Origin of the sequence: Micromonospora maris AB-18-032 (assembly GCF_000204155.1) — a bacterium.
Taxonomy (GTDB): Bacteria; Actinomycetota; Actinomycetes; order Mycobacteriales; family Micromonosporaceae; genus Micromonospora; species Micromonospora gifhornensis.
This window is the reverse complement of sequence record NC_015434.1, coordinates 4,692,232-4,807,574: the sequence shown is the minus strand read 5'-3', so window position 1 is coordinate 4,807,574 and position 115,343 is coordinate 4,692,232. Positions and strand designations below refer to the sequence as shown.

Below are 115,343 nucleotides of genomic sequence, written 5' to 3'. Positions count from 1 at the left end.
ACTGGGCGCCGATCGTTAGACACGTACGTAATCTCCGGCGACACGCCGGAACCGGTCCGTGAGGGGACGCACAATGGCGATGACGGCTGCGGTCAAGGACGAGCTGAGTCGGGTCGACGTGCCCAAGCCCTGCTGCCGGCGGGCGGAGATGGCCGCGCTGCTGCGGTTCGCCGGTGGGCTGCACATCGTCTCCGGGCGGGTGGTGGTGGAGGCGGAACTGGACACCGGCGCGGTGGCCCGCCGGCTGCGCCGGGAGATCGCCGAGGTCTACGGCTACCCGAGTGAAATTCATGTGTTGGCCTCCGGCGGGCTGCGCAAGGGCAGCCACTTCATCGTCCGGGTGGTCAAGGACGGCGAGGCGCTGGCCCGGCAGACCGGTCTGCTGGACGTGCGGGGTCGACCGGTGCGGGGACTGCCACCGCACGTGGTCGCCGCCAACGTCTGCTGCGCGGTCTCCGCCTGGCGGGGCGCGTTCATGGCGCACGGGTCGCTGACCGAGCCGGGCCGCTCCAGCGCCCTGGAGATCACCTGCCCGGGGCCGGAGTCGGCGTTGGCGCTGGTCGGCGCGGCCCGCCGGATCGGCATCACCGCGAAGAACCGCGAGGTGCGCGGGGTGGACCGGGTGGTGGTCAAGGACGGCGACGCGATCGCCGCGCTGCTCACCCGCATCGGCGCCCACGCCAGCGTGCTGGCCTGGGAGGAGCGTCGGGTCCGCCGGGAGGTACGCGCCACCGCCAACCGGCTGGCCAACTTCGACGACGCCAACCTGCGCCGCTCGGCGCGGGCCGCGGTGGCCGCGGCGGCCCGGGTCACCCGGGCCCTGGAGATCCTCGCCGACGACGCGCCGGAGCACCTGACCTCGGCGGGTCGGCTGCGGCTGGAGCACCGGCAGGCGTCCCTGGAGGAGTTGGGCGCGTTGGCCGACCCGCCGCTGACCAAGGACGCCATCGCCGGGCGGATCCGCCGGTTGCTGGCGCTCGCCGACAAACGGGCGCGCGACCTGGGCATCCCGGATACCGAAGCGGCCGTCACGCCCGACATGCTCGTGGTCTGATAGGACGGTGGGGTCGTCCGGCGTGGGCGGGCCGGTGTTCGCCGGCGCGCCCTGTCGGCGCGGTGTGACGTCCCGTGTGGCGTAGGTGGGCAACCACCCGACGCAGCGCGGCTCGACGCGCTCGGATAGGGTCGCTTGCGTACGGCAAGGGGGCCGGAACCGGCGCACCCGCCGTACCCACCGCCTCGGGCGGTCAGGTCCCTCGGACCGCGGCGGGGTGGCCGAGATGAATCGTCAACGGCCGGCTCCAACGGTCGGCGCACATCACTTCGCCGGCCGAGGGTCTCCACGCCGGCGGACCAGAACGCGAGGAGATGGGACCTGTGACCATCCGGGTTGGCATCAACGGCTTCGGCCGAATCGGCCGTAACTTCTTCCGGGCAGTGCTGGCGTCCGGCGCTGACGTGGAGGTCGTTGCCGTCAACGACCTCACCGACAACGCCACGCTGGCCCACCTTGTCAAGTACGACAGCATCCTGGGCCGCCTCCCGCACGAGGTGAAGGCGACCGCCGACGAGATCACCGTCGGTGGCAAGACCATCAAGGCGTACGCCGAGCGTGACCCGGCCGCCCTGCCGTGGGGTGACCTGAACGTCGACGTCGTCATCGAGTCGACCGGCTTCTTCACCGACGCCAACAAGGCCAAGGCGCACCTCGACGGCGGGGCCAAGAAGGTCATCATCTCGGCGCCGGCCAAGAACGAGGACGTCACGGTCGTGATGGGCGTCAACGAGGGCTCGTACGACCCGGCCAAGCACAACATCATCTCGAACGCCTCCTGCACCACCAACTGCCTCGCGCCGATGGCCAAGGTGCTGCACGACACGTTCGGCATCGAGCGTGGTCTGATGACCACCATCCACGCGTACACCCAGGACCAGAACCTGCAGGACGCGCCGCACTCCGACCTGCGTCGGGCCCGCGCCGCCGCGCTGAACATCGTGCCGACCTCGACCGGTGCGGCCAAGGCCATCGGCCTGGTGCTGCCGGACCTCAAGGGCAAGCTCGACGGGTACGCGCTGCGGGTGCCGATCCCCACCGGCTCGGCCACCGACCTCACCGTCACCGTCGGCCGGGAGACCACGGTGGACGAGGTCAACGCCGCGCTCAAGGCCGCCGCCGAGGGTCCGCTGCGGGGCATCCTCAGCTACAACGAGGACCCGATCGTCTCCGCCGACATCGTCACCGACCCGGCGTCGTGCATCTTCGACGCGCCGCTGACCAAGGTCATCGGCAACCAGGTCAAGGTCGTCGGCTGGTACGACAACGAGTGGGGCTACTCCAACCGCCTCGTCGACCTCGTCAAGCTGGTCGGTCAGTCGCTGTGAGCATCCGTACCCTCGACGATCTGCTCGCCGAGGGGGTGTCGGGTCGGCGCGTGCTGGTGCGCGCCGACCTGAACGTCCCGCTCGACAAGCAGACCGGTGCCATCACCGACGACGGCCGCATCCGGGCCGTCCTGCCGACCCTGGGTGCGCTCACCGAGGCCGGCGCCAAGGTGGTCGTCTGCTCGCACCTGGGCCGGCCGAAGGGCAGTCCGGACCCGCAGTTCAGCCTCAGCCCGGTCGCCGGGCGGCTGGGTGAGCTGCTCGGTGCCCCGGTGCACTTCGCCACCGACACGGTCGGCGAGTCCGCTCAGGCGACCGTGGCGGCGCTGGCCGACGGCGAGGTCGCGCTGCTGGAGAACCTCCGGTTCAACAAGGGGGAGACCAGTAAGGACGACGCCGAGCGGGGTGCGTTCGCCGACCAGCTGGCCGCGTTCGGTGACGCGTACGTCGACGACGCCTTCGGCGCGGTGCACCGCAAGCACGCCAGCGTCTACGACGTGCCGGCGCGGCTGCCGCACGTCGCCGGTCGCCTGGTGCTGCGCGAGGTGGAGGTGCTCTCCACGCTCACCGGCAACCCGGAGCGGCCGTACGTCGTGGTGCTCGGTGGTTCCAAGGTCTCCGACAAGCTCGCGGTGATCGAGGCGCTGCTGCCCACGGTCGACCGGCTGCTCATCGGCGGCGGCATGTGCTTCACCTTCCTCAAGGCGCAGGGCCACGAGGTGGGCACCTCGCTGCTGGAGAAGGAGATGGTCGAGACCTGCCGCAACCTGCTGGAGCGCTCCGAGGGCAAGATCATGCTCCCGGTCGACGTGGTGGCCGCGGACGCCTTCGCCCCGGACGCCGCGCACGACGTGGTCCCGGCCGACGGCATCCCCAGCCACCGGGTCGGCCTGGACATCGGGCCGGAGACGGTGGCCGGCTTCGCCGCCGCGCTGCGCGGCTCGTCGGCCAGCGGTACGCCGAACGCGCGGACGATCTTCTGGAACGGCCCGATGGGCGTGTTCGAGATGGCGGCGTTCGCCAACGGCACCCGGGGTGTCGCCGAGGCGATCGCCGAGTCCGACGCGTTCAGCGTCGTCGGTGGCGGTGACTCGGCCGCCGCGGTACGAGCCCTGGGCCTGGACGAGAAGTCCTTCGGACACATCTCCACCGGCGGCGGCGCCTCCCTGGAGTACCTGGAGGGCAAGACCCTCCCCGGCATCGCGGCCCTGGAGAACTGATGGCGAGCGCTCCCCGCCGGCCCCTGATGGCCGGCAACTGGAAGATGAACCTCAACCACCTCGAGGCCAACCTGCTGGTGCAGAAGCTGGCGGCCAGCCTCACCGAGAAGCAGCTCACCGAGGTGGAGACGGTGGTCCTGCCGCCGTTCACCGACCTGCGGACGGTGCAGACCGTCGTGGAGGGCGACAAGCTGCTGATCGGCTACGGGGCGCAGGACCTCTCCGCGCACGCCTCGGGCGCCTACACCGGCGAGGTCGCCGGGTCGATGCTGGCCAAGCTCGGCTGCACGTACGTGGTGGTCGGGCACTCCGAGCGGCGGGAGTACCATCGCGAGGACGACGCGCTGGTGGGCGCCAAGGTGCAGGCCGCGCTGGCCAACGGGCTCACCCCGATCCTCTGCGTGGGGGAGGGGCTCGACGTCCGGGAGCAGGGCGGGCAGGTCGCGCACTGCACCGAGCAGCTCGACGCGGCGCTCAAGGGGCTCTCCGCCGAGCAGGTGACCAAGGTTGTGGTGGCCTACGAGCCGGTCTGGGCGATCGGCACCGGCAAGACGGCCACCCCGGAGGACGCCCAGGAGGTCTGCGGCGCGCTGCGTACCCGGCTCGCCGAGACCTTCGACCAGGCCACCGCGGACCAGGTACGGGTCCTCTACGGTGGCTCGGTGAAGTCCTCGAACGTCGCGTCGATCATGGCCCAGCCGGACGTGGACGGCGCCCTGGTTGGCGGTGCCAGCCTCGACGCCGAGGAGTTCGCGAAGATCTGCCGGTTCCCGGAGCACATCACCGGCTGATCGCTCGCTATCCTTGACTCCGCCCGTCCGTCGGTCGGTGCCGCCGTGCCCGAACTGCCCGGGCGAGGATCGTAACGAGAGGACTGACCCCCGCCATGCCGATCTGGTTCGCCTACACGTTGATCGTGTTGCTGGTCATCACGAGCTTCATGCTCGTCCTGCTGATTCTGCTGCACCGGGGCAAGGGTGGTGGGTTGTCCAGCATGTTCGGCGGTGGCGTCAGCTCCAGCCTGGCCGGTTCGTCAGTGGCTGAGAAGAACCTAGACCGCTACACCGTCCTGGTGGGCATCGTCTGGTTCGCCTGCATCGTCGGGCTCGGGCTCTGGCTGCGGCTGCAGGTGGGCGTCTGATCAGGCGCCGCCAGTCGTACAATCTGCGCGCGGTCCGTCGTCCGACGGGCCGCGCGCAGTCCGTTTCACCCGCTGCACCGCGTCGCCCGCCGTCCACCCCTAGACGGCGGTCCCCTCCGACGACAGGAGCGAGCGCCGTGTCGAACGGCAATGTCATCCGGGGCGCCCGAGTCGGGTCGGCGCCGCCACGCCACCCCGAACGCCACCGGCCGGTGCCGTGCCGGTCGGTCAGCTTCTGGTGCCGCAACGGGCACCGCACCGACATCCGCATCGCCGCCGACGCGGCGACCCCGGAGCTGTGGGACTGCCCCCGCTGTGGGCTCCCGGCCGGCCCCGACGCGCAGGACCCGCCCGGCCGGGTCCGGGCCGAGCCCTACAAGACCCACCTGGCGTACGTGAAGGAGCGGCGTACCGACGCCGAGGGGGAGGCCATCCTCGCCGAGGCCCTCGCCGCCCTACGTCACCGGCGCGGCGAGCGCTGAGCCCCGCCTGCGCGTCACCGCCCCGCCAGGCCGATGATAGGAGGGGGCCCCTTTACTACGCGAGGCGTTAATAAGGGGCCCTTCCTTTCACCGCAGGCTGCGGAAGCGGGCGGGGACGGTGGCTGCGGCGGCGCGGTCCAGCAGCCACAGGGTGCGGCTGGTGCCCTGCACCCCGGCTGCGGGGATCTGCACCGGGCCGGCACCGGCCAGGGCCATGCCCACCGCGTGCGCCTTGTCGGCGCCACCGGCGACCAGCCACACCTCCTCGGCCGTGTTGATCGTCGGCAGGGTGAGGGTGATCCGCACCGGCGGCGGCTTCGGGCTGCCTCGCACCGCGCTGACCGGGCGGCTCTCGTAGTGCACCGGGTGCTCGGGGAAGACCGAGGCGACGTGCCCGTCCTCGCCGACGCCGAGCATCAGCACGTCGAAGTGGGGGAGCAGGGCGGTGCCGGGCCGGGCGGCCCGGGCCAGCTCGGCCGCGTACTGTGCGGCGGCCTCCTCCGGGTCGAGACCGGCGTCGGAGGGCGGCATCGGGTGGATCCGCTCCGGCGCGACCGGCAACGCGTCGAGCAGCGCCGCGCGGGCCTGGGTCTCGTTGCGCTCCGGGTCACCGGCGGGCAGGAACCGTTCGTCACCCCACCAGAAGTCGACCCGGGACCAGTCCACCGCGTCCTTCGCCGGTAGGGCGCCGACGGCCCGGTAGACGGCGGCGGCGATTCGACCGCCGGTGAGCACCACCGCGGCCTGCCCGCGCTCGGCCTGCGCGTCGAGCAGCTTCACCACCAACCGCGCCGCCACCGCCTGTGCCAGCAGATCGGCATCGGCGTGTACGGCGACACTCGCCTCACTCATGGTGTCCTTCCACGACCGTCACAGCGGTCGGTGTCGTGCCGTACCCCGGGGTGGGATCGGTCAGGGTTGAGCGCTTGTCGACGTGTGCGCGGTGACACCGGCCTCGGCCCGCTCGGCGGTGGCCGGGTCCTTCCAGACGTGCACCCGCTGGCCGGGGCGACGGTCGAGGGTGGTCAGTCCGGCGAAGGCACCCAGCGCCTCCGCGTACACCTGGTCGGGGCCGAGCCGGCGCAGCTCCTCTGCCAACTCGTCGCCGAGCGGCCGACGGACCAGCGGCAGGATCCGGTCCTCCTGGCCGGTACGCCGGAAGATGGCCACGTTGTCGTCCCGGGTCAGCGTCAGCTCGTCGCTGTTGGCGCAGCGCAGCTGCACCTCACGCATCCGGGGGAACTCCTTGGTCCGCTCCCAGCGGGGCTTGATGCCCAACCGGCTGCGCAACCAGCCGCGCATCAGCGCAGCCGTCGGGTCGCTCGGCGGCGCGACCACCGCCGCGTCGGTCAGCTGCGCCTCGGTGGTGTCGAACGCACCCGCCACCACGGCCCGCCACGGGGTGATCCGGGTCCAGGCGAGGTCGGTGTCGCCGGGCGCGTAGTCGCGGGCACGTTGCCGCAGCGCCTCGATCGGGTCGGCGGCCTGGGCCGAGTCGGTGATCCGCCGGTCGGCGACCACGCCGAGGAAGTCGGTGGCGATCTCCATCGGCGGCTCGCCGTGCCACCAGGTCACCACCGGCACGTCCGGCACCAGCAGCGGCATCACCACCGACTCGGCGTGCAACGCCAGCCGGCCGTACATCCGCATGACGACCGCCTCGCAGGGGCCCAGCCGCCCGCCGACGACGATCTCCGCGTCGAGCCGGCTGCGGTCGCGTTCCAGATCGGAGCGGACGACCACCAGCAGCCGGCACGGGTGCGCGGCGGCGGCGATGGTGGCTGCCGCCTCCGCGTCGCGTACCCGCTTCTCGTCGACCACCACGATCAGGGTCAGCGCCATGCCGCTGGCCACCCCACCGGCGCTGCGCCGCTCGGCGGCGAGTGCCTTGACCACCTCGTTGCCGGTGGTGTCCCACAGTCCGATCAACGGAGCCTCCAGGTTCGCTCGTGGTGCCCGGTCACGCCCGCCGCCAGGCCCGGCCTTCGCGGGCCAGCATCGTGTCGGCGGCGCGGGGACCCCACTCGCCGGCCCGGTAGGGCTCGGGCTTCGTGCCCTCCCAGGCGTGTTCCAGCGGGTCCACCACGGCCCAGCTCTGCTCGACCTCGGCGGCGTCCGGGAACAGCGTCCGGTCGCCGATCAGCACGTCCAGCACGAGCCGCTCGTACGCCTCCGGACTGGACTCGGTGAACGCCTCGCCGTACTGGAAGTCCATCGCGATGTCGCGGACCTCCATCGTGGTGCCGGGCACCTTGGACCCGAACTTGAGCACCACGCCCTCGTCCGGCTGGACCCGGATGACCAGCTGGTTGTTGCCGAGCATCTCCATGTCGGTGGAGTTGAACGGCAGGTGCGGTGCCCGCTTGAACATCACCGCGACCTCGGTCACCCGCCGGGGCAGGCGCTTGCCGGCCCGGATGTAGAACGGCACCTCGGCCCAGCGGCGGTTCTGGATGCCCAGCCGCACCGCCACGTACGTCTCCGTGGTCGAGGTCGGCGGGACGCCGTCCTCCTCCAGGTAGCCCTTGGCGCGCTGGCCGCCGACCCAGCCGGGCAGGTACTGCCCGCGTACGGTGCCCTGGCTGACGTCCTTGGGCAGGGTGATGGCCTTGAGCACCTTGAGCTTCTCGGCCCGGATCTCGTCGGCGTCGAAGCTGGTCGGCTCCTCCATGGCGACCAGGGCGAGCAGTTGCAGCAGGTGGTTCTGCAGCACGTCGCGGGCGGTGCCGACGGAGTCGTAGAAGCCGGCCCGGGAGCCGATGCCGACGTCCTCGGCCATGGTGATCTGCACCGAGTCGACGTACTGCGAGTTCCACAACGGCTCGAAGAGGCTGTTGGCGAAGCGCAGGGCGAGGATGTTCTGGACGGTCTCCTTGCCCAGGTAGTGGTCGATGCGGAACACGTCGCGTCGGGTGAACACGTCGTCCACCAGGTCGTTGAGGGCCTTCGCCGACGGCAGGTCGTGCCCGAACGGTTTCTCCACCACCACCCGACGCCAGCCGCCGCACTTGTCGTTGTCGGCCATGCCGGTGCGGGCCAACTGCTTGAGCACCACCGGGAACGCGGCCGGTGGGATGGAGAAGTAGAACGCCACGTTGCCGTGGATGCCGTGGCTGTCGCGCAGGCCGTTCAGGCACTCGGTGAGCCGGTCGAAGGCGGCGTCGTCGTCGAACGAGCCGCCGACGAACTTGATGTTGTGTTCCAGCCGCGACCAGACCTCCTCGCGCCACGGTGTGCGCGAGTGTGCCTTGGCCGCCTCCCGGGCCAGCGTCGCGAAGTCACCGTCGGCCCAGTCCCGCCGGGCGAACCCGACGACCACGAATCCGGGCGGCAACAGCCCTCGGTTGGCCAGGTCGTAGACCGCCGGGATCAGCTTCTTCTGGGCCAGGTCGCCGGTCACCCCGAAGATCACCAGAGCACAGGGCTCCGGGATCCGGGGCAGTCGCCGGTCCTGCGGGTCGCGCAGCGGGTTCACTCTGTCTCCTCTGTTCGCGACTGCGGGGCTCGCAGGATCGGCTCACTCCTCGCGCTCACGGTGCCTTCCCGATCCTGGTCGTCCACATCGTTCATCGTCATGCCCGCAGCGACCCGACCGCGTCGAGCAGTTGGGCCAGGCCCGCCGACCGGTCGGTCAGGTGCAGCCGTAACAGCGGGCGCTCGTGACCGGCCAGGGCCTGCCGGTCGCCGGCGGCTTGCGCCGCCTGCAGCTCCCCGAAGGAGTACGGCTCGCCGGGCACCGGCAGATCAACATCGACCGTACCGGTTATCTGAAGAAAGCTACCCAACCGTGGGCCACCGTTGTGGTACTGGCCGGTGGCGTGCCGGTGGCGTGGCCCCCAACCGAAGGTGACCGGCCGGGCGGTGAGCTGCGCCAGCAGCGGGCGCAGCCGGGCCGCGTCGGCGTCGGCGTGCCGGTCGAGGTAGGCCGTGACCGCCAGGTAGCCGCGGTCGTCCAACCCGGTCAGCAGGTGCCGGAGCGCGCCGGTCAGGTCCGCCGGTGTGCCCGCCGGGGCGTACACCTCGATCGTGTCCTCGACCGACGACGGTGTCGACGCCGACGGACGGTGCGCCAGGACGGCGGCGGTGTGCTCGTCGGCCGCGGACACGTCCGGCCGGTCGAACGGATCCACCCCGAGCACGTCGGCGGCCAGGGCGGTGGCGTACTGCCAGGCCAGGAAGTGGGCGCCGAGCGGGCCGTTGACCGCGATGTCGGGGGTGACGCCGAGAGCCGGCAGGTCACCTGCGGCGAGCGCGCCGCCGTAGCTGACGGTGAGCCGGTCCGGGCCGGTCAGGTGAGGGCTGGCCGGTGACTCGACCACCACCGGCAGGAGACCGAGCCCGTCCTTGCCGGTGGACTCGGCGAGCACCTGCTCGACCCAGTCGCCCAGCCCTTCGACGCCGGTGCCGTCGTCGACCAGGACGACCGTGTCGCGTCCGGTCGTGGCGGCGGTGGCCAGCGCGGCACCGAGCGCCAGGCCCGGGTTCGCGTCGGCACTGTCCAGTGTGGCCGCGAACGCCTCGGCCTGGTCGAGCAGGTCGGCCACCGCGACCCCGGCGAGCGCGCAGGGGACCAGGGCGTACGCGGTCAGCGCCGTGAAGCCGCCGTCGACCTCGGGATCGGCGGGCACGATGATCGCGCCCAGTTCGGCGGCGACCGCCGCCAGCGGCGAGCCCGGATCGGTGACCACGACGAAGTGCCGCCCCACCTCCGACTCGGTCATCCCCGAGTCGAGGAACGCCTGCCGGTAGGCGCGCCGGAGACAGTCGACCTCCGGCGTGCTGCCGGCCAGCACCACGACGGTGCGGGCCAGCCGGTCGGCCAGCGTGGCGCGTACCCGACCGGGGTCGGTGGTGTCGAGCACGGTCAGCGCCCGACCGGTGGTCCGGGCGACGACCTGCGCCGCGAGCGAGGGGCCGCCCGGGCCGGCGAGCACCACGTGATCCAGGTCGGCCAGCTCCGCGGTCAGCTCGGCGAGCTGGGGGAGCAGCTCGCGGCCCCGCCGGTGGGCGTCCAGCCAGCCGAGCCGGCCGACCGCGTCCGGACCCCACAGCGTCGGATCCCTGGCGAGCAGCCGGCGCGGTACGTCGGCGTCGACCAACGCCTGCCGGGTGGACGCCGACGCGCTGGCGTCCACCGCCCGCGCGCCGTGCACCGCGAGACCGCCGGCGGCCTCGACCGGTGCGGCCAGCAGATCACCCACGCCGCCGCCCGTCGCGGGCGGCGGCGTGAGCGACGCCGGGGCGAACCGTCACGCAGATCCTCCGGCCTGCGCGGCGCCGCCCGGGTGACCGGTGCCCTGGGCAGCGGCGACCAACGACTTGCGTACGCCGTCGAGCAGCTCCTGCCAGCTGGCTTCGAACTTCTCCACGCCCTCACGTTCCAGCGTCTCGATCACGTCGGCCATGTCGACACCGACCGCGGCGAGCCGCTCGAAGGCCTGCCGGGCGTCGTCGTACGCGTCGGTGACCGTGTCGGGGCGGGTCTCGCCGTGCTCAGCGTAGGCGTGGATGACCGCCTCCGGCATGGTGTTGACCGTCCCGGGGGCGATCAGCTCCTCGACGTAGATGACGTCCCGGTAGTCCGGGTTCTTCGTCGAGGTGGAGGCCCACAGCGGGCGCTGCGGGTGCGCCCCGGCATCGGCGAGGGCCTGCCAGCGGTCGCTGCCGAAGACCTCGCTGTAACGCTCGTACGCCAGCCGGGCGTTGGCCACGGCGGCCTTGCCGCGCAGCGCCTTGGCCTCGTCCGAGCCGATCTTCTCCAGCCGCTTGTCCACCTCGGTGTCGACCCGGGAGACGAAGAACGAGGCCACCGAGGCGATTGTGGACAGGTCGTGGCCGTTGGCCCTGGCCTGCTCCAGGCCGGCGAGGAAGGCCTCCATCACCTGCGAGTAGCGGTCCAGGCCGAAGATCAGCGTCACGTTGACGCTGATCCCCTCGGCCAGGGTGGCGGTGATCGCCGGCAGGCCGTCCTCGGTCGCCGGGATCTTGATGAACAGGTTGGGCCGGTCGACCAGCCACCACAGCGCCTTGGCCTCGGCCACGGTGCGCTCCGCCTCGTGGGCCAGCCGCGGGTCCACCTCGATGGAGACCCGGCCGTCGACCCCGCCGCTGGCGTCGTAGGCCGGACGCATCACGTCGCAGGCCCACCGCACGTCGTACGTGGTGAGCATGCGGACCGCCTCCTCGACGTCGACGCCCCGCACGGCCAGGTCACGCAGCTGCCCGTCGTAGGTGTCGGCGTCGCTCAACGCCTTGGCGAAGATCGTCGGGTTGGTGGTCACCCCGACCACGTGCTTCTCCCGGCGCAGCTGGTCCAGCCCACCGGAGGACAGTCGTACCCGGGAAAGGTCGTCGAGCCAGACCGCCACCTTCGCGGCGGACAGCTCACCAAGCCTGTCGGTCGTCATGTGCGCCAACGCTCCCCTCAGTTGCCGGTGGTGAAACCGGTGATGTCCCCGACGCGGGTCAGCGCCGCGTGCGCGGCGGCGACAATCCGGTCGGGGGTGAAGCCGAACTGCTCGAACAGCACCGAGTGCGGGGCGCTGGCGCCGTAGTGCTCCAGGCTGACGCTCTCGCCGCAGTCGCCGACGATCCCGCGCCAGGACATCGCGATGCCCGCCTCCACGCTCACCCGGGCCTTTACCCCGCGCGGCAGCACCGACTCCCGGTACGCCTCGTCCTGCTCGAAGAACCACTCCTGGCAGGGCATCGACACCACCCGGGTGGGGGTGCCGTCGGCCTCCAGCCGCTCCCGGGCGGTCAGGCAGAGCTGCACCTCGGAGCCGGTGCCGATGATGATCACCTGCGGCTTGCCGTTGGACGCCTCGGCCAGCACGTAACCGCCCTTGGCGACGCCGTCCGCGCCGGCCAGCTGGGAGCGGTCCAGGGTCGGCAGCGGCTGGCGGCTCAACGCCAGCGCGGTCGGCCGGTCGGTGTGCTCCAAGGCCTGCCGCCACGCCCACGCCGTCTCGTTGGCGTCGGCCGGGCGGACCACGTCCAGGCCGGGGATGGCGCGCAGCGCGGTCAGGTGCTCCACCGGCTGGTGGGTCGGGCCGTCCTCGCCGAGACCGATCGAGTCGTGCGTCCAGACGTAGACCACCGGCAGCTTCATCAGCGCGGCCAGCCGCACAGAGGGCCGCATGTAGTCGCTGAACACCAGGAAGGTGCCGCCGTACGGGCGGGTGCCGCCGTGCAGGGCGATGCCGTTGAGGATCGCGCCCATGGCGTGCTCACGGATGCCGAAGTGCAGCGTGCGGCCGTACTCGTGGCCGGGGAACTCCTTGGTGGCGTACTGGCTCGGTACGAAGGAGGGCTCGCCCTTCATCGTGGTGTTGTTGCTCTCGGCCAGGTCGGCGGAGCCACCCCACAGCTCGGGCAGCACCGGGGCGAGGGCGCCCAGCACCTTGCCGGAGGCGGCCCGGGTGGCCACGCCCTTGGCGTCGGCCGGGAACTCCGGCAGCGCCTCCGTCCAGCCCTCCGGCAGGGCCCGCGCGGCCAGCCGGTCGTAGAGCGCGCGACGCTGCGGGTTGGCCTCGGACCAGGCGCCGAAGGCGGTCGTCCACTCCTGCTGCTCGGCCTCGCCGCGGCGCAGGGCACCCCGGGTGTGGGCGAGCACCTCCTCGGTGACCTCGAACGAGCCGGCCGGGTCGAAGCCGAGGATCTCCTTGGTGGCGGCCACCTCGTCGGCGCCGAGCGCCGAGCCGTGGATCTTGCCGGTGTTCTGCTTGTTCGGTGCCGGCCAGCCGATGATGGTGCGCAGCGCGATGAACGACGGGCGGCCGGTCTCCGCCCTGGCGGCCAGCAGCGCCGCGTACAGCTCCTCGACGTTCTCGTGGTAGTCGCCCTGGTCGGCGTCGCCACGCCGCCAGTCGACCGTCTGCACGTGCCAGCCGTACGCCGCGTAGCGGGCCGACACGTCCTCGCTCATCGCGATGCGGGTGTCGTCCTCGATCGAGATCTCGTTGTCGTCGTAGATCACGCAGAGGTTGCCCAGCTGCTGGTGCCCGGCGAGGGCGCTGGCCTCGTGGCTGATGCCCTCCTCGATGTCACCGTCGGAGGCGATGCACCAGATGTGGTGGTCGAACACCGACTCGCCCGGCTCGGTCTCGGGGTCGAACAGGCCGCGCTCGCGGCGCGCCGCCATGGCCATGCCGACGGCGTTGCCCAGACCCTGCCCGAGCGGGCCGGTGGTGGTCTCCACGCCCGGGGTGTGCCCGTGCTCCGGGTGGCCCGGGGTGAGCGAGCCCCACTGCCGCAGCGACTTGAGGTCGTCCAGGCTGAGCGGGTAGCCGGCCAGGAAGAGCTGGATGTACAGCGTCAGGCTGGAGTGGCCGGCGGACAGCACGAAGCGGTCCCGACCGGGCCACGACGGGTCGGCCGGGTTGTGCCGCATGACCCGGTTGAACAACAGGTATGCCGCGGGGGCGAGACTCATCGCCGTACCGGGGTGGCCGTTGCCGGATTTCTCCACGGCGTCCATGGCCAGCACGCGGACGGTGTCCACGGCACGGCGGTCGAGGTCGGACCAGTCAAGTGCGGGGTGCTCGGGTCGTTTGGCAGCCACGGTGGTTAGTGCTCCTCGGCGAGATGGGCGGAACCCTCACTGGTGACCCTATCGAGCGTCCCGGAACGTGCGCCCGAGGATCTCAGCATGCTGGTCTGTACGGTTCGGCCCGGCCGCCCGGTTCAGCTGGGACGATCAGCCTTCGGTGTGACGGTTCGCACCGTTGCCGGGTCGCCCGGGCAGCCAAAACGACAACGCGTAGTGTGTGGGGCGGTTGTGTGTGGATCCGACGGGTCCGACCGCCTCGATCTCCCCTGCCGACGCCGGAAGGTGGCAATCCGTGAGCATGATCACCGAGCGCCCGGTCAGTAACCCTGCCGGGGAGTCGCCGGTGTGCTCGGCGGAGGACTCGCCGGCCCGGTCCCGCGACGTGCGGGCGGTGGTGGCCGCGTACGTGTCGCTGACCAAGCCGCGCATCGTCGAGCTGCTGCTGGTCACCACCGTGCCGGCGATGATGCTCGCGCACGGCGGGCTGCCGTCGCTGTGGCTGGTCGCGGTGGTGCTCGTCGGCGGCTCGCTCGCCGCCGGTGCCGCCAGCGTCCTCAACTGCTACATCGACCGCGACATCGACCAGGTGATGCGGCGGACCAAGCGTCGGCCGCTGCCCGCGCACACCGTGACGCCGCGGAACGCCCTGATCTTCGGTCTGGTGCTGGCGGTGGTCTCGGTCGTGCTGATGGCGGCCTTCACCAACCTGCTCGCCGCCGGGCTGACCCTGGCCGCGATCGTCTACTACGACCTGGTCTACACGCTGTGGTTGAAGCGGACCACCACGGCGAACACCTTCTGGGGCGGGGCCTGCGGGGCCGCGCCGGTGTTGATCGGCTGGGCGGCGGTGACCGGTTCGCTGTCGCCGGTGGCCTGGGCGCTGTTCGCGGTGGTCTTCTTCTGGCAGATGCCGCACTTCTACCCCTTGGCCATGAAGTACAAGGACGACTACGCCCGTGCCGGCATCCCGATGCTGCCGGTGGTGGCCTCCGTCCGGCGGGTGAACGCCGAGATCGTGTTCTTCGCCTGGCTGACGGTGCTCTCCTCGCTTGCCGTCTGGGCGCTGGGCCTGAGCCCGGTGTACGGCGTACCGACGCTGGTGGTGGGCGCGATCTTCATCGTGGAGGCGCACAAGCTGGCCGGACGGGCCCGGCGGGGCGAGGCGGTCAAGCCGATGCGGCTGTTCCACTGGTCCACGACCTACCTGACCATCGTCTTCGCCGCTGCCGCCCTCGACGCGCTCCTCTGAGGCGCGATTCCGCCGAGACGCCCCGGTAAGGCCCGTTTCGGCACCGCAGTATAGGAAGGATTCCTTCTTATCAAGTGGTATCAGTCGATGTGCGTGTCTGAATTGTCGCCGTAGGTAGGCCGCGACGGATTCTGCGTGTTCCCGGCCGATTGAGCCCCATCTGACCGGTGGTTATGGCCGATTTAGCCCGGATAAATACGGGCGAAAAGGTATCCCGTTTCCCTAAACCTTGGCGTTATCGGTATCACAAAAAGCTTACGGTTCTCCTACCTACGGCCCCTTGTTTGCTTAGGCTTCGCGTTATGGCAGATGGTTCCGATACGACGCTGACGGCTGAACAGACCCCCTCCGGCTCGGCCCCCAACGGGCTGGTCGCGGGGATCAGGTCGTTCGCCGCCGGACATGGCGGGGCGAAAGCGGTCATCGAGTACGTCGGCAAGCGCGGTGCCCGGATCGTCCTGGTGGGTTCGGACGGTGCCTGGGGAGACCAGTTCGCAGAGGACACGGTCGTCGCCCGGGAGGCCTGCGCGCAGGCCGGGGTCGCCGTGGAGAACGCCTGGGAGCGGGAACTGATGGACCAGATGCGCCCGAGCAACGACCTCTGGCGTTCGATGGCCCGTCGCACGATGGCCCGTTGAGATAAATTGACCGACCACCACCAGCCGGCCCGGGGGAAACCCCGGGTCGCTCTCGTCACCTGTACCGAATTCGCCGAACTCGAAGCGGACGATCGCCTCGTGATCGCACCGCTGGCCGCCCGCGACATCGCCGCCGAACCGGTCGTCTGGGACGACCCGGCCGTCGACTGGGCCGGCTACGACCTGGTCGTGCTCCGCTCGCCCTGGGACTACATGTCCCGCCGCGACGACTTCGTCGCCTGGGCGGCCGGGGTGCCCCGACTGGTCAACCCGGCCGACGTGGTGCGCTGGAACACCGACAAGCGCTACCTCGACGAACTGCGCGCCGCCGGGGTGCCGACCGTGCCGACCGGCTGGGTGCTGCCCGGTGAGTCGTGGCAGCCACCCGCCGACGGCGAGTACGTCATCAAGCCGTCGATCAGCGCCGGCAGCCAGGACACCGGCCGCTACGACATGGCCGATCCGGAGCACCGGGAACTCGCCGTGGCGCACGTACGCCGGCTCGGCGACGCCGGTCGGATCGCCATGATCCAGCCGTACCTGAGCGCGGTGGACGCCGCCGGGGAGACCGCGCTGCTCTACTTCGCCGGCCCGCAGGGGCTGGCGTTCAGCCACGCCATCCGCAAGGGGCCCATGCTGTCCGGTCCCGACCTGGGTACGGAAGGGCTCTACAAGCCCGAGGAGATCAGCCCGCGTACCGCCACCGCGGACCAGCTCGCGGTGGCCGAGCGCACCCTGGCCGTGGTGCCCGGCGGGACGGACCGCCTGCTCTACGCCCGGGTGGACCTGATCCCCGGCCCGGACGGCACGCCGGTGCTTGTGGAGTTGGAGCTGACCGAGCCGTCCCTGTTCCTCGGCTACGCGCCAGGTACCCCGGACCGCCTCGCCGAGGCCATCCACACCCACCTGACCCACGCGGCCACCTGACGCGGCCCCTGACCTCCGCCCCGCTCGCCCCTATCGCCCGACTTCGTCGGTGAGGGGCGGGCGGGGCGGAGTCGGCTTGCTCGATCCGGGATCGAGTGGCCTTGATCCCGAGGAAGGCCACTCGATCCGGGATCGAGCGTGATCTTGCGGCGATCCCAGCGCCGGCCGTGGTCAGGCTCGGGTGGGTCAGGCTCGGGCGGGTCAGGCGTGGGCGGTGACCGGCTCCTGGGCGGGGGTGACGCTTGCGGGCGGCGTGGCCGGGTGGTCGGGGTGTGCGGGGCGGCGTTCGCGGATCGACCAGAGCACCGACAGGGTGGCCAGCCAGACCAGGCAGGAGCCGAGCATGTGGGCGCCCACCAGCAGCACCGGCAGGTTGGTGAAGTACTGCACGAAGCCGATCACGCCCTGGGCCAGCTCGACGAGCAGCAGGGTGCGGACGGCCCGTACCGCCCCGGCCGGGGCGCCGAGGGCGCGCAGCGCCAGCCACAGGCCGACGGTCAGGCCGATCAGCAGGAAGACCAGGTCGGCGTGCACCTGCGAGATGGTCTGCGGGTCCAGGCCGTTGCGGACCGCGTCGGCGTCTCCGGCGTGCGGGCCGCTGCCGGTGACCAGCACCCCGACGACGATCACCGCCGCGCTGACCACCACCGTGATCCAGGTCAGGGCCCGCAGCGCCGGGGGGACCAGGACGACCTTGGGGCCGTCGGGTTCGCGTACCTGCCGCCACAGGGCGTACGAGACGAGCAGCAGCAGCATCGAGACCACGAAGTGGATGCCCACGATCGAGGGGTGCAGCTGGGTGCGTACGGTGATGCCGCCGATCACGGCCTGCGCCACGATGCCGAGCACGACGGCCAGCGCCAGGGGCAGCGCTCCCCGCCGACGCGGGCGGTGCGCCAGGACGGCCAGCAGGGTGGCGCCGGCGATCAGCACCAGGACGAAGGTGAGCAGCCGGTTGCCGAATTCGATCACCCCGTGCATGCCCATCTCGGCCGTCGTGGTGTAGGAATCATCGGTGCACCGGGGCCAGGTGGGGCAGCCGAGGCCCGAGGCGGTCAGCCGGACCGCCCCGCCGGTGACGACGATCACCACGTTCGCCACGATGTTGGCGAACGCGAGGCGGCGGAGCAGCGTGCTGGAGACCGGGAACCGGGCAGGTCGCTTCACGGAGCGAATCCTACGCACCGTAGTTGTCCCCGATCGGGTGACTCCGCCCTTTCGGTGGCTCGGATCACCGGACCCCCGTTTGCAGGGCCTGATCGAATTACGTAACGTGGGCGTTGTGAAAAAGGCGGCAGGGTTCCCCGAGCACCCGTCGGCGGCCGGTTCGGTCGCCGACCGCTCGACGCCACCCGCCTCCACCCGGCCGGGTGCGGATGCTGCTCCCAGCGCCGACCTGTCGACCCGGAGCCGGGTCACCCAGCTGCTGCTGGAGCGCCGTGCCGCCACCGCCGCCCAGCTGGGCGGCGCGCTGGGGCTCAGCCCGGCGGCGATCCGCCGGCACCTCGATGCGATGCTCGCCGACGGTGACGTCATCGCCCGCGAGCAGACGGTACGCGGTCACCGGGGGCGGGGTCGTCCGGCCAAGGTGTTCCTGCTGACCGATGCCGCGCGCAGCCGCTGCGGCACCCACCACTACGACAACATGGCCACCGCCGCGCTGCGGTGGATCGCCCGCACCGGTGGCCCGCGCGCGGTGGAGGAGTTCGCCGCCGAGCAGGTGGCCGCCCTGGAGGCGCGCTGCCAGGCAGCCCTGGCCGACGCCGGGGACGAGCCGATGGCGCGGGCGGAGGCTCTCGCCGCCGCGCTGACCGCCGAGGGTTACGCTGCGAGTGCGTCCACGATCGCCTCCGGCGGCCAGCTCTGTCAGCACCACTGCCCGGTGGCGCACGTGGCCGCCGAGTTCCCTGCGCTGTGCGAGGCCGAGACCACGGTGATCTCCCGCCTGGTCGGCACGCACGTGCAACGTTTGGCCACCATCGCGCACGGTGACGGGGTGTGCACCACGCACATTCCCGGTTCGCCGCCTGCCCAGTCCGGTATGACCGTCACCACTGTGAGGACAGATAGATGACCGAGCAGATCGTCCAGCCCCTGACCCAGGAGGAGCAGCTCGCCGCCCTCGGTAACTACGAGTACGGCTGGGCCGACCCGGACGTCGCCGGAGCTGTGGCTCAGCGTGGCCTCAACGAGGCGGTGGTGCGGGACATCTCGGCCAAGAAGAACGAGCCGGCCTGGATGCTCGACCTGCGGCTGAAGGGCCTGCGGCTGTTCGAGCGCAAGCCGATGCCGGCCTGGGGCGCCGACCTCACCGGGATCGACTTCGACAACATCAAGTACTTCGTCCGGTCCACCGAGAAGCAGGCCACCAGCTGGGAGGACCTGCCCGAGGACATCAAGAACACCTACGACAAGCTGGGCATCCCGGAGGCGGAGAAGCAGCGGCTGGTCGCCGGTGTGGCGGCGCAGTACGAGTCCGAGGTGGTCTACCACAAGATCCGTGAGGACCTGGAGGAGCAGGGTGTCGTCTTCCTCGACACCGACACCGCCCTCAAGGAGCACGAGGACATCTTCAAGGAGTACTTCGGCACGGTGATCCCGGTCGGCGACAACAAGTTCGCCGCGCTGAACACGTCCGTGTGGTCCGGTGGCTCGTTCATCTACGTGCCGAAGGGCGTGCAGGTGGAGATCCCGCTGCAGGCGTACTTCCGGATCAACACCGAGAACATGGGCCAGTTCGAGCGGACGCTGATCATCGTCGACGAGGGCGCGTACGTGCACTACGTCGAGGGCTGCACCGCGCCCATCTACTCCTCGGACTCGCTGCACAGCGCGGTCGTCGAGATCATCGTCAAGAAGAACGCCCGCTGCCGCTACACCACCATCCAGAACTGGTCGAACAACGTCTACAACCTGGTCACCAAGCGCGCGGTGTGCCACGAGGGCGCGACCATGGAGTGGATCGACGGCAACATCGGCTCCAAGGTGACCATGAAGTACCCGGCGGTCTACATGACCGGCGAGCACGCCAAGGGTGAGGTGCTCTCGGTGGCCATGGCCGGCGAGGGGCAGCACCAGGACGCCGGCGCCAAGATGGTGCACGCGGCACCGCACACCAGCAGCACCATCGTGTCGAAGTCGATCGCCCGGGGTGGCGGCCGGACCTCGTACCGGGGCCTGGTGCAGGTGCTGGAGGGCTCGCACAGCAGCGCCAGCACGGTCAAGTGCGACGCCCTGCTGGTGGACACCATCTCCCGCTCGGACACCTACCCGTACGTCGACATCCGCGAGGACGACGTCTCGATGGGGCACGAGGCCACCGTCTCCAAGGTCAGCGAGGACCAGCTCTTCTACCTGATGAGCCGGGGCCTGAGCGAGGACGAGGCGATGGCGATGATCGTGCGTGGCTTCATCGAGCCGATCGCCAAGGAACTGCCGATGGAGTACGCCCTGGAGCTCAACCGCCTGATCGAGCTGCAGATGGAGGGCGCGGTCGGCTGACCCCGCCCGGCGGGCCGGCACGCGCCCGGCCCGCCACCCCAGCACCTTCACCGTCGTCGCAAGAACAGACCAAGGACGAGATGACTATCCAGGCTTCCGCGCCGCCGACCACCAAGTCGCAGGCGCTGCGCTCGTACGACGTCGCCGACTTCCCGGCCCTGACCGGCCTGGAGGAGGAGTGGCGATTCACCCCGCTCAAGCGGCTGCGCGGGCTGGTCGGCGACGATCGCATCGCCACCGGCACGGTCCGGCACGAGTACGCCGACCTGCCCGAGGGCGTGCTGGTGGAGCGGATCGGCCGCGACGACCCGCGGGTCGGTACGGTGCTCACCCCGTTCGACCGGGTCAGCGCGCTTGCCTACGGCGGCGTCGAGCAGGCGCTGCTGGTGCGGGTGGCCCAGGACGCGGTGGTCAGCGGCCCGGCCGTGCTGCGGGTGGTCGGCGAGGGCAGCGAGGGTCTGGCCTTCGGGCACACCGTCGTCGAGGTGGGCCGGTTCGCCGAGGTGATCCTGGTGCTGGAGCACGTGGGTTCGGCGACGCTGGCGGACAACGTCGAGGTGACCGTCGGGGACGGGGCGAAGCTGACCCTGGTCACCGTCGCCGACTGGGCCGACGACGCGGTGCAGGCCCAGCACCTGAAGGTGAAGCTGGGTCGCGACGCGCGGGTGCTGCACGTGCAGGTGAGCCTCGGCGGTGACCTGGTCCGGCAGTACACCACTGTCGAGTACACCGACCGGGGTGGCGAGGCCGAGCTGTACGGCGTCTACTTCGCCGACTCCGGCCAGCACCTGGAGCACCGCCAGCTGGTCGACCACACCGTGCCGGACTGCCGCAGCTACGTCGGCTACCGGGGCGCGTTGCAGGGCGCCAGCGCCCACACCGTCTGGGTCGGTGACGTGCTGATCCGGGCCGAGGCGACCGGCACCGACACGTACGAGATCAACCGGAACCTGCTGCTCACCGACGGCGCGCGGGCGGACTCCGTACCGAACCTGGAGATCGAGACCGGCGAGATCGCCGGCGCCGGTCACGCCAGCGCCACCGGCCGCTTCGACGACGAGCAGCTGTTCTACCTGATGGCCCGAGGCATCCCGGAGGCCGAGGCCCGCCGGCTGGTGGTGCGCGGCTTCTTCGCCGAGCTGCTGAACAAGATCCCGGTCGAGGAGTTGCGAGAGCGGCTGGGGGAGACCATCGAGGCGCGGCTCACCAAGGCGGGCGCCTGATGATCCGGATCTGTGCGGTCGAGGACGTGCCGAAGGGCACCGCGATCAGCGCCGATGTCGAGGGCACCCAGATCGCGCTGGTGCACGGCGAGGACGACCAGTTCTACGCCGTGCACGACGAGTGCTCGCACGCCGCCGTGGCGCTCTCCGAGGGCGAGGTGGAGGGCTGCACGCTGGAGTGCTGGCTGCACGGCTCCCGCTTCGACCTGCGTACCGGCGAGCCGACCGGCCTGCCCGCGACCGAACCCGTCCCTGTCTACCCCGTCGAAGTCCGCGACGGCGACATCTACGTCAGTCTGACGCCGAGCAATGGAGTGACCCGATAATGAGCACCCTGGAGATCCGTGACCTGCAGGTGTCGGTCAAGCTGCCCGAGGGTGAGCTCAAGCCGATCCTGGCCGGTGTCGACCTGACCGTCCGCTCGGGTGAAACGCACGCCATCATGGGCCCGAACGGCTCCGGCAAGTCGACCCTGGCGTACTCGATCGCCGGTCACCCGAAGTACGAGATCACCGGCGGTTCGGTGACCCTCGACGGCGTCGACGTGCTGGAGATGTCCGTCGACGAGCGGGCCCGCGCCGGCCTCTTCCTGGCCATGCAGTACCCGGTCGAGGTGCCCGGTGTGTCGGTGGCGAACTTCCTGCGTACCGCCAAGACCGCCATCGACGGCGAGGCGCCCAAGCTGCGGACCTGGGGTGCCGAGCTGCGCGGCGCGATGGAGCGCCTGCACATGGACCCGGCGTTCGCCCAGCGCAACGTCAACGAGGGCTTCTCCGGTGGTGAGAAGAAGCGGCACGAGATCGTGCAGCTGGAGCTGCTCAAGCCGAAGGTGGCCATCCTCGACGAGACCGACTCCGGCCTCGACGTGGACGCGCTGCGCGTGGTCAGCGAGGGCGTGAACCGGGTACGTGACACCGGTGACACCGGCCTGCTGCTGATCACCCACTACACCCGGATCCTGCGCTACATCAAGCCGGACTTCGTGCACGTCTTCGTGGCCGGCCGGATCGTCGAGCAGGGTGGCCCGGAGCTGGCCGACAAGCTTGAGGAAGAGGGCTACGAGCGGTACGTGGCCGGGGCCGGTTCGGCGCGGGCCTGATCCCAAGGAAAGGCTGGTCACGACGATGACCACCATCGCGATCCCGCCGGGGATGCCGCAGTACGACGACGTGCCGCGCTACGACGTGGCGGCGGTACGCGCCGACTTCCCGATCCTCGGTCGGGAGATCAACGGCCATCCGCTGGTCTACCTGGACAGCGCCAACACCTCGCACAAGCCGCGTCAGGTGCTCGACGTGCTGCGCGAGCACTACGAGCAGCACAACGCCAACGTGTCCCGGTCGGTGCACACGCTGGGCACCGAGGCCACCGAGGGGTACGAGACGGCCCGGGCGAAGGTGGCCGGCTTCATCAACGCGCCGAGCGTCGACGAGGTGGTGTTCACCAAGAACTCCACCGAGGCGATCAACATCGTGGCGTACGCCTTCTCCAACGCCTCGTTGCGCGCGGACGCCGACCCTCGGTTCCGGCTCGGCCCGGGTGACGAGATCGTCATCTCCGAGATGGAGCACCACTCGAACATCGTGCCGTGGCAGTTGCTGGCCGAGCGCACCGGCGCGACGCTGCGCTGGTTCCCGGTCACCGAGCAGGGCCGGCTGGACGAGTCAGGGCTGACGGACCTGGTCACCGAGCGGACGAAGATCGTCTCGCTGGTGCACATGTCAAACATCCTGGGCACGGTCAACGCCACCGCGCGGATCACCGAGCGGGTCCGCGAGGTCGGTGCGCTGCTGCTGTGGGACTGCTCGCAGTCCGTGCCGCACATGCCGATCGACGTGGTCGACCTGGACGCGGACTTCATCGTCTTCACCGGGCACAAGATGTGCGGCCCGACCGGCATCGGGGTGCTGTGGGGGCGGTCGGAACTGCTCGCCGCGATGCCGCCGGTGCTCGGCGGTGGTTCGATGATCGAGACGGTGACGCTGGCCGGCTCGACGTTCGCCGCGCCGCCGGCCCGGTTCGAGGCGGGCACCCCGCCGATCGCCGAGGCGGTCGCGTTGGGTGCGGCCGTGGACTACCTCACCGCGCTCGACATGCGGGCCATCCAGTGGCACGAGAAGCAGTTGACCGCGTACGCCCTGGATGCTCTGGGTAGCGTGCCCGGCCTGCGGATCTTCGGCCCGGAGGTGCCGGTCGGCCGGGGTGGCACGATCTCCTTCGCCCTCGGCGACGTGCATCCGCACGACGTCGGGCAGGTGCTCGACTCCCTGGGTGTGCAGGTGCGGGTGGGCCACCACTGTGCCCGGCCGGTCTGCACCCGCTTCGGGGTGCCGGCGATGACCCGGGCCTCGTTCTACCTCTACACCACCACCGAGGAGATCGACGCCCTGGTGGCGGGCCTGGAGCAGGTGCGGAAGGTGTTCGAGTGAGCGGCGACGCAGGAGTCCGCGAGTCGACAGGAGCTCAGCCTGATGCAACTTGATGCTCTTTATCAGGAGATCATCCTGGATCACTACAAGCACCCGCATGGGCGCGGGCTGCGCGACGCCGCCGAGCCGACCGACCGGGTGGCCGAGGCGCACCACGTCAACCCCACCTGCGGTGACGAGGTGACCGTCCGGGTGGCCACCGACGGCGAGGTGCTGCACGACGTGTCGTACGACGGCATGGGCTGCTCGATCAGCCAGGCGTCGGCCAGCGTGCTGCACGAGCTGCTGACCGGCCGGGAGGCGGCAGCGGCGTTCCAGGTGCACGAGGCGTTCGTGGCGCTGATGTCCGGCCGTGGCCAGGTCACGCCGGACGAGGAGGTGCTCGGCGACGGGGTGGCGTTCGAGGGTGTCGCCCGCTATCCCGCCCGGGTCAAGTGCGCGTTGTTGCCGTGGATGGCGTTCAAGGACGCTGCGGCACGCGCCGGTGTGGGCGCGAGCCCGACGGAGGTGAAGGCATGACCGAGGAAACCAGCACGCCGGAGTCGGGCGCCGTGGCGACCGACAGCGCGGCGACGCCGGCCACCGATGCGTCGGCGACGCCCGCTGCCGACGGCACGGCAGCGCGCGGCAAGGCCGCCGTGGCCGACGTCGAGGAGGCGATGAAGGACGTCGTCGACCCGGAGTTGGGCATCAACGTGGTCGACCTCGGCCTGGTGTACGGGGTGCACGTCGACGACGAGAACGTGGCCACCCTGGACATGACGCTGACGTCGGCGGCCTGCCCGCTCACCGACGTGATCGAGGACCAGGCCCGCCAGGCCCTGACCACCGGCCCGGGTGGCGGTCTGGTCAACGACATCCGGATCAACTGGGTCTGGCTGCCGCCGTGGGGACCGGACAAAATCACCGACGAGGGTCGGGATCAGCTCCGCTCCCTCGGCTTCAACGTCTGAGGCGGATATCCAGACGCCCGGAGCACCGGCCACGGCCGGTGCTCCGGGCGTCTTTGCGTGGGTTTGCCGAGGTCAGCCCTTGATTCGCGGGATGTTTAACCGCTGGCGTGAGGCGGCCGCCTCGTGCAAGATCATGTCCGTGTGCGAGGCGCTTCCGAATGAGTCGTCCCCGGTCGCCGTGACCATCGTCGCGGGTCGACAGCGGGACTCGGCACGTTTCGTCTCGATCCCTTGTCGACCGTCGTGACCGGCGCGTTCCTGGCCGGTGTGGTCGCCGGCTACGGTGTGGCCATTCCGGTCGGCGCGATCGCCGTACTCATCCTCGGGCTCGCTGCGCGGACCTCGTTCCGGGTCGGTGCGTCCGCCGCGCTCGGGGTGGCCACCGCCGACGGGATCTACGCCGGGGTGGCGGCGTTCGGCGGGGCCGTGGTCGCCGGCTGGCTGGCACCGTTCGCCACGCCGCTGCGGCTGGTCGCGGCGGCGGTGTTGTTGGGCCTGGCCGGCTACGGGGCGTGGCGGGCGCTGCGGCCGCGCGGTTCGGCCGACCCGGCAGCGGGCGTCGGCCGGGCTGCGAGGCGGGGCCTGGACACCCCGATCCGGGCGTTCGCCGGGATCCTCGCGCTGACCCTGCTCAATCCGGCCACCGTCGTCTACTTCACGGCGCTGGTGCTCGGTCGGGTGGAGCTCGGCGGTTCGGGGTTCGCCCTGGCGACCCTGTTCACTCTCGGGGTGTTCCTCGCCTCGGCCAGTTGGCAGTTGCTGATCGCCGCAGGCGGCACGATGGTCGGGCGGGTACTCACCGGGGTGCGGGGCAGGCTGGTGACGGCGCTGTCGTCAAGCGCCATCATCGCCGCGCTCGCCGTCGCCATGCTGCTGAATGGACACTAAGCGACTGTCGTCACGACCGTGGTGACGGTCGTCATCCGCGATGGACACCACAGATGTGACGGTTGCATGTTGGTCGTGTGGCAGCCAGGTAAAGAAGGCTGCTGGAGGGACGGTCGGTCCCACGCGCCGAACGGTTGGATCATGGTCGTCCCCGCAGTCGGGCTTGATCATCCGTTCGGTAATGGCTGAGGCCCGAATCAGTGGAGCTACGGTCCATTCCTGACTGCCGAGCGGCTGTCGGCCAACGTCCTGCCAGGTGGACCTCACCCTTCCGTCCGATGCCCTGAATTCATCTCGTGTTTAGGGTGCTGGCAAATCCCTGATCATCTTGCCCTCTCCATCAGTGAAGGAGAGGGCACGTTTGGTCATTCCCCTTCACAGCTGGGAGCAACCTTGAGGATCATCCTCACCCCACAAGCGCGGGGCGGGCGCAGCAACGGCCCGCCACGTCGTGGTCGCCTGGCGGGCGTCCTGGCCGCCGCGCTGACCGCAGCGATGCTGCCGGTCCTGGCCGCCCCCACCGCTGCCGTCGCGGCTCCGTCGAGCGAGAGCCTCTGGCGCAAGGTGGACGGCAAGCCCGCTCCGACCAAGTCGGGCAAGAAGGCCGCCATCAAGGCGAAGAAGCAGAAGACCTTCACGCTCGACCGGGCCGGCATCGAGAGCCTGCTGGACAAGGCGCCGGCGGAGAACCGCCTCGCCGCCCGTCAGCAGCGGCAGTTGGTGTCGCTGCCCGCCCCGGACGGCACGTTCCAGCGCTTCGAGCTGGTCGAGTCGCCGGTGATGGAAGCGGACCTCGCCGCCGCTCACCCGGAGATCACCACGTACGCGGGCAAGGGCGTGGACGACCCGACCGCGACGGTGCGGGCGGACCTCACCCCGCTGGGCTTCCACGCCTCGGTGCGCTCGTCCGACGGCACGTGGTACATCGACCCGTACTACCACCGCGACCAGAGCCTGTACGCGAGCTACTTCGCCAAGGACCTGGAGGACACCCACGGTGAATTCCACGAGCACGAGGACGTCGAGACGGCGGCCCACGCTCTGAAGGAAGAGCTCGGGGCCCAGGCGGAGCCGACCATCGGCCCGCTGGTGTCGCTGCGGACCTACCGGCTCGCGATGGTCACCGACCCGTCGTACGCCAACTACTTCGGCGCGGAGAACGTGACCGCGGCGAAGGTGACGCTGATCAACCGGGTCAACCAGATCTACGAGGACGAGACCGCGATCCGGCTCGTCCTGGTCAACGCCACCGACGAGACGAACCTGAACACCCCGGCGCTGGCCACCGAGCCCAACGGCCCGTGTGGCGCGGCACCCTGCTACACCCCGGCCCAGCTCGCCGGGTGCAGCAGCGGTCTGCTGAACCGCAACCGGATCGTCCTCGGTCAGATCGTCGGCGCCAGCAACTACGACGTCGGACACATCGCCCTCGGCCTCGCCGGTGGCGGTATCGCCGGCCTCGGCGTGGTCGGTGGTGACGGCAAGGCGCGCGGTTGCACCGGTCTGCCGAACCCGGTCGGTGACTATTTCGCGGTCGACTATGTCGCACACGAGATCGGTCACCAGTTCGCCGGCAACCACACCTTCAACGGCAACCAGCACAACTGCTCCGGCGGCAACCGCAGCGCGGCCAACTCGTACGAGCCGGGCAGCGGTTCGTCGATCATGGCGTACGCCGGCATCTGCCGGCAGGACAACCTCCAGCCGCACACCGACCCGTACTGGTCGCACCGCACCTTCACCGAGATCACGACCTTCGTCACTGCGACGCGGCCGGCGATCAACGAGGTGCAGACCGTTTCGCTGCTCGACTTCGACGCCGACGGTGACTCCTTCACGATCAGCTACGGTGGCGCGAACTCGGCCCCGATCGTGCGTGGCGTCAACTACACCACCGCCGGCATCAAGGCCGCGATCGAGGCGATCCCGGGCTGGCCGGCGGGTGCCACGGTGAACGTCGCCGCCTTCGGCGGCAGCGGGACGCTGAACGACACCGGCTTCCAGGTGACGTTCACCGGCGCGCTGGCCCAGACCAACGTCGAGCAGCTCGCCCTGACCAACGTCTTCGGTGCCTCCGGCTTCGTCGGCGAGACCTCCAAGGGTGGCGCCATCGACAACGGCGGGCACCTGGTGCAGGAGACGGCCAACCACGCTCCCGTGGTCACCGTGCCGGACAGCGTCACGATCCCGGTGCGTACCCCGTTCGCGCTCACCGGTAGCGCCACCGACGCCGACGGCGACGTGCTGACCTACCTGTGGGAGCAGAACGACCGGGGTGGCTCCGCCGGTACCGCACTGATGAGCAACACCAAGACCAACGGTCCGTTGTTCCGGGTCTTCGGCGAGGCGGCGAACGTGACGCCGGAGGACGCCCAGCAGTACCACTCGCCGGGTCAGAACGTGGTCACCACCAACTCGACCCGGGTCTTCCCCGACATGAAGCAGATCCTGGCCGGCAACACCAACGCCAAGACGGGCGCCTGCCCGGTGGCACCGGCGCCGCCGACCAGCGGGAGTGCCTCGAACGTTCCCGCGGAGATCGTGGACTGCTACTCGGAGTTCCTGCCCACTCAGGACTGGGTCGGTTTCAACAATGACCGGACCATGAACTTCAAGCTCACTGCCCGCGACGGGCGGCTGGGTGGCGGTGGCGTGGGCAGCGCCAACGTCGCCGTGGCCCTGGCTCCGCAGGCCGGGCCGTTCCTGGTCACCTCGCAGGGCACCGACGCCGGCCTCGACGGCGGTTCGACCCAGACGGTGACCTGGGATGTCGCCGGCACCGACCAGGCGCCGGTGAACGTCAGCGAGGTGAAGATCACGCTTTCCGCCGACGGCGGGGAGACCTTCCCGTACGTGCTGGCGGAGCGCACCGCGAACAACGGCAGCGCCGACGTGCGCCTGCCGAACGTCTCGACGGACAAGGCTCGCATCAAGATCGAGGCGGTGGGGAACGTCTTCTTCGCCGTCAACGAGGCCGACTTCACCATCCTGCTCAACGGTGGGGACGCGCAGCAGCAGATCACCACCACCGTCAAGCCGGGTCCGCTGGCGCTGTCCGTCGCCGGCTCGACCGTCGCCCTGCCGGCGGTCAACCTCGGTGACATCACCACCGGCGCGCTGAACCAGGCCACCGTCGAGGACCTGCGGGGCACCAGCGCCGGCTGGAGCCTGACCGGCCAGGTCTCCGACTTCACCTCGACCAACGGTGCCAGCATCGCTGCCGGTAACCTCGGCTGGGTGCCGTCGGCGGAGGCTCAGACCGAGCGGTTCATCGGTACCCAGGGTGTCGTCACCCCGGGTGCCGTCGCCGAGCCCGGCGCCGGTCTGGGTGAGGCACGTGCCCTCTGCACCTCGGCTGCCGGGGTCAGTGGTGGCGTGTTCACCTGTGACGCTGAGCTCAACCTCGGTGTGCCGTCCTCCGCACGGGCGGGCGACTACATCGCGACCCTGACCCTGACCCTCTCCTAGGTTCGGGTAGTCGGGTCATTCCGGTGGGGCGGAGCAATCCGCCCCACCGGTGGCGGGACGGGGGCACAACCCCGTCCCGCCGTCCCGACCCGCTGAAACACACGATCTTCCGGAGCACCGGTATGCCCTCTGCAACGTTCCTGTCCCGGTTCCGACCCGCGCCCGACGCCACGGCGTCCCGGGCGCGTCGGTCCCTTGTCGCGGTCGCGACGCGCATCGGCGTACCGCTCGGCGCGGCGCTGCTCGCACTGAGCATCGCGCCGCCGGCCGCCGCCGCTCCGGCGACCCCGAGCCCGTCCGCGCCGGGCGCCACCGGGAGCAGCGCCGGGCAGCAGGTGGATCGCTTCTCGGTGCAGCCCTCCGGCCCGAAGGGGCCGACCGGACGTAACCACTTCATCTACGACGTGGCTCCCGGCAGCACCCTGTTCGACTACGTCGGGGTGACGAACCTCAGCGACCGGCCGCTGACGTTCCAGGTGTACGCCACGGACGCCTTCACCACCGTGGACGGCGCCTTCTCGCTGCTGCCCGCGAACCAGGAGCCCACGGACGTCGGCTCCTGGACCCGTGTCGAGAAGAAGAGTGTCACCGTCAAGCCGGGCAAGCGGGCGGACATCCGGTTCGAGATCAGCGTGCCCACCAACGCCACCCCGGGCGACCACATCGGCGGGGTGATCGCCGCGGTCCGGCAGACCGGTGTCACCGCCGACGGGCAGCAGGTCCAGATGGACCGACGGGTCGCGGCCCGCGTCTACCTCCGGGTCACCGGCGATGTCGCTCCCGCTCTGACGGTCGAGTCGATGGACATCGAATACCAGACGCCGATCAATCCCTTCGGCCGTACCGACATGGTGGTCACCTACCGGTTGCGCAACAGCGGCAACGTCCGTCTGGGCGGCACCGGCAAAGTGACAGTGAAGGCCCCCTTCGGTTGGAAGCTGGCGCAGAGCGAAGGGCTGGCGCTGCCGGAACTGCTCCCCGGCTCGGTCTTCACCATCACCGAGCGGGTCACCGGTGTACCGCCCGCGGTACGGCTGACCGCCGAGGTGGAGCTGACTCCCGCCATGGCCGACGGCACCGTCCTGTCGTCGGTGCGCACCGACAAGAGCATCTGGGCGATGCCGTGGCTGCTCCTCGCGGCACTGCTGGTGGTCGGCGTCACGGTGTACCTGCGGATCCGTCGCCGCCGGGCCGCAGCCGCACAGGCGAACCCGGGGGAGAAGCCCGCCGCCTCCGATGCCCCTGCGCCCTCTGGTGTGCCTGCACCCTCGGGTGAGGCCGCGGTGTCGACGCCGGCTGCACCCTCGGGTGAGGCCGCCGTGCCGGAGCAGGCGGCGCCGTCGGGTGAGGCGCAGCAGGATCCCGCCGTACCCGCACAGCCGACCGCAGCCACCGATCAGCCCGCAGCCCGGTGAGCGTCGCGGTGGCGGTGGGACGCGTGGGGTGATGCCGTACGGTCGGGGCATGACCAGTCGACCCGCTGCCGGCGGCGGCCGGTGGGTCGAGGTCGACCCGGCCCGCATCGCACGCTGGGTCGCCGGTTTCGCCGACCGGCACGGCCCGCCCACCGTCACCGGCCAGGAGTACGGCCTGCTGCTGGCCGCCCCGGACGGCGCCACCGCCGAGCTGCACCGCCCGCCGGGCGCACCCGCGACGCCCGACCTGGACGCCTTCGTCGGGCAGGCCGTGGCGTCCCGCCGGATCGGGCTGCTGCTGGCCCGTAAGGGCGCGGTGGCCGTCGGCGTCGCCGAGGGGGAGCGGCTGCCGGTGCACAAGGTGGACACCCGTTACGTGCAGGGGCGTACCGCCGCAGGTGGTTGGTCGCAGCAGCGGTTCGCCCGCCGCCGGGACAACCAGGCCAAGGCGGCCCTGGGCGAGGCGGCGGACCTTGCGGTGCGGCTGCTGCTGCCGGAGGCCGGCCGCCTGGCCGCGCTGGTCGTCGGCGGTGACCGACGGACGGTGGACGGGATCCTCGCTGACCGCAGACTGGCCCCGCTGGCCGCGTTGCGCGCCGAGCGGCTGCTCGACGTGCCCGAGCCCCGATACGCGGTGCTCCAGGACGCGGCCACCGCCGCCCGTGCAGTCCGCATCCTCGTCCGCGACCCCGCCTGACCACCCCCGCCTCAGACCGCGCCGCTGCCCGATCGTCCTCCGCCTCAGACCGCGCCGCTGAAGGTGTCGCAGGTGGCCGGGTCGCCGCTTTCGTAGCCCCGGTTGAACCAGCGCTTGCGGTCGGCCGACGAGCCGTGGGTGAACTCGTCCGGGTTCACCGGCCGGTTGGCCCGCTCGGAGATGGCGTCGTCGCCGATCGCCTCGGCGGTGTCGATGGCCTCGGCGATGTCCCGCTCGGTGATGCTGGTGAAGATCTTCTGACCGCGGTCGTCGGCGGTGCCGGTGGCGTTCTTGGCCCACGCGCCCGCGTAGCAGTCGGCCTGCAACTCCAGCCGTACGGACAGTTCGTTGGCCGCGCCCGGGTCGCGCTGCTGGGCGCGGCGGACCTGCTCGTTGGTGCCGAGCAGGTTCTGCACGTGGTGGCCGTACTCGTGGGCCAGCACGTACGGCTGGGCGAACTCGCCGCTGGCACCGAGCTGCTCGGAGAGCACCTCGTAGAACGACAGGTCGATGTAGACAAGCGAGTCGGCCGGGCAGTAGAACGGGCCGACACCGGAGTCGGCCGAGCCGCAGGCGGTGTTGACGGCCCGATCGAAGAAGACCGTACGGGTGGGGCGGTACTGCTCACCGAACGCCTCCGGCAGGGCGGTACGCCAGTACGCCTGGATCGAGTTGACGTACAGGTTGTTGCGGCAGTCCAGGTGCTCCAGCGCGTCCGGGGCCTCCTCGCAACGCTGCTCCAGCGCGGCGTTGTCGCCCTCCTCGCCGGTCATCGCGTTCAGGCCGAGGCCACCACCGACCAGGGCCACCAGCACGGCGATGACGATCCCGACGATGCCGCCCCGCCCGCCACCGATCGGGATGGGGATGCCCATCCCGCCGCCTCCGCCGCTGCCGCGTCGGTCGTCGATCTGGCTGGTGTCGATGCGGGCGTTCTCGTTCAGCTCCATGGTGACCCCGATCGGTCGGTGATCAGTTGAGGGTGGTCGCGGTGCCGGAAACGGAATCCGGTGGGCGATCCGGTACCCGACGATCTTGGTTGATAATCCCCGGTGCCCGGCAACCGGGGCCGAGTACACTTGTCGCCGTGCTGCTCTGCGAAGGCTGAACGCCCCGCGCCGACGGGTCACCACGATCCGCCGGCGCTTTCGTGTGCCCTGAGTCAGCCCTCCGGATCCCGAGAGCGAGTACCCCAAACATGATCACTGCCACCGGCCTGGAACTGCGCGCCGGCGCCCGGATCCTGCTGTCCGACACGACGCTGCGGGTGCAACCCGGCGACCGCATCGGCCTGGTCGGCCGCAACGGCGCCGGCAAGACCACCACACTCAAGGTGCTGGCCGGTGAGGGCCAGCCGTACGCCGGGCAGGTCGACCGGCGCAGCCCCGTCGGCTATCTGCCGCAGGATCCGCGTACCGGCGATCTGGAGGTCACCGGCCGCGACCGGGTGCTCTCCGCCCGCGGCCTGGACGCCCTGATGGCCGGCATGAAGGACCTGGAGGCGAAGCTCGCCGACGGCGGCGACGAGAAGCTGGTCCGCCGCTACGGCGCGCTGGAGGATCAGTTCGCCGCCCTCGGTGGGTACGCCGCCGAGGCCGAGGCGGCGCGGATCTGCGCGAACCTGGGGCTGCCCGATCGGGCTCTGGCCCAGACCATCGGCACCCTCTCCGGCGGTCAGCGCCGCCGCATCGAACTGGCCCGGATCCTGTTCCGGGACGCGGGCGACGACGGCGGCGGCATCCTGCTGCTCGACGAGCCCACCAACCACCTCGACGCCGACTCGATCACCTGGCTGCGTGGCTTCCTGGCCAACCACAAGGGCGGCCTGGTGGTCATCTCCCACGACGGTGACCTGCTGGAGTCGGTGGTCAACAAGGTCTGGTTCCTCGACGCCACCCGGTCCGTGGTCGACGTCTACAACCTGGGCTGGAAGGCGTACCTGGAGGCGCGGGAGACCGACGAGCGGCGTCGCCGCCGGGAGCGGGCCAACGCCGAGAAGAAGGCCGGCGCGCTGATGGCCCAGGCGGACAAGATGCGGGCCAAGGCCACCAAGACCGTCGCCGCGCAGAACATGGCCCGCCGGGCCGAGCGGCTGATGTCCGGCCTGGAGGAGGTACGCGTCTCCGACAAGGTGGCCAAGGTGCGTTTCCCCGCACCGGCCCCCTGCGGCAAGACCCCGCTGACCGCGACCGGCCTGTCCAAGTCGTACGGCTCGTTGGAGATCTTCACCGACGTCAACGTGGCGGTGGACCGGGGTTCCCGGGTGGCCATCCTCGGGCTCAACGGTGCCGGCAAGACGACGCTGCTGCGGATGCTCGGTGGTCTGCTGGAGCCGGACACCGGCGAGGTGCACCCCGGGCACGGGCTGCGACTGGGCTACTACGCCCAGGAACACGAAACGCTTGACGTGCAGCGGACCGTGCTGGAGAACATGCGGGCCGCGGCGATCGAACAGACCGACACCGAACTGCGCAAGATCCTCGGTGCGTTTCTCTTCTCCGGCGAGGACGTGGACAAGCCCGCCGGGGTGCTCTCCGGTGGGGAGAAAACCCGGCTGGCCCTGGCCACGCTCGTGTGTTCCGGTGCGAATGTGCTGCTGCTCGACGAGCCGACCAACAACCTGGACCCGGTCAGTCGGGAGCAGGTTCTCGACGCCATCGCCCGCTATCCCGGCGCGATCGTCCTGGTCACCCACGACCCCGGCGCGGTACTCGCCCTCAAACCCGACCGCGCCATCCTGCTGCCCGACGGCGACGAGGACGCCTGGAGCGACGACCTCCTCGAACTCGTCGAACTCGCCTGACCCACCCATTCCCACCCACCTGTTGATCAAGAAATTTGGGTCTGAAATCGCCTTCGGATCAGACGAAAAGCTCTTGATCAACGGGGCGGCCGGTGGGGTGGGGTGGGTTACCTATCGGGAAGCTGACATTGCATAGCGTGTCGGTTGGCGAATAGTTGATATCTGGCGCATGATCGTTCGAGACGGTCTAATAGGTGGGACCGTATCCGAACCGCACAGTCTGGGACGTGAGGACACAGCATGGCAGCCACGGGCACAGCCACCAGCACTGAGAAGGGTCGCCGGATCGTCGGAGCCGAGCGCCAGACGCTCGCCAAGGACCTGGTCAAGCGGTACACCGGGGGAGAGAGCATTCGTGCCCTCGCGGCCTCAACCGGCCGTTCCTACGGGTTCATCCACCGGGTACTCACCGAGTCCGGAGTGCAGCTGCGGCAGCGCGGCGGCGCGCGACGGCGTAAGAAGGCATGACGCGCCGGTTGACGGCGCCCATCGCCGTGACCCGGGCCGCCCGGTGACCACCGAGGCGACCGGGGTCCGGCTGGACTGCGACGGGCCGGTGGCCACAGTCACCCTGTGCCGGCCCGACGTGCTCAACGCGCAGACCCCGGCGATGTGGCGCGCGCTGAGCGAATTCTCCCGGGCCCTGCCCGGCGACGTACGCGTCGTGATCCTCCGTGGTGAGGGGCGCGCGTTCTCGGCCGGACTGGACCTGTCGGTCGCGGGTGCCTCCGGCCCGGATTCCTTCGCCGATCTGGCCGCCCTCCCCGAGTCGGAGTGCGCCGACCGGATCGCGGTCTACCAGTCCGCGTTCACCTGGCTGCACCGGCCGGACATCATCTCCATCGCCGCCGTGCAGGGCCACGCGATCGGTGCCGGCTTCCAACTCGCGCTCGCCTGCGACCTGCGGGTGCTGGCCACCGACGCCAAGCTGTCCATGGCCGAGGCGACGATCGGGCTGGTGCCGGACCTGGCCGGCACCAAGCGCCTGGTCGAACTGGTCGGCTACGCCCGGGCGCTGGAGATCTGCGCCACCGGCCGGCGGATGGACGCCGCCGAGGCGGACCGCATCGGGCTGGCCACAGTCGTCGTGCCCAACGCCGAGCTCGACGACACGGTACGGGATCTCGCCGCGGGTCTGCTCGCCAACAACCGCAACGCGGTCGTGGAGATCAAGGCGCTGCTCACCGGTGCTGCCGGGCGCAGCCATGCCGAGCAGCAGCGGGCCGAGCGGGAGGCGCAGACCCGGCGGCTGCGCGATCTCACGGGGCGCGGAGAATAGTAAGGACCGATCGGGAAGGTCCGGGTTACGTACGAGGTTGTCGTAGTCATCGGGAGAATCGACCCGACGGCAGTTTGACGTGCCGGCTCGAATGACGTGACGACCCCGGAGGTGGCGGTGTCCAACCACATGGCCGCTGGCGGCATGGGCGGTTGGGGCATGCTCCGGTCGATGCGCAGCCGTGACGAGATCTCCACCCACCGGCTCCAGCGCGGCGTGGCCGGGCGGATCGTGGCCTTCGCCCAGCCCTACCGGCGCGACATCGTCGTGTTCCTGCTGACGGTGGTCATCGCGGCGGTGATCGGCGTGGCCACCCCGCTGCTCGCCGGCGACGTGATCGACGCCATCACCCAGGGCGGTCCCGACGGCGGGTCGGTGGTGACCCGGCTGGCGCTGTTCATCGCCGGGCTGGCCGTCGCCGACGCGCTGCTCTCGCTGGCGCAGCGGTGGTATTCGGCGCGCATCGGCGAAGGCATCATCCTCGACCTGCGTACCCGGGTCTACGACCACGTGCAGCGGATGCCGTTGCAGTTCTTCACCCGCACCCAGACCGGTGCGCTGGTCAGCCGGCTCAACAACGACGTGCTGGGGGCCCAGCGGGCCTTCACCTCCACGCTGTCCGGCGTGGTCAGCAACGTGATCCAGCTGCTGCTCACCGCCGCGGTGATGTTCACCCTGTCCTGGCAGATCACCGCGTTGTCGCTGGTGCTGCTGCCGGTGTTCATCATCCCGGCCCGGCGGGTCGGGCGGCGGCTGGCCGAGATCACCCGAGAGTCGTACAACCTCGACGCCAAGATGAACGCGACAATGACCGAACGGTTCGGGGTCGCGGGCGCGTTGCTGGTCAAGCTCTTCGGCCGCCCGGACGCGGAGGCCGACCGGTTCGCCCGCCGCGCCGAGCGGGTCCGCGACATCGGCATCCAGTCGGCGATGTACTCGCGGACCTTCTTCGTGGCGATGATGCTGGTGGCCTCCCTGGCCCAGGCGCTCACCTACGGTCTCGGTGGTTGGCTGGCGGTCCGTGGTGACGTCAGCGCCGGCACCGTGGTCACCCTGGCGTTGCTGCTCACCCGGCTCTACGGTCCGCTCACCGCGCTGAGCAACGTCCGGGTGGACGTGATGAGCGCGCTCGTCTCCTTCGACCGGGTCTTCGAGGTGCTCGACCTGAAGCCGGCGATCACCGAGCGGCCCGGCGCGGTACCGGTGCCCAAGGGCACGGGCACGGTGGAGTTCCGCGACGTGCGGTTCCGCTACCCGAGCGCCGCGGAGATCTCGCTGGCCTCCCTCGAAGAGGTCGCCACGCTGGACCGTACGATCAACGAGCCGGTGCTCAAGGGCGTGTCGTTCAAGGTCGAGCCGGGTCAGATGGTGGCGTTGGTCGGCCCCTCCGGTGCCGGCAAGTCCACCCTGTCCATGCTGATCTCGCGCATCTACGACGTCACCGACGGGCAGGTGCTGGTCGGTGGGGTGGACGTACGGGACGCCACGCTCGCGTCGCTGCGCGACGAGATCGGCGTGGTCACCCAGGACTCCCACCTGTTCCACGAGACCATCGCGGAGAACCTGCGCTACGCCAAGCCCGACGCCACCGACGACGAGCTGTGGGCCGCGCTGGCCGGTGCGCAGGTCGCCGACCTGGTCCGGTCCCTGCCCGACGGGCTGGAGACGACCGTGGGTGAGCGCGGTTACCGCTTCTCCGGCGGCGAGAAGCAGCGCATCGCCATCGCCCGGTTGCTGCTCAAGGCGCCGTCGATCGTCATCCTCGACGAGGCCACCGCACACCTGGACTCCGAGAGCGAGGCGGCGGTGCAGCGGGCGCTGTCGGTGGCGCTGACCGGGCGTACCGCGCTGGTGATCGCGCACCGGCTCTCCACCGTGCGGGACGCGGACCAGATCCTCGTCCTCGACGGGGGCCGGATCGTCGAGCGGGGCCGTCACGAGGAACTGGTCGCCGTCGGCGGCCTCTACGCCGAGCTGTACCGCACCCAGTTCGCGGTGGCGGACTCGCCCAGCCCGTACGCCGACGCCGCGCACCCGGAACCGGTAGTCATCCCCACCCGCGAGTACGTCGCCGACGAGGCCCTGCCGCCCGCCGCCGCCAACTGACACGCGGGCTACCTGACCCGCGGGCTACCCGCCGGCGGGCTGTCTGCCGGTGGCCTCGCGGAGGGCGGCGAACGCCGCCGCGAGGGTTTCCGGCGTGTAGTGCGCGTTCAGACCGCTCGGATTGGGCAACACCCAGAGCTGGGCGGCGGCCAGCGGCTCAGGCTGCCGACCGAAGGTCGCCTTCGGTCGGGCGAACCCCACCCGGTACGCGGTCACCCCGACCACCGCCACCCAGCGCGGCCGGTAGCGGGCGACCTTGCCGGTCAACTCCCGCGCACCGGCCACCAGTTCGGCGGCGGTCAGCTCGTCGGCCCGGGCGCTGGCCCGGGCGACGATGTTGGTGATGCCCAGCCCGAGTTCGGGCAGGCTGTCCTGCTCACTGGGGTGCAGCAGACGCGGGGTGAAGCCGCTGCGGTGCAGCGCCGGCCAGAACCGGTTGCCCGGGCGGGCGAAGTGCCAACCGGTGGCCGCCGACCACAGCCCCGGGTTGATGCCCACGAACAGCACGTCCAGCCCGGTGCCGATGACATCCGGCAACGTCCTGTCGACGGCCGCGGCCAGGTCTTCGCGGCTGGGACGTGGATGCGGGCGGGGTGTCAACGCCGCACCCGACCCGGTGCCGCGTCGGGCCTTGCGGTGCTGCTCGGCGGGCGGTTCGACGGTCACAGGCCGCGCAGCGCGCCACCGTCGACCGGGAGGGTGATCCCGGTGAGGTAGCTCGCGGCAGGGGAGAGCACGAACGCGGCGACCCGCCCGAACTCTGCCGGCTCGCCGATGCGCCGCAGCGGGATGCCCGCCTCCGCCTCGGCCTGGGCCTGTTCCGGGTCGCCGCTGGCGGCGAAGAGTTCCCGGTTGCGATCGGTGAGGATGCGTCCCGGCAGCAGTCCGACCACCCGTACGCCGCGAGGGCCGTACTCGTCGGCGACGTCCTTGGCCACCCCGGCCAGCCCTGGCCGCAGGCCGTTGGAGATGCCCAGACCGGGCACCGGCGCACGGGCCGAGGTGGACAGCACCAGCGCGATCGCGCCGCCGTCGGGCAGCGCCGCGGCGACCGTCCGCACCATCCGTACGCTGCCCAGGAAGACCGTCTCGAAGGCGTGCCGCCACTGCTCGTCGTCGACCGAGGCGGCGCTGCCCGGCGTCGGCCCGCCCACCGAGACCAGGGCCCCGTCGAGCCGGCCGAAGTGCTGCTGCGCCGTCTCCACCAGCCGGCCGGGGGTGGCCGGGTCGGCAAGGTCGGCGGCGATGCCGACGGCCCGGTCCGGCCCGCCGAGGGCCGCGGTGGCGGCGGCCACCTCGTCGGCGCGTCGCGCCGAGAGCACCACCCGGGCACCGTCGGCCACCAGACACTGCGCGGTGGCGTAGCCGAGGCCACGGGAGGCGCCGGTGAGCACGTACACCCGGTCGGTCAGTCCCAGATCCATACCGCCGATCCTGCCGCAGCGCGCCCGCGCCGAGCGACCGGGGGTTGCGTCCGGGTGCGCTGCGGCAGGCGGTGTCGGCGCTGCTACCGGGCGGTGCGAAGCAGGCGTACCCGACCGGCGAGTTGCACGGCGACGGCCGCGCCGGCCCGGCCGACGGCGGGCCACCGGCGGCGGCGCGGTGCCGCGTCCCCGTCGTAGCGGTAGGCCGCCTCGCGGACGGCCAGTTCCTCGGCGCCGAGCGCCGGCAGCGCGTGGCGGGCGTGCAACGCGCGGGCCAGGTCCCAGCCGTCACGGAGCCCGCCGAGGGTGGGTCGATCCGCCGCCCACTCGGTGAAGGTCGCCGGCCAGTGCGGGGCGAGCCCTGCGGCCAACAGCGGCCAGTGGCGTGCCACCTCACCGGCCCGCTTGCGCAGCAACGCGGCCCGGGCAGCGACCAACGGGGCCGGCGCGAAGCCCGGCGGTGGCGGCCCGCCGGCCACCAGCGCCGCGACGAGTTCCGCCTGCCGTGCGGCAAGCGATCCGGACGGTGGCCGGCGGCTGTCGGGTGTGGCCGGGCGGTGGCCGGTGGGATCCGTGCCGTCGACGGGCGGGGCGCTCATGTGACCAGCGGGAAGCCGGTGGCGGCGGCCACGGCATCCAACTCGGCACGGAGCTCGGGGGCGGGTGGGTAGCGCCCGTCGCGTTCCAGCAGCACCGCCGGTGGGCGGTGCCGCGCGCACAGCTCGGTGAGCAGGTCCAGCACCGCCGGGGACACCGGATCGGTGTGTGTGTCGTGGTAGAAGCCACCCTGCTCGGCGCCGCCGGCCACGTGCAGGTACGCCACCCGTTCCAGGGGGAGGCGGTCCAGCAGGGCGAGCGGGTCGGTGCCCCGGTTGACGGCGTTGGCGTGCACGTTGGCGATGTCGAGCAGCAGCAGCGCGTCGGTGCGGGCCAGGATCTCGCTGAGGAACGCCGCCTCGTCGAGTTCGTCGTCGGGCCAGTCGAACAGCGCCGCGATCGGCTCCAACGCGATCGGCACCGGCAGTTCGGCCTGGGCCCGCGCGACGTTGGCGCAGACCGCGTCTACCGCCTCACGGGTACGCGGCAGCGGCAGCAGGTGCCCCGCCTCCAGCCCGCCGGCCCGGACGAAGGCGATGTGCTCGCTGACCAGTGGCGCGGCCAGCAGTTCGGCGACCGCCGCCAGGTGGGCCACCCGGGCCGGTTCGACCGGCTCGGCCCCGCCGAGGGAGAGCCGCACCCCGTGCGGTACGACGGTCACGCCGCGCTGTCGCAACTCGACAAGCGCGTCAGGCGGCGGACCGGTGGTGGGCACCGACTCGGCGATCACCTCGACGAAGCGCAGGCCGGGCAGTTCGGCGACGAACCCGGCGATCTCGGGTCGCCAGCCGATGCCCACCCCGTGCGGGCCGGTCATCCGCCACACCCACCGCCGCCGCAGCCACCACCACCGCCGTCACCGCTGCCACAGCCGCTCGCGCCGGCGGTGCTGCCTCCGCCGCAGCTGCCGCCCACCGTGCCTCCGCCGCCCGTCACCGCCTCACGCTGGATTTCGGCCTGCTGGGCGAAGGTCGGGTCCAGCGCCCAGAGCGAGGCGGTGCCGTAGAGCGCGACGGCCATGGCGGCTCCGGTGGCTCCGTAGACGGCGTACGCAGGGTTCGAGGCGGGCGCGAGGTGGCGGTTGCGTTGCCGCAGGCTGCGCAACGCGGCGTCGGCGGCCCTCGTCCGGCGGGGCACCCGGACGAACAGCACCGTGGTCAGCACCGCCAGCGCGCCGACGATGAACACGAGGTACCACACCGGACGGTCGTTGGCGATGCCGGCGACGATCCGTGCCACGCCGAGCGCCACCATCGCGGCCAGCAGCAGGGCGCCCAGCCGCAGCGCCGCCCGGCGTTCCGGGGTGACCAGCAGGTCGTGGCGGGACAGACCGTCGCGCAGTTGGTCGAGTGCTCGGGTCACCCATTCGGTACGCCGCAGTTGCCGGGCGGAGCAGCGCTGGCTGGCCGCGTAGTGCACGGCCTGGTCGAGTGGAGTGGCACCGGTCGACAGCGGGCCGTCGGCGGTGAGCTCGCCGCCAGGGCCTACGCCGAGCACGCCCTGGCTGCGCAGGCTGCTGACCGAGGACCAGACGGCCCGGTCCTCCCCGCCGGTGAGGTAGGCGACCTGCTGCGGGCCGAGTTGGTCGGCGGGCGGCGCGGAGCGGCCGGTCAGCGTACGCCGACGGAAGATCAGCACGCCGACGATGAGCACGACGGTGGCCAGCAGGTAGATGATCAGAAAGGTGCGACTGGGAACGCCCCAGGTGTCGAAATCGAAGTCTGCCGCGGGCTCGATCATGGCCAGCTCCTGTCGGGCGAGGGGACGCGCTTCATTGTGCGGCGACGATGCCAGCGATCGATGGTGGCCGAGGCGGGGTTACCTCGTCGTTACTTGCGGCGTACCGCTTCCTCGACCAGGTCGAGCACCGGACCGAGGTCACCGGCCGGTCGTCCCATCGCCAGGTGCAGCACCAACCCGTCGTAGGCGAGTTCGAGGAAGCGGGCCAGCACGTCGATCGGGATGTCCTCGCGGAGTACGCCGGCGTCGCGCTGGCGGGCCAGCCGCTCCCGGGTCGCCTCGGCGATGGCCGCGGACCGTTCCGCCCAGCGCTTGGCGAAAGCCGGGTCGGTACGCAACCGCCGGGACACCTCCAGTTGGCTTCCCAGCCAGCCGGTGGTGTCCGGGGAGACCGCCCGGGCGAGCAGGTCGCGCATCACCTGCACCAGACCGTTACGGGCGACCGTCTCCACCATGGTCGCCGCGTCGTCCTCGGCGACGGCGAGGAACAACGAGTCCTTGTCGCGGAAGTGGTGGAAGATGGCGCCTCGGGATAGCCGGGTCGCCTCCTCGAGGCGGCGTACGGTGGCGCCCTCGTAGCCGTGCCGGGCGAAACAGGCCCGCGCGGCGGCGAGAATCTCCTGTCGGCGGGCGTCGAGCTGATCCTGACTTACTCTGGGCACATCCTGATCGTCCCAGCCCACCAGGGGTTATGCAAACCGTACGTACGGCTTGGTACATCTGTCGAACAGGAACCCGAATCATGCCCCGGTCCGTCATCAGCGCGTAACGTCCGGCCCTGTCGGGCGGGTACCCGATTACCGTAGGGTTCCCGAGTGCCGCTGCTCCTGCTGGACCTGGACAACACCCTGCTCGACCGGGCCGGGCCGTTCCGCACCTGGGCAGAGCGCTTCCTCGACGGCATCGGCGCACCCCCGGCCGACATCGACTGGCTGCTGTCCATCGACGCCGACGGCCTCACCGACCGCTGGGACGTCGCGGACGCCATCCGGGACCGCTACCGGCTGCGCATCCCCTCCATCGACCTGGTCGAGGAGTTGCACGACGGGGTCGTCGAGTTCACCCGACTCGATCCGTTGGTCGCCTGCGCGTTGCGGATCGCCGACGGCGCGGGCTGGATGCCGGTGGTGGTGAGCAACGGGGCGGTACGCCAGCAGGACGCCAAGATCCGGCGTACCGGCCTGGACCGGTACGTGGCGGACTGGGTGATCTCGGAGGAGGCCGGGGTCAGCAAGCCCAACCCGCGGATCTTCGCCCTGGCCGCCCAGCGGGTGCGGATGCCGCTGCGTGGTGCCTGGGTGATCGGGGACGGCCCCGAGGCGGACATCGGTGGCGCGACCGCCGTCGGCCTGCCCAGCATCTGGCTGCACCGGGGGCGGCGCTGGACGGACGCCCGTTTCGCCCCGACCGTCACCGTCGACACGGTGATCGCCGCGGTCGCCGCCGTCATGGACGCGTGAGACCAGCCGACGGCCGGTGACGAGAAAAGCGATTGACGCTGCCCCAGGGGCGCAGCGAGCATGGTCCGCGCATCGTGCACCCGGGCGCTCGCCCGGTCGAGGAGAGGGGGTCGGTCATGGCCGTCTTCGCAGGTCACTTCCTGCCTCCAGTCACCTCGACCAAGGGATACCAGCATCGTGCGCGATCACGATTTCTCGGCGCGAGAGCGCCACACCCGCGGCAAACGCCGCTTCGATGACGACGAACCACAGTTCCTGAAGCGCGGGCGGGCGCGCGGCCCGGTGCCGGCCGACCCCTCCGACGAACCCGACCCGGACACCGGCGCCGTCTGGTCCTCCTGGGACGACGCCGTACACGGTCCGCAGCCTCATCCGGCCTGGCTGGTCACCGACCTGGCCGCGAAGGACACCGAGCTGGGGGTGCTCAAGACCGGCAAGGAGGCGGACGTCCACCTGGTCCGCCGGGCCGTCCCCGACAGTGACCGTTCCTGCGTGCTGGCGGCCAAGCGCTACCGCGATCCCCGGCACCGCCTCTTCCACCGCGACGCCGGATACCTGGAGGGACGCCGGGTCCGCCGGTCCCGGGAGATGCGTGCGATGACCGGTCGGACGGCGTTCGGCCGCCAGATGATCGCCGGGCAGTGGGCGGCGGCCGAGTTCGCCGCGTTGGCCCGGCTCTGGGAGATCGGCGAGCGGTACGGGACGGTGGCGGTGCCGTACCCGGTGCAGTTGCGGGACACCGAACTGATGCTGGAGTTCCTCGGCGATCCGGACACCGGACAGGCCGCCCCTCGGCTGGCCGAACTGCGGCCGGCCGGAGCCGAGCTACGCGGGTTGTGGGAGCAACTGGTCGAGGCCCTGATGGTCCTGGCCCGGGCCGGGTACGCGCACGGCGACCTGTCGCCGTACAACCTGCTGGTGCACGCCGGGCGGCTGGTGCTGATCGATCTGCCACAGGTGGTGGACGTGGTGGCGAACCCGCAGGGGCGCGACTTCCTGGCCCGTGACGTCCGGGTCGTCAGCACCTGGTTCGCGGCCCGTGGCCTGCCGGCGAGCCTCGCCGAACCGGCCGCGCTCACCGGACTGCTGGCGCGCGAGGCGGGCCTGCGCTGACGGCCGGCTCCGGGTGGCGGCATCGGCAACCACCCGGAGCCGGTCCATCGCTACTGGAGGTACCGCTCGACCTCCGACACCGGTCGGGCACCCTGCGCCTCCGGGTCGCCGTGTGCCTGCCGCGCCGCACGGCGGCGGCGGAGCAGGTCCCAGCACTGGTCGAGGGACGCCTCCAGCTCACGGAGCCGGGTGCGTGCCTCGTCGTCGGTGCCCGCCTCGGTGGCCTGCGCGTCGGCGCGCAACCGGTGCTCCTCGTCGACCAGTTCGGAGATCCGGCTCAGGATGGTCTTGTCGTCCATCTCCTGAGCGTGGCACAGCGAGCCGGGCCACGCCTGGATTCTCCGGCGGTCAGCCGTGGCGAGGCGGGCCGGGCGGTGCCGATGACTTACATGCCGGACATGAAATAGATCACCCGGTCCGGGCCTGAACCCACAGCCATCGATCGGTGCCTGGCCGTGGTCGCTGCCCCACGAAGGCCCTGCTGAGCTGGGCGGACACGGTCGGGTCGCGCGCCGGGTCGGCCGGCGGCGTCAGATCGGACCGGCCGGTGCCCGCCGGACGACGCTAAATCGGTTGTGGACAGCGGGAATGTCGACCATGAAGATTTCTCAGCACGCGACTAGTGACGGATGCCATATCGATGTCATGCTCATCGCAACCGTGGCATTTCGAAGAGTAACCCACACCCCGGGGGTCTGTGCGAGTGGGAACACACCACGTGACGACTGTCCAAACCCGACGAGCCGGATCCGTGCCGCTGCGGCACGTGTTGCCAGGCCTGCTACGGGATCCGGCCCGCGCCCTGGTGGAGTGTGGTGAGCGGTCCGGTGGCGACATCGTGAAGCTCAACCTCGGCTCCTTCCGGCCCTTCCTCATCACCCACCCCGAACACCTCCAGCGCGTGCTGCGGGAAAAGGCCGAAAACTACGTCCGGGCCGGTGACGGGCTCCAGTGGCGGCCGCTCAAGCGGCTTTTCGGCGACGGCATCCTCAGCGACGGTGAACACTGGACGAACAGTCGACAGATCCTCCAGCCGTTGTTCACCGCCCGGCGCATCGACGGGCTGGTCGACCGCCTCGCCGTGGCGATCGAGGAGTCGATCGACGAGCTGGCCGAACCGGCACGATCCGGCCAGCCGGTGGACATGGGCAAGGTCCAGGCCCAGGTGGTCTGCTCAGCGATCATGCGGGTCTTCTTCGCGGACAAGATCTCGGTGCCGGACGCGATGCGGATCATGGAGGCGCAGGACGCCATCGCCTGGTCGGTGATGCCCCGGATCCTGGTGCCCTGGGCGCCGCTGGCCGCACCGATGCCCGGTGACCGCACGTTCCGCCGCGCCGTGCAACTCATCGACGACCTGCTGCTGCCGACCGTCCGGGCCGTGCGGGACACCGCCGACGAGGACGGCGACGACATCATCTCCACCCTGTGGCGAGGGCGCACCGAGGACGGTGGTCGGCTGACCGAACGTCAGGTGCGCAACGACACCGTGGCGATGGTGGCCACCACCACCGAGACCACGATCAGCGTGCTCACCTGGCTCTGGCCGCACCTGGAGCAGAACCCGGACATCGCCACCCGGCTCTACGAGGAACTCGACCGGGTCGTCGGCGACCAGCCGGTACGCGGACAGCACCTGCGCGAGCTGCGCTACACCCGGCAGGTGCTCGACGAACTGCTGCGGCTCTACCCGATCGGCTGGCTCTTCCCCCGGCTGGCGGTGCAGGAGGACGTCATCGGCGGGGTCCGGATCCCGGCCGGCTCCACCCTGGTGGTCAGTCCGCTGATCACTCACCGGATGACGCAGTTCTGGGACCGACCCGAGGTCTTCGACCCGGACCGGTTCCAGCCCGAGCTGGTCCGCGGTCGCCCCAAGTACGCACACTTCCCGTTCGGCGGCGGCCCGCACCAGTGCATCGGGATGCACCTGTTCTACCTGGAGGCGACCCTGATCGTCGCCACCCTGCTCAGCCGGTACCGGTTCCGGATGAGCCGCCCGAGCATCCCCGGGATCAAGGTGGCCGCCGCGCTGCGTCCGATGGACCGGGTCGAGGTCACCCTGCGGCCGGTGGCGGGTGTCGCGGCGTGACCCCGTTGACCGAGACGCCGCCGAGCATCGGCGGCGACCAGATGAGCGTGGCCGCGGAACAGGGACGCATCTGCGCCCTGGCCGCCAAGGGTCAGCGGGACCTGGCGAAGGTCGCCGCCGCCTACCCCGAACTGTTTCCCGCCAAGCCGTTCGACGCGACCCTGTTCGGCAACGTGGCCATGGCCATCGCCTTCGGCGCACCCTGGTGTGACGTCGCCCAGCTGCGGCTGACCAACCGGGCGGTGCTGTGGGGGTTCGCCGTCGACTGGCTGGTGGACCACGAGGCCCGCGCACGCGACGAGATCGACCGGCTGACCGCCCGCTGCCTCGCGGTGGCCGACGGCGCCACGCCGGAGCCCGGCGACGCCCTCGGCGGCTTCCTCGCCGAACTGCGCGACGAACTGGCCACCGTGCCGGCCTTCGCCGCCCATCGGGACCGCTGGCGGGAGGAGACCCGCAAGGTGCTCGCCGCCATGGCCCGGGAGTGGGACTGGAAGCAGAATCCCGACCAGCTGCCCAGCTTCGAGGAGTACCTCGACAACGCCGACAATCTGGCCTGCACGGTGGTCAACGTCGTGCACTGGATCCACACGGCCGATCCGGCGACCCTCACGCATCTGGACGCGATGCTCGCCGCCAGCGACCGGGTGCAGCGGATTCTGCGGCTCGTCAACGACCTCGGCACGTACGAGCGCGACCTGCGCTGGGGAGACCTGAACGCCCTGCTGCTCGTGCCGCGTACCGAGGTCGAGCAGCGCATCGCCGAACTGGTGGCGCAGGCCCGCCAGCTGCTGGACGGGCTGCGCGAGAACTGTCCGGTGCAGGCGGACTACCTGGCCCGGCAGATCGGCTTCAGCAGCGGCTTCTACCGTTCCACCGACTTCTGGGGGGTGCCGTGACGGCACCGACGCTCACCCTCGGCGCGGTCGCGGCGCCCGGGCTGACCGATGCGGTCGGTGACCTGCTGGCACAGCTGGAACAGCATCCGTACGGGCAGGTCAGCACCTCGGTGTACGAGACGGCTCGGCTGGTCGCCGACGCGCCGTGGGTGGACGGACACGCGCCGCGGCTGGCGTACCTGCTCGCCGAGCAGGGTGCCGACGGCAGTTGGGGCCCGGCCGGCGGGTACGCCCTGGTCCCGACGGCGAGTGCGGTGCAGGCGCTGCTCGCCAGCCTCGTCCGGGCTGATCCGCCCGACCCGGCCGGGCCGGGCCGGAGCGAGGTCGTCGCGGCGGCCACCCGAGGGCTGGCGGCACTGGTCCGGTGCCTGGGAGACGACGCGGCCGTGCCGGACACCCCGGCCGCCGACCTGATCGTCCCGGCCCTGGTGGCGCGCATCGAGGCGCACCTGACCGAGTTGGCCGGCGCGCCGACGCTGACCGACGCACCCGGTGCGCTGCCCGGGGTCGACAGGCGTCGGGTGGACGCGGTGAACGCGCTGCTGACCAGCGGTCGGCCGGTGCCCAGCAAGCTCTGGCACGCGTACGAGGTGCTCGGCCCGGCCGCCGCCACCCGCGACGACGTCGCCCCGGTCGACGGCGCGGTGGGTGCCTCGCCCGCCGCGACCGCCGTGTGGCTGGGCCATCGGCGCACCGACGACCCGGCGGCCCGGAGGTACCTCGACGCCGTGGTGGCCCGGCAGGGTGGCCCGGTGCCGTGCTGCACACCGATCACCGTCTTCGAACGGTCCTGGACGCTCGCCACGCTGGCCCGGGTGGGTCTGCCGGTCGACCCGGGCGCGCGACTGCTGGCCGAGCTGGCCGCCGCGCTCGGTCCGGACGGGGCGGCCACCGGGCCGGGCCTGCCCGCCGACGCCGACACCACCTCGACCGTCCTGTACGCCCTCGCCCGGCTGGGCCGCCCGGTGGACCCGGTCAGCCTGCTCCACTACGACCTGGGCAGTCACTTCTGCACCTGGCGCGGTGAGGACGGGCAGTCGGTCACCACGAACGCGCACGTGCTGGAGGCGCTGGGCTGGCACGCCCGACACGGCGCCGACAGGTACACCGCCCGGGTGGCGTCGTTGGCCGGCTGGCTGCGCGACGTGCAGGGACCGGACGGCCTGTGGACGGACCGCTGGCACGCCTCGCCGTACTACGCCACCTGCTGTGCGGTGTCGGCGCTGGCCGGACACGCACCACCGGAGGTGGCCGACACGGCGATCGACCGTGCGGTGGAGCGTATCCTGGCCGACCAACGCGACGACGGCGGTTGGGGGCGGTGGTCCAGCACGGCGGAGGAGACCGCGTACGCGGTGCAGATCCTGCTGGGCAGCGGCCGGCCGATCCGGCCGGCGGTGACCGCGGCGGTGTGCCGGGCGGTCGGGCACCTGCGAGCCGACCGATCCGACTACCCTCCTCTGTGGCACGACAAGGATCTGTACGCGCCTATTCTCATTGTCCGGGCAGCGGTCATCGCGGCGCGAAAACTGGTCCTTGCCGTGGCACCGACGATTAACCAGGCTTTGTCGACGACGACACCTGAAGCCGGGCGGAGCAGGGCATGATCACCAGCGCTTGAGTTGGCGCGGTGACGCTGTTAGCGTGCGCCGGGGTCGATGTGCGTGACGCGCTGCTGACCGACCGATCAATTAGCTCAGGGCCAGGGACGGTGTAATGGGTTCCCGCAGTTCGAATCTGCGTACCAAGGTCGTGGCCCTATTGGCCTCGCTGGTGGCACTCTGGGGCTTCACTGCCTGGGTCACCGTCCGAGAGGGAGTCAACCTCGTCGGTGTGCAGGCACTCGACGTACGGGTGTTCGACCCCACCGAGCCGCTGTTGCTCCAACTGCAGCTGGAACGGCGCAACTCGGTGGTCTACCTGGGGCGGCCGGAGGAGTCACAGCGCGCAGAGCTGGAGAAACTGCGGCAGCGTACCGACGAGTTGGCCGGCGAGTTCGTCGAGTCCACGGACCACTGGCAGGTGAGCCTGCTCGGCAGCAAAGATCTGCACGAGCGAATCGACGCGCTGAACCGGGGACTGTCCGTGCTCTCGGAAACCCGCACCGCCGTCGATCAGCGCAATATCAGCCGCAGCGAAGCCATGACGGCGTTCACCGAGCTGATCGAAGCGATCTTCGAGGTCTACGACGAACTCGGCAATCTCGATGACGACGAGGTCGCCGAGAACACCGCTCAGCTGATCCGCCTCAACCGCGCTCGGGAACTGGTGTCCCAGGAGGACGCCATGCTCGCCGGAATCCTGGCCGCCGGTCGGATCACCCAGACCGAGCGGGCCGAGTTCACCCGCGTGGTCGGTGCCCGACAGTTCCTCGCGGAGCAGGCGGTCGTCCGGCTGCCAGAAACCGACCAGCGCCGTTACGAGCAGATGATGGCCGGCGCCAACTTCACCCGGCTGGCCAACCTGGAAAACCAGGTCATGCTCGCCACCGGCACCTCACGCCCGCCGTTCGACAGCCAGAAGTGGAACGAGGCCTCCGCCGCCGCACTCGTCGAGATCGGCGACGTCGTGCTGGCCGGTGGTGACGAGATCGTCAAGCGGGCCACTCCGGTGGCCATCGGCGTCATCGTCCGGCTGGTCCTCGCCGCCGGCCTCGGCCTGCTCGCCGTCATCGCCTCGGTGGTCGTCTCGATCACCACCGCGCGGGCCCTGGTGCAGCAGCTGCAACGGCTGCGTGACGCCGCGATCCAGCTCGCCGACGAGCGGCTGCCGAGCGTGGTCGAGCGGCTCGGTCGCGGTGACCAGGTGGACGTGGCCAAGGAAGCGCCGCCGTTGCGGTTCGGTGACGACGAGATCGGCCAGGTGGGTAAGGCCTTCAACGTCGTGCAGGAGACCGCCATCCGTACGGCGGTGGAACAGGCCGAGCTGCGTCGGGCGGTACGCGAGGTGTTCCTCAGCCTGGCCCGGCGTACCCAGGCCCTGGTGCACCGCCAGCTCACCCTGCTGGACGCGATGGAGCGGCGGGAGCACGACGCGGAGGAACTGGAGGACCTGTTCCGCGTCGACCACCTCGCCACCCGGATGCGGCGCAACGCCGAGAACCTGATCGTGCTCTCCGGCTCGACGCCGGGCCGCGCCTGGCGACGCAGCGTGCCGATGGTCGACGTGATCCGTGGTGCGGTCGGTGAGGTCGAGGACTACACCCGGGTCACCGTGTTGCCCATCGGCGGGGTGTCGCTCGCCGGCCGGGCGGTCGGTGACGTCATCCACCTGCTCGCCGAGCTGATCGAGAACGGGCTGTCCTTCTCCCCGCCGCACACCAGCGTCGAGGTACGCGGGCAGTTGGTCGCCAACGGTTTCGCCATCGAGATCGAGGACCGCGGTCTGGGCATGACCGAGGAGGACCTCGCCGCCGCCAACCACCGGATCGTGGACCAGTCCGAACTGAACCTCGCCGACGCCTCCCGGCTGGGCCTCTACGTGGTGAGCCGGTTGACCGACCGGCACGGCGTACGGGTCCGGCTCAAGGAGTCCGCGTACGGCGGCACGACCGCCGTGGTGCTGATCCCGAGCAACCTGATCATCGTTGACGGCAGCGAGCCGGAGGCCCTCGCCGGACCGGACGCCGACACGTCGACCCGGTCCGCCGAGCCGGTGCCGGGGACCGCGGTGCAGCGGTCGGCCGCGCCGGTGGCGTTGGCCGCCCCGGCACAGCCGCCCGCGCCCCGCCCCGACCGCGACGTCGACGATGAGCACCGGGGCGCGGACCGACGTGCGGCCGACAGCCCGGCGGAGGTCCACCTCAGCGCGACCGACACCAGCGAAGGTGGGCTGCCGACCAGGTCCCGGCGTCGACCCGGACACTCCGCACTGGACGGGCCGACCATTCCGATCAGCCTGCCGGTCACCGGGTCACCCGGGCCCGGGCTGCCGCAGCGTCCACTCGACACCCGTGACCAGCCGGCCGATGTGCCGGCCCCGGCGGGCGGTGCGCCGGCGGCGACCGAGCCCGGTGAGGCCGGCCTGGTCGAGTCGGTCCGCACCGAGTCGGGCCTGCCGGTCCGCATCCGGCAGGCCAGCATCACGCCGGCCCTGCGGGCCGAGCCTGAGGCCGCGGAGGAGGACGAGGACGTGATCCGCGAACCCGAACAGGTTCGACGAATGATGAGTTCGTACCAGACGGGCACCCGGCGTGGCCGCACCGACGCGGCCCGGCTGCTCGGTGGTGGCGGTCGGCCCGGCGACGCGGACGAGTCTGACGGCGCCGACCAACAGGAGTCCTGACCGGGGTGCAGGTCGTGCGGCGATCCGCCCGACCGACGGTCAGGACCAGATGAGCACGGCGATGAGCCGGGGGAGAAGAGGACGACGAAGTGGCGCAGAAGACGGCTTCGAGTGCCGACCTGACGTGGTTGCTGGACGATCTGGTCGGCCGGGTCAAGCAGGCCGAGCACGCGGTCGCACTGTCCGCCGACGGTCTGCTGATGGCCTCGTCGCAAGGGCTCAGCCGCGACGACGGCGAGCACCTGGCGGCGATGGCGGCCGGCATCCAGAGCCTGGCCCGAGGCGCGGGAAAGCGGTTCGGCGGCGGGCAGGTGCAGCAGACGATCATCGAGATGCAGTCCTCGTTCCTGTTCGTCACAGCCGCCGGTCGCAACGCCTGTCTCGCGGTCCTGGCCAGTGAGGACGCGGATGTCGGACTGATCGCGTACGAGATGGCCATGCTGGTCACCCGGGTCGGCAAGTTCGTCGCGTCGCCGACACGATCAGCCGAGCAGACCAACGGGGAGAAGTAACCCAGATGACGGTGCAGGGAGAGCCCGCCGACCACCAGTGGGTCGATGACCATGCCGGTCCGGTGGTCCGCCCGTACGCGGTCACCGGCGGCCGGGCTCGCCCGGTGACCGGCACGTTCGACCTGATCTCGCTGGTGATGGCGACCCGGACGGACGTCTCGCCGGAGATCGGGTTGGGCCCGGAGCACCTGGCGATCGTCGGTCTGTGCCAGCGGATGCAGTCCGTCGCCGAGATCGCGGCCCACCTCGACCTGCCGGTCGGCACCGTGCGGGTGCTGCTCGGTGACCTGGTGGCGCGCAGCTTGGTTCAGATCCGGGAGCCACACGGCACCGTCGGCGTTCCCGACAACAGCATCTTCGAGGCGGTTATCAATGGACTACGGGCACTCTGAGCGGCCGTCGGGCGCGGTCGCGTTGCCCACGGCGATCAAGATTCTGGTCGCGGGTGGATTCGGGGTGGGTAAGACCACACTGGTCGGCGCGGTCAGCGAGACGCGTCCACTGCGGACCGAGGAGGTGCTTACCGAATCCGGGGTGGGCATCGACGACCTGTCCGGCGTCGAGGCCAAGCGCACGACGACCGTGGCGATGGACTTCGGTCGCATCACCATCAGCGACGACCTGGTGCTGTACCTGTTCGGCACCCCCGGGCAGGACCGGTTCTGGTTCGTCTGGGACGAGTTGGCGCTGGGCGCGATCGGCGCGGTGGTGCTGGCCGACACCCGCCGGCTCGCCGACTGCTTCCCCTCCATCGACTACTTCGAGGGGCGTGGCACGCCGTTCCTGGTGGCGGTGAACTGTTTCGAGGGGGCGCGGCACTACCGGCTCGACGAGGTGCAGGCCGCGTTGAACCTCGACCCCGAGGTTCCGGTGCTGCTCTGCGACGCCCGGCAGCGCGAGTCGGCCAAGGAGGTGCTCATCACGCTTGTGGAACACGCGATGAAGCTGCGCGAGGCCCGCCGCAGCGCCGACTGAGCGGTGTCGACCTGCACCTGAACGACCGAAGGGGCTCCTTCCCGCCTGCGCGGGAGGGAGCCCCTCGGACTGTCGGACGTCAGCTGGCGATCATCCGCCGCAGCACGTACTGCAGGATGCCGCCGTGGCGGTAGTAGTCCGCCTCACCCGGGGTGTCGATCCGCACCACCGCGTCGAACTCCACGCCGCTGTCGGTGGTGACCTTCACCGTACGGGGGGTCGAGCCGTCGTTGAGCGCGGTCACCCCGGTGACAGTGAACGTCTCGGTGCCGGTCAGCCCCAGCGAGTCGGCGTTCTCGCCGGCCGGGAACTGCAACGGCAGGACGCCCATGCCGATGAGGTTGGAGCGGTGGATCCGCTCGTACGACTCGGCGATGACCGCCTTCACGCCGAGCAGCATGGTGCCCTTTGCCGCCCAGTCCCGCGAGGAGCCGGAACCGTACTCCTTGCCGGCCAGGATGACCAGCGGCACGTCGGCGGCCTGGTAGGCCATCGAGGCGTCGTAGATGGAGGCCTGCTCGCCGGTCAGGTGGTTGACCGTGTAGCCGCCCTCGACCCCGGGCACCAGCTGGTTACGCAGCCGGATGTTGGCGAAGGTGCCCCGGATCATCACCTCGTGGTTGCCCCGACGCGAGCCGTACGAGTTGAACTCGTGCCGCGGCACGCCGTGCGCGGCGAGGTACTCGCCGGCCGGGGAGTCGGCCTTGATGGAGCCGGCCGGGGAGATGTGGTCGGTGGTCACCGAGTCACCAAGCTTGGCCAGCACCCGGGCACCGGCGATGTCGGTCACCGGGGTCGGCTGCTGCGCCATGCCCTCGAAGTACGGGGGCTTGCGCACGTAGGTGGAGTCACCGTCCCAGGCGAAGGTGTCGCCGGTCGGGGTGGGCAGCGACTGCCAGCGCTCGTCACCGGCGAAGACGTCGGCGTACGCGGCGCTGAACCCGGTGGCGCCGATCGCCGAGGCGATCACGTCCTGGATCTCGGCGGTGCTCGGCCAGATGTCGCGCAGGTAGACCGGGTTGCCCTCGCTGTCCTCACCGATCGGCTCGTTGGCCAGGTCGATGTCCATCGTGCCGGCCAGCGCGTACGCCACCACCAGCGGCGGGGACGCCAGGTAGTTCATCTTGACGTCCGGGTTGATCCGGCCCTCGAAGTTCCGGTTGCCGGAGAGCACCGAGACGACCGTCAGGTCGGCCTCGTTCACCGCGGCGGAGACCTCCTCCGGCAGCGGGCCGGAGTTGCCGATGCAGGTGGTGCAGCCGTAGCCGACCAGGTGGAAGCCGAGCTTCTCCAGGTACGGGGTGAGGCCGGCCCGCTCGTAGTAGTCCATGACGACCTTCGAGCCCGGCGCCAGGGTGGTCTTCACCCACGGCTTGCGGTTGAGGCCCTTGTCCACCGCGTTGCGGGCGAGCAGCGCCGCGCCGATCATGACCTGCGGGTTGGAGGTGTTGGTGCATGAGGTGATCGCGGCGATCACCACCGCGCCGTGGTCCAGCTCGTAGGTGTTGCCGTCCTCACCGGTGACCCGGATCGGGTTGCTGGCCCGCCCGCCCGCGCCGACCGCGGCGGTCACCAGGTCACGCGGGGCGTCGGCCGGGTCGTTGACGCCGTTGGCGGGGGAGTCGCTGGCCGGGAAGGACTCGGCGCTGGCCTCGTCGGCCGGGCCGGCGGTGCCGAACGGCGTCTCCTGCTGCGGCACACCGGGCTCGCGGCCCGGGTCGCCACCGGTCTCGTCGGCGGCCACGTAGTCGGTCAGCGCGGCGCGGAACAGCGTCTTGGCGCTGCCCAGCGGCACCCGGTCCTGCGGGCGCTTCGGACCGGCGAGGGAGGGCTCGATGGTGCTCAGGTCGAGCTCCAGGCGCTCGGAGTAGTCCGGCTCGGCCGCCGGGTCGTGCCAGAGGCCCTGCTCCTTGGCGTACGCCTCGACCAGCGCGACCTGAGACGCGTCGCGGCCGGTCAGCTCCAGGTAGCGGACGGTCTCGGCGTCGATCGGGAAGATCGCCACGGTGGAGCCGTACTCCGGGGACATGTTGCCGATGGTGGCCCGGTTGGCCAGCGGCACCGCGCTCACACCCGGCCCGTAGAACTCGACGAACTTGCCGACCACCCCGTGCTTGCGCAGCATCTCGGTGATGGTGAGCACCAGGTCGGTGGCGGTGGTGCCGGCCGGCATCTCACCGGAGAGCTTGAAGCCCACCACCCGGGGGATCAGCATGCTGACCGGCTGGCCCAGCATCGCGGCCTCGGCCTCGATGCCGCCGACGCCCCAGCCCAGCACGCCCAGGCCGTTGACCATCGTGGTGTGCGAGTCGGTGCCGACCACGGTGTCCGGGTACGCCTGACCGTTGCGTTCCATGATCGTACGCGCCAGGTATTCGATGTTGACCTGGTGCACGATGCCGGTGCCGGGCGGGACCACCTTGAACTCGTTGAACGCGGTCTGGCCCCAGCGCAGGAACTGGTAGCGCTCCTTGTTGCGGGCGTACTCCAACTCGACGTTGCGCTCGAAGGCGTCCTCGCGGCCGAACAGATCGGCGATGACCGAGTGGTCGATGACCAGCTCGGCGGGGGCCAACGGGTTCACCTTGGTGGGGTCGCCGCCGAGGTCGCGGACGGCCTCACGCATGGTGGCGAGGTCGACCACGCACGGTACGCCGGTGAAGTCCTGCATCAGCACCCGCGCCGGGGTGAACTGGATCTCGACGTTCGGGTCGGCGTTCGGGTCCCACGCGCCCAGCTGGCGGATGTGCTCGGCGGTGATGTTCGCGCCGTCCTCGGTCCGCAGCAGGTTTTCCAGCAGGATCTTCAGGCTGTAGGGGAGCCGTTCGTGGCCCTCCACCTGGCTGATCTTGAAAATCTCGTAGCTCGCGTCTCCGACGCGTAGCTGGGTCTTCGCACCGAAGGTGTCGAGGCTCGCCACGTCGTACTCCTTCACACCAGCGACCGTGAGTAGTCCTGAGCAGTCTTTCGCACCGGCCGGGGCGCCGCCGTGGTTAGGGGACACTTACCGCCGATTCTCCCTGTCAACAAAACCGTACGTCCGTCTTGCTATGAGCGCAACCCGGTGTCATCGTGTGGACGGGAGGTGCTCATCATGATCCATCACGTCCAGCTCGCCTGCCCGCGCGACTCCGAGGACCGGTCCCGGGCCTTCTATGTCGACCTGCTCGGCCTGACCGAACTGACCAAACCACCGACCCTCGCCGCTCGCGGCGGTTGCTGGTTCAGCGGGTACGGCGCCGAACTGCACCTCGGCGTCGAGGACGACTTCCGCCCGGCTCGCAAAGCCCACCCCGCCCTGCTCCGACCTGACCTCGACGCCCTGGCCACCCGCCTCACCGCCGCCGGCTGCCCCGTCACCTGGAGCGACGACCTCCCCGGCCTACGCCGCTTCCACACCACCGACCCCCACGGCAACCGCCTGGAGTTCCTCACCCCCACCCACCCCACCCCCTCGCCGCGTTGATCAAGAGTTTGCGTCTCATCCCGCCCTCCGGGCGACGCAAACCTCTTCATCAACCTGGCGGCGTGTGGGTTGTGCCCGCCCTGCGTCGCCCGCCCCGGTGTTCTCCGCGGCGATCTTGCAGTTTTGGTCGGGGCAAAGGTTGCATTCCGGGCATTTCGGCGACCGAAAATGCAAGATCGCGAAGGGCTTGGTGGGGTGGGGTGGGGTGGGGGACGGGGAAGGGCCGACCCCGTGCGGGGTCGGCCCTTGCCGTTCGCGATGGTGGATCGTCAGCTGGTGGCGGTGTAGCCGCGGGTGGCGATCCAGTCGGCGAGGTTGTCGGTGGTGAGCCAGTACTCGGCGGTGGCGGGGTTGGCGGAGTCGGCGATCTTGACCTGCTTGCCGGCGTCGCGGTAGCCGGTGACGCTGATGTAGTGGCCGCCTTCGAAGCTGTGGGTGGTGCCGGTGGTGTCGGTGGTGGTGCCGGCGATGTTGGCGACCACGGCACGGCCGTCGTCGACGGTGCGCTTGATGTCCTCGCGCAGCTTGTCGGTCTGCTTGTCGTCGGCCTTGGTGCCGGGGATCTCCACCGAGCGGTAGACGTCCTTGCCGGTTTCCTTGTTCAGCACCGGGGTGATGTCGTTGATGGAGTCGGTGCCGTTCTCGGTGGTGCCCATGCGCTTGGCCATGTCGTGCTGGTCGATGTTCTTGCCCTGCACGGACAGTGCGTTGCGGGTGGCGGCGGGGCCGCAGTAGTAGAAGGTGTCCTGGGCTTCGTAGCGCACGTCGAGCTGTCGTTCGGTCTTGTGGTCGCGAGCAGCGGCGACGCCGGGGGTGGTCTGGGCGGCGATGGCGGGGCCGGCGATGCCACCGGCGGTGGCGGCGGCAGCGGCGATGGTCAGGGCGGTCTTGCGCAGCATGGTGGTACGCATGATGGTGTTCCGCCTTTCGTTTCGGGGGTGCGCGCGGCAGCGATGGGGGTCGCGGGTGCCGCGCGAAAAGGGGGAGATCGTGATGGGCCGTCTCAGGCAGCATCGTGTTTGGGCTGCCGCTGTTGGCCTTGTTCGGGCGTGAGGCCCGGTACGAACATCGCGGGAGAGGCTGCTGGGCTGCTCACCGGCTCGGGAGCCGTTCACGATGTCCGGGAGATGTGTAACGCCGGGTGGGGGGCGGTCATTCCGGCCCGGTCCCGGGGGCGTCGCCGTCGAGGGGGCGTCGCGGTTACCCCCTGTACAACGCCCAGGCTGGGGGCATGATTCCGCCGCCACGGTGACCCGGCACACGCCCACCTGGGCACGAACCGGTCAGCCGTCACGATCGTCGGACTCACGCCAGGCGCGGGGCGGTGGGGAAGTCGCGGTGGGGCGTTTTCGGACACCGGGAGCGGGAAAGCCGGGCGGGCAGGTAGCCGACACAATCGGGGGAGGGCCCGTGGTGCAGCAGGGCCGATCCGTGGCCATCCGTCAGCATCCGGCGCCGGTGGCCGGGGCGCCGTTGTGGTGCGACGCGCGGGAGTACGGACTACAGGGCGACGGGACGACGAACGACCAGCCCGCGCTGGCGGCGCTGGTGGACCGCCTCGGCGAGGGGTACGCGGCCGACGGGCGGGCCCGGGTCATCTACTGCCCGCCCGGAATCTACTCGATCCGGGACGCGGGCACCGTGTGGCGCAGTGGGGTGTCCCTGATCGGCGCGGGGTCGGGTGCGACCCGATTCCTGCTCAGCAACGAGGGCAACCGTGCCGAACCGACGCCGCTGGCGTACTGGACGACCGTCCAGCACGGCGCGGACCGCGACCGGCACATCGCCGACTGCACCTTCGCCGACTTCGAGATCGACGGCTCCGGCGTGGCCATGACCCAGTACGACTATCTGGCGAAGGGACTGGGGCTTCAGTACGTGGTGCGAGGTGTGTTCCGTAATCTGTACATCCATCACACCGGGGCCACCGGGCTGGGTTGCGACTTCCTCCAGGACTGCCTGATCGACGGGGTGGTCGCGGTGGGCTGCGGCCGGCTGGACAACGGCGAGCAGATGGGCGGCGCGGGGATCGGCGTCGGCATCGGTGGTTGGGGTGACGTGGAACGCTGCACCATCTCCAACTGCACCACCCTCGGCAACGGCACCAACGGGATCTTCCTGGAGTTGCAGAAGCCGTACTGGACGCCACCGCGTGGGTATCGCATCATCGCCTGCCACAGCCAGGCCAACCGGTTCGGCATCTCCGACTGGGGTGCGGACGGGCTGATCGTGTCGGCCTGCACCATGACCGGCAACCTGGAAGCCGGGTTCGACGTGTCCGCCAACGGCACCGCCGGCATCGCCGGACGGGGCGGCATCCTCACCAGTTGCGTCATCGACCGCAACGTCGGCGACGGGATCAGTGTGGGCAACACCCCCGGGCCGTACACCATCGAGGGCAACCGGATCAGCGGCAACGGGCGTCATGGCTATCACCAGCACGACCTCGGCAATGGGTTCGAGGGCCCGGCCATGGACATCGTCATCGACAGCAACCAGTTCTGGGACAACGGCCTGGACGGAATTCGGATCGACCGGCCGACGATCGACACGGTGGTGGTGGACAACCGGATCCGTAACAACGGGCGGCAGTGTGCCCCGGCCGCCACGGGCGCCGGAGAGTCGGTGCACTACGCACGCCGTGCCATGACGGACCGCTCCGCGCACTGGCCGATCGACGGCCACCGGGGCAAGGTGCTGCGGGTCGGCACCCGTTACGCCGTGGTGGTCGCCAACACCGATACCGACCTGTCCCTGGCCGACCTGCGTCCCGATGCCGAGAACGCGTGGAACGAGGACGTGCCGCCACCCGGCGCCGCCTACGAACTGCCCAGCCCGGTGCCGATCCGCGCCGGCATCACCATCAACAGCGAATTGCGCTCGGCGACGGTGCGCGGAAACCGGATCTGGGACAACCGGGAGAACCCGACGCAGGGCTACGGCATGTGGATCACACCGCAGGGCAGTTGCGTGTCCTGCCGGGTCGAGGACAACGACCTGGCGGGCAACGCCGAGGGAGCGCTGCGGCTGGAGAACCCTCCGGAGGGTGGTCGCTGGGAACGCAACCACGCCGAGGCGGACTGAGCCTCCGGTCGGGCGGTCGTCAGTCCTGCTCGCCGGCCGGGGAGAAGGAGTTGGCCTCCGCGTGCCGGTTGCGCAGGCGATCCCGGATCTCCTCCGGGGAGTACGCGCGTCGCCGTCGCTCGGCTCGCGCGATGACCACACCGGACGCCGCCACACCGGCCAGACCAGCGAGACCGAGAACCTTCCACCACCGCACTCGTCGCCGCATCCGCCTAGGGTAGACCCTCATGAGTATCAGCCTGGACGAGGCGGTCGAACTGACCCGTACCGGCGACGTGTGGGTGTTCCGGGGACGCAGCGTGCCCGACCGGGCCATCCAGTGGACCACCAACAGCCCGGTCAACCACGTCGGCATGGCGGTCGTGCTGGACGACATGCCGCCGCTGATGTGGCACGCGGAGCTCGGCCGGTCGCTGCCGGACATGTGGACCGGCACCCACCAACGCGGCGTGCAACTGCACGACCTGCGCGACGCGGTCTGTGTCTGGGCCAACCGGTACGGGCAGCGGGCCTGGCTGCGCCAGCTGGAGCCACCGGCCGACCCGGAGATGGAACGGGCGGTGTTGCGGACCATCGCCCGGCTGGACGGCACCCCCTTTCCGTCCACCGCCCAGTTGGCGTGGCGGTGGCTGCGCGGGCGGGTGCCCACGCCGCAGCTGCCCATGCCGCGCCTGCCCATGCGGGCTGCCCGGCAGCGTCCCGCCAACTCCGGTGAGTCGACCCTGGAGACCGCGTACTGCGCGGAGGTCGTCGCGGTCACCTACGAGGCGATGGGGTTGCTGCCCGCCGGCCGCCGACCGAACTGGTACGACCCGGGTCGTTTCTGGAGCGGCGACGACCTCGGTCTTCAGGGCGGCGCCCGGCTCGGCAGCGAGATCGAGGTACGGATGCCGGCCCGCTGAGGTTTGCTCGGCCGGCTGACCGGCAACTTCCTGCGGTGTGACTGCCTCCACCGATCTCGATGCCCTGACCGACTTCTTCGACCGGTACGGTGTGGCCCTGACCTCTGGCGACCTGCCGGCGATCGCCGGCTGCTACACGCTGCCGGGGCTGGTGGTCGCCGACACCTACAGCTTCTCGTTCACCTCGACCGCGGCGGTGGCACTGTCCTTCGTGGGGGCCGCGCCGGACTACAGCGAGCGGGAGCTGGTCGCCGCGCATGCCGACATCGAACAGATTCAGCCCATCTCGGCCCTGCTCACCCTGGTGGCGGTCCGCTGGGAGTTCCTGGACAGCCAGGGGCGGCAGGTGCCGGGCGAACGGTACCGCTACCTGCTGCGGACGACCGATGACGGGCCGGTGATCTGCACCGTCGTGCGGACCGGCTGAGGCCGCCGTCCACGGCACGACCACGCCGGTACGCCGAGCGTCTGATCCCGCCCGCACCGGTGGTTTTGTCCCCGGTTTCCACGTGGCTAGGCTGACGCATCGGTGACCGTGAGGGGGCCTGGATGGCAGTGCGTCCGGTGGGCGACGAGAGCGGCGAACCGACCAGCCGGCGGATCGTGCCCAACGTGATCGCCTCGGCCCCGTGGGTGGCGACCCTGGTCGGTGTCGCGGTGCTGGCCCTGCTGCTGGTGGTGGCGATGCTGTCGTTCCGCGAGCCGGAGCAGCCGGCGGCCTGGTCTCCCGGCCCGCCGCTGGTCCTGCCGCAACAGGAGTCCACACCCACCACGACGCCGACCCGTGGCTCCGGTCCGACCGCTACGCCGACGACCGTACCGACCCGCTCGGCACCCACCCGCAGCGCCACGTCGGGCCCGTCCGTTCCGCCGTCGCCGAACGCCTCGTCGGCACGGGCGGCCGACGAGCCGTCCGCGTCGGCCGCACCGACTGCGAAACCGTCGACGTTCCTCGACCTCGGCGGGGTGGAAGCCACGTACCAGGTGATGACCAGCGACCCGGGCTCCTTCCAGGCGGAGCTGGTGATCAGCAATGACACCGCCGGGGCGGTGGGTTGGGTGGTGGATCTGCGCTTCACCAGCGAGGTCACCGGCGTCCGAGCGTCCAGCGGCCCGGGTGTGTCGGTGGGCATCAAGGGCGCGGGCTGGTACGTGCTCAGTGGTACCGGTCAGCTTGCCGCCGAGGCACAGCAGACGGTACGGCTACGGGTCAGCCGTACCGGGGGTGGTGAATACCCGGCACAATGCACGGTCAACGGCTCGGCTTGCGCGCTGTCCTGACCGTCCTGCCGGGTCGCTGAAGACGCGGTCGGGTACTTTCCGAGATCACCAATGATCGTTACCCTTGCCGGGCTGCCCGCTGAGGAGAGACATGTCCGGTATGCGTCGCGCTCCGCGTCCGATGCCGCCCCGTGGAGCTACCGCCGTGGCGTCCTCACCCTGGATCCTGGTGTCGATCGGGCTGGGCGCGATGGTGGTCCTGCTCGTCATCGCGGTGGGGGCGTACCGGGGGCCCGGTCCGGACTTCGACCCCGCCCCGCCGCTGGGCGCCGTGCCGGTGCCGGAGCGTGCGACATCGGCCGGACGGGGTCCGTCGGCGCTGCCGTCGCAGGTGGTGCCCGGGCTCACCCCGCGCCGCACCAACCCACCCCGACCAGCCGGTACGACGGTGGACTCACCCAGGCCGTCGGCCTCGGCCGTACGGTCGTCGCAGCCGCCCCGTCCGGCGATGCCGACCAGTAGCGCGCCGACCGGCAGCACGCCGACCCGCGCACCCGCCGCACCTGCCTCACCGTCCCCGTTCGAGGCGCGCTACCGGGTGACCGACTCCTTCTCCGGCGGCTTCATCGCCGAGGTGTGGATCCGCAACACCTCTCGGCGCGACCGCGAGTGGGTGGCCCGGATCGAGTACCCGGGCGGACGGGTGGTCACGGCCTGGTTGGAGGGAGTGCCACAGGGGACGTTCCGGGGTACCGGCGGCACGCTGACCTATCGCAGTGGTCCGGATCTGCCGGCGGGATCGGCCGTCGCCCTGCGCTTCCACATCGAGTTCGCCTCGCCCCGCCCGGCGAGTTGCACCGTCTCCGGACGGGCCTGCACCGGCCTCTGAGGACGCAGCGGCTCCGCACCGGCTTTCAAGCTTGCGCAAACTGTCGGCAATGTTGCCGGCTGGTTTGCAAGGTATTGCAGAATGTTTCGGCAAGGGCTAGCGTGCGGGCCATTCAGCGACCAGAGGAAGGCCGTCGATGAAACCCCCGCCGAAACCGCGCAGAGCCCTGCTCGCCCCCGTCTTCCTGCTCATCCTCACCCTGCTCGGCGCGCCGGTGGTGGTGCACCAGAGCCCCGCCGTGGCCGCGAACAGCACCGGCTCGCCGAGCCCCACCGGGGCGGCGACCTGGCAGTCCGAGCCCAGTGCCAAAGCCCTGCTCGACGCCGGCCGCAGCCGGTCGCGTGCCGAGCAGTTCTACTTCGTACTGCCCGACCGGTTCGCCAACGGTGACCCGCGCAACGACCGGGGCGGCCTGACCGGCGACCGGCTGCGCACCGGGTACGACCCCACCGACAAGGGGTTCTACCAGGGCGGCGACCTCAAAGGACTGATCGACCGGCTCGACTACGTCCAGGGGCTCGGCACCACCGCGATCTGGCTCGCACCGGTGTTCAAGAACCGGCCCGTGCAGGGCAAGGGCGACGACGTCTCGGCCGGCTACCACGGCTACTGGATCACCGATTTCACCCAGGTCGACCCGCACTTCGGCACCGCCGCCGACCTGAAGAAGCTGGTCGCCTCGGCGCACAAGCGCGGCATCAAGGTCTACCTCGACGTGATCGTCAACCACACCGCCGACGTGATCACCTACGCCGAGGACAGGTACAGCTACATCGACAAGACGACCGCGCCGTACCGCGACGCGCAGGGCCGGCCCTTCGAGGACCGCAACCACGCCGACGGCAGCCGTACCTTCCCGCAGGTGAACACGCGATCCTTCCCGTACACCCCGAGCTTCGCGAGCCCGGCCGACGCGAAGGTCAAGGTGCCGGGCTGGCTGAACGACCCGACCATGTACCACAACCGTGGTGACTCGACGTTCGTCGGGGAGAACAGCGAGTACGGCGACTTCTTCGGCCTGGACGACCTGTGGACCGAGCGTCCCGAGGTGGTCCGAGGCATGACCAAGATCTACGCCGACTGGGTACGCGACACCGGTGTGGACGGGTTCCGCCTGGACACCGTCAAGCACGTCAACATGGACTTCTGGCCGCAGTTCAGCCAGGGCATCGAGCAGGCCGCCGCCCGCGCCGGCAAGAAGGACTTCTTCATGTTCGGCGAGGTCTACAGCGCCGACCAGGAGATCACCTCCAGCTACGTACGTGAGGGCGCCCTGCCGGCCACCCTGGACTTCGCCTTCCAGGAGGCGGCCCGCGGCTACACCGCCAACGACGGCTCCGCCAAGGCCCTGGCCGACGTGTACGCCCGCGACGACCTGTACGCCGCCCGGGACACTCACGCCGGTCGACTGCCCACCTTCCTGGGCAACCACGACATGGGTCGGATCGGCTCCTTCATCGCCACCGGCCCCACCGACCCGGCCACCCACCTGCGCCGCGACCAGTTGGCCCACGAGCTGATGTTCCTCACCCGGGGACAGCCGGTGGTCTACTCCGGTGACGAGCAGGGCTTCACCGGCGCGGGCGGCGACAAGGACGCCCGGCAGCCGATGTTCGCCTCGCGGACCGCCGACTACCTCGACGACGACCTGCTCGGAACCGACCGCACCCACGCCGAGGACCAGTTCGACCGCAGCCACCCGCTGTACCGCACCATCGCCGGGCTGGGCACGCTGCGCCAGGCACACCCGGCGCTGCGCGACGGGGTGCAGGTGACCCGGCACGCGGCCGACGGGCCGGGCGTCTTCGCCTTCTCCCGCTTCGACCCCGACAACCGCACCGAGTACGTGGTGGCGGTCAACAACGCGGCGACCGCGCAGACTGTCACCGTGGACACCTGGTCGGCCGGCGCCACCTTCGCCGGCATCTACGGCACCACCGGCCGTTCCACCGCCGCCGGCGACGGCAAGCTGACCGTGACCGTGCCGCCGCTGTCCGCGGTGGTGCACCGGGCCGGCAAGCCCGTCCCGCTGCCCACCGCCAAGCCGGGCCTCACCATCACCGCCCCCGACGCGCCGGCCACCCGGGCCGAGATCACCGCAGCGGTCACCGGGGACCCGCTGGCCACCGTCACGATGGCCGCCCGGGTCGCCGGTGGCCGGTGGACGCTGCTCGGCACCGCCCACCGGGCGCCGTACACCGTGCACCACGACCTGACCGGGCTGGCCGCCGGCACGAAGGTCGAATACCTGGCGGCGGTCCGCGACGGCCGGGGCCGCACCGCCACCACCCGCGCGACCACCACCGTCGGCACCCCGGAGCAGACCGGCTCGTCCCGTGACTGGCTGGTGGTGCATTACCAGCGGCCGGACGGCGACTACACCGACTGGGGCCTCTACACCTGGGGCGACATCGACCCCGAGTACGCCACCGACTGGCCGAAGGGACAGCCGTTCGCCGGCACCGACGCGTACGGGCGGTTCGCCTGGGTGAAGCTCAAGCCGGGCGCGAAATCGGTCGGTTTCCTGGTGGTCGACGCCGACGGCACCAAGGACGTCGAGAACGACCGGACCGTGGACGTGACACAGACCGGCGAGGTCTGGGTCAAGCAGGGCGACCCGGCGACGTACCCGAGCCGGGAGGAGGCGGCCGGTGAGCCGGCGCCGCCGGTCGAGGACGGCACCGCGGTGATCCACTACCGGCGACCCGACGGCAACTACGACGGGTGGGGTCTGCACCTGTGGGACGGCGCCGCCAACCCCACCGACTGGGCGCGGCCGATGCCGCCGACCCGGATCGACTCGTACGGCGCCGAGTTCCGGGTGCCGCTGTCCGAGGGCGCGACCGGGCTGAGCTACATCATCCACCGGGGCGATGAGAAGGATCTGCCGCAGGACCAACGGCTCGACTTCGCCGACGCCGGACGCGAGGTGTGGTTGCTGGCCGCCACGCCGGGCCGGCTGCTGCCGAGCACGGCCACCGGCACCGGTACGGACACCGACATCGGCAAGCAGAAGGCGCACTGGATCGACAGGTCCACCGTGGCCTGGCGCACCGGCGCAGGCGACGGCAAGGCGTACGCCCTGGTGACCGCGCCGGCCGGTGGGGTGCGGGTGGTCGACGGCGAGCTGGTCGGGGCGTACACCTCGCTGCCGTTGACCGCGCAGCGCAACGGGCTCACCGAGGCCCAGCGCGCGGCCTTCCCGCACCTGTGGGACCACCGGACCTTCAGCCTGGACCGGAAGGATCTGTCGAAGGTGCCGGCCGCGTTGCGCGGGCAGTTGCTGGTCACCGAACGGGCCGCCGACGGCACCCTGCTCGGTGCGACCGGGGTGCAGATCCCGGGCGTGCTCGACGACGTGTACGCCCCGGCGACGGCCGCCCGACTGGGTGCCACCTTCACCGGTGGCGTACCGACGCTGGCGGTCTGGGCCCCGACGGCCCGGAACGTGTCGCTGGAGCTGTTCGACTCGCCCACCGCGACACCGCGCCTGGTCGAGATGCGCCGTGATGACCGCACCGGAGTCTGGTCGGTACGGGGGGCCCGGGACTGGACCGGTCGGTACTACCGGTACCGGGTGCAGGCCTGGCAGCCGGCGACGCAGCAGGTGGTCACCGCCTCGGTGACCGATCCGTACTCGGTGGCGCTGGCGGCGGACTCCACGCACAGCCAGATCGTCGACCTGGCCGACCCGAAGCTGGCCCCGGCCGGCTGGGCGAAGCTGCGCAAGCCGGCCGCGCCGCCGGCCGCCAAGGTGCAGATCTCCGAGCTGTCGGTACGCGACTTCTCCATCGCCGACAGCACCGTGCCGGCCGACCGGCGGGGCACCTACCTGGCCTTCACCGACCCGAGCACCGCCGGGATGAAGCACCTGCGGGCGATCAGCGACGCGGGCGTCAACCACCTGCACCTGCTGCCCGCGTTCGACTTCGCCACCATCCCGGAGCGGCGCGCCGACCAGCGGCAGCCCGACTGCGACCTGCCCGCCCTGCCAGCGGACTCGGAGCGCCAGCAGGAGTGCATCGCCGCGGTGCGCGACACCGACGGCTACAACTGGGGGTACGACCCGCTGCACTACACCGTCCCGGAGGGCGGCTACGCCGTCGACCCGAACGGTGCCCGACGCACCACCGAGTTCCGGCAGATGGTCGCCGGGATCAACGGGTCCGGTCTGCGGGTGGTGCTGGACGTCGTCTACAACCACACCTCGGCCGCCGGCACCGACCCCCGCTCGGTGCTCGACCAGATCGTGCCCGGCTACTACCACCGGCTGCTCGACGACGGGACGGTGGCCACCTCCACCTGCTGCGCCAACACCGCACCCGAACACGCGATGATGGGCAAGCTGGTGGTCGACTCGATGGTCACCTGGGCCACCGCGTACAAGGTCGACGGGTTCCGGTTCGACCTGATGGGTCACCACCCGAAGGCGAACATCCTGGCCGTACGTAAGGCGCTGGACAAGCTGACCGTCGCCCGCGACGGGGTGGACGGGAAGAAGATCCTGCTCTACGGCGAGGGCTGGAACTTCGGCGAGGTCGCCGACGACGCTCGGTTCGTGCAGGCCACCCAGGCAAACATGGCCGGTACCGGGGTCGGCACCTTCAACGACCGGCTGCGGGACGCGGTGCGCGGTGGTGGCCCGTTCGACGACAACCCGCGCCAGCAGGGCTTCGCGTCCGGGCTGTTCAGCGACCCCAACGGCGACCCGATCAACGGCACCACCGCCGAGCAGCGGGCCCGGCTGCTGCACCAGCACGACCTGATCAAGGTCGGGTTGGTCGGCAACCTGCGGGGCTACCGGTTCACCGACTCGGCGGGCCGGACGGTCACCGGCGATCAGGTCGACTACAACGGCTCACCCGCCGGCTACACCGACGCCCCTGGCGAGGCGATCACCTACGTCGACGCGCACGACAACGAGATCCTGTACGACGCGTTGGCGTACAAGCTGCCGCAGGCCACCCCGGCCACCGACCGGGCCCGGATGCAGGTGCTCGCGTTGAGCACTGTGGTGCTGGGCCAGGGTGCCGGCTTCGTCACCACCGGCACCGAGCGGCTGCGGTCGAAGTCGTTGGACCGCAACTCGTACAACTCGGGGGACTGGTTCAACCAGATCCGTTGGGACTGCGCGCAGGGCAACGGGTTCGGTGCCGGTCTGCCGCCCGCCGAGGACAACCGGGACAAGTGGCCGTACGCGAAGCCGCTGCTGGCCGACCCGAAGCTGGTGCCGGACTGCGGTGCGATCGAGTTGACCGACGCCCGTTACGCCGAGCTGCTGCGGATCCGTAACTCCTCCCCGGTGTTCGGGCTGTCCACGGCGCAGGAGGTGCAGCGGCGGGTCAGCTTCCCGCTGTCCGGTACGGGCGAGACGCCGGGGGTGCTCACCATGACCCTCGACGCGCGGGGTCTCGGCGGGCAGTGGAAGTCGGTGACCGTGGTCTTCAACAGCACTCCGAAGGTGGCGACCCAACGGGTCAGCGGGTTGCGGGGTGCGGACGTGGCGTTGCACCCGGTGCTGCGTTCCTCGGCCGACCCGGTGCTGCGGACCGCCGGCTTCGCCGCGTCGACAGGCACGTTCACCGTCCCGGCGCGCAGTGTGGCCGTCTTCGTGCAGCGGTAGGCCGGGCCACGCGAACGGGGGCTGGACCGCACGGTCAGCCCCCGTTCGTGCCCGCAGCGGTCAGACACCGGGGGCCGCCCGGGGACGGTTCCGGTAAGCGGTGGCAAAGGCCCCGACACCACGCCGTACGTCTCCCAGACCGGCGTGGACCGGCTCCCTTCCGTGGTCGGAAGGGAGCCGGTCTGCGGTCGGAACCGGTGCCAGTGCCGATCAACCGTGTGGATCAGCCGAAGCAGCCGTCCGGAATCACCGGGCTGCCGAGGCAGTTGGTGGGGCGGTTGTCGGTGATGACGGACTTGTCGTCCAGCACCACGCCGTCGTTTGTGGTGAAGACACCACCCGGCTTGTTGGTGGCGGTGTTGTGGGCCACCTTGGTCTTGGTCAGGTAGACCCAGCCGCCCTTGTTGAAGATGCCAGCACCGGTGGCGTACGGGCCGACGGCCCGGTTGCCGGTGACCTCGGTGTCCCGCAGCGTGGTCTTGCTGTCGTCGTTGAACAGGCCGGCGCCGAAGAACCCGGCGACGTTGTCCTTGATGACGCTGTCGTCGACCGTGGCGGTGCTCCAGTCGACCACTGCCAGGCCGCCGCCAACACCTGCGGTGCTGTTCTTCACGACCGCGCTGTGCGCCAGGGTGAGCTGGCTCTTCTTGGCCGCGAGGATGCCGCCACCGGCGATCAGCGCGGTGTTGTCGGAAACCTTCGAGTGCTTGACGGAGGTCTGACCGCCGATGTCGAGGATGCCGCCGCCGAAGCCGGTGGTCTCGTTCCCCTCGATCTCGGACTTCTCGACGTACAGCGTGCCGTTGTCGATGCCGGCGTGGTGCAGCTTGCCCTTGTACGGCTTGAACTTGACCAGACCGTTGGAGACGCCCGCGCCGCCGATGATCGCCTGGTTGTGCTTCACCAATGACTTCTCGATCTTGAGGACGCCGACGTTGAGGATTCCGCCGCCGAAGAGGAAGGCGGTGTTGTCGACGACCCGGCTCTCGTCGAGCAGGGTCTGGCCGTAGTTGGCCACGGCGCCACCGCTGGCACCGGACTGGTTGTCGACGAACTCGGTGTTGTGGACATCGGCCCGGCCGCCCGGCTGCACCAGCAGGCCCGCGCCGTCAAAGCGGCCCGGCTCCCAGTCGCCCTCGGTCTCGACCTGCCCCTCGGACTGCCACTCCTGCTCCCCGTCGACCTGGGCGGTGGCTGGCGCCGCCGCCGCGTCGATCTCGGCCGGTGGCGCGGCCGGCGCCTTCGGCGCCGCCTGCAACGCGGTGACCAGCGGCTTGCCGCCCTGTACGGCGTCCGTCGCCTCGCCCGAGCCCGAGAACTGTGACCACGTCTCCCGCGGCTCCGGCGCCGACACCTTCTTGGCCGGCGCAGTCTGGCCGCCCTTGATGGTCAGGCCCTTGAGGGTGAGTTCCCCGCCGGGGCCGACGTTGAGGATGCGGAACGGCTTGGCCGTGGCATCCCGCTCGATCTTGGTCTTGTCGCCCTTGAGGGTGATCGGCTGGGTGATCTTCGGTAGGCCGTTGCCCCACTTGTCGTGCCGGGTGAGCTTGTAGGTGCAGTGCTCGGCCAGCTTCAGCGTGGCACCGTTCCTGTTGTTGGCGAGGGTGATCGCCTCGATCAGCTTGTCGCTGTCGCAGGGCACCTCCCGCGCCCGCTCGTCGTGCCGATCGCGGTCCCGCTTCTTGCCGTCGTGTTCCGCCTTCTTGCCGTGGTGTTCCGCTTCGCCCTGGGCGTCGTCACGGCTGACCTGCTGGGTGGTCGACCACTTCACACCGTTACTGCCGCCGACCGCCCCGGCGCCAGCGACGCCGACCGCGGCGATGCTGACCACGCCGGTCAGTCCGGCAACGCCGCTGGCCACCCAGAGCTTGCGGCGACGCTTCGGCGTCGACCGATCATCGTTGTTCGCTAGGTAGTTGGACATCGGAGATCTCTGCCCTCTCCTCGTACCAGACAGGGTCGCTCCGCCTCAGGCGGGCGTCCCCTGCTACAAATCGGTTGTAGCTCCCAGAACCCACGGTATGAGAATCTTCCTCACCTCGCGGGCAAATGCGAAACGAACCCGCATTAGGGTCATTACCCGTCCCGCCACCGCAACCCACCCACCTCAACCCACCCCCGGCACCGGCGGCTGATCAAGAGCTTTTGGTCGTGCTCCTCGCAGTTCGTGACGCAAACTTCTTGATCAACGCGACTGTGGGGTTGGGAGCGGGGTTGAGGGAGGGCTCCTTCGGGGCGCCGGGTGGCGGCCCGGAGGAGCCCTCCGGCTATGTGGTCTGGCTCTCGGTGTGTCTCAGCCGAAGCAGCGGTCCGGAATGACCGGGCTGCCGAGGCAGTTGGTCGGGCGGTTGTCGATGACCGTGGACTTGCTGTCGATCTCGACGCGGTCGTTGTTGGTGAAGATGCCGCCCGGCTTCTTGGTGGAGAAGTTGAAGGCCACCTTCGACCGGATCAGGCTGACCTTGCCGCCGTCGTTGAAGATCCCGCCGGCCTGTGCGTACCTGCCGACCGCCTGGTTGGCGAGTACCTCGGTGTCCCGCAGCACGGTGAAACCGAAGTTGAAGATTCCTCCACCGTCGCCGTCGGAGACGTTCTCCTTGACGAGGCTGTGCTCGATGACGGCCTTGGTGCCCTCACCGATGCCGATGCCGCCCGCGCGACCCTGGGTGGAGTTCTTCGCGACGAGCACGTGCTTGAGGGTCAGCTGGCTGTCGACGTTGGCGAGCACACCGCCGACATCGGAGCCCGCGGTGTTGTCGGTGAACTCGCTGTGGCTGGCCGAGGTGGTCCCGCCGTTGTCGGCCAGGCCGCCACCGTCACCCGCGGTCCGGTTGTGGCTGATCTTGCTCTTGAAGATGTAGACGGTGCCGCCCTCGATCCCGTACTTGTCGGACGAGCCGTTGGCGATGCCGCCGCCGCCTTCCTCGGCGCTGTTGCGAACCACCTCGGACTCCTCGACCTGGAGAGTTCCGGCGTTGAAGATGCCGCCGCCGAAGCCGCCAGCGCTGTTGCGCTCGATCAGGCTCCGGTCGATGCGCGTGGCGCCGAAGTTGGCGATGGCACCGCCGTCGCCGGCCGCGTGGTTCTGTACGAAGGTGCTGTGCTCGACGACGGCGCGACCACCCTGGTGGACCAGGAGGCCCGCGCCCTCGGTGGGCGTGTGACCGTGCCCGCCGGTGGGCCACGGAGCCGGCGTCGCCTCCGAACCGGGCCCGGCTCCGGGCGCGGCTGCCGCCTGAGGCGCGGCTACCGGTGCGGCTGCCGCCTGAGGCGCGACCGCCGGTGTCCCGGGCGCGGCGTCAGCCGCCTCCGGCGTGGCCGTGGGGGCCGTCGCTTCCCCCTTCGACCCCCACCGTACGCGGGGCTTCGAGTCGTCCTTCTTCTTGTCGTCCTTGAGCTGGCCGCCCTTGATGGTCAGGCCCTTGAGGGTGAGTTCCCCGCCGGGGCCGACGTTGAGGATGCGGAACGGCTTGGCCGTCGGGTCCCGCTCGATCCGGGTTTTGTCGCCCTTGAGGGTGATCGGCTGGTTGATCCGTGGCAGGCCGTTACCCCACTCGTCGTGCCGGGTCAGCGTGTAGGTGCAGTGCTCGGCCAGCTTCAGGGTCGCGCCGTCGGTCCGGTTGGCCAGGGTGATCGCGTCGATCAGCTTGTCGGTGTCGCACGGCACCTCCTTCACCCGTTCTCGGCCTTCGAAGCGCTTACCCTTGCCGTCCCGGTCGTCCGGGTCACCCTTGCCGGCCCGGTTGCCCAGGTCGTCCTTGCCGGACTCCTCGCCACCGGTCTCCTCGGCCTTGTCCGCGTCGCTGACGTGCTGCTTTGGCGCCGACGCCGGCATGTTCGACGCCTCTTGCCGCTCGCCGGACTTCTGGTTACGGGCGGCCACGCCGCCCACGGCGGCCAGGCCGACGACACCGGTCAAGCCGGCTACCCCGGCGGCCACCCAAAGCTTCCGTCGTCCTCGTCTCGGTGAGGCCATGGGGGCCTCGCCGGAGGGAGTCGTTAGGTCGTTGGACATCAGAGCTTTCCGCCCTTTCCTGCTACCAAACGGGCTCGCACCACCCGAAGGAGGCGCGGGCAGCTACAAATCGGTTGCAGCCTCCGACGACCACCGTATGGGAAGGATCCTCGCGACAAGGGCGTATCCGAAGAAGCCCCACATTTTATGTATTCGGGGCATCTGCCGGTCAAGATGCCAGCCTGGGTAGGAAGCGGGTGACCAGGGTGAACACGGACGGGCCCCGCTCGGGGTGTGCTGGACGTACGAAACGTCGCACACCGCCGGGCGGGGCCCGTCGCGGTCGTGGTGCGGTCAGCCAGGCAGTCGCGGCCCCGCCTCACGCTGCGCGGCCAACCAGGTCTCCACCTCGTCGGACCGGCGGGGCAGGCCGGCCGACAGGTTCACCGCCCCGGAGCTGGTGACCAGGATGTCGTCCTCGATCCGGATGCCGATGCCGCGCAGTTCCTCGGGGACCAGGTCGTCCTCCGGCTGGAAGTACAACCCCGGCTCGACGGTGAGCACGTACCCCTCACCGAGGCTGCCGTCGCGGTAGGCCTCCTTGCGGGCGTTGGAGCAGTCGTGCACGTCGATGCCGAGCATGTGCCCGAACCCGTGCAGCGTCCAGCGGCGGTAGACGGTGGAGGTCTCGTCCATCGCCTCGTCCACGCTCACCGGCAGCAACCCCAGGTCGGCCAGCCCCTCGGCGAGCACCCGCATGCAGGTCAGGTGGACCTCCTTGAAGGCCACGCCCGGCTTGATGGCGTCGATGCCGGCCTGCTGCGAGGCGTACACGATGTCGTAGACCTGCCGCTGCAGAGCGGTGAACCGGCCGTTGACCGGCAGCACCCGGGTCACGTCGGCGGTGTAGAGGTTGCGGCCCTCCACACCCATGTCCATCAGCAGCAGCTCACCCGGTCGGGTGACGCCGTGGTTGTGCACCCAGTGCAGGATCGTGGCGTGCTCGCCGGCACCGACGATCGAGCCGTAGCCGACGTCGTTGCCGTCGTGCCGGGCCCGCAGCGCGAAGATCCCCTCCAGCAGCCGCTCCGAGACCCCGCGGTCGGCCGGCAGCACCCGGGCCACGTCCTCGAAGCCGCGTACGGTGGCGTCGATCGCCTCCTGCAGCTGGCCGATCTCCCACTCGTCCTTGACGAGCTTCTGCTCGGAGATGGCGATGGCCAGCTCCCGGTCCCGGGCCGGCTGGCCCTCCTCGCGTGCACCGTCGTACGCGCGCACCGCGGCGTCCACCCGCGGATCGAACCCACGCAACACCCGGGTACGCGCCGGGGCCAGGTCGGCCAGCGCCCCGTCCAGCTCGGTCAGGTCGACGGTGGGCAGGCCCAGCTCGGTCGACTTCTCGGTAAGGGTGTGCCGCCGCCCTACCCACAGCTCGCCGTGCCGGCTGCGGAAGAACTCGTCGTTCTCCCGCGAGCTGCGCGGCCGCATGTACAGGATGGCGTCGTGCCCCGAACCGTTGGGCCGCATCACCAGCACGCTGTCCGGGTCCTGGTCACCGGTCAGGTACGCGAAGTCGCTGCCCGGACGGAACCGGTACTCGGTGTCGTTGGCCCGGATCTTCTCCCCGCCGGTGGGGATCACAAGCGTCTCGCCCGGGAAGGCGGCCGACAGGGCGGCCCGGCGCTTGGCGTAGTTCGGCACCTCCGGTCGGGGGCCGACCGGCAGCGTGGTGTCCCGCCAGCCCTGCCGCATGAACGCCAGGAACGCCGGGGGAAAGTCCGGGTCGTGTGACTCGGTGCCGTCGGCCGGCTTGCCGTCGGTGCGTTCCTCGGTCATGCCCGCTCCCTTCATGTAGTTGCTGGCCCCGACCGTACCGCGAATCCGGCTCGTTCCGGCCGGGGTGATCACCCCGGGCGGCCCGCGAGACCGCACCGGAGACCGCACCGGACGGCGCGCGGCGAGGTCGGCCCGCCGAGCCCGCCCGTGCCGCAACGCCCGATTCGTACGCGTGGAAAGATGGCAAACATGTGCGGACTCCTGGCTTTTTTCAGTGCACGCGGCGACGCCGCCGCTCACCGCGACAGCATCGCCGGAGCGTTGGAATGCCTGCACCACCGCGGCCCGGACGAGACCGGTGTCGAGGTGGTCGGGGACGCCACCGGTCGGTACGCGGACGGGGTGTTCGCGCACAAGCGGTTGGCGATCATCGACGTCGCGCTCAGCCACGAGCCGCTGCCCTACGCCGACGGGCGTTACCTGCTGACCTTCAACGGCGAGATCTACAACTACATCGAGCTGCGCGAGGAGCTGATCCGCGAGCACGGGGCCCGGTTCGCCACAAACGGTGACGGCGAGGTGATCGTCGCCGGCTACCACTACTGGGGCGAGCAGGTGCTCACCCGGCTGCGGGGCATGTTCGCCTTCGTCATCTGGGACCGGCAGGCCCGCCGCGCGTTCGGCGCCCGCGACTACTACGGCATCAAGCCGCTGCACTACCTGGAGACCGCCGACGGGCTCTACCTCGCCTCGGAGAAGAAGGCCCTGCTGCCCTTCGCGCACTCCGCGCACATCGGCGACGCCGGGGTCGACACGGCGAACCTCAGCCACTACCTGACCCTGCAGTACGTCCCCGAGCCGGGCACCCTGCACAAGCAGATCAGCCGGATCGGGTCGGGGGAGTATCTCACCTGGACCCCGGGCGGGCGGATCGACGTACGCCGCTGGTACCGCCCGGTGTTCCGACCCGCCCCGGTCGCCGACGAGCAGAAGCTCTACCACGAGATCCGGGAGACGCTGCGCGAGAGCGTACGCATGCACATGCGCTCCGACGTGCCGGTCGGCTCGTTCCTGTCCAGCGGGATCGACTCCACCGCGGTGGTGGCCCTGGCGCGGGAGTTCAACCCGAACATCCTCACCTTCACCGTCGGCTACGACGTGCCGGGTTACTCCGAGATCGACGTCGCCCAGGAATCGGCCCGCCACCTCGACGTGACCACCATCCCGACCAAGATCGGGCCGGAGGACATGATCGAGGCGCTGCCGAAAATCGTCTGGCACCTGGACGACCCGGTGGCCGACCCCGCGCTGGTGCCGCTCTACTTCGTCGCCAAGAAGGCCGCCGAGCACGTCACGGTGGTGCTCTCCGGCGAGGGCGCCGACGAGTTCTTCGGCGGGTACACGATCTACCGCGAACCGCTCTCGCTGAGCGGCGTCAACGGCCTGCCCGGCGGGGTGCAGAAGGGCCTGCGGGCGGTGTCCAAGGCGATCCCGCAGGGCGTCAAGGGCAAGAGCTTCCTGGAACGCGGCACCACCCCGATCGAGCAGCGCTACTACGGCAACGCGCGGATGTTCACCGAGGAGGAGAAGCAGCACCTGCTGCGTCGCTACGACCCCTCGGTGCGCTACACCGACGTCACCGCGCCGATCTACGCCGAGTGCACCGAACTCGACGACGTCACCAAGATGCAGTACGTCGACCTCTACACCTGGCTGCGCGGCGACATCCTGGTCAAGGCCGACCGGATCTCCATGGCGCACTCGCTTGAGGTGCGGGTGCCCTTCCTCGACCGCGAGGTCTTCGAGGTGGCGGCCAAGATCCCGGTGGATCTGAAGCTGCCGCCGCGCTCCGACGCCACCAAGTACGCCATGCGCCAGGCGCTGCAGGGCGTGGTGCCGCCGGCCATCGTCAACCGCAAGAAGCTCGGCTTCCCGACCCCGACCCGGGTCTGGCTGCGCGGCGAGATGTACGAGTGGGCCCGGCACGTGTTGACCACCTCGGGCGCCGGTGACCTGCTCGACCTGTCGTACGCGCTGCGGCTGCTGGAGGAGCACAAGCGGGAGGAGGCCGACCACTCCCGCAAGGTGTGGACCGTGCTGATCTTCTGCATCTGGCACGCGATCTTCGTGGCGAAGACCCTGGACCCGGGCATCCAGCGCAACCAGTCCGCCCTGCTCACCAAGCCCGTCGTCGGCTCGATGGTGCGCTGAGGGTCAACCGGCGCTGATACGTGCAAGCGGAAGGGGGCCCCGATCGGGGCCCCCTTCGTGGTGCTTGATGGTCAGCTGGCGGAGCAGGTGACCGTCGGAGTCGAGCTGCTTCCACTGGCAAGGAAGCCGAAGCTCGTGGTGCCGTTGGCCCCGAGGGAGCCGTTGTACGACACGTTGCGGGCCGTCACGGTCGATCCGGACGTGGTGTGCGTCGCGTTCCAGACCTGGCTGATCTGCTGGCCGCTGGACAACGTCCAGCTCGCAGCCCAGCCGTTCAACGGCGAGGTGCCGGTGTTCTTGATCTCCACCTCGCCCTGGAATCCACCGGACCAGCTGTTGGTCACCTTGAAGGTGGCCGAGCAGCCACCGTTACCCGCCGGCGGCGGCGTGGTGGGCGGCGGGGTGGTCGGCGGAGGAGTGGTGGGCGGCGGGGTGGTCGGCGGCGGGGTGGTGGGCGGCGGGTTCGTGCCACCGTTGCCGATGCCGGTCACCTCACCGTTGCCGCCGTCGAAGGTCACGTCGGAGCAACCGAAGAAGTTCTCCTGGCTGTCCGAGCGGACCCAGCGGGAGTAGATGATGTGCCGACCGCTCTTGTTCGCCGGCAGCGTGCCGGTGAAGTAGTAGTGGCCGTCGTTGGTGCCGACCGCGCCGCGCTGCGGCGGGTTGGTCACCGTCAGGAACGGCTGCTCCTCCAGGTCGCTCCAGGCCAGCGCGCGGTTCGGGCTCCAGCTGTTCTTGGTCACGTAGAAGTAGAACGTGCCCGGGTGGTGCGCCCAGTTGCTGTACCGGAACTCCATGGTGCGGCCGGCGGTCAGGTGGGTCAGCGGCCAGTCGTCGCGGGCCAGGTCGAAGCCGCGGAAGCCGGTGGCGCCGCCGCTGCACAGCTGACCGTCGGGGATGAAGCCGGTGGTGCGACCGCCGGCGTCCGAGCGCAGCACGCTGAACCAGTTGTACAGGGAGTTCGCACCGCTCTGCGCGACCGCGGCCGAGCAGGCCGGGTTCTGCGGACGGATCTCGCCGGTGGGGGAGAGGCCGTCACGCCAACAGAGGTAGGTGCGGGCGCCCGGCGTCATCGCCGCGCCGTGCGCGGCGGCCGGGTCGGGGCTGGCGGTCACGGCGACGACCGCGCTCGCAGCGAGGGTGACGGCCGCGAAGAACATCGCGGCCAAACGAGGACGGTGCACAGGTTCTCCTGACTCGCGGGGACACCGGTTTGGTGGCCCCGCCGGAACGCGCGGGGTGACGAGGTACGTCTGACCCGCTGCTGTGGCGGATGCGATCGATGCGGCGACCTGCGCCCAGGGCGGATGGCCCAACAGGCGGGTGCCGTCAGCATTCGGTCGACGCGTAAATGCCCTCGCGTGCGATGAACCCGGCGCCGGTGGCGCGCAGCCCCGCGTCACCCGGCACTACCTATCCCAGCATGCCGGGCGCAACGGCGCAATAGTCATTTCTCGATGTCCGATTTCCACCCACATCCAATACCGCGGCTTGCGCGCCCGAGCCGCCCGCACTGTGCCAGCCTGAGCATCACGACTGCCGACGGGAGGGACCGGCTCGATGGGATACGCGGTGGTGCTCGGCGAGGCCCTCGTCGACCTGCTCGACACGGAATGCGACGGCGTACCGGTCTACCGGCAGGCCATCGGCGGTGCCCCGCTGAACGTCGCGGTGGGCATCGCCCGGCTCGGTGGTGCGGCGCAGTTCGTCGGCTCGCTCGGCGACGACGCCCTCGCCGAGCGGATACGCACCTTCCTCACCACCACGGGGGTCGGCCTGGCCGGCACGGTCACCGCCGCCGTACCGACCACGTTGGCCGTGGCCACCTTCACCGGCGCCGAGCCGGACTTCCGCTTCTACGGCGATCCGCCGTCGTACACCCTGTTGAAGCCGGACGACCTCGACGTCGCGCTGATCGAGGGCGCGGACGTGCTCTCCTGCGGCTCGATCGTGCTGCTGTCACCGGGGCCGCTGGCCGCCGCGCGGCGGGCCTGGTCGCTGGCGACCGGCCTGCGGGTGTTCGACCCCAACGTCCGGCCACGGCTGCTGTCCGACCCGGCGGCCCTGGCCGCCCTGCGCGAGGTGGTCGCCGAGTTCGCCGCCGGGGCACACCTGGTCAAGCTGAGCAGCGCCGACGCGGAGGCGCTCTATCCGGGCGAGCCGGTCGAGGGTGTGGCCGCCTACCTGCGGGAGCTGGGGGCGGGCACCGTCGTGGTCACCCTCGGTGCCGCCGGCGCGGTGCTCGCCGCCGCCGGTGCCGATCCGGTACGGGTGCCGGCGCCGAGCGTGACCGCGGTCGACGCCACCGGAGCGGGTGACTCGGTGCTGGCCGCCCTCGTCGCCGACCTGCTGGTCGCCGGTGAGCCGAGCGACCCGACGGGGTGGACCGAGCGGGTCGCCTTCGCGCTGCGCGTCGCCGGGCTGGTCTGCGAGCGTGCCGGCGGCGCCGTCGCCATGCCCACCCGAGCCGAGGTCGCCGACCGCTTCCCCACCTGACCGGGCCAGGCACGCCCCGCACCAGGCCGAGCGGGCCCGGCGTCAGGTCAGGCGGTGCCGTCCAACTCGGCGTAGCCGCGGTGGGCGGCCAGCAGCGCGGGGCGGGCCGGGAACGGTGCGTCGGCGGCGACCCGTTCCGGTGGCGTCGAACCGGTGTGCCCGGCCCGGATCAGCCAGGCCAGCTCGACCAACTGGGCGTGCTGTGCCCGGACGAACTCGGTGTCCACCGGCGTACCGTGCCCCGGCACCACCACCGTCGAGTCGGTCGTCCAGCGCAGCAGTTCGGCCACCGCCTCGGGCCACTGCAACGGGTAGGAATCCTCGAATGCGGGCGGCCCGGACTGCTCGACCAGATCACCGGCGACCAGCACGTCGGCGTCGGGTACGTGCACCACCAGGTCGGCGTCGGTGTGCCCCCGACCGGGATGGCGCAGCACCACCTGCCGGCCCCCGATGTCGAGGGTGGCCTCGGTGTGGACGGTGTGGGTGGGTGCCAGCACGGTGACCTCGGCCAGTTCGTCGGCCAGCTCGGGGTGCTCGTCGCGCAGTTCCGCGTACGCCTCGCGGCGGAGCCGTTCCGGGTCGTCGCACAACGCCGTCGCGGCCAGTTCATGCGCCCAGATCGGGCGCGGCGGGTCGCCGGCGAGGGCGGCGTTGCCGAAGCAGTGGTCGAAGTGGTGATGGGTGTTGACCAGGGTCAACGGATCACCGGTGACCGCGCGTACGGCGGCGCGGAGCTCGACCGCCTGCCCGACGGTGGACAGGGTGTCGACCAGCAGCGCCTCCCCGTCGCCCAGCACCAGCGTGACGTTGACCGCGAGCAACGGCTCCCGCAGCACCAGCACCCGGTCGGCGACCTCGACGAAACTGCCGCTCATGACGACCGGCCCGCCCGCTCGATGAAGCGCTGCCGGTCGAGCACCACCCGCTCCACCCGTCCCTGCGCGACCGTCTGCTCGCCCTCCACGACTGTCACCTCGAAGGTCAGCCGCCGCTTGTCGACAGCCGTCAGCCGGGCCTGCGCCGTCACCGTACGACCGACCGGTGTCGCGGCCAGGTGCTCCAGTTCGACGCGGGTGCCGACGGTGGTCGTCCCGGCGGGCAGGTGACGGGCGGTCGCCGCCACCGTCGCCGCCTCAGCCAGCGCGAGCACCCGTGGGGTGCCGAGCACAGGTACGTCACCGGAGCCGACGGCCTGGGCGGTGTCGTCGTCGGTGACGGTCATCTCGACCCGGGCCGCCAGGCCCGGCGTCAGGACACGATCCGGCTGCTCCTGCATGGCCACAGCGTAGGTGCTCGCCCCGACCCGGGCGCGTAGCCGGCCACCATCACGCTCGATCAGGGCCTGAACAACCGCGACCCGCCGACGTCGGCCGGCGTCGCGTGGTCACTCCTGGCGGCGGGCGGCGTGACCGCGCGCGGACAACTCCGCCGCCAGCGCCCACGCCTCGGCGAGATCCCGGTCCACCGCCGCGGCCCCGGCCCCGCCCGCCGTGTCGGCGTGCACCGTGGCCAGGCGCAGCCGGCGCTGCAACGGCCCCTGCACCACCCGGACGCTCTGCAACCGGGCGTACGGCACGACCGTCACCTGGCGGGTGAGCAGGCCGGAGCGTACTGCGAAGACCTGCTCGGTCAGGCCGGCGCCGAGCACCCGACGGCTGAGCGGGTTGAGCCAGCGGGCCCGCTCCGGCGGCGGCGTCAGTGGCAGCGACGACAGGTCGACCCCCGGCAGCACCTCGGCCACGATCGCCTCGGCGGTGGGCAGGTCACCGACCGGCAGCAGGCGATCCGGCCGGCTGCGTTGGTCCGGCTCGCCGGCGGTGTAGCCCGCTACCTCCAGGCGCAGCCGCAGCCAGCCCTTGAACCGCCAGAGCAGCGGCCAGGTCACCCCGATGGTCTGCACCCGGTGCAGCGGTACGGTCTGCACCCTGGTCTCCAGCAGGCCGTTGCGGATCCGCAGGCGGTCGTCGTCGCGAGCCAGTTGGAACTGCCAGTCGTCGAGGACCCGGCGCACCGGTTGCAACACGATGCCCGCCATCGCGGTCAACGTGCTCGCCACCGCGATGAACGACCAGGTGCCCTCGGACAGGAACTGCGCGGCCACGAAGACCACACCGAACGGCAGCAGGAACGCCTGCGGGGTCAGCAACTGGCTGACCAGCAGATCCTGATTGCGTACGGAGTGCAGTGGCCGGCCGGTCGACGGCTCGGCGTTCGGCGTCGCCGTCGGTGCGTACGGTGGCGCGGCACCTGTCACCCCGGCAGCCGGTGCCCCGGCAGGCGGTCGGCCCGCCAGCGACAGCAGGCGTTGCCGCAGCGCGGACGCCTCGGTGACGCTGAGGAAGGCCAGCGGCGCCTCGGTCTTGCCTCCGCCGACCACCTCCAGCCGCAGCTCGGCCAGCCCGGTCAGCTGCGCGAGCAGCGGCCGGACGACCTCGACGGCCTGGAGGCGTTCCAGCGGAATCGCGCGGGTCCGCCGCCAGAGCAGCCCCTCGTGGATCCGCAGCTCCCGGCCCACCACCTGGTAGCCGGTGTTGTACCAACTCACCACGGCCAGCACCGCAGCGCCCAGGACGATCACGGTCACCATCGCCGCGAACCAGCCGAAGCCGACCCGGGACAACGTCGACCAGGACAGCCCGGCGATGACCACCACCAGCGACCTCGCGCTGTGCAGCACCGGGCTCAACGGATGCAGCCGCTGTCGGGTCTGCGCCGTGCCCGGCTGCCCCGACCACCCGTCGGGTGGATACTGCGGCGGCACCGCACCCGGCACATACCCGAGCGGATACCCCGCCGGCGCCTGCCACCCCGGCGGTGGCCCAGCGGGTGCCTGCCACCCCGCTGGTGTCCAGCCTCCTGGCGCTCCCGCCGGTGGCCAGCCTCCTGGCGCTCCTGCCGGTGGCGGCCCGACTGGCGGCGGCCCGGCGGGTGGTGGCGCGGCCGCTGGTGGCCTGAGTGGTGGCCCGGCCGGGGGTTGACCCGGCGGCGAATCGGAGGGCGGTGTGGTGCCGGGTGATGGCGTGGCGCGCTCCGAGTCCCAGCCGGTGTGGTCGCTCACAGCCCTTCCGCCCGGTCCTCGCCGAGCGCCGTGAGCCGATCGCGCAACCGGGACGCCTCCGCGGGCCGAAGACCCGGCACCCGGGCGTCGCTCGCCGCCGCGGCGGTGTGCAGCTGCACGGTGGCCAGATCGAAGGCCCGCTCCAGCGGACCCGCGCTGACATCGACGAACTGCATCCGGGAGTACGGCACGATGGAGAGCCGGCGGACCAGCAGCCCGTGCCGCACCAGCAGGTCGTTCTCCCGTTCGGCGTAGCCCCAGGCGCGCACCGCACGGACGATGGTCACCGCCCGCCAGACGGCGAACACCAGGACCACGCCGAGCGCCAGGCCGAAGGGCCAGGCACCGGTGAACCCCCAGGCGACCCCGATCATGATCGACAGTACGACCACCACGCCGGACAGGCGCAGCAACTCCACCCAGATCAGATCGGACGAGATCGACTGCCACCGGACGGTGTTCGGCCACGGCTCAAGTGGGCCGGGCTGCCCGGCAGCCGACGCTGGCACCTGGCCGCCCACCTGCTCACCGCTCACGGGACACGCCTTTCGTTCGCGACTGCGGGGCTCGCAAGCTCACTCCTCGCGCTCACGGTGCTGGCTCTGTTCGCGACTGCGGGGCTCGCAAGCTCACTCCTCGCGCTCACGGGACGGGCCTTCCGTTGTACGCGTCCACTCTTGAAGCGTAGGCGATTCGGCCAGCGGGGCGACCTCGCGCAGGAAGCCCCGCGCGGTGAGGAAATCGCCGAGATGGCCACGGTGCGCGTCGCAAGCGAGCCAGGTCTTGCGTCGCTCGGGCTGGTGCAGGCGCGGATTGTTCCACCGAAGTGACCACTCGGCCGGGGCGTGACAGCCACGGGCCGAACAGACCAGGGTTGTGGTGGTGGTGGAGGGATCGGGCTCGCTCATCCCGGCCAGTCTAGGTCGGCGAATGAGGAGAAGAATTGAGCGCCGGGCGGCCACGGGGGAAGCCGCCCGGCGACGGATGAATGGTACACACGCCGGGGCGCAATCTGTCCACTGGTGATCGGCGATTGGCGTGGCGGCGGACGGCGTGGCGAAAATCGGTCGCTCCCGCCGTCCGTACCGAGTCGGGCATGCGAGGCTTGGTAGCGCACACGCCGCGACGACCGATTCATGCTGTGGAGGACCGGTGGCCCAGCCGACCACGCCCGACGCCCCGACACCGAACGGGACCCAGCCGCAGACGCCCGGCGCGCCGACCACCCCGGCGCAGGACGCGGGCCTGCTGGAGCGGGCCCTGTTCGAGATCAAACGGGTGATCGTCGGGCAGGACCGGATGGTGGAGCGGATGTTCGTGGCCCTGCTCGCCCGGGGGCACTGCCTGCTGGAGGGCGTGCCGGGGGTGGCCAAGACGCTCGCGGTGGAAACCCTGGCCAAGGTCGTCGGTGGCTCGTTCGCCCGGGTGCAGTTCACCCCGGACCTGGTGCCGGCCGACATCATGGGTACCCGGATCTACCGGCAGTCCAGCGAGAAGTTCGACGTCGAGCTGGGCCCGGTCTTCGTCAACTTCCTGCTCGCCGACGAGATCAACCGGGCACCGGCCAAGGTGCAGTCGGCGCTGCTGGAGGTGATGAGCGAGCGGCAGGTCTCCATCGGCGGGGAGAGCCACCGGGTGCCGAACCCGTTCCTGGTGATGGCGACGCAGAACCCGATCGAGCAGGAGGGGGTCTACCCGCTGCCGGAGGCGCAGCGGGACCGCTTCCTCATGAAGATCGTCGTGGGTTATCCGACCGACGCCGAGGAGCGGGAGATCGTCTACCGGATGGGTGTCGCGCCACCCGAGCCCACCGCCGTGTTCGACACCGACGACCTGATCGCCCTGCAGAACAAGGCCGACCAGGTGTTCGTACACAACGCGCTTGTCGACTACGCGGTGCGGCTGGTGCTGGCCACGCGTACGCCTGCGGAGCACGGCATGCCCGACGTGGCGCAACTGATCCAGTACGGTGCCAGCCCACGGGCCTCGCTCGGGCTGGTCCGGGCGACCCGGGCGCTGGCCCTGCTGCGCGGCCGGGACTACGCCCTGCCGCAGGACGTGCAGGACATCGCGCCGGACATCCTGCGGCACCGGTTGGTGCTCAGCTACGACGCGCTCGCCGACGACGTGCCGGCCGACCACGTGGTGCACCGGGTGATGTCGACCATCCCGATGCCGTCCGTGGCGCCCCGGCAGCAGGCGACCCCGACGCCACCGGCAGCGGTGGCACCGACCTCGGGGTGGCCCGGGCAGCGGCCGTGACCTCCACCACCCCTCCCGCCGGCCACCGGCAACGCGCACCCGACGCGACGGACAACCGCTCCGGCGCGGTGCTGTCCCGGCTGCAACTGCTCGTCACCCGTAAGCTCGACGGCCTGTTGCAGGGCGACTACGCCGGCCTGCTGCCCGGGCCGGGCAGCGAGGCGGGGGAGTCGCGGGAGTACCGCCCCGGCGACGACGTACGCCGGATGGACTGGCCGGTCACCGCCCGCACCACCACCCCGCACGTGCGGCGTACGGTGGCCGACCGGGAACTGGAGACCTGGCTGGCGGTGGACCTGTCGGCGAGCCTGGACTTCGGCACCGGACGATGGCTCAAGCGGGACGTGGTGATCGCCGCGGCGGCGGCCATCACCCATCTGACCGTACGCGGCGGCAACCGCATCGGCGCGGTGGTCGGCAGCGGCGACGAGGTGCCCGCGCCGCGCCGGGGTCGCCGGTCGGCACCCGCGCCGGTCGGGCCCGGGCGGCTGGTCCGGATGCCGGCCCGCTCCGGGCGCAAGGAGGCGCAGGGCATGCTGCGCGCCATCGCCGCCACCGAGAGCCGACCCGGCCGCAGCGACCTCGGCGCGCTTGTGGACATGCTCAACCGCCCACCCCGACGGCGTGGCGTCGCGGTGGTCATCTCCGATTTCCTCGCCCCGCCGACCCAGTGGGCCCGCCCGCTGCGCAAGCTGCGGGTACGCCACGACGTGCTGGCGATCGAGGTGGTCGACCCGCGCGAACTGGAACTGCCCGACGTCGGGGTGCTGCCGGTCGTCGACCCGGAGACCGGGCAACTGCACGAGGTGCAGACCGCCGACCCGAGCCTGCGGCACCGGTACGCGGCTGCGGCAGCCGCCCAACGGGCGGAGATCTCCGCCGCGATGCGGGCCGCCGGTGCCGCACACCTACGACTGCGTACGGACCGAGACTGGCTGCTGGACATGGTGCGCTTCGTCGCCGCGCAACGGCACGCGCGTACCCGGGGGACGACACGATGATCCGACTGCTCCAACCGTGGTGGCTGCTGGCCGTACTGCCGGTGCTCGCCCTGGCCGCCCTCTACGTCTGGCGTCAGCTGCGCCGCCGCGAGTACGCGATGCGGTTCACCAACGTGGACCTGCTGCGTACCGTGGCGCCGAAGGGGCTGGGCTGGCGCCGGCACGTGCCGGCGACCGCGTTCCTGCTCGCCCTGCTGGTGCTGGCCGGCGCCCTGGCCCGCCCGGCGATGGACACCCGGGAACCGCTGGAACGCGCCACCATCATGCTGGCCATCGACGTGTCACTGTCGATGCAGGCCGACGACGTGCCGCCGACCCGGCTGGAAGGGGCCCAGGAGGCGGCCAAACAGTTCGTCCGGGAACTGCCCGAGACGTACAACGTGGGCCTGGTCTCGTTCGCCAAGTCGGCGAACGTGCTGGTGCCGCCGACCAAGGACCGTCCGGCGGTGACCAACGCGATCGACGGCCTGGTGCTGGCCGAGGCGACGGCGACCGGTGAGGCGGTCTTCACCTGCCTGGAGGCGATCCGGTCGGTCCCGGCCGACGGCGCGGCCGGCATCCCGCCGGCCCGGATCGTGCTGCTCTCCGACGGCTTCCGCACGGCCGGCCGGTCGGTGGAGGAGGCCGCCGCCGCGGCGCAGGCGGCGAACGTGCCGGTCTCCACCATCGCGTTCGGCACCGACGCCGGGCACGTCGCCATCGGCGGACAACTGCAACGGGTACCGGTGGACCGGATGGCGCTCGCCGCACTGGCCGAGACGACCGAGGGCTACTTCTACGAGGCCGCCTCGGTGAGCGAGCTGAAGCAGGTGTACCAGGACATGGGCAGCTCGATCGGCTTCCGCACCGAAGCCCGCGAGATCACCCAGTGGTACGCGGGCATCGCGCTGCTGCTCGCCCTCTGCGCCGGCGCCACCAGCCTCCTCTGGTCCTCCCGCATGCTCTGACCCCACCCTCTGCCCCCGGCCCTGCCTGCGCGGCGACGACTCCCACGGGTTCGGCTGACGACGAGCGTGGGTGGTCAGTGGTTGCCGCTGGCGAGGACGAAGAGGACGGCAACCCAGACGGCGGCGAGGGTGAAACCCAGCGGGGCGACGTAGCGGCTCATGACAGGCTCCGGGGTGAGCGGTTCGTCGGCCCGGGACGCGGGTGGGCCGGCGAGGAGTGAATCGGGGACGCACACACACGAAGTCGTGACCGGGGGGCTTCCGGTTGGCACCCGCAGGATCGACCACCCCGGCTTGTGGGCCGGAGGGCGGTGGCGGGATGCGCGGGGAGCGGGCCAGCTCAGGCGGAGTGACACTCAGCGTGACTGGCGGTCGGCCCGGCCACGACTGGGAGGATCGCTATCTGGCACAGCGATCACCTCCTGGAGTCGGCTCAGTCCGGGCGATACGGGCCGCGTACGACCCGCAAACGGGAGTCAGCGTACACCCGCGATCGAAGCGGGCGCATCCGGCCGACCCGCGGTCGGACGGCGGGATGAACGTTCGTCGACACCGTCCGTCGTCCGAGGCGGAAGTGATCACCGTACGTGCGGTGACGTGGGTCGGGTTAGCGATTACTGTGCGGTAGCGCCTAGTCTCCAACCCGCAGCGATCTTTGGAGGGGACGTACGTGTCTCGAACTGTCTTGGTCACCGGCGGCAACCGCGGCATCGGTCTGGCCATCGCGCAGGCCTTCGCCAAGCAGGGTGACCGGGTGGCGATCACGCATCGGGGCAGCGGAGCGCCCGACGGGATCTTCGGCGTACGTTGCGACGTCACCGACAGCGAGTCGGTCGACGCGGCGTTCGCTGCCGTGGAGGCGGAGTTCGGCCCGGTGGAGGTGCTGGTCGCCAACGCCGGCATCACCGACGACACGCTGCTGCTGCGGATGTCCGAGGAGCAGTTCACCCGGGTGCTGGACACCAACCTGACCGGAGCTTACCGCTGCGCCAAGCGGGCGTCGTCGAAGATGCTGCGGGCCAAGTGGGGTCGCATGATCTTCATTTCGTCGGTGGTCGGCCTCTCCGGCGGCCCCGGCCAGGTCAACTACGCGGCCAGCAAGGCCGGCCTGGTCGGAGTTGCCCGCTCGATCACCCGCGAGCTGGGCACCCGCAACATCACCGCCAACGTCGTCGCGCCCGGCTTCATCGAGACCGACATGACCGCCGTACTCTCCGACGAGCGTAGGGCGGAGATCCTCAAGTCCATCCCGGCGGGTCGGATGGCCAGCCCGGAGGAAGTCGCCGCGGTCGTCACCTGGCTGGCCGGCGACAGCGCCGGTTACATCTCCGGCGCGGTCATCCCGGTCGACGGCGGCATGGGCATGGGTCACTGAGCCGAGCAGGCCACCGAGAACCGAGCGGGCCACTGAACGTGAGTACGGAGGAATGAGCATAATGTCCGGACTGCTGGCCGGTAAGCGGCTGCTCGTCAGCGGCGTCATCACCGACGCCTCCATCGCCTTCTCGGTGGCCAAGCTCGCTCAGGAGAACGGCGCCCAGGTCGTGCTGACCGGGTTCGGCCGGCTTTCGCTTGTGGAGCGGATCGCCAAGCGGCTGCCCGAGACGGCGCCCGTGATCGAGCTGGATGTGACCAACCCGGAACACCTCGCCGGGCTCGCCGACTCCGTCCGTGAGCACGTCGACGGCCTCGACGGGGTGGTGCACTCGATCGGGTTCGCCCCGCAGAGCTGCCTCGGTGGTGGGTTCCTCGACGCCTCCTGGGAGGACGTGGCCACCGCGCTGCACGTCTCCACGTACTCCTACAAGTCGCTCGCCACCGCGGCGCTGCCGCTGATGTCGCCGGGCGGTGCGGTGGTCGGGTTGACCTTCGACGCCACCCAGGCCTGGCCGGTGTACGACTGGATGGGTGTGGCCAAGGCCGGCCTGGAGTCCGCCTCCCGCTACCTCGCCCTGCACCTGGGCAAGCAGGGCATCCGCAGCAACCTGGTCGCCGCCGGGCCGCTGCGGACGATGGCCGCCAAGTCGATCCCCGGCTTCGAGCAGTTCGAGGACGCCTGGTCCGAGCGGGCCCCGCTGGGCTGGAACCTCACCGACCAGGAACCGGCCGCGCGGGCCTGCCTGGCGCTGCTGTCGGACTGGTTCCCCGCCACCACCGGCGAGATCGTGCACGTCGACGGGGGCTATCACGCCATCGGCGCGTAGGTGTAAGGAAGGGCCCCCTGTTAACGCCTGCGGTAGAGCAGGGGGCCCCTCTTAACGGCCGGGACCGGGGGCGTTGCCGGGTCGCCGCCCGGCAGGGGCAAGAATGGGACCATGGCGTACGACGCGGTGGTGCTGGTGTCCTTCGGCGGCCCGGAAGGGCCCGACGACGTGCTGCCCTTCCTGCAGAACGTGACCCGGGGGCGGGGCATCCCGCCGCAGCGCCTGGCCGAGGTGGCCGAGCACTACCGGCACTTCGGCGGCGTCTCCCCGATCAATCAGCAGTGCCGGGACCTGCTCGCCGCGATCCGCGCCGACTTCGCCGCCCACGGTCTCGACCTGCCGGTGTACTGGGGCAACCGGAACTGGCACCCGATGCTCGCCGACACCTTCGCGCAGATGCGCGACGACGGCGTACGGCGGGCGTTGGCCTTCGTCACCAGCGCCTTCGGCGGGTACTCCTCGTGCCGGCAGTACCAGGAGGACATCACCGCCGCCCGAGCCGCGGTCGGTCCGGACGCGCCGGTGATCGAGAAGATCCGCCAGTTCTGGGACCATCCCGGCTTCGTCGAGCCGCACGTCGACGCGGTACGGGCAGCGCTGAGCCAGCTCGACCTGACCCGCCGGGACCACACCCGACTGGTCTTCACCGCACACTCCGTACCCGTGTCGATGGCGGACAGCGCCGGCCCGCACGGCGGCCGGTACACCGCGCAGCTCGCCGAGACGGCCCGGCTGGTGCACACGGCCGCCGCCTCCGACCTGCCCTACGACCTGGTGTGGCAGAGCCGCTCCGGGCCGCCGCACGTGCCGTGGCTGGAGCCGGACATCAACGATCACCTGACCGCCCTCGCCGCGAAGGGCGTCACCGCCGTGGTGGTCAGCCCGATCGGCTTCGTCTCCGACCACCTCGAGGTGATCTGGGACCTCGACACCGAGGCGCGGGACACGGCCACGCGGCTCGGCCTGGAGTACGTCCGCGCGCAGACCCCCGGCACCGACCCCCGCTTCGTGACCATGGTTCGGGAGTTGGTGCAGGAACGCATCGACCCGGCCGGGGTCGACAGGCGTCGCCGCCTCGGCGAGCTGCCGATGTGGGACAGCTGCCCCTCGGTCTGTTGCGTCCCGCCCCGCCGTCCGTCCTGACCGGCCCTGGCGACCACCCCCCGACATCCCTGCGGAGACGAGCATGCATGACCGTAAACCCGTCGAGAGTTGGCTCACCGACATGGACGGTGTGCTGGTGCACGAGGGCCAGCCGGTGCCGGGCGCCCCGGAGTTCATCAAGCGGATGCGTGCCTCCGGCAAGCCGTTCCTGGTGCTGACCAACAACTCCATCTACACCCCGCGTGACCTCCGGGCCCGCCTCGCCCGGATGGGTCTGGACGTGCCGGAGCAGGCGATCTGGTCCTCCGCGCTGGCCACCGCCCAGTTCCTGGCCGATCAGCGGCCGGGCGGCACCGCGTACGTGATCGGGGAGGCCGGACTGACCACGGCGCTGCATGCGGTCGGCTACGTGCTCAGCGACTTCGCGCCCGACTATGTGGTGCTGGGGGAGACCCGCACCTACAGCTTCGAGGCGATCACCAAGGCGATCCGGCTGATCAACGACGGGGCGCGGTTCATCTGCACCAACCCCGACGCCACCGGCCCGTCGGTGGAGGGTGCCCTGCCGGCCGCCGGCTCGGTGGCCGCGATGATCTCGAAGGCGACCGGGGTGGAGCCGTACTTCGTCGGCAAGCCCAACCCGATGATGATGCGCTCGGCGTTGAACACCATCGACGCGCACTCGGAGAGCACCGCGATGATCGGCGACCGGATGGACACCGACATCCTCTGCGGCCTGGAGGCCGGGTTGGAGACCATCCTGGTGCTGACCGGCATCAGCACCCGCACGGAGGCGGAACGCTACCCGTACCGGCCGTCGCGCATCGTCAACTCGGTGGCCGACCTGATCGACGAGATCTGACGCGACGGGCGTCAGTCGCAGGCGTCAGTGCTGCGCCGGGTCGCGGCGGAGAAAGCCGGCGACGACCGGGGCCCCGGTGGCCGCCGGTACGCCGGGCAGGCTGCGTTGTTCGGCGGCGGGCAGCAGCGCGGCCGTGGTGCCGTACCTGCCGCCCGTTTGCCGTCGCGTCCGGGGTGAACGCGGCGGCCGGCCGGGTCCACGGGACGGGAGCCGGCCGGCCACCACTGCGACGAGCAGTCAGCTCTGCGTGATGTCGGTGCTGAAGGCAAGGTCGCGACCGGCCTCGATGTCGCTGGTCAGGGCCTCGACGCGGTTCCTGGCCAGGCCGTACGAGTCGGAGCCGAGCAGTTGGTGCAGGGGTGCCTCGCCCGTGTCGGCGACCGTGATGATGGCGGCGGCCGCCTTGACCGGGTCGCCGAGTTGGGTGCCCGGCATGGCCAGGTGCGCCTCGGTCATCTCGCGGATCGCCTCGTAACCGCTCGCGGTCGCCCGGGGCAACCCCAGCGACGACGTACGCAGGAAGTTCGTGCGGGTGTAACCCGGCTCGACCACGTTCACCTTGATGCCGAGGTCGGCCACCTCCGCCGCGAGCGAGTCCGACAGACCCTCCAGCGCGTACTTGGCCGAGCAGTACAGGCCCCAGCCGGGGAAGGCGGTCAGCCCCAGGATCGACGAGACGTTGATGATGTGGCCACGGCGGGCGGCGCGCATTCCGGGCAGGACCGCGCGCAGCACGTTCCAGGTGCCGAAGATCTGCACCTCGAACATCTGCCGCACCTCGGCGTCGGAGGCTTCCTCGACCGCGCCGAGAAAGCCGTAGCCGGCGTTGTTGACCACCACGTCGATGCCGCCGAAGCGGTCGGTGGTGGCGCGTACCGCCACGTTGACGGCCTGCTCGTCGCCGAGGTCGACGCCGAGGGGCAGCAGCCGCTCGCCGGCGGCGGGGCCGAGGGCGGTCAGCAGACGCTCGGTCGAGCGGGTGGTGGCGGCGACGTTGTCGCCCCGGCCCAGCAGTTGCCGTACCAGTTCGAGGCCCAGCCCTTGGGAGGCACCGGTGACGAACCAGGTGACCGGGCGGGTGGCGGAGGCCATGTCGTGCTCCTTGTGTGGGTCGTTGCGGGAACATGCTCAATGTTTCGGCGCAACGGCGGTCGCCACCACGGCGAGTCAGGCCCAGCCGTACCAGGGAACGGCATGCCCACCCAACACCTGCCGGTGGGCGCCCGGACGACAGATCATTGGCTGATGAGGCGACGCACGGAACTAGGTGATTTCCTGCGGAAGTGCCGGGCCGATCTGAGCCCGGCGGACGCCGGCCTACCTGACTCGCAGTCCGGCCGACGGGTTCGCGGCCTGCGCCGGGAGGAGGTGGCCGCGCTCGTCGGGGTGAGCGTCGACTACTACACCCGGCTGGAGCAGGGACGTCACAGCAGCCCTTCGGAAGCCGTCCTCGACGCCCTCGCGCGGGTCTACCGGCTCGACGCGGTCGGACGCGCCCACCTGGCCGACCTGGCCCGTCCGGCACGGCGCGGCACCGCACCACCGCCCACCCAGCGGGTGCGGCCGGCGATGCAGCAGCTGATCGCCTCGATGACCGACCAGCCGGCCCTGGTCCTCGGGCGTCGCACCGACGTACTCGCCTCGAACACTCTGGCCCGGGCCCTGCTCACCGACTGGACCCAGCTGCCACCTCGGCACCGCAACTACACCCGCTGGATCTTCCTCGACCCGGCCGCGCGGGACGCGTTCCTCGACTGGTCGACAGTGGCCGCCGAGGTGGTCGGAACGCTGCGCCTCTACGCCGGCCGCAACCCCGACGACGTCCGGCTGAACGAACTCGTCGGCGAGTTGACCATCAAGAGTGCCCACTTCCGTCGCTGGTGGAACGGGCATCAGGTGCACGAGCGCACGTACGGTGTGAAGCGGATGATGCATCCGGCCGTCGGCCCGATCACCCTGCGCTTCGAGGCGCTGTCGCTACCGGGCGACCCGGAGCAGACGCTGTTCCTCTACCACACCGACCCCGGCAGCCCGTCACACGACAACCTGCGCCTGCTCGGGCTCCTCACCGCCCAGCAGGGCACCGCCACCACCACCGCTGCCGTGTCGGACCCGCCGCCGGTGCCCGACGCGTCGCAGACCATCGACCCTTCCTGACTACGGACGCAGCGGGACGTTGCCGGCGGCGACGAGCCTACGGACGTAGCGGACGTAGCGGCGACGAGCCTACGGGCGTAGCGGGGCGTTGCAGGCGGCGACGAGCGCCTGGCGGCAGGCGGTGGTCAGCGGGCGCAGGGCGGCGTCGCGCTGCTGGGCCTCGTAGTTGTTGACCGCGCCGCCGGGCGCGGCGTGCCCGGCCAGGGCGAGCACCCGGTCGAGTACGGCGGCCCGGGCGAACAGCCGACGGGCCCGCGGGTCGAAGCCGGGCGGCAGGTCGGTGGTGCCGTCCGGGCGGCGCAACGCCTCCAGGGCGCCGGCCAGCTCGGGACGCCACTGGGCGACGTCGAGTCGGGTCAGCGCCGCCGTCGTGTCGGCCAGCGCAGCGGCCAGCTCCGCCTCCGCCTCGGCAGCGCCGGGCAGGGTGAGCGAAGCGGCCGGGGCGTTCGCCGGCAGCGGGTAGACCCGCCAGAGCACCGTCTCGAAGGTGTCCCCGGAGCCGGAGGTGTGCACCCGTACCTCGGGGATCAGACCCATCGCGCCGGCGACGACCGCCTCACCGGCGAGCAGGGCGGCCCCGGCGAAGTCACCCGGACCGGGCAGGCCACGAGGATCGCCCGGTGCCGGCAGCACCAACCGGATCTCGTCCGGCGAGAGCTTGGCCAGGGTGGGTAGGGCCTCCCGCAGCGGCACGTCCGTCCAGGTGCCGGGCGCGTCGGCGACGTGGTGCTCCTCGTCACCGGCGACTTCGTCGGCGACCTCGTCAAAGGGCACCAGCCCGGCGCGCCATGCGCGCACCCAGGCAACGAACCGGCTCGACCGGCGCGGCGCGAGGATGGCCGCACCCGCAGCGGGGGTGGACATGCCGAAAGAGTACGTGCTCACGCCCGCCCCTGTCTCGGCTGCCGCGCCCCACCCCCACCCACCCACCCGCCCTTCGCCGCCCCTCCACGCCGTCGATCTTGCAGTTCTGGTCGCCTTTACATCCGCTATGCACCTTTCGCGGCGACAATTTCTGCAAGATCGACGATCCCTGGGGTGGGGGTTGGGCGGCGGGTCGAGGTGTGGGGTGGGGGTGGTGGGACTAGCGTGCGAGGGATGGGGCGGCGGTATGGCGAGGACGTGTTGGCGGGGAACTGGCGGCGTCGGACGGTGATTCCGGAGGTCGACGCCGAGACCGACCTGGTGGTCGAGGACGCCGATTCGGGCTTCTGTGGCGCGGTGGTGGGCTTCGAGTCCGGTGCGGTCGTGCTGGAGGACCGGCACGGTAAGCGGCGCAACTTCCCGCTGCGTCCGGCCGCGTTCCTGCTCGACGGTCGGCCGGTCACCCTGCGCCGGCCCGCCCCGGCGCCGGTGCCGGCCGCGCGCCGGCGTACCGCTTCGGGTTCGATCGCGGTGGACGGGGTACGTGCCCGTGTCGCCCGGGCCAGCCGGATCTGGGTGGAGGGTGTGCACGACGCCGCCCTGGTCGAACGGATCTGGGGCGACGACCTGCGCATCGAGGGCGTGGTGGTGGAGCCGTTGGAGGGCATCGACGACCTGGACGCCGCGGTACGCGAGTTCGGGCCGGCGCCGCACCGGCGGCTCGGTGTCCTGGTCGACCATCTGGTGCCCGGCTCGAAGGAGAGCCGGATCGTGGCCCGGGTGACCTCGCCGCACGTGCTCGTCACCGGGCACCCGTACGTCGACGTGTGGCAGGCGGTGAAACCGGCGGCCCTGGGCATCCGGGCGTGGCCGGTGGTGCCGCCGGGGCGGCCGTGGAAGGAAGGCGTCTGCGCGGCGCTGGGCGTCGCCGAGCCCGCCGACATGTGGCGGCACATCCTGTCCCGGGTGAACACCTACGCCGAGGTGGAGACCCCCCTGATCAACGCCATGGAACGATTGATCGACTTCGTCACCGAGCCGGCCTGATCCCGGTCACTCGCGGCGTACTCCTACGTCGACCGCCCACCGCCGTCCACGTACCGCGGCCCGCCGCCCCGGGTGCGCATGTCCCGGTTCTGGCAGCGGAGCGCTACGGTGTACCGCCTGATCCCTACCATTCCCCGGGGGTGCCGGTTGAGTCGGTTCGAGCAGCCGCGACGGCGGGTGCGTCAGGCGTTCCAGGCGGGGCGTGAGTCGGTCCGCGCCGCCCGCGAGCGGCAGCGCGAACGGGCCGCGATCCGGGCGGAGGAAGCCCGGCCCGACCCGCTGCCCTGGCGACCGGAACCGCCCGTCGACGGTGGCGGCTCGACGACCAGCCGCGACGACTCCGACGTGCCGAAGGCGCTCCGGATCGCCGCCGCCTGGTCGTGGCGCCTGATCGTGATCGGGGTCGTCGGCTGGGCGCTGTTGCGCTTCATGGGTGCCATTCGCATCGTCATCGTCCCGCTGCTGGTCGCCCTGCTGCTCACCGCGTTGCTGGCGCCGGCCGTGGGTTGGCTGCTGCGCCTGCGCGTTCCCCGGTCCCTGGCCACCGCCGTGGTGCTGATCAGCGGGCTCGGCGCGGTGGTCGGCACGCTGACGCTTGTGGTCAACCAGTTCATCGTCGGTCTGCCGGATCTGAGCGTACGGGCCGCGGCCGGCATCGGGCAGATCCAGGACTGGCTGCGCGACGGCCCGCTCGGGCTCTCCGACGGTCAGCTCAACGGGTACGTCGAGGCCGGGCAGAAGTGGATCAACGAGAACAGTCAGTCGTTGACCAGCGGAGCGATCAACACCGCCGGCACGGTGGTCGAGGTGTTCACCGGCACCCTGCTGGTGCTCTTCGCCATGTTCTTCTTCCTGCGTGACGGTGACCGGATCTGGCGGTTCCTGGTCGGGATGCTCCCGGTCGCCGCCCGTTGGCGGACCGACGACGCCGGTCGGGCCTCCTGGCTGACCCTGGTGGCGTACGTCCGGGCCACGGTGCTGGTGGCCTTCATCGACGCGCTGGGCATCGGCATCGCGCTCGTGCTGTTCGACGTGCCATTCGCCTTCCCGCTGGCCGCGTTGGTGTTCCTCGGCGCGTTCATCCCGATCGTCGGTGCCACCCTGTCCGGCGCGGTGGCGGTGCTGGTCGCCCTGGTCGACAGCGGCTGGGTCACCGCGCTGGCCATTCTCGGTGCGGTGATCGTGGTGCAGCAGGTGGAGGGCAACGTCCTCCAGCCCTGGATCATGGGCAGGGCGGTGGCCCTGCATCCGCTGCCGGTGGTGCTGGCGGTGACCGCCGGTGTGGTGCTCGACGGCATCGTCGGCGCGCTGGTGGCCGTACCGTTGATCGCCGTGCTCAACACGGCCGTGCGTCGCCTGGCCCGCCGCCCACCGGAACCGGCCCCGCCGATCCCCGACGCCGTCGTGGTCCGCTCCACCGCGCCCTGAGCCACCCGACCCGACCGGCCGGCCCCGACCCGCGTGCCGTGCCGGCCCCGGTCGCCGGGTCGGGACCGGTCACGGCGCGTCGTCGGGGGAGCGGGTGAAGACGAAGGTGGCGATGTCCAGCGCCACCGGGGTGCCGTTGTCGTCGCGGAGCACGGCCAGCACCTCGCCGTTCTCCTCGCCGCGGACGGCCCGCCACCGGTCCGGACCTTGCGGGACGAAGTGGCTGACCGGATCACCTGGCATGGTCCCGAGCAGCTCGCCGGTCGCGGCGTCCCAGGTGACATCGAGCGGAAGGCCCATCCACCACCAGCGGCCGGTGAGGGCGGCCACGTCGGCCGGGGGCGGTGCGTCGACCGGGCGCCACGGCCGGGCCGGCATCGGTTCGGCATCCAGGACCTGGGTGAGCAGCTGCCGGCCGAGCGTGCCGAGACCGCCGCTGCGGAAGGAGTACGCGTTGGTGAAGCCGACGACCCCGGTACGACTGGGCCGGTGCACCTCCAGCACGGCGAGGTAACCGGGCATCGAGCCGCCATGTCCGGTGTACACCCGCTCGCCCTCGCGGTGCAGCGCCAGGCCCAGTCCCGGTCCGGCCCGCCAGGAGTCCGGGTCGATCATCGCCATCGGGACGCACATCTCGTCGACGGTCTCCGGGGCGAGCACGGCCGGATCGGGCTCGGCGAGGAAGGCCGCCCAGCGGGCCAGGTCCGCGACGGTGGACCAGAGCTGCCCGGCCGGTGCCATCGCGCCGGTGTCCGCACGCGGCTCCTCCCGCAGCGTGTCGTGCCACGGGTGCACCACGTAGCCGGGGGCGAACGGTGCGGTGGCCGCGTACGTGGTGCGGTTCATGCCCAGCGGGTCGAGGATCCGCTCGGACAGCAGCTGCGCCCACGGCGTTTTCGTGATCCGTTCCAGCGCCCCGCCCAGCAACCCGTACGCCAGGTTGGAGTAGTGGAACGTGCGGTGCGGCGGGTAGGCGATCTTCGCGGCGGAGAACCCGGCCAGCAGGGTGGGCAGGTCGACGCCGGCGTTGCGTTCCCACCACGGTCCGTCCGGTTCCCGCTGGAGACCGCTGATGTGCCCGAGCAACTGCCGTAGGGTGACCGGCCCTGCCGCGTCGGCCTCCGGCAGATGCCGTCGCAGCGGGTCGTCCAGGGCCAGCCGACCGGCGTCGCGTTCCTGCATGATCAGCACCGCGGTCATCGTTTTGGTGATCGAACCGATCCGGAACTGGAGATCGGCATCGGGTGCCGGGTTGCTGCCGGCGGCGGTCACGTGGGCCAGCGTGCCGTCGCGCACCACACCGAGAATCAACGACGGAACGTGACCGGCCGCCTGGGCGTCGGCCACCACGGCGTCGACCTGTCGGGTGGTTTCGGGACGCAGAGACATCTTTCTCCCTCGGATAGTGGTGACCGGGAGCTTACGATCATGTCAATTCGATGACACGTGCATTGTCATGTCACGATCGTGTTATGGATGCCGTGTTCTGGATCGTGCTGGGCGTGGTGCTGGCGGTCGCTGAGATCTTCACGGCGACCCTGTTTCTGATCATGTTCGCGGTCGGTGCGTTCGCCGCTGCCGGCGCCGCCGCGCTCGGTGCTCCGGTGGCGGTGCAGGCGGTGGTCTTCGCCGCCGTGTCGGCGCTGACCGTGCTCGCCGCGCGGCCGGTCATCCAGCGACACAAACAGTCGGCGATGGAGAGCGGCGACACCGCGTTCGGCATCGAGGCGATCGAGGGCTCCACCGCCCTGGTGTTGGAGCAGGTCGACTCCGACAAGGGCATGGTGAAGATCGACGGCGAGGTGTGGAGCGCTCGCGCCTACGACGCCACCCAGGTTTTGGTCCCCGGCGAACGGGTGCAGGTTATTCAGGTCAAGGGAGCGGTAGCCCTGGTCTGGCGGGATGTTGCGACGCCCGCTGAGCTACCCGAAGCGGAGAGGTGAACGGATGGAATTCGTATTCCCCGTCCTGTTGATAGGTATCGCGCTGATTTCGGTGATCACCCTGGCGAAGGCGCTGCGGATCGTTCCGCAGCAGCGCCAGGACGTGGTCGAGCGGCTGGGTCGCTACAAGCGCACGCTGAACCCGGGTCTGAACCTGCTCGTACCGTTCATCGACTCGGTGCGTACCAAGGTCGACATGCGGGAGCAGGTGGTCAGCTTCCCGCCCCAGCCGGTGATCACCTCGGACAACCTGGTCGTCTCGATCGACACCGTCCTCTACTTCAAGGTGGTGGACTCGGTTCGGGCCACCTACGAGATCTCCAACTTCCTCCAGGCCATCGAGCAGCTCACCGTCACCACGCTGCGTAACGTGATCGGCTCGCTGGACCTGGAGCGCGCGCTGACCAGCCGCGAGGAGATCAACCGGCACCTGTCCGGCGTACTGGACGAGACCACCGGCCGGTGGGGCATCAAGGTGACCCGGGTGGAGATCAAGGCGATCGAGCCGCCGCCGAGCATCCGCGACTCGATGGAGAAGCAGATGCGCGCCGAGCGGGACCGCCGTGCCGCGATCCTCAACGCCGAGGGGCACAAGCAGTCGCAGATCCTCACCGCCGAGGGTGAGAAGCAGGCCGCGGTGCTGCGCGCCGACGGTGACCGGCAGGCCCGGATCCTGCAGGCCGAGGGTCAGGCCAAGGCGATCCGTACCGTCTTCGACGCGATCCACACCGCCAACCCGAGCCAGAAGGTGCTCGCCTACCAGTACCTCCAGGCCCTGCCGCAGATCGCCAACGGCACCGCCAACAAGGTGTGGATCGTGCCGGCCGAGCTGACCAAGGCCCTGGAGGGCATGGGCGGCGCACTCGGCGGGCTGAGCCAGATGGTCGGCGACGCGCCGAGCCCGAAGGCCTCCGACGACGCAAGCGCCGTCGAGCGCGAGGCCGCCGAGGCGGCCCAGGCCGCCGCCGCGGCAGCCCAGGAGATCCACAACGAGGTACGGGTGGCCGAGGCGCAGGCCACCGGCGGCAAGGCCCCGCAGGGGCTGCCCGCGCCGGAGCCGGTCTCGCCGACCAGCCTGCTCAACGACCCGGCCGACCAGCGCGAGCGCGGCTGATCCACCAACCGGCGGGCGCGCCCACCCTCACGGGCGCGCCCGCCGTTTCGCCGCTGTCCGGCCGGCGTCGATCCCGCCGTTTCGCCGTAACGGCGCGGTCCGGCCGACCTTGACTCCGCCGTTTCGGCGTAACGGAGTCGATCTCCGCCCGACAGTAATGCGAGAAAGCCTCATGAGGCGCTCCGGTGTTTGCCACCATCGGTCCTAGGGCCGGTCTGGTCAGGCACCGGGGCGCTTTTTCCTGCGCCCCAGGGAATGCCCGTGGATGAGCGAGGTGAGGCATGGAACCGCTGCGCCGCTTGTGGTCCGCGCCGGAGGTGCCGGGCAGGCACGACCCCCAGGGCCCGTTGGGCACCCGGCGGACCGGCGGCGGCTTCGGCGTACTGCCCTTCATCGACGAGCCCGCCGCGCCCGGGCCCGCCACCAACGCCAGTTGGGCGTGGTCACTGCGCCGGCTGGCCCGCGCCGCGGTCTGGCTGCTGCCGGCGTACGCGATCCTCTACGGCCTGGTCGCGATGGCCAGCGACGGTGGCGTCGGCAACGACCCGTACCCGGCCGACGGTCGGGCGCTGTATCTGATCGGCTGGGTGGCCGCGGTCTGGCTCGGCCTGCTGGCCCTGCTCGGTCTGACCGGCCTGCTCGCCGCCACCCGCAGCCGCCATCCCGCCGTGGCCGGGCTGCTGGTCAGCATCGCCGGCACGGTGTTGATGCTGCCGTTCGCCGGGCTGGCCGAACAGACACCCGTCTTCGGCACCACCGCCCGGACCCTGGTGCTGGTCGGCGCGACCTGCTACAGCCTGGGCTGGCTGCTCACCGGCTGGGCGGTGGCTCGATCAGGCATGTTCAGCATCGGCGACGGCACCATGCTGATGATCGCCAGTCCGCTGCTGGGCCTCGGCGGTGCGCTGATCGGCTCCCTGCAGACCTTCGGCGCGATCTTCGTACTGATCGCCGGCATCGGCATCGCGTACCGTTCCGGCCGGCTGATGCCCCGGGAGATCCTCAACGACGCGGCCAGCGCCAGCGTGGCCACGGCCGGCCCACCCGGCCCGCTCGGCCCCGGCGGCGCCGGCCCACTCGGCGCGGCCTGACCCGACCCGTCTGCCTGTGGGGCGCGGCCGGACCACCCTTCCGGCCGCGCCGTCCCTGGCGTCCCCTGCGTCGCTTGGCGTTCCCGTCGTGCCGAGCCGGGCGGTGGTGTCCGGGTTGCCGGCCGCAACAGCGCTGACCAGCGCACAAGCGGCTGGCAAATGGCGGTGAATTGGCTGACAACCACCGCGTACGGGTGGTCGGAAGGTGGCATTCGCGGCAATCCTGGTGACCATGGCCACCCCTACGCCGCTGTCGCGGCTGTTCACCGTGCTGCTGACCGGCGTGCTCGCCGGACTCGTGCTGGCGGTCGCCGTACTGCCGGTCAACCTGGTGTTCGGCTTCGCCGCCCGGGCCGCGCTCGGTAACTACGCCGCGCTGCCGGACGCGCTGCGGACCCCGGCCACCCCGCAACGTTCCTACCTCTACGCCAACGACGGCAAGACGTTGATCACCACGTTCTACGACGTCAACCGCACCGACGTGACGCTTGCGGAGATCGCGCCGGTGATGCGGCAGGCGATCGTGGCCGCCGAGGACCGCCGCTTCTACGACCACGGTGGCGTCGACCTGCGTGGCATGTTCCGGGCCCTGGTCAGCAACGTCACCTCCGGCACCGAGCAGGGTGGCTCGACGCTGACCATGCAGTACGTGCGCAACGTGCTCAAGACCGACCCGAACCGCACCGCCGAGGAACGGGCCGCGGCCACCGAGCAGACCATCGGGCGCAAGGTCCAGGAGATCCGGTACGCCAACGCGCTGGAACAGCGCCTCGGCAAGGACGAGATCCTCAACCGCTACCTCAACATCGCGTACTTCGGTTCCGGGGCGTACGGCATCTCCGCCGCCAGCCAGCGCTACTTCTCCAAGGCCCCGGCCGACCTGACCCTCGCCGAGGCGGCGCTGCTCGCCGGCCTGGTGCAGGCGCCGGAGGCGTACAGCCCGATCGACGGTGACGCCGACGCGGCGCTGACCCGGCGGGCGTACGTGTTGGATTCCATGGTCGCGACCGGGGCGATCACCGCGGAGCAGGCGAGGAGCGCGAAGGCCGAGAAGGTGAAGCTGGACCCCAGCGAGCAGGCCAACGGCTGCGCGGCCACGGTCAGCTCCCGCGACGGGTGGGGCTTCTTCTGCGACTACCTGCGCCGCTGGTGGATGGAACAGCCCGCGTTCGGCGACACCGTCGCCGAACGCGAGCAGGCGCTGCGCCGGGGCGGCTACAGCGTGGTCACCACCCTCGACCCGCAGCTCCAGAAGACCGCGCAGCAGCAGGCCACAAGCATCTACGGGTACGACAACAAGCGCGCGGTGCCGATCGCCGCGGTCGAACCGGGCACCGGTCGGGTGCTCGCGATGGCGGTCAACCGGCACTACAGCCTCGACGACAACCCGGACGGGCAGGCCAACTACCCGAACACCGTCAACCCGCTGATCTCCGGTGGCGGCAGCGTCGCCGGATACCAGGCCGGCTCGACGTTCAAGCTGTTCACCATGCTCGCCGCGCTGGAGTCCGGCCGTACCCTGTCGACCGGGTTCGACGCCCCCAGCCGGCTGCCCACCCGGTACGCCGCCGGCACCGACGACAGCAGCTGCGGCGGCCAGTGGTGCCCGGCGAACGCCAACCCGCAGTGGATGGACGGCTACCGGATGATGTGGGACGGCTTCGGCCGCTCGGTCAACACGTACTTCGTCTGGCTGGCCGAGCAGGTCGGCCAGGACAAGGTGGTCGAGATGGCCCAGCGGCTGGGCATCACCTTCCGGGCCGAGGCCGACGCGCGCTTCGCCGAGAACAACGCGGCCAACTGGGGGGCCTTCACTCTCGGCGTGTCCGCCACCACCCCGCTGGACCTGGCCAACGCGTACGCCACCGTGGCCGCCGAGGGCACGTACTGCGTGCCGGTGCCGGTGGTGTCGGTGACCGCGCCGGACGGGCAGCGGCTGCCGGTCGGCGACCCCTCCTGCCGGCAGGTGCTCGACCCGGACGTGGCCCGGGCCGCCACCGACGCGGCGCGCTGCCCGGTCGGCCAGCAGTCGGCGTTCGGGCAGTGCAACGGTGGTACGGCCACGGCGGTCAATCGCATCCTCGAAGGCCGCCCGGTGGCCGGCAAGACCGGCAGCTCCGAGCAGGCCGCCACGGAAACCTTCGTCGGCTTCACCCCGCAGGTCGCGGTCGCCGGCATCGCCGCCAACCCGGACGACCCCACCGACCTGGTCGGCTCCGCCGTGCAGGCCCGGGTGATCGAGGCCGTCGCCCGGATCATCGCCACGGCGGTCGACGGCGAACCGGCCGAGTCCTTCACCGCCCCCAGCCGCGCTCTGGTCGGCGATCCCCGCCGTCCGGTCGAGCGCAGCCCGCTCGACGAGCGTCGCCCGACCACCGAGCGAGGTCAGTCCGACCTGCCCCGTTGGCTGCAGAACCGGGGCTGACGGCTGCAGCGCCGGCGTGCTCTGTTAACAAGGGGCCCTTCCTATACACGAGGCGTTAATAAGGTGCCCTTCCTTTCACGCTCGGCGGGGGCGGTAGGTGGTGACCATGGTGGGGAGGCCGCGGCGGATGATGCCGGCCCAGTCGGTGTCGCCGCGCAGCATGGCGGCGGCGGTCTTGCGGACCTGGTCGGCGGTGAAGTGCGGGGGCATCATCAGCTCGGCCGGGTCGACCAGGGCGTTGATGACGGTGGGGCGGTCCGCCTGGAGGGCTCGGTCCCAGGCGTCGTTCACCTGATCCGGGCGGTCGACCAGGTCGCCGCGGAGCCCGAGCACCTCGGCCCAGCGGTGGTACGCGATGTCGGGTAGCTGCTGGCTGTCCGGGAACATCGGGGTGCCCTCGGTGGAGCGTTGTTCCCAGCTGACGAACGCCAGATCCCGGTTGTTCAGCACCAGCACCACGAAGCGGGGGTCGGCCCAGTCGCGCCAGTACTTCGCCACCGTGATCAGCTCGTTGACCCCGTTCATCTGCATCGCCCCGTCACCGATCAGGGCCACCAGCGGCCGGTCCGGATGGGCGAGCTTGGCGGCCAGGGCGTACGGCATGCCGCCGCCCATGGACAGCAGGGTGCCGGAGAGGCTGGCCAGCATCCCGGGGCGGACCTTGATGTGGCGGGCGTACCAGGCGGTGGTGGTGCCGCAGTCCACGGCGAGCATCACGTTGTCGGGCAGCCGTTCGCTGAGGCTGACGAACAGCCGCTGCGGGTTGACCGGGTCGGCGTCCTGCTCGGCGAGTTCACGTTGCGCCTGCCGCCAGGCGGCGGTGGCCCCGGCGATGGTCTGCCGCCAGCCGGTCGGTCCGGGGCCGGGGCCCAGCTCGTGCAGCAGGGCCCGCAGGGTGGGCGCGGCGTCGCCGGTCAGGTTCACCTCGGTCGGGTACCGCAGGCCCAGTTGGGTGCCGTCGTGGTCGATCTGCACGGCCCGGGCCTGGCCGGGTGGCGGATAGAACTCCGAGTACGGCATGTTGCTGCCGACGATCAGCAGCCGGTCGCACTCCCTCATCAGCTGCCAACTCGGTCGGGTGCCGAGCAGTCCGATGGCACCGGTCACCCACGGTTCCCGGTGGTCCACGACGGTGAACCCGAGCAGGGCGGTGGCCACCCCCGCGCCGAGCCGGTGGGCGATCTCGCGCACCTCGTTCTCGGCGCCGATCGCGCCCTGGCCGACCAGCATGGCCACCCGTTCGCCGCCGCGCAGCACCTCGGCGGCGTGCCGGACGTCGGCCTCCGGTGGCACGGTCGGTCCGCTGCTGGGCACGCTGCTGGTGTGGTAGAAGCCGTGCGCGTGCGGCGGATCGGGCACGGCGGCCTCGTCCTGCACGTCGAGGGGGAGGACCAGCGCGGTGACGGTACGCCGGGCCAGCGCGGTCCGGCACGCCCGGTCGACCAGGTGCCGTACCTGGGAGGGGTGGTCCAGTTGGGCCAGGAACGCCGCCGCGACGTCCTTGTAGAGGGCGAGCAGGTCCACCTCCTGGTAGTAGCCGCCGCCCTCGGCGGTGAGCGCGGTGTGCCCGACCAGCGCCACCACCGGCTGGTGGTCCAGTTTGGCGTCGTAGAGGCCGTTGAGCGCGTGGATGGCCCCCGGCCCGCTGGTGACGAGTACGGCGCCGAGCGGCCCGCCGCCGTACTTGACGTGGGCGGAGGCGGCGAAGCCGGCGGTTTCCTCGTGCCGTACCTGAATGAACTGCGCCTGCTGGTGGGTGCGTTGCAGGGCGGAAGTCATGCCGTTGATGCCGTCACCGGGATAGCCGAAGTACCGGCGTACGCCCCAGCAGGCGAGCCGCTGCACGATGTGATCCGCCACGGTGGGGTTCCGGGGCAGGGGCCACGGGTCGGCCGGCACCAGACTGTCGACGTTCGCTGCGCTCACCTGGGTCGCCTCTCGGGTAGTACGGGCGAACGCGCATTCCCGTTACTATCCGGACAAAACCCTCTGGCTGTGGCGATTCCCGACGTGCCGTCAGACCCGGCGCGGGTGGGCGGCGAAGAACGTCCAGATCAGTTCGGTGGCGTTCACCTCGACCTCGGGGGCGCTCAACCGGTCGCCCGAGGCGCCCGGCCAGGAGTGACCCATGCTGCCGATCAGGTACACGTCGAGGTCGCTGCCGTCGGCGCAGCGTGCCCGGCTGAGGGTGACATCCTCGGCCGGAGCAACCGGCGGCGGGGTCACCGAGGTGCAGCCCAGCCGCTGCCGCCAGCGGTCGATCCCGGTGCGGAACGGCAGGGCGTACCGGTCCCGTTCGCCGATGAACGTGACCACCGATACGGGCTGCTGCGGCGCGTACTCGTCGGCGTTTGTCCGTTCGCCGATGAACCCGCCACTGACCACCCCGATCGCGGCGAACGTGCCGCCGGCCTCCACCGCGGCCCGGAAGCTCAGGTCACCGCCGTTGGAGATGCCGGTCAGGTAGACCCGGTCGGGATCGACGTGCCAGGTGTCGACCAGGTGGCCGGTGAGCGCGGCGAGGAAACCCACGTCGTCGGCGTTGCCGCAGCAGACCATGGCGTTGAATCCACCGTGGACGCCGTCCGGGTAGGCGACCAGGAGCCCCTCCCGCTCGGCCACCGTGTCCCAGCCGAACAGCTGGCTCATCTCCAGACCGGTGCCCGGGTACGGGTGCAGCGCGATCACCAGCGGCACCGGCCGCGCCGGGGCGTATCCGGGTGGTGCGTGCAACCGGTAGCTGCGACTCAGCCCGCCATGGTCCAGGGTCAACGCATGTTGCCCCGGCCCAGGCGACACGGCGGGAGCCGCCCCCGACGTCGTGGGCGGCGCTGCTCCGCCACCACCACACGCCGCGGCCCCCGCCAGCAGGAAAGCCGACACGCACCACCCGAGCATCCGACGCACGCCGCCCCCTCCCGGCCGTAGGTCCACCACACCGTCGCCGCTGGGCCGTCACCGCAACAACCCTTTCGGCGTACGCCGAAAAGCTGGCACCCTTGAGTAGTGATCACCTTGCGGCTCGGCGCGGCGGACCTGACCCGGATCAGGTTCGGTAGCCGCCCCCACCCGGTCGGCACCGCGATCCTGGCCAGCCAGGCGCTGCGGGATCCCGTGGTGGCCGCGCGGATGCCTGGCCTGGCGGCCCGCGCGCAGGCCGCCTCGGCGAGCACCGCCGCGCTGCGGCACCTGCTGCCGGCGCGGGGCCTGCTGCCCGACTTCCTGACCCCGCTGCACGGGATCGAGTCGGTGGCCGCCGGCATTGAGTCGATCATGGCCACTCCGCGTCGCCGGATCACGGCCGAGCTCACCGAGGCGTACGCCAAACTGCCGCCCAGCCTCTGGCGGCGGCGTTTCGTGGCGGCCGACCCGCAGATCCTGGAACTGCTGACGAGGGCGGTGGACCGCTACTTCGACGCGGTGCTCGCCCCGTCCTGGTCCCAACTGACGGCGGCGCACCGGGGCCACGTCGAGCACCGCTCCCGCACGTACGCCCGGTCCGGAGTGGACGGTCTGCTCAACGAGCTGCACCCGTCGATCCGGTGGCGCCCGCCGATCCTGGAGATCGACAGTTGGTGGAGCGCGGAGCTGACCGGCACCGGCGAGGGCATCCTGCTCATCCCCGGCCCGCTGGCCGGTCTGCGTCCCCGCGTGCTGGTCCGACCGGGCCAGCCGGTGCTGCTGGTGTACCCGGTCGATCCTCCGCCCGAATCGCCTCCGACCAGGCACGATCCGCTCGCCCAGCTCCTCGGTGGGACCCGTGCGGCGGTGCTGCGGCAGCTCGGCGAACCCGGCCGGCACACCACCACGACGGTGAGCCGGCTCGTCGGAATCAGCGTGTCGTCGGCCTCCGAGCACACCGCCGCGCTGCGGGGCGCCGGCCTGGTCGACAGCGAGCGCGTCGGCGGTGCCAAGGTGCACCGGCTCACCCCGCTCGGCATCCACCTGCTCGCCGGCGACGTCAGCTCAACGACGGGCTGACGCCCGCCCGCCGACGGGGTGCCGTCCGCTCGATGAGGGGGTGACGGGCGGTGCCTCGCCCGGGTGGGTGACACTCGAACCATGTCGCTCAGCGCGCACGACCTCGACCTGTTCGAGCAGTCGAGAGCTCGACTGGAGGCGGTGGCCTATCGCCTGCTCGGCTCGGCCGGCGACGCCGAGGACATGGTCCAGGAGACGTTCCTGCGCTGGCAGGCCGCCGACCGGGCAGGGGTCGAGCAGCCCGCCGCGTGGCTGACGAAGGTGCTGACCAACCTGTGCCTCAACCAGCTCACCTCGGCCCGGGCCAGGCGGGAGAGCTACGTGGGCATGTGGCTGCCGGAGCCACTGCTGGCCGGGGACCGGATGCTCGGCCCGGTCGACACCGTCGAGCAGCGCGAATCGGTGTCGCTGGCGGTGCTCACCCTGATGGAGCGGCTCTCGCCCAACGAGCGTGCCGTGTACGTCCTGCGTACGGCGTTCGGCTATCCGCACGCGGAGATCGCCGAGATCCTCGACCTCACCGAGTCGAACTGTCAGCAGCTCTACCGGCGGGCCCGGCAGCATGTCGCCGCCGGCCGGGCCCGGGTCGAGGTCGACGAGGCCACCGCCCGGACCATCGTGGCGGAGTTCCTCGCCGCGGCCAGCAGCGGCGAGACCGCACGGCTTGTCGAGTTGTTGACCGATGACGTGATGAGCACCGGTGACGGTGGAGGCAAGATCCCCGCCCGGGGCACGCCGATCGTCGGTGCGGTGGCGGTGGCCAGGTTCCTGCGCGGCGTCTTCCGGGCCACGGATCTGCGCCGGCAGGTGCTCGGCGGGGCGGCGACACTGTACGCCGAGATCGTCAACGGGGTGCCCGCGGTGCTTGTCGTCGTCGCGGACCGGGTCGTCGGGGTGCTGTCGCTGGAGATGACCGCCGAGGGCGTGTCGGACATCCACGCCCAGGCCAATCCCGACAAGCTCGACCGGGTCACCCGGCTCTGGTCGGCCTCCGCGCGCTCCGCGCCCGTCGTCGACAGCTGGTGACCCAGGCCACAGCCGAATCCTGTCAGCAATCGCGGCGCTGCCCGGTTCAGGAAGCGTACGCCGCCGACCGGCCCGTCCCGTTCGACGGCATCGCACGCAGACAGGGAGTGGGAGCATGACGCATCGCATCGTCGTCCTCGGTGCCGGCTACGCCGGGGCGACCGTCGCCGGTCGCCTCGCCCGGCGACTGCACCCCGACCAGACCGAGATCACCGTCGTCGACGCGTCCGCCGACTTCGTCGAGCGGGTCCGCCTGCACGAGTACGCCGCCGGGTCGGAGCTCAAGCGTCGTCCGCTGCGCGACGTCTACGCGGGCACCGGCGTGCGGGTCCGACTGGCGCGGGTCACCGGCGTCGACGTCGAGGCCAGGACCGTCACGCTGACCGGTGCCGACAAGATCGACTATGACACGCTTGTGTACGCCCTCGGCAGCGCCTCCGCCGACCACGGTGTCCCCGGCGTCGCCGAGCACGCGTACGACGTCGGCAGCGCCCGGTCCGCGCTGCGGTTGCGCGAACGCCTGACCGACCTCGGCGCGGGCGGCACCGTCCTGGTCGTCGGTGGGGGACTCACCGGCCTCGAAGCGGCCACCGAGATCGCCGAGGCCCGACCCGACCTCGCCGTCGCGATCGCCACCCGGGGCGGTCTCGGTGACTGGCTCGACGCGCGGGCCGGCCGGTACCTGCGGGAGGTGTGCGACCGGCTCGGCATCACCGTCCACGAGCGCACCGACGTCAGCCGCGTCGAGGCGAACGGCGTCGTCACCGGCACCGGCGAGGTCATCGCGGCCGAGGTGACCGTCTGGTCCGCCGGCTTCGCCGTATCGTCGCTCGCCGCCACGACGGCCTTGCAGGTCGCACCGACCGGGCAGATCGTCGTGGACGCCACGATGCGCTCGGTGTCGCACCCCGACGTGTACGCGGTCGGCGACGCCGCTCTCGCCGGGGGCCCGGGCGGCAAGCCGTTGCGAATGTCCTGCGCCACCGGAATCCCGACGGGCTGGCAGGCGGCCGACGCCATCGTCGCCCGTCTGACCGGGCGACCGGTCCGCAGGATCCCGATCCGCTACTTCAACCAGTGCATCAGCCTCGGCCGGCGCGACGGCATCATCCAGACGGTGACCGCCGACGACCGGGCCAAGGCGACACACCTGCGGGGCAGGCTGGCGGCCCGCTACAAGGAACTCGTCTGCCGGGGCGCCGCCTGGGCCGTGTTCCACCCGACGCTGCTGGTGCCCTTCCGCCGTCGCCGCATCATCAGCCCGGCGGCCACCGCGCAGCGCCACGCGCGTTCGGTGAGCTCCGATGTCGGGGGTGCCCACTAGAGTCCCGGTATGGCCGATGGTGAGCTGCCGGAGCACGCGCGGCGCCGGCAGCTGATCCGCCGGTACGTCGACCGGAAGGTGGTCTGGCGAGCCCGGATCTACGCCGCGGTGTTCGTGGTGACGCTTGGCGTCACCCTTGTCGACGCGGTGGTCGCCGGCGGCTGGACGTGGCTCCGGGCCCTGGTCGGGATCGTTGCCGGCGTCGTCGTCGGCGTCGCGGCGAGCCGGATGTCGCGACTGCGGTGGGACGGCTTCGAGCAGCGGGTGGTCGGCAGGATCGACGCGATCGGCGTCGTCGTGCTGGTCTGCTATCTCACGTTCAGCTTCCTGCGGGCCCGCATCGTCGGCCTGTGGGTGCCGGCCTCGCAGGTGGCGGCGACGAGCATGGGCCTGCTGAGCGGAGCGATGCTCGGGCAGATCCTCGGCATCCGCCGAGGGCTGCGCCTGCTGGGCCGCCGCCTGCTCGCCCAGCCCACCGAGACGACGGCGACCGGGTCGCCGGCCGATGGAGATCATGACCGTGACCCCACGCGATGAGGCGGGCTGAATGGCACCTTTGCGATATTCCATAAACATCACGGTGGATGGCTGCTGCGATCACCTCGCGGTCTCACCGGACGAGGACCTGCATCGGCACCACATCGAGAACCTCGCCCGGGCCGATGCGCTCCTCTTCGGCCGGGTGTTGTACGAAATGATGGAGGAGGCGTGGCGGCCGTCCGCGTCGGCGGTGTCGCGACCCGACTGGATGGAACCCTTCGCCCGGACGATCGACGCGGCGAAGAAGTACGTCGTGTCGAGCACCCTGGAGCAGGTCGACTGGAACGCCGAACTGGTGCAGGGCGATCTGGGTAAGGCCGTCGAGCAGATCAAGCGCGAGTCGCGCACCGGCGTGTTCGTCTCCGGTGTGCAGCTTCCACTGGCGTTGGCCGAGCTGGGCTTGATCGACGAGTACGAGTTCGTGGTGCATCCCCGGATAGCGGGTCGTGGACCGCGACTGTTCGAGGGCCTGGCGAAGCACGTCGACTTGAAGCTCGAAAGCCGCTTCGAGTTGGCCTCCGGCGCCTCGGTGATGCGGTACGTGCCAACCAGTTGACAGCGTCAGCGATCGCCGCCCACGACGACAGCGACCCGGCCAGGCATCAGTGCCCGGCCGGGCCGATGTACGAGGCGATGCGCGACCTCTACCCCCTCCACCCGCACGACGGCCCGGACCCGAGGACGCTGTTCAACCGGTTCCTCGCCTGGGGGCCGCCTCGCAGGCGGGGGTCAGAAGCGAGTCGATGACCAGGCGTTCGACGTCGGCCCAGGTGGGCGTGGGGTGACCGTAGTCGGGGACCGGGCGGCGCTGAGGGCCGAAGAAGTACTGGTGGGTGACGGCTCCCCGGATCGCGGCGTGTACCTCGGGATGGTCGTCGACGAAGTGGGTGAGCGCCAGGTCGAGACAGTGTTGCCGCTTGTCGGCGCGGGCCCGGCAGAACCGTACCTGTGCGGGGTCGACGCCGCTGCGCCGGTGGAAGTCGTGGGCGGCGAGCCAGCGCAGGGTGCGGGCCTGCACCCGCGGGCCGCACTTGGAGACCAGCCAGACCCGGCCGCCGAAGCGGGGGACCAGGCGGGCGATGGTCTCCACCGCACCGGGTACCTCGGGGGTGGCCAGCATGGTCGCCTCGTCGCCGCTGAAGAAGGCGGTGTCGTCGCCGCTCGGGTGGGCGGAGCCGTCGATGATGACCCGGCCGATGTCGATGCCGAGTCGGGGAATGTCCTCGTTCACGTCACCAAGCATCGGGTCGGATGAGCGTACACAGAACTATTGTTTTGTCGGTGATCTATAGTGCTGGGTTATGACCGGGCGGGAGTTGCTGGAGGCCGACGCGCTCCGCTGTTTCGCGGTCTTCGCCGAGCACCGCAACTTCACCGCCGCCGCGGCGGCACTGCACATCAGCCAGCCCGCTCTGCACGTGAAGATCCGTAAGCTGGCGGCGGCCCTCGACGTCGACCTGTACCAGCGCGACGGGCGGCGGCTGACCCTGACCGTCGCGGGTGAACGCCTTGCCGCGTACGCGCTGGACTCGCGGCGGCGGACCGACGAGTTCCTCCGGGAACTGCACCACGAGTCGACGCCCACGCTGACCATCGCGGCCGGTCGGGGCGCGCTGCGCTGGGTGGTCGGCGAGGCGATCCGGCAGGTCGGTCGGCAGGGCCGCCGGGTTCACGTGATCACCGCTGACCGCGATGCCGCACTCGCGGCCCTGCACGCAGGTCAGGCCGACCTGGCGGTCATCGCCCACGACCCGCCGACCCGCCAGGTCGAGGCGGTCCAGATCGCCGCGTACCGGCAGGTGCTCGTGCTCGGCGAGCGGCATCCGCTCGCGGAGCGTCGGCAGGTCCGGCTGCGCGACCTCGACGGCCTCGACCTGGTGGTACCCCCGGCCAATCGACCGCACCGGCGGGCACTGGACCGGGCGCTGCTCGATGCGGGCGTACGGTGGCAGGCTGCCGCCGAGGTCGACGGCTGGGACCTGCTGGTGCACCTGGCCGGGCTGGGTGTCGGGGCCACCGTGGTCAACGGCTGCGTGGGGCTGCCCGACGGTCTGCGTGCCGTGCCGATCGACGGCCTGCCGAAGATCCGCTACTGGGCCACCTGGCGACAACCGCGAGCCCATCTGGTCCGCGACTTCCTCAGCCAGTTTCCGCCGCCCGACCGCACCGGCCGGGCCGGGGTGTCCCCGCCCGTCGAGCCCGACCGGGCCGGTACGCCCCGATGACCGACCGGCTCACCTCGACCAGCAAGTTCCTGTCGTACGTGCTGCGGCATCGGCCGGATGCGGTCGGGGTCACCCTCGACGAGGCGGGCTGGGTGCCGGTGGACGTGCTGCTCGCCGCGTTGGCCCGGCACGGTCGACCGGTCACTCCGGCGTTGCTCGACCAGTTGGTCGGCAACACCGACAAGCAGCGGTTCGAGGTTCGCGAGGGCCGGATCCGGGCCGCCCAGGGCCACACCATCGCGGTCGACCTGCAACTGGCACCGGCGGTGCCGCCGACGGTGCTCTACCACGGCACGGTGGCCCGGTTCCTGCCCGGCATCCGCGTCGAGGGGCTGACGTCGGGTGAGCGTACCCATGTGCATCTGTCGTCCGACCTGGACACCGCCGCGCGGGTCGGTGCCCGGCGCGGCAAGCCGGTCGTGCTGCGTATCGACGCCGCCGGGATGCACGTCGCGGGCCTCGTCCTCTACCGGGCCGCCAACGGCGTCTGGCTCACCCGGCACGTGCCGCCGCGGTTCATCACCCTGCCGAGCTGACTCGGTGCCGGCGGGCCGCAAGCAAGACATCCACAAGTCTTGATATGTTATCGCTCACACGATACGGTCCGAGCGGGAGCCGGGCACACGCTTGACGCGCCCTGAGCCGGTCCGGGATTCCGGCGAGTGGGCGAGACCGCGACGCCGACCGACGGGCGACGCGGATCCCGACCGGGTGCCGCCGAATCTCTTCACGGCCGCCCCGGGGTCCGCGGTGGGCACGTCCGTGCCGGACGGGTACGCGGAGCAGGGCGAGCTCATCGACCACCACCAACGGTGCAGCGGCACCTTCCGCGCGTCCGGTGCGACGCGGAGACGGAGCAACATGATGGTGAGACCCAGATCGATCTTCGGGCCCGCCGCGATCGCGGCGATGCTCGTGCTGAGCGTGGGCGGGGTGGCGTTGGCCACCGGCCCCACCGCGACGGCGTCGACCACCGACGTCGGCACCCTGGCCGCGACCGCGGGCTGCGGCCGCGCGCCGGGGCTCAACAGCGGTACGCACACGATCCAGAGCAACGGCAAGAGCCGCAGCTACATCCTGCGGATCCCGGCCAACTACAACAACAACCACCCGTACCGGCTGGTGCTCGGCTTCCACTGGCGCGGCGGCTCGGCCGTCGACGTGGACACCGGGCAGACGGTGCAGCGGGACACCTGGTCGTACTACGGGCTGCGGCAACTGGCCAACAACAGCACCATCTTCGTTGCGCCGCAGGGCCTCAACGCCGGCTGGGCCAACTCCGGCGGCGAGGACGTCACCTTCGTCGACGACCTGCTCCGGCAGGTGGAGGCGAACCTCTGCGTGGAGACCACGCAGCGCTTCGCGCTCGGCTTCAGCTGGGGCGGCGGGATGAGCTACGCGCTGGCCTGCGCCCGACCCAACGTGTTCCGCGCGGTCGCGGTGTACGCCGGTGGCCTGATCAGCGGATGCAGTGGCGGCAACGGTCGGATCGCCTACTTCGGGGCGCACGGCATCCGGGACAACGTCCTCGGCATCTCCGGTGGACGGTCGCTGCGCGACCGGTTCGTCAACAACAACGGGTGCACCCCGCAGAACCCGCCGGAGCCGTCCCAGGGCAGCCTGACCCACCGCACCACCACGTACTCCGGCTGCGCGGCGGGCTACCCGGTGGTGTGGGCCGCCTTCGACGAGGGGCACATCGCCGCACCGCAGGACGGCGCGCCCGGTGACAGCGGCTCCCGGACCTGGCTGCCGGCGGAGACCTGGCGGTTCTTCACCCAGTTCGGCAGCAGCACCCCGCCGCCGACGGACCCGACCACCCCGCCGCCGACGGACCCGACCACTCCGCCGCCCGGCCCGACGACCCCGCCGCCGGGCGGTGCCTGCCGCGTCGCGGTGACGGTCAACGCCTGGAACAACGGCCTGACCCAGGACCTCACCATCACCAACACCGGTGGCAGCGCGATCAACGGCTGGTCGCTGGTGTTCACCCTGCCCGGCGGGCAGAACATCACCGGTGGCTGGAACGCCAGCTACTCGCCCACCTCCGGGCAGGTGACCGCCCGCAACGTGTCGTACAACGGCAGCATCGCCCCGGGTGCCTCGGTCGGCATCGGCTTCCAGGCCACCCACACCGGCAACTCGGCGAGACCGTCGTCGTACACGCTCAACGGCGCCACCTGCACCATCGCCTGACCCCTGACCGACGGTCCCCGGCCCCGCCACCAGCGCGGCCGGGGACCGCCGCGCGCGGGGCCTCGGCGTGCCGAGCAACAACGCCGAAGTTGCGGGGTGCGGGCCGGGTCGATACCGCAACATCGCCGTACCTGACGACGTCCGGGGCGCACCTGTCCGGGGCCGGGCCGGCGAGCCAGACGCGAGGCGGCAGAATTGCCGGGTGCCTGTGGAGCTGATCACCGAGCCGGACGACGAGCGGATCGCCGACTATCGCGCGCTCACCGACGTGGAGTTGCGCACCCGGTGGGAGCCCCCGCACGGGCTGTTCATCGCCGAAGGGGAGCTGGTGCTGCGCCGGGCGCTGCGGGCCGGCTACCCGGCCCGGTCGTACCTGGTCGACGCCAAACGGGTCGACCAGCTCGCCGACCTGGACACCGGCGACGCCCCGGTGTACGCCGCCACCCCCGACGTGTTGCAGGAGGCCACCGGCTTCCACGTGCACCGGGGGGTGCTCGCCTCGTTCCGCCGCAAGCCGCTGCCCAGCGCCGCCGAGGTGCTGGCCACGGCCCGTCGGACGGTCATCCTCGAAGACGTCAACAACCACACCAATCTGGGGGCGATCTTCCGGGCCGTCGCCGCGCTCGGGGTGGACGCGGTGCTGCTCTCGCCGTCCTGCGCCGACCCGCTCTACCGGCGCAGCGTACGGGTCAGCATGGGCGAGGTGTTCGCCGTGCCGTACGCGAAACTGGATCCCTGGCCGACGGCGTTGGCGCAGGTACGCGACGCCGGCTTCACCGTGCTGGCGATGACCCCGGCCCCCGACGCGGTACCCATCCAGCGGCTGACGCCCGCCCAGCGGGCCCGGGCCGCGCTGCTGCTCGGTGCCGAGGGCGCCGGGCTGACCCAGGCGGCGATGGCCGCCAGTGACGTGCGGGTGGTGATCCCGATGCGGCGCGGTGTCGACTCGCTCAACGTCGCCGCCGCCACCGCCGTGGCCTGCTGGGAACTGGGGCGCGACGACCCGCTCTGAGCTGACCTGCGGTTACCGGCAGCGGAATCACGGACGGTAACGTGTCGCGGGTGTTCCCCACCGTCCGTCAGGTCCTGGCGCTTGACCCGGTCCGTCGTGGCGCCCCGCGTCTGGTCGCCGGAGAGGCGGGACTGGACCGGCCGGTGCGGTGGGTGCACGTGGCCGAGGTACCCGACATCGCCACCCTGCTCGGTGGTGGCGAACTGGTGCTCACCACCGGCATCGGGTTGCCGGCCGACGACGCCGGGCTGCGGGCGTTCATCGCCGACCTGGCCGGTGTCGGCGTCTCCGGACTGGTGGTCGAACTCGGTCGCCGCTACCTCACCGGGGTACCGAAGGTGATGGCCGCCGCTGCCGGGCGGCACGGCCTGCCGCTGGTGGAGTTGCGCCGGGCCACCCCGTTCGTACGGATCACCGAGGCGGTGCACGCCCTGATCGTGGACGCCCAGCTCACCGAGTTGCGGGCGACCGAGGAGATCCACCAACGGTTCACCGAACTGTCGGTGGAGGGCGCCGAACCGGACGAGGTGATCCGGCAGGCCGCCGAGCTGTCCGGCTGCCCGGTGGTGCTGGAGAACCTGTCCCGTCAGGTGCTCGCCTACGACCCGGCGCGGGAGAACGCCGCACTGCTGCTCGACGGGTGGGAGCAGCACTCGCGTCGGATCCGGCCCGCCGGGCGTACGGCGTACGACCCGGACAGCGGCTGGCTGGTCACCATGGTCGGGGCCCGGGGTGAGGACTGGGGTCGGCTGCTGCTGCGCTGGCCGGGCGGCGTCGACCTCAGCCCGGGCGGCACCGACCCGAGCGGACCGGGCGACGGCGAGTCGAACGACGCGGACGACGTGGTGGGTGGCCTCGCCGTGCCGCCGACCCGGCTGACCATCCTGGTGGAGCGGGCCGCGTCGACCCTGGCGCTGGGGCGGCTGATCCGCCGCGACGCCGAAGGGTGGGAACGGCAGATCCACCGCACCTTGCTCACCGCGCTGCTGGACCGCACCCGGCCGGTCGACGAGGTGGCCCTGCGGGCGCGGGCGCTGGGGCTGACGCTGGACCGCCGACACCTGGTCGGGGTGGTGGTGCGGCATCGCGGTGAGGACCCGGCAGACAACGGCCCGGCCGCTGACCCGGGTGGTGATCCTGGCCTGGCCGGCGCCGAACCCGGGGCGACCCGCCTGCGGGACCTGGCCGAGACGGTAGGTCAGGCGCTGCGCGAGGCGAAGCTGACCGGGCTGACCAGCGCGGTCGACGACCAGGCGGTCGGGGTGCTGCTGGCGCTCGCCGACGCGGCGGGGGAGGAGCGGGCCCTGACGGCGTTCGCGGCCGCGCTGCGCCGTACCCGCCCCGACAGCCGCCCGCCCGACCCGGCGTCGCGCCGCCCCGGCGGCCTGATCATCGCCGCCGGTTCGGGGGTGGGCAGCCTGCGGGAGGCGGGACGGTCGCTGATCGAGGCCCGGCAGGTCG

Annotated in this window: 103 protein-coding genes (2 of these 103 only partly in view); 69 read left to right on the top strand and 34 right to left on the bottom strand. The window is 71.2% G+C overall.

Annotated elements, in window-relative coordinates:
• From VAB18032_RS21145 to VAB18032_RS21115, 7 genes are all read left to right on the top strand, one after another.
• On the top strand, positions 1–19 hold the 3' end of the coding sequence (locus VAB18032_RS21145) for a gluconeogenesis factor YvcK family protein (RefSeq protein WP_013734955.1). Its footprint begins 956 nt before the window's first position; 19 of the gene's 975 nt are visible here — the last part of the coding sequence; its start codon lies beyond the left edge, outside the window; its stop codon occupies positions 17–19.
• Between the two features lie 54 nt (positions 20–73).
• On the top strand, positions 74–1,054 hold the full coding sequence (gene whiA, locus VAB18032_RS21140) for a DNA-binding protein WhiA (RefSeq protein ID WP_013734954.1): 981 nt from the start codon (positions 74–76) through the stop codon (positions 1,052–1,054).
• A gap of 323 nt (positions 1,055–1,377) precedes the next feature.
• Positions 1,378–2,382, top strand: a complete 1,005-nt coding sequence (gene gap / locus VAB18032_RS21135) for a type I glyceraldehyde-3-phosphate dehydrogenase (protein WP_013734953.1) — start codon at positions 1,378–1,380, stop codon at positions 2,380–2,382.
• Positions 2,379–3,602 carry a phosphoglycerate kinase gene (locus tag VAB18032_RS21130; RefSeq protein ID WP_013734952.1) on the top strand — a complete coding sequence of 408 codons (1,224 nt, stop codon included), beginning with the start codon at positions 2,379–2,381 and terminating at the stop codon, positions 3,600–3,602. The genes gap and VAB18032_RS21130 overlap by 4 nt, the downstream gene beginning before the upstream one ends.
• Positions 3,602–4,393, top strand: coding sequence for a triose-phosphate isomerase (gene tpiA, locus VAB18032_RS21125; protein WP_013734951.1), 792 nt, complete (start codon positions 3,602–3,604; stop codon positions 4,391–4,393). Before VAB18032_RS21130 ends, tpiA begins: the two co-directional genes overlap by 1 nt.
• Positions 4,394–4,488: 95 nt before the next feature.
• Positions 4,489–4,743: a preprotein translocase subunit SecG gene (gene secG / locus VAB18032_RS21120; RefSeq protein WP_013734950.1), complete on the top strand. Its 255-nt coding sequence runs from the start codon at positions 4,489–4,491 to the stop codon at positions 4,741–4,743.
• Between the two features lie 137 nt (positions 4,744–4,880).
• A complete protein-coding gene (locus VAB18032_RS21115) occupies positions 4,881–5,225 on the top strand; it encodes an RNA polymerase-binding protein RbpA (RefSeq protein WP_013734949.1) in 345 nt (114 codons plus the stop codon).
• Between the two features lie 87 nt (positions 5,226–5,312).
• On the opposite strand, the gene pgl is transcribed toward VAB18032_RS21115, so the two are convergent.
• The 6 genes from pgl to tkt all read right to left on the bottom strand — a co-directional run bounded on the left by pgl (position 5,313) and on the right by tkt (position 13,788).
• The gene (gene pgl, locus VAB18032_RS21110) at positions 5,313–6,077 is read right to left on the bottom strand and encodes a 6-phosphogluconolactonase (protein WP_013734948.1); all 765 of its coding nucleotides are present in this window, start codon (positions 6,075–6,077) and stop codon (positions 5,313–5,315) included.
• Positions 6,078–6,137: 60 nt separating this feature from the next.
• Positions 6,138–7,154 carry a glucose-6-phosphate dehydrogenase assembly protein OpcA gene (locus VAB18032_RS21105; RefSeq protein WP_013734947.1) on the bottom strand — a complete coding sequence of 339 codons (1,017 nt, stop codon included), beginning with the start codon at positions 7,152–7,154 and terminating at the stop codon, positions 6,138–6,140.
• 31 nt (positions 7,155–7,185) lie between these two features.
• Positions 7,186–8,700 (bottom strand): glucose-6-phosphate dehydrogenase, encoded by a 1,515-nt coding sequence (gene zwf / locus VAB18032_RS21100; protein ID WP_013734946.1) that lies wholly within the window; start codon positions 8,698–8,700, stop codon positions 7,186–7,188.
• A gap of 97 nt (positions 8,701–8,797) precedes the next feature.
• Positions 8,798–10,426: a glucose-6-phosphate isomerase gene (locus VAB18032_RS21095; RefSeq protein ID WP_013734945.1), complete on the bottom strand. Its 1,629-nt coding sequence runs from the start codon at positions 10,424–10,426 to the stop codon at positions 8,798–8,800.
• 48 nt (positions 10,427–10,474) lie between these two features.
• A complete protein-coding gene (gene tal, locus VAB18032_RS21090) occupies positions 10,475–11,632 on the bottom strand; it encodes a transaldolase (RefSeq protein WP_013734944.1) in 1,158 nt (385 codons plus the stop codon).
• A gap of 17 nt (positions 11,633–11,649) precedes the next feature.
• The gene (gene tkt, locus VAB18032_RS21085) at positions 11,650–13,788 is read right to left on the bottom strand and encodes a transketolase (protein ID WP_013734943.1); all 2,139 of its coding nucleotides are present in this window, start codon (positions 13,786–13,788) and stop codon (positions 11,650–11,652) included.
• 280 nt (positions 13,789–14,068) lie between these two features.
• Between tkt and VAB18032_RS21080 the strand changes: the two genes are divergently transcribed.
• The 3 genes from VAB18032_RS21080 (at position 14,069) to VAB18032_RS21070 (ending at position 16,590) form a co-directional block, all read left to right on the top strand.
• Positions 14,069–15,025, top strand: a complete 957-nt coding sequence (locus VAB18032_RS21080) for a heme o synthase (protein WP_013734942.1) — start codon at positions 14,069–14,071, stop codon at positions 15,023–15,025.
• Positions 15,026–15,327: 302 nt separating this feature from the next.
• Complete coding sequence (locus VAB18032_RS21075; protein WP_013734941.1) at positions 15,328–15,663, top strand: hypothetical protein; 336 nt, start codon at positions 15,328–15,330, stop codon at positions 15,661–15,663.
• Positions 15,664–15,669: 6 nt separating this feature from the next.
• The gene (locus tag VAB18032_RS21070; protein WP_013734940.1) at positions 15,670–16,590 is read left to right on the top strand and encodes an ATP-grasp domain-containing protein; all 921 of its coding nucleotides are present in this window, start codon (positions 15,670–15,672) and stop codon (positions 16,588–16,590) included.
• A gap of 201 nt (positions 16,591–16,791) precedes the next feature.
• Here the strand turns inward: VAB18032_RS21070 and VAB18032_RS21065 are convergent, their stop codons facing one another.
• Complete coding sequence (locus VAB18032_RS21065) at positions 16,792–17,775, bottom strand: COX15/CtaA family protein (RefSeq protein WP_081476176.1); 984 nt, start codon at positions 17,773–17,775, stop codon at positions 16,792–16,794.
• A 211-nt stretch (positions 17,776–17,986) separates the two neighbouring features.
• Between VAB18032_RS21065 and VAB18032_RS21060 the strand changes: the two genes are divergently transcribed.
• The 12 genes from VAB18032_RS21060 (at position 17,987) to VAB18032_RS21005 (ending at position 31,164) form a co-directional block, all read left to right on the top strand.
• Entirely contained in the window at positions 17,987–18,664 is a 678-nt protein-coding gene (locus VAB18032_RS21060; RefSeq protein WP_232510902.1) for a helix-turn-helix transcriptional regulator, read from the top strand.
• Positions 18,661–20,091 (top strand): Fe-S cluster assembly protein SufB, encoded by a 1,431-nt coding sequence (sufB, locus tag VAB18032_RS21055; protein ID WP_013734937.1) that lies wholly within the window; start codon positions 18,661–18,663, stop codon positions 20,089–20,091. The genes VAB18032_RS21060 and sufB overlap by 4 nt, the downstream gene beginning before the upstream one ends.
• An 80-nt stretch (positions 20,092–20,171) precedes the next feature.
• Positions 20,172–21,314, top strand: a complete 1,143-nt coding sequence (gene sufD, locus VAB18032_RS21050; RefSeq protein WP_013734936.1) for a Fe-S cluster assembly protein SufD — start codon at positions 20,172–20,174, stop codon at positions 21,312–21,314.
• The gene (locus tag VAB18032_RS21045) at positions 21,314–21,640 is read left to right on the top strand and encodes a non-heme iron oxygenase ferredoxin subunit (RefSeq protein WP_013734935.1); all 327 of its coding nucleotides are present in this window, start codon (positions 21,314–21,316) and stop codon (positions 21,638–21,640) included. Before sufD ends, VAB18032_RS21045 begins: the two co-directional genes overlap by 1 nt.
• The gene (sufC, locus tag VAB18032_RS21040; protein ID WP_013734934.1) at positions 21,640–22,413 is read left to right on the top strand and encodes a Fe-S cluster assembly ATPase SufC; all 774 of its coding nucleotides are present in this window, start codon (positions 21,640–21,642) and stop codon (positions 22,411–22,413) included. Before VAB18032_RS21045 ends, sufC begins: the two co-directional genes overlap by 1 nt.
• Positions 22,414–22,438: 25 nt before the next feature.
• Positions 22,439–23,743, top strand: a complete 1,305-nt coding sequence (locus VAB18032_RS21035; RefSeq protein ID WP_013734933.1) for a cysteine desulfurase — start codon at positions 22,439–22,441, stop codon at positions 23,741–23,743.
• Positions 23,744–23,785: 42 nt separating this feature from the next.
• Complete coding sequence (sufU, locus tag VAB18032_RS21030) at positions 23,786–24,262, top strand: Fe-S cluster assembly sulfur transfer protein SufU (protein WP_013734932.1); 477 nt, start codon at positions 23,786–23,788, stop codon at positions 24,260–24,262.
• Entirely contained in the window at positions 24,259–24,696 is a 438-nt protein-coding gene (locus tag VAB18032_RS21025; RefSeq protein WP_013734931.1) for a metal-sulfur cluster assembly factor, read from the top strand. Before sufU ends, VAB18032_RS21025 begins: the two co-directional genes overlap by 4 nt.
• A gap of 231 nt (positions 24,697–24,927) precedes the next feature.
• Entirely contained in the window at positions 24,928–25,584 is a 657-nt protein-coding gene (locus VAB18032_RS21020) for a LysE/ArgO family amino acid transporter (protein ID WP_013734930.1), read from the top strand.
• 393 nt (positions 25,585–25,977) lie between these two features.
• Positions 25,978–29,052, top strand: a complete 3,075-nt coding sequence (locus VAB18032_RS21015; RefSeq protein ID WP_232510837.1) for a M12 family metallo-peptidase — start codon at positions 25,978–25,980, stop codon at positions 29,050–29,052.
• Between the two features lie 122 nt (positions 29,053–29,174).
• Complete coding sequence (locus VAB18032_RS21010) at positions 29,175–30,467, top strand: WxL protein peptidoglycan domain-containing protein (RefSeq protein WP_013734928.1); 1,293 nt, start codon at positions 29,175–29,177, stop codon at positions 30,465–30,467.
• 49 nt (positions 30,468–30,516) lie between these two features.
• The gene (locus tag VAB18032_RS21005; RefSeq protein WP_050814775.1) at positions 30,517–31,164 is read left to right on the top strand and encodes an acVLRF1 family peptidyl-tRNA hydrolase; all 648 of its coding nucleotides are present in this window, start codon (positions 30,517–30,519) and stop codon (positions 31,162–31,164) included.
• A 44-nt stretch (positions 31,165–31,208) separates the two neighbouring features.
• Here VAB18032_RS21005 and ypfJ read toward each other — a convergent pair whose 3' ends face one another.
• Positions 31,209–32,114 (bottom strand): KPN_02809 family neutral zinc metallopeptidase, encoded by a 906-nt coding sequence (ypfJ, locus tag VAB18032_RS21000; RefSeq protein ID WP_013734926.1) that lies wholly within the window; start codon positions 32,112–32,114, stop codon positions 31,209–31,211.
• 248 nt (positions 32,115–32,362) lie between these two features.
• Here ypfJ and VAB18032_RS20995 point away from each other — a divergent pair, with 248 nt between their 5' ends.
• The 4 genes from VAB18032_RS20995 to VAB18032_RS20980 all read left to right on the top strand — a co-directional run bounded on the left by VAB18032_RS20995 (position 32,363) and on the right by VAB18032_RS20980 (position 37,352).
• Positions 32,363–33,967: an ABC-F family ATP-binding cassette domain-containing protein gene (locus VAB18032_RS20995; protein ID WP_013734925.1), complete on the top strand. Its 1,605-nt coding sequence runs from the start codon at positions 32,363–32,365 to the stop codon at positions 33,965–33,967.
• Positions 33,968–34,207: 240 nt separating this feature from the next.
• A complete protein-coding gene (locus VAB18032_RS20990) occupies positions 34,208–34,435 on the top strand; it encodes a helix-turn-helix domain-containing protein (protein WP_007072022.1) in 228 nt (75 codons plus the stop codon).
• Between the two features lie 43 nt (positions 34,436–34,478).
• Positions 34,479–35,246, top strand: coding sequence for an enoyl-CoA hydratase/isomerase family protein (locus tag VAB18032_RS20985; protein ID WP_013734924.1), 768 nt, complete (start codon positions 34,479–34,481; stop codon positions 35,244–35,246).
• A 129-nt stretch (positions 35,247–35,375) separates the two neighbouring features.
• Entirely contained in the window at positions 35,376–37,352 is a 1,977-nt protein-coding gene (locus VAB18032_RS20980; protein ID WP_043725241.1) for an ABC transporter ATP-binding protein, read from the top strand.
• A 24-nt stretch (positions 37,353–37,376) separates the two neighbouring features.
• On the opposite strand, the gene mug is transcribed toward VAB18032_RS20980, so the two are convergent.
• From mug to VAB18032_RS20950, 6 genes are all read right to left on the bottom strand, one after another.
• The gene (gene mug, locus VAB18032_RS20975; RefSeq protein ID WP_013734922.1) at positions 37,377–38,018 is read right to left on the bottom strand and encodes a G/U mismatch-specific DNA glycosylase; all 642 of its coding nucleotides are present in this window, start codon (positions 38,016–38,018) and stop codon (positions 37,377–37,379) included.
• Positions 38,015–38,776, bottom strand: a complete 762-nt coding sequence (locus tag VAB18032_RS20970) for an SDR family oxidoreductase (RefSeq protein ID WP_013734921.1) — start codon at positions 38,774–38,776, stop codon at positions 38,015–38,017. Before VAB18032_RS20970 ends, mug begins: the two co-directional genes overlap by 4 nt.
• 83 nt (positions 38,777–38,859) lie before the next feature.
• Complete coding sequence (locus tag VAB18032_RS20965) at positions 38,860–39,375, bottom strand: SCO6045 C-terminal-like domain-containing protein (RefSeq protein ID WP_013734920.1); 516 nt, start codon at positions 39,373–39,375, stop codon at positions 38,860–38,862.
• Entirely contained in the window at positions 39,372–40,190 is an 819-nt protein-coding gene (locus tag VAB18032_RS20960; RefSeq protein WP_013734919.1) for an MbnB/TglH/ChrH family RiPP precursor modification enzyme, read from the bottom strand. The genes VAB18032_RS20965 and VAB18032_RS20960 overlap by 4 nt, the downstream gene beginning before the upstream one ends.
• Positions 40,187–41,113 carry a TIGR04222 domain-containing membrane protein gene (locus VAB18032_RS20955; protein WP_013734918.1) on the bottom strand — a complete coding sequence of 309 codons (927 nt, stop codon included), beginning with the start codon at positions 41,111–41,113 and terminating at the stop codon, positions 40,187–40,189. The genes VAB18032_RS20960 and VAB18032_RS20955 overlap by 4 nt, the downstream gene beginning before the upstream one ends.
• Before the next feature lie 89 nt (positions 41,114–41,202).
• Entirely contained in the window at positions 41,203–41,775 is a 573-nt protein-coding gene (locus VAB18032_RS20950) for a TetR/AcrR family transcriptional regulator (RefSeq protein ID WP_013734917.1), read from the bottom strand.
• Positions 41,776–41,928: 153 nt separating this feature from the next.
• On the opposite strand from VAB18032_RS20950, the gene VAB18032_RS20945 reads away from it, so the two are divergent.
• Together VAB18032_RS20945 and VAB18032_RS20940 are read left to right on the top strand one after the other, a co-directional pair.
• Positions 41,929–42,573 carry an HAD family hydrolase gene (locus VAB18032_RS20945; protein WP_013734916.1) on the top strand — a complete coding sequence of 215 codons (645 nt, stop codon included), beginning with the start codon at positions 41,929–41,931 and terminating at the stop codon, positions 42,571–42,573.
• Between the two features lie 177 nt (positions 42,574–42,750).
• Positions 42,751–43,686 carry an RIO1 family regulatory kinase/ATPase domain-containing protein gene (locus VAB18032_RS20940; RefSeq protein WP_013734915.1) on the top strand — a complete coding sequence of 312 codons (936 nt, stop codon included), beginning with the start codon at positions 42,751–42,753 and terminating at the stop codon, positions 43,684–43,686.
• Between the two features lie 50 nt (positions 43,687–43,736).
• On the opposite strand, the gene VAB18032_RS20935 is transcribed toward VAB18032_RS20940, so the two are convergent.
• Positions 43,737–43,985, bottom strand: coding sequence for a DUF2630 family protein (locus tag VAB18032_RS20935; protein WP_013734914.1), 249 nt, complete (start codon positions 43,983–43,985; stop codon positions 43,737–43,739).
• A 452-nt stretch (positions 43,986–44,437) separates the two neighbouring features.
• On the opposite strand from VAB18032_RS20935, the gene VAB18032_RS20930 reads away from it, so the two are divergent.
• The 7 genes from VAB18032_RS20930 to VAB18032_RS20900 all read left to right on the top strand — a co-directional run bounded on the left by VAB18032_RS20930 (position 44,438) and on the right by VAB18032_RS20900 (position 52,445).
• A complete protein-coding gene (locus tag VAB18032_RS20930) occupies positions 44,438–45,775 on the top strand; it encodes a cytochrome P450 (protein WP_013734913.1) in 1,338 nt (445 codons plus the stop codon).
• A 5-nt stretch (positions 45,776–45,780) separates the two neighbouring features.
• On the top strand, positions 45,781–46,674 hold the full coding sequence (locus tag VAB18032_RS31885; protein WP_043725228.1) for a terpene synthase family protein: 894 nt from the start codon (positions 45,781–45,783) through the stop codon (positions 46,672–46,674).
• Positions 46,671–48,281, top strand: coding sequence for a prenyltransferase/squalene oxidase repeat-containing protein (locus VAB18032_RS20920; protein ID WP_013734911.1), 1,611 nt, complete (start codon positions 46,671–46,673; stop codon positions 48,279–48,281). The genes VAB18032_RS31885 and VAB18032_RS20920 overlap by 4 nt, the downstream gene beginning before the upstream one ends.
• A 109-nt stretch (positions 48,282–48,390) precedes the next feature.
• Entirely contained in the window at positions 48,391–50,958 is a 2,568-nt protein-coding gene (locus VAB18032_RS20915; RefSeq protein ID WP_013734910.1) for a sensor histidine kinase, read from the top strand.
• An 89-nt stretch (positions 50,959–51,047) separates the two neighbouring features.
• Positions 51,048–51,470 (top strand): roadblock/LC7 domain-containing protein, encoded by a 423-nt coding sequence (locus VAB18032_RS20910; protein ID WP_013734909.1) that lies wholly within the window; start codon positions 51,048–51,050, stop codon positions 51,468–51,470.
• Positions 51,471–51,475: 5 nt separating this feature from the next.
• Positions 51,476–51,862, top strand: coding sequence for a DUF742 domain-containing protein (locus VAB18032_RS20905; protein WP_013734908.1), 387 nt, complete (start codon positions 51,476–51,478; stop codon positions 51,860–51,862).
• A complete protein-coding gene (locus tag VAB18032_RS20900; protein WP_013734907.1) occupies positions 51,843–52,445 on the top strand; it encodes a GTP-binding protein in 603 nt (200 codons plus the stop codon). Before VAB18032_RS20905 ends, VAB18032_RS20900 begins: the two co-directional genes overlap by 20 nt.
• Before the next feature lie 79 nt (positions 52,446–52,524).
• Here VAB18032_RS20900 and VAB18032_RS20895 read toward each other — a convergent pair whose 3' ends face one another.
• Positions 52,525–55,380 (bottom strand): aconitate hydratase, encoded by a 2,856-nt coding sequence (locus VAB18032_RS20895; RefSeq protein ID WP_043721457.1) that lies wholly within the window; start codon positions 55,378–55,380, stop codon positions 52,525–52,527.
• 159 nt (positions 55,381–55,539) lie between these two features.
• Here VAB18032_RS20895 and VAB18032_RS20890 point away from each other — a divergent pair, with 159 nt between their 5' ends.
• Positions 55,540–55,911 (top strand): VOC family protein, encoded by a 372-nt coding sequence (locus tag VAB18032_RS20890; RefSeq protein WP_013734905.1) that lies wholly within the window; start codon positions 55,540–55,542, stop codon positions 55,909–55,911.
• Between the two features lie 269 nt (positions 55,912–56,180).
• Here VAB18032_RS20890 and VAB18032_RS20885 read toward each other — a convergent pair whose 3' ends face one another.
• A complete protein-coding gene (locus VAB18032_RS20885) occupies positions 56,181–56,822 on the bottom strand; it encodes a C39 family peptidase (protein WP_013734904.1) in 642 nt (213 codons plus the stop codon).
• A 499-nt stretch (positions 56,823–57,321) separates the two neighbouring features.
• On the opposite strand from VAB18032_RS20885, the gene VAB18032_RS20880 reads away from it, so the two are divergent.
• Positions 57,322–58,995 (top strand): right-handed parallel beta-helix repeat-containing protein, encoded by a 1,674-nt coding sequence (locus VAB18032_RS20880; protein WP_013734903.1) that lies wholly within the window; start codon positions 57,322–57,324, stop codon positions 58,993–58,995.
• A gap of 19 nt (positions 58,996–59,014) precedes the next feature.
• On the opposite strand, the gene VAB18032_RS20875 is transcribed toward VAB18032_RS20880, so the two are convergent.
• A complete protein-coding gene (locus VAB18032_RS20875) occupies positions 59,015–59,203 on the bottom strand; it encodes a hypothetical protein (protein WP_193386265.1) in 189 nt (62 codons plus the stop codon).
• A gap of 19 nt (positions 59,204–59,222) precedes the next feature.
• Here VAB18032_RS20875 and VAB18032_RS20870 point away from each other — a divergent pair, with 19 nt between their 5' ends.
• The 5 genes from VAB18032_RS20870 (at position 59,223) to pulA (ending at position 67,630) form a co-directional block, all read left to right on the top strand.
• Positions 59,223–59,897: a hypothetical protein gene (locus tag VAB18032_RS20870; RefSeq protein ID WP_013734901.1), complete on the top strand. Its 675-nt coding sequence runs from the start codon at positions 59,223–59,225 to the stop codon at positions 59,895–59,897.
• 37 nt (positions 59,898–59,934) lie between these two features.
• A complete protein-coding gene (locus VAB18032_RS20865; protein ID WP_013734900.1) occupies positions 59,935–60,324 on the top strand; it encodes a hypothetical protein in 390 nt (129 codons plus the stop codon).
• Positions 60,325–60,446: 122 nt separating this feature from the next.
• Entirely contained in the window at positions 60,447–61,178 is a 732-nt protein-coding gene (locus tag VAB18032_RS20860) for a hypothetical protein (RefSeq protein WP_013734899.1), read from the top strand.
• Positions 61,179–61,323: 145 nt separating this feature from the next.
• Positions 61,324–62,007 carry a cellulose binding domain-containing protein gene (locus VAB18032_RS20855; RefSeq protein ID WP_013734898.1) on the top strand — a complete coding sequence of 228 codons (684 nt, stop codon included), beginning with the start codon at positions 61,324–61,326 and terminating at the stop codon, positions 62,005–62,007.
• Positions 62,008–62,143: 136 nt separating this feature from the next.
• A complete protein-coding gene (gene pulA / locus VAB18032_RS20850; RefSeq protein WP_013734897.1) occupies positions 62,144–67,630 on the top strand; it encodes a pullulanase-type alpha-1,6-glucosidase in 5,487 nt (1,828 codons plus the stop codon).
• 223 nt (positions 67,631–67,853) lie between these two features.
• Here the strand turns inward: pulA and VAB18032_RS20845 are convergent, their stop codons facing one another.
• The 3 genes from VAB18032_RS20845 to VAB18032_RS20835 all read right to left on the bottom strand — a co-directional run bounded on the left by VAB18032_RS20845 (position 67,854) and on the right by VAB18032_RS20835 (position 73,421).
• Entirely contained in the window at positions 67,854–69,554 is a 1,701-nt protein-coding gene (locus tag VAB18032_RS20845) for a right-handed parallel beta-helix repeat-containing protein (protein ID WP_013734896.1), read from the bottom strand.
• 369 nt (positions 69,555–69,923) lie between these two features.
• Positions 69,924–71,570, bottom strand: a complete 1,647-nt coding sequence (locus tag VAB18032_RS20840; protein ID WP_013734895.1) for a hypothetical protein — start codon at positions 71,568–71,570, stop codon at positions 69,924–69,926.
• 369 nt (positions 71,571–71,939) lie between these two features.
• On the bottom strand, positions 71,940–73,421 hold the full coding sequence (locus VAB18032_RS20835; protein ID WP_013734894.1) for an aminopeptidase P family protein: 1,482 nt from the start codon (positions 73,419–73,421) through the stop codon (positions 71,940–71,942).
• A 189-nt stretch (positions 73,422–73,610) separates the two neighbouring features.
• Between VAB18032_RS20835 and asnB the strand changes: the two genes are divergently transcribed.
• Entirely contained in the window at positions 73,611–75,572 is a 1,962-nt protein-coding gene (asnB, locus tag VAB18032_RS20830) for an asparagine synthase (glutamine-hydrolyzing) (RefSeq protein ID WP_013734893.1), read from the top strand.
• Between the two features lie 71 nt (positions 75,573–75,643).
• Here the strand turns inward: asnB and VAB18032_RS20825 are convergent, their stop codons facing one another.
• Positions 75,644–76,732 (bottom strand): lytic polysaccharide monooxygenase auxiliary activity family 9 protein, encoded by a 1,089-nt coding sequence (locus tag VAB18032_RS20825; RefSeq protein ID WP_081476174.1) that lies wholly within the window; start codon positions 76,730–76,732, stop codon positions 75,644–75,646.
• A 400-nt stretch (positions 76,733–77,132) separates the two neighbouring features.
• Here VAB18032_RS20825 and VAB18032_RS20820 point away from each other — a divergent pair, with 400 nt between their 5' ends.
• Entirely contained in the window at positions 77,133–78,068 is a 936-nt protein-coding gene (locus VAB18032_RS20820; RefSeq protein WP_013734891.1) for a PfkB family carbohydrate kinase, read from the top strand.
• 47 nt (positions 78,069–78,115) lie between these two features.
• Here VAB18032_RS20820 and VAB18032_RS20815 read toward each other — a convergent pair whose 3' ends face one another.
• The 3 genes from VAB18032_RS20815 to VAB18032_RS20805 all read right to left on the bottom strand — a co-directional run bounded on the left by VAB18032_RS20815 (position 78,116) and on the right by VAB18032_RS20805 (position 80,844).
• A complete protein-coding gene (locus VAB18032_RS20815) occupies positions 78,116–78,946 on the bottom strand; it encodes an MBL fold metallo-hydrolase (RefSeq protein WP_013734890.1) in 831 nt (276 codons plus the stop codon).
• On the bottom strand, positions 78,943–79,347 hold the full coding sequence (locus VAB18032_RS20810) for a thioesterase family protein (RefSeq protein ID WP_043725216.1): 405 nt from the start codon (positions 79,345–79,347) through the stop codon (positions 78,943–78,945). Before VAB18032_RS20810 ends, VAB18032_RS20815 begins: the two co-directional genes overlap by 4 nt.
• Before the next feature lie 108 nt (positions 79,348–79,455).
• Positions 79,456–80,844, bottom strand: a complete 1,389-nt coding sequence (locus VAB18032_RS20805) for a PH domain-containing protein (RefSeq protein ID WP_232510836.1) — start codon at positions 80,842–80,844, stop codon at positions 79,456–79,458.
• Between the two features lie 53 nt (positions 80,845–80,897).
• On the opposite strand from VAB18032_RS20805, the gene VAB18032_RS33230 reads away from it, so the two are divergent.
• Positions 80,898–81,026, top strand: coding sequence for a hypothetical protein (locus VAB18032_RS33230; RefSeq protein ID WP_013734887.1), 129 nt, complete (start codon positions 80,898–80,900; stop codon positions 81,024–81,026).
• A gap of 99 nt (positions 81,027–81,125) precedes the next feature.
• On the opposite strand, the gene VAB18032_RS20800 is transcribed toward VAB18032_RS33230, so the two are convergent.
• A complete protein-coding gene (locus VAB18032_RS20800) occupies positions 81,126–81,665 on the bottom strand; it encodes a PH domain-containing protein (RefSeq protein WP_013734886.1) in 540 nt (179 codons plus the stop codon).
• A 93-nt stretch (positions 81,666–81,758) separates the two neighbouring features.
• Complete coding sequence (locus VAB18032_RS30890; protein WP_013734885.1) at positions 81,759–82,037, bottom strand: hypothetical protein; 279 nt, start codon at positions 82,035–82,037, stop codon at positions 81,759–81,761.
• A 244-nt stretch (positions 82,038–82,281) separates the two neighbouring features.
• On the opposite strand from VAB18032_RS30890, the gene VAB18032_RS20795 reads away from it, so the two are divergent.
• From VAB18032_RS20795 to VAB18032_RS20785, 3 genes are read left to right on the top strand one after another with little or no spacing between them, the layout of a single operon-like run.
• A complete protein-coding gene (locus tag VAB18032_RS20795; RefSeq protein WP_013734884.1) occupies positions 82,282–83,391 on the top strand; it encodes an AAA family ATPase in 1,110 nt (369 codons plus the stop codon).
• Positions 83,370–84,392 (top strand): DUF58 domain-containing protein, encoded by a 1,023-nt coding sequence (locus tag VAB18032_RS20790; protein ID WP_013734883.1) that lies wholly within the window; start codon positions 83,370–83,372, stop codon positions 84,390–84,392. Before VAB18032_RS20795 ends, VAB18032_RS20790 begins: the two co-directional genes overlap by 22 nt.
• Positions 84,389–85,339, top strand: coding sequence for a VWA domain-containing protein (locus tag VAB18032_RS20785; RefSeq protein ID WP_013734882.1), 951 nt, complete (start codon positions 84,389–84,391; stop codon positions 85,337–85,339). Before VAB18032_RS20790 ends, VAB18032_RS20785 begins: the two co-directional genes overlap by 4 nt.
• 74 nt (positions 85,340–85,413) lie before the next feature.
• Here the strand turns inward: VAB18032_RS20785 and VAB18032_RS32380 are convergent, their stop codons facing one another.
• Positions 85,414–85,575, bottom strand: a complete 162-nt coding sequence (locus VAB18032_RS32380) for a hypothetical protein (RefSeq protein WP_013734881.1) — start codon at positions 85,573–85,575, stop codon at positions 85,414–85,416.
• 434 nt (positions 85,576–86,009) lie between these two features.
• Between VAB18032_RS32380 and fabG the strand changes: the two genes are divergently transcribed.
• From fabG to VAB18032_RS20765, 4 genes are all read left to right on the top strand, one after another.
• Entirely contained in the window at positions 86,010–86,714 is a 705-nt protein-coding gene (gene fabG / locus VAB18032_RS20780) for a 3-oxoacyl-ACP reductase FabG (RefSeq protein ID WP_013734880.1), read from the top strand.
• Between the two features lie 61 nt (positions 86,715–86,775).
• Positions 86,776–87,543, top strand: coding sequence for an enoyl-ACP reductase FabI (gene fabI / locus VAB18032_RS20775; RefSeq protein ID WP_013734879.1), 768 nt, complete (start codon positions 86,776–86,778; stop codon positions 87,541–87,543).
• Between the two features lie 111 nt (positions 87,544–87,654).
• Positions 87,655–88,686: a ferrochelatase gene (locus VAB18032_RS20770; protein WP_013734878.1), complete on the top strand. Its 1,032-nt coding sequence runs from the start codon at positions 87,655–87,657 to the stop codon at positions 88,684–88,686.
• Positions 88,687–88,729: 43 nt separating this feature from the next.
• Positions 88,730–89,509, top strand: coding sequence for an HAD-IIA family hydrolase (locus tag VAB18032_RS20765; RefSeq protein ID WP_013734877.1), 780 nt, complete (start codon positions 88,730–88,732; stop codon positions 89,507–89,509).
• 237 nt (positions 89,510–89,746) lie between these two features.
• On the opposite strand, the gene VAB18032_RS20755 is transcribed toward VAB18032_RS20765, so the two are convergent.
• Complete coding sequence (locus VAB18032_RS20755; protein ID WP_013734875.1) at positions 89,747–90,601, bottom strand: SDR family NAD(P)-dependent oxidoreductase; 855 nt, start codon at positions 90,599–90,601, stop codon at positions 89,747–89,749.
• Positions 90,602–90,754: 153 nt separating this feature from the next.
• Between VAB18032_RS20755 and VAB18032_RS20750 the strand changes: the two genes are divergently transcribed.
• Positions 90,755–91,666, top strand: coding sequence for a helix-turn-helix transcriptional regulator (locus tag VAB18032_RS20750; protein WP_043721434.1), 912 nt, complete (start codon positions 90,755–90,757; stop codon positions 91,664–91,666).
• A gap of 69 nt (positions 91,667–91,735) precedes the next feature.
• Here VAB18032_RS20750 and VAB18032_RS20745 read toward each other — a convergent pair whose 3' ends face one another.
• The gene (locus VAB18032_RS20745; protein ID WP_013734873.1) at positions 91,736–92,530 is read right to left on the bottom strand and encodes a hypothetical protein; all 795 of its coding nucleotides are present in this window, start codon (positions 92,528–92,530) and stop codon (positions 91,736–91,738) included.
• 234 nt (positions 92,531–92,764) lie between these two features.
• Between VAB18032_RS20745 and VAB18032_RS20740 the strand changes: the two genes are divergently transcribed.
• Entirely contained in the window at positions 92,765–93,577 is an 813-nt protein-coding gene (locus tag VAB18032_RS20740) for a DUF3097 domain-containing protein (protein WP_043721424.1), read from the top strand.
• A gap of 147 nt (positions 93,578–93,724) precedes the next feature.
• A complete protein-coding gene (locus tag VAB18032_RS20735) occupies positions 93,725–95,005 on the top strand; it encodes an AI-2E family transporter (RefSeq protein ID WP_043721423.1) in 1,281 nt (426 codons plus the stop codon).
• Between the two features lie 69 nt (positions 95,006–95,074).
• Here the strand turns inward: VAB18032_RS20735 and VAB18032_RS20730 are convergent, their stop codons facing one another.
• Positions 95,075–96,394, bottom strand: a complete 1,320-nt coding sequence (locus tag VAB18032_RS20730) for a serine hydrolase domain-containing protein (RefSeq protein WP_013734870.1) — start codon at positions 96,392–96,394, stop codon at positions 95,075–95,077.
• 83 nt (positions 96,395–96,477) lie between these two features.
• Here VAB18032_RS20730 and VAB18032_RS20725 point away from each other — a divergent pair, with 83 nt between their 5' ends.
• The 4 genes from VAB18032_RS20725 (at position 96,478) to VAB18032_RS20710 (ending at position 101,578) form a co-directional block, all read left to right on the top strand.
• Complete coding sequence (locus tag VAB18032_RS20725; RefSeq protein WP_013734869.1) at positions 96,478–96,948, top strand: NfeD family protein; 471 nt, start codon at positions 96,478–96,480, stop codon at positions 96,946–96,948.
• 4 nt (positions 96,949–96,952) lie between these two features.
• Positions 96,953–98,062: an SPFH domain-containing protein gene (locus VAB18032_RS20720; protein WP_013734868.1), complete on the top strand. Its 1,110-nt coding sequence runs from the start codon at positions 96,953–96,955 to the stop codon at positions 98,060–98,062.
• 281 nt (positions 98,063–98,343) lie between these two features.
• Positions 98,344–99,153, top strand: a complete 810-nt coding sequence (locus tag VAB18032_RS20715; protein ID WP_013734867.1) for a hypothetical protein — start codon at positions 98,344–98,346, stop codon at positions 99,151–99,153.
• 232 nt (positions 99,154–99,385) lie between these two features.
• Positions 99,386–101,578 (top strand): transglycosylase domain-containing protein, encoded by a 2,193-nt coding sequence (locus tag VAB18032_RS20710; RefSeq protein WP_043725208.1) that lies wholly within the window; start codon positions 99,386–99,388, stop codon positions 101,576–101,578.
• Positions 101,579–101,653: 75 nt separating this feature from the next.
• Here the strand turns inward: VAB18032_RS20710 and VAB18032_RS20705 are convergent, their stop codons facing one another.
• Both VAB18032_RS20705 and VAB18032_RS20700 read right to left on the bottom strand, forming a co-directional pair.
• Entirely contained in the window at positions 101,654–103,504 is a 1,851-nt protein-coding gene (locus VAB18032_RS20705) for a thiamine pyrophosphate-requiring protein (RefSeq protein ID WP_013734865.1), read from the bottom strand.
• Positions 103,505–103,594: 90 nt separating this feature from the next.
• Positions 103,595–104,350, bottom strand: coding sequence for a CE1 family esterase (locus VAB18032_RS20700; RefSeq protein ID WP_013734864.1), 756 nt, complete (start codon positions 104,348–104,350; stop codon positions 103,595–103,597).
• Positions 104,351–104,584: 234 nt separating this feature from the next.
• Between VAB18032_RS20700 and VAB18032_RS20695 the strand changes: the two genes are divergently transcribed.
• The 5 genes from VAB18032_RS20695 to VAB18032_RS20675 all read left to right on the top strand — a co-directional run bounded on the left by VAB18032_RS20695 (position 104,585) and on the right by VAB18032_RS20675 (position 109,005).
• Positions 104,585–105,559: an ArsR/SmtB family transcription factor gene (locus tag VAB18032_RS20695; RefSeq protein ID WP_013734863.1), complete on the top strand. Its 975-nt coding sequence runs from the start codon at positions 104,585–104,587 to the stop codon at positions 105,557–105,559.
• A gap of 81 nt (positions 105,560–105,640) precedes the next feature.
• Positions 105,641–106,585 carry an RNA polymerase sigma-70 factor gene (locus VAB18032_RS20690; RefSeq protein ID WP_013734862.1) on the top strand — a complete coding sequence of 315 codons (945 nt, stop codon included), beginning with the start codon at positions 105,641–105,643 and terminating at the stop codon, positions 106,583–106,585.
• Positions 106,586–106,700: 115 nt separating this feature from the next.
• Entirely contained in the window at positions 106,701–107,909 is a 1,209-nt protein-coding gene (locus VAB18032_RS20685; RefSeq protein WP_013734861.1) for an NAD(P)/FAD-dependent oxidoreductase, read from the top strand.
• A 9-nt stretch (positions 107,910–107,918) separates the two neighbouring features.
• Positions 107,919–108,446, top strand: coding sequence for a hypothetical protein (locus VAB18032_RS20680; RefSeq protein WP_013734860.1), 528 nt, complete (start codon positions 107,919–107,921; stop codon positions 108,444–108,446).
• Positions 108,447–108,489: 43 nt separating this feature from the next.
• Entirely contained in the window at positions 108,490–109,005 is a 516-nt protein-coding gene (locus tag VAB18032_RS20675; protein WP_013734859.1) for a dihydrofolate reductase family protein, read from the top strand.
• Between the two features lie 132 nt (positions 109,006–109,137).
• Here the strand turns inward: VAB18032_RS20675 and VAB18032_RS20670 are convergent, their stop codons facing one another.
• Positions 109,138–109,680, bottom strand: coding sequence for a hypothetical protein (locus tag VAB18032_RS20670; RefSeq protein WP_013734858.1), 543 nt, complete (start codon positions 109,678–109,680; stop codon positions 109,138–109,140).
• A gap of 70 nt (positions 109,681–109,750) precedes the next feature.
• Between VAB18032_RS20670 and VAB18032_RS20665 the strand changes: the two genes are divergently transcribed.
• The 5 genes from VAB18032_RS20665 to VAB18032_RS20645 form a co-directional block, all read left to right on the top strand.
• Complete coding sequence (locus tag VAB18032_RS20665) at positions 109,751–110,674, top strand: LysR family transcriptional regulator (RefSeq protein WP_013734857.1); 924 nt, start codon at positions 109,751–109,753, stop codon at positions 110,672–110,674.
• Positions 110,671–111,210, top strand: coding sequence for an RNA 2'-phosphotransferase (locus tag VAB18032_RS20660; RefSeq protein WP_013734856.1), 540 nt, complete (start codon positions 110,671–110,673; stop codon positions 111,208–111,210). The genes VAB18032_RS20665 and VAB18032_RS20660 overlap by 4 nt, the downstream gene beginning before the upstream one ends.
• A 328-nt stretch (positions 111,211–111,538) precedes the next feature.
• The gene (locus tag VAB18032_RS20655; RefSeq protein WP_043725194.1) at positions 111,539–112,870 is read left to right on the top strand and encodes a CE1 family esterase; all 1,332 of its coding nucleotides are present in this window, start codon (positions 111,539–111,541) and stop codon (positions 112,868–112,870) included.
• A gap of 202 nt (positions 112,871–113,072) precedes the next feature.
• On the top strand, positions 113,073–113,882 hold the full coding sequence (locus VAB18032_RS20650; RefSeq protein ID WP_043721406.1) for a TrmH family RNA methyltransferase: 810 nt from the start codon (positions 113,073–113,075) through the stop codon (positions 113,880–113,882).
• 50 nt (positions 113,883–113,932) lie between these two features.
• Positions 113,933–115,343, top strand: partial view of a PucR family transcriptional regulator gene (locus tag VAB18032_RS20645; protein WP_013734852.1) — the 5' portion only. The gene runs 368 nt beyond the window's last position; only the first 1,411 of its 1,779 coding nucleotides appear in the window; it begins with the start codon at positions 113,933–113,935; its stop codon lies beyond the right edge, outside the window.

Coding starts and splice junctions, on each gene's coding strand:
- whiA (WP_013734954.1), top strand. CDS start 74: ATGGCGATGACGGCTGCGGTCAAGGACGAGCTGAGTCGGGTCGACGTG.
- tpiA (WP_013734951.1), top strand. CDS start 3,602: ATGGCGAGCGCTCCCCGCCGGCCCCTGATGGCCGGCAACTGGAAGATG.
- secG (WP_013734950.1), top strand. CDS start 4,489: ATGCCGATCTGGTTCGCCTACACGTTGATCGTGTTGCTGGTCATCACG.
- pgl (WP_013734948.1), bottom strand. CDS start 6,077: ATGAGTGAGGCGAGTGTCGCCGTACACGCCGATGCCGATCTGCTGGCA.
- tal (WP_013734944.1), bottom strand. CDS start 11,632: ATGACGACCGACAGGCTTGGTGAGCTGTCCGCCGCGAAGGTGGCGGTC.
- VAB18032_RS21075 (WP_013734941.1), top strand. CDS start 15,328: ATGGCAGATGGTTCCGATACGACGCTGACGGCTGAACAGACCCCCTCC.
- sufB (WP_013734937.1), top strand. CDS start 18,661: ATGACCGAGCAGATCGTCCAGCCCCTGACCCAGGAGGAGCAGCTCGCC.
- sufD (WP_013734936.1), top strand. CDS start 20,172: ATGACTATCCAGGCTTCCGCGCCGCCGACCACCAAGTCGCAGGCGCTG.
- VAB18032_RS21045 (WP_013734935.1), top strand. CDS start 21,314: ATGATCCGGATCTGTGCGGTCGAGGACGTGCCGAAGGGCACCGCGATC.
- sufC (WP_013734934.1), top strand. CDS start 21,640: ATGAGCACCCTGGAGATCCGTGACCTGCAGGTGTCGGTCAAGCTGCCC.
- VAB18032_RS21035 (WP_013734933.1), top strand. CDS start 22,439: ATGACCACCATCGCGATCCCGCCGGGGATGCCGCAGTACGACGACGTG.
- sufU (WP_013734932.1), top strand. CDS start 23,786: ATGCAACTTGATGCTCTTTATCAGGAGATCATCCTGGATCACTACAAG.
- VAB18032_RS21025 (WP_013734931.1), top strand. CDS start 24,259: ATGACCGAGGAAACCAGCACGCCGGAGTCGGGCGCCGTGGCGACCGAC.
- VAB18032_RS21010 (WP_013734928.1), top strand. CDS start 29,175: ATGCCCTCTGCAACGTTCCTGTCCCGGTTCCGACCCGCGCCCGACGCC.
- VAB18032_RS21005 (WP_050814775.1), top strand. CDS start 30,517: ATGACCAGTCGACCCGCTGCCGGCGGCGGCCGGTGGGTCGAGGTCGAC.
- ypfJ (WP_013734926.1), bottom strand. CDS start 32,114: ATGGAGCTGAACGAGAACGCCCGCATCGACACCAGCCAGATCGACGAC.
- VAB18032_RS20995 (WP_013734925.1), top strand. CDS start 32,363: ATGATCACTGCCACCGGCCTGGAACTGCGCGCCGGCGCCCGGATCCTG.
- VAB18032_RS20990 (WP_007072022.1), top strand. CDS start 34,208: ATGGCAGCCACGGGCACAGCCACCAGCACTGAGAAGGGTCGCCGGATC.
- VAB18032_RS20980 (WP_043725241.1), top strand. CDS start 35,376: ATGGCCGCTGGCGGCATGGGCGGTTGGGGCATGCTCCGGTCGATGCGC.
- VAB18032_RS20970 (WP_013734921.1), bottom strand. CDS start 38,776: ATGGATCTGGGACTGACCGACCGGGTGTACGTGCTCACCGGCGCCTCC.
- VAB18032_RS20965 (WP_013734920.1), bottom strand. CDS start 39,375: ATGAGCGCCCCGCCCGTCGACGGCACGGATCCCACCGGCCACCGCCCG.
- VAB18032_RS20960 (WP_013734919.1), bottom strand. CDS start 40,190: ATGACCGGCCCGCACGGGGTGGGCATCGGCTGGCGACCCGAGATCGCC.
- VAB18032_RS20955 (WP_013734918.1), bottom strand. CDS start 41,113: ATGATCGAGCCCGCGGCAGACTTCGATTTCGACACCTGGGGCGTTCCC.
- VAB18032_RS20935 (WP_013734914.1), bottom strand. CDS start 43,985: ATGGACGACAAGACCATCCTGAGCCGGATCTCCGAACTGGTCGACGAG.
- VAB18032_RS20915 (WP_013734910.1), top strand. CDS start 48,391: ATGGGTTCCCGCAGTTCGAATCTGCGTACCAAGGTCGTGGCCCTATTG.
- VAB18032_RS20905 (WP_013734908.1), top strand. CDS start 51,476: ATGACGGTGCAGGGAGAGCCCGCCGACCACCAGTGGGTCGATGACCAT.
- VAB18032_RS20900 (WP_013734907.1), top strand. CDS start 51,843: ATGGACTACGGGCACTCTGAGCGGCCGTCGGGCGCGGTCGCGTTGCCC.
- VAB18032_RS20890 (WP_013734905.1), top strand. CDS start 55,540: ATGATCCATCACGTCCAGCTCGCCTGCCCGCGCGACTCCGAGGACCGG.
- VAB18032_RS20885 (WP_013734904.1), bottom strand. CDS start 56,822: ATGCGTACCACCATGCTGCGCAAGACCGCCCTGACCATCGCCGCTGCC.
- VAB18032_RS20875 (WP_193386265.1), bottom strand. CDS start 59,203: ATGCGGCGACGAGTGCGGTGGTGGAAGGTTCTCGGTCTCGCTGGTCTG.
- VAB18032_RS20870 (WP_013734901.1), top strand. CDS start 59,223: ATGAGTATCAGCCTGGACGAGGCGGTCGAACTGACCCGTACCGGCGAC.
- VAB18032_RS20860 (WP_013734899.1), top strand. CDS start 60,447: ATGGCAGTGCGTCCGGTGGGCGACGAGAGCGGCGAACCGACCAGCCGG.
- pulA (WP_013734897.1), top strand. CDS start 62,144: ATGAAACCCCCGCCGAAACCGCGCAGAGCCCTGCTCGCCCCCGTCTTC.
- VAB18032_RS20845 (WP_013734896.1), bottom strand. CDS start 69,554: ATGTCCAACTACCTAGCGAACAACGATGATCGGTCGACGCCGAAGCGT.
- VAB18032_RS20835 (WP_013734894.1), bottom strand. CDS start 73,421: ATGACCGAGGAACGCACCGACGGCAAGCCGGCCGACGGCACCGAGTCA.
- asnB (WP_013734893.1), top strand. CDS start 73,611: ATGTGCGGACTCCTGGCTTTTTTCAGTGCACGCGGCGACGCCGCCGCT.
- VAB18032_RS20825 (WP_081476174.1), bottom strand. CDS start 76,732: ATGTTCTTCGCGGCCGTCACCCTCGCTGCGAGCGCGGTCGTCGCCGTG.
- VAB18032_RS20820 (WP_013734891.1), top strand. CDS start 77,133: ATGGGATACGCGGTGGTGCTCGGCGAGGCCCTCGTCGACCTGCTCGAC.
- VAB18032_RS20815 (WP_013734890.1), bottom strand. CDS start 78,946: ATGAGCGGCAGTTTCGTCGAGGTCGCCGACCGGGTGCTGGTGCTGCGG.
- VAB18032_RS20810 (WP_043725216.1), bottom strand. CDS start 79,347: ATGCAGGAGCAGCCGGATCGTGTCCTGACGCCGGGCCTGGCGGCCCGG.
- VAB18032_RS30890 (WP_013734885.1), bottom strand. CDS start 82,037: ATGAGCGAGCCCGATCCCTCCACCACCACCACAACCCTGGTCTGTTCG.
- VAB18032_RS20785 (WP_013734882.1), top strand. CDS start 84,389: ATGATCCGACTGCTCCAACCGTGGTGGCTGCTGGCCGTACTGCCGGTG.
- fabI (WP_013734879.1), top strand. CDS start 86,776: ATGTCCGGACTGCTGGCCGGTAAGCGGCTGCTCGTCAGCGGCGTCATC.
- VAB18032_RS20770 (WP_013734878.1), top strand. CDS start 87,655: ATGGCGTACGACGCGGTGGTGCTGGTGTCCTTCGGCGGCCCGGAAGGG.
- VAB18032_RS20765 (WP_013734877.1), top strand. CDS start 88,730: ATGCATGACCGTAAACCCGTCGAGAGTTGGCTCACCGACATGGACGGT.
- VAB18032_RS20755 (WP_013734875.1), bottom strand. CDS start 90,601: ATGGCCTCCGCCACCCGCCCGGTCACCTGGTTCGTCACCGGTGCCTCC.
- VAB18032_RS20750 (WP_043721434.1), top strand. CDS start 90,755: ATGAGGCGACGCACGGAACTAGGTGATTTCCTGCGGAAGTGCCGGGCC.
- VAB18032_RS20745 (WP_013734873.1), bottom strand. CDS start 92,530: ATGTCCACCCCCGCTGCGGGTGCGGCCATCCTCGCGCCGCGCCGGTCG.
- VAB18032_RS20740 (WP_043721424.1), top strand. CDS start 92,765: ATGGGGCGGCGGTATGGCGAGGACGTGTTGGCGGGGAACTGGCGGCGT.
- VAB18032_RS20730 (WP_013734870.1), bottom strand. CDS start 96,394: ATGTCTCTGCGTCCCGAAACCACCCGACAGGTCGACGCCGTGGTGGCC.
- VAB18032_RS20725 (WP_013734869.1), top strand. CDS start 96,478: ATGGATGCCGTGTTCTGGATCGTGCTGGGCGTGGTGCTGGCGGTCGCT.
- VAB18032_RS20720 (WP_013734868.1), top strand. CDS start 96,953: ATGGAATTCGTATTCCCCGTCCTGTTGATAGGTATCGCGCTGATTTCG.
- VAB18032_RS20715 (WP_013734867.1), top strand. CDS start 98,344: ATGGAACCGCTGCGCCGCTTGTGGTCCGCGCCGGAGGTGCCGGGCAGG.
- VAB18032_RS20710 (WP_043725208.1), top strand. CDS start 99,386: ATGGCCACCCCTACGCCGCTGTCGCGGCTGTTCACCGTGCTGCTGACC.
- VAB18032_RS20690 (WP_013734862.1), top strand. CDS start 105,641: ATGTCGCTCAGCGCGCACGACCTCGACCTGTTCGAGCAGTCGAGAGCT.
- VAB18032_RS20685 (WP_013734861.1), top strand. CDS start 106,701: ATGACGCATCGCATCGTCGTCCTCGGTGCCGGCTACGCCGGGGCGACC.
- VAB18032_RS20680 (WP_013734860.1), top strand. CDS start 107,919: ATGGCCGATGGTGAGCTGCCGGAGCACGCGCGGCGCCGGCAGCTGATC.
- VAB18032_RS20665 (WP_013734857.1), top strand. CDS start 109,751: ATGACCGGGCGGGAGTTGCTGGAGGCCGACGCGCTCCGCTGTTTCGCG.
- VAB18032_RS20660 (WP_013734856.1), top strand. CDS start 110,671: ATGACCGACCGGCTCACCTCGACCAGCAAGTTCCTGTCGTACGTGCTG.
- VAB18032_RS20655 (WP_043725194.1), top strand. CDS start 111,539: ATGGTGAGACCCAGATCGATCTTCGGGCCCGCCGCGATCGCGGCGATG.